The organism is Paenibacillus pasadenensis, assembly GCF_023715725.1.
Classification (GTDB): domain Bacteria; phylum Bacillota; class Bacilli; order Paenibacillales; family Paenibacillaceae; genus Paenibacillus_O; species Paenibacillus_O pasadenensis_A.
This window is the reverse complement of the sequence record NZ_JAMBOT010000006.1, coordinates 230,687-345,878: the sequence shown is the minus strand read 5'-3', so window position 1 is coordinate 345,878 and position 115,192 is coordinate 230,687. Positions and strand designations below refer to the sequence as shown.

The window sequence follows — 115,192 nt, the reverse complement described above, 5'->3', positions numbered from 1 at the left end:
GCCGCGGCAGCGATGCTCGCCCGCGCCGAGCGCCTTGGCGCGAGCCGCTTCACGATCGCGCTGTTCGGCGCGTTCAGCGCGGGCAAATCCTCGCTCGCCAATGCGCTGATTGGCGAGCGGGCGCTGCCGGTGTCGCCTAATCCGACAACGGCGGCGATCAACCGCATTCTCGCTCCGACAGCTGAGCAGCCGCATGGCACTGCGCGCGTCAGCATGAAGAGCCGCGACGCGATGCTGGACGACTTGCGCTACTCGCTGTCGCTGCTCGGCGAAGACGCCGCTTCCGCCTTGGAAGCGGAGCTGCTGCGCCGTATCGCGGCGCTTCGGCCGGACGGCATTCACGCCGCAGGAAGGCCGCATTACAGCTTCCTGAAAGCCGCCGAGGCAGGCTGGCAGGAGCTTTCGCCGCAGCTTGGGCAGGAGCTCAGCGTTGGCGAGGAGGAATACCGGCGGTATGTGGCAGAGGAGAGCCGTTCTTGTTTTGTGCGGGAAATCGAGCTGTATTACAGCTCTCCGCTTACCGATCAGGGCATCGTGCTCGTGGATACGCCTGGCGCGGATTCCGTTAACGCCCGCCATACCGGTGTCGCATTTAATTACATTAAAAACGCCGACGCCATCCTGTTCGTCACCTATTACAACCACGCGTTCTCGCAGGCCGACCGCCAGTTCCTGATGCAGCTCGGCCGCGTGAAGGACCAGTTCGAGCTGGATAAAATGTTTTTCCTCGTTAATGCCGCCGATCTGGCCGCATCCGGGGATGAGCTGGACGATGTTTTAGGGCATGTGGAGGCCAATCTGCTTCAGCACGGCATCCGTTTCCCGCGTCTGTTCCCGGTATCCAGCTTGTTAGGACTTAAGGGCAAACAGAGCGGCGACGAGGGAATGCTCGCTCAATCCGGCATTCCTGCGTTTGAGGAAAGCTTCCTTGGCTTTACGCGCAACGAGCTGGGGCGGCTTGCGGTGCAGGCGGCCGACGGAGAGCTGGATCGAGCGGCCTCCACCATTGAGGGGTGGATTGAGGCGGCGGAAGGGGATGCCGGCACCAGGGCGAGCGAACGCGCGCGTCTGGAGGCGCTGCGCTCCCAGGCTCTCGCTGCTCGCGCCGACATCGTTGAAGCGCCGCCTGCGTCCGAGCTGGAAAAAGAACTAAATGAGCTGTTCCACTACATCCAGCAGCGCATCTGGTTCGGTTTTGGCGATTTTTACAATTACGCATTTAATCCGTCGAGCTTGCAGGACGACGGACGTGATTTGCGCCGAGCGGTATGGACGTCTTGGCTGGAGCTGCAGCGGATGCTGCAGATGGAGCTGTCGCAGGAGCTGCTGGCGACAACTCTCCGTCTGGAGACAGCGGCGGGCAGCCTGATTCGCACGCGCAGCGAAGCGGCCGGCAATCGTTTATCCGGCCTGCTCGCAGGCTTCCAGCCTGCTCCGTGGGAGACGCCGGCCTTCTCCGCTCCGCCGGAGCCCGCGCCATGGCAGGCGGACGGACTGGACGCCAAACGGCTGTACAGCCTGTTCCGCAATCCGCGCAGCTTTTTTGAGGGAGACGGCAAAAAGAAGCTCCGCGAGGAGCTGGAACAGCAGCTGGCGCCGGACATTCGCCGCTGGATGGACGCTGCGGCTGCAGACTGGCTGGCTCATTACTCCGGTTGCTTAAAAGACGGGCTGTCAGCGGCCGCTGAAGCACTGATTGAGGCTTATCTGCGTGATCTGGACGGCCGTATCGGCTCGATGCAGGATGGCGGCAGCCTCGACGTTTTACGCGAGCTTAGCCAAAAGCTGGCGGAATTGTGCCAGTAGCGCCGAAGAAGAACTTTCTGCTGCAAAGCAAGAGGAGACAGAGCCGAAGCCGCCGAAGCTGCTTCGGGGCAATTCATAGAGCAGCTTGGCTGAGCCCTTCCTAGAAATAGAAAACCTCTTTCTAGCCGTCTTGCGGCTTGAAAGAGGTTTTTTAGCATGGGAATGAGAGAAACGGAGAGCTGCGGCCCCCGTAAAAGGTCGCCAAACGACCTTACGAGGCAAGGAAAACCCAAAACCCACCCCCGTAAGGTCGCCAAACGACCTTACGGCTCAACGAAACCCAAAACCCACCCCCATAAGGTCGCCAAACGACCTTACGGCGCTGCCCGCATAGCAGCCGGCCCAATTCCAATCTGCTGAGCGGCCTTCCAGCCTGCCGGGATAGCCATTTCGCTGCACAGAAGCCGACCGGCCGCCTGAATCTCATTAAGGTACTGGATAGCCGGTTTTAGTTCCTTCCGGCAGTCAGCGGCGCCAGCAAGTATTTATATCACCTGCTTTGTTTCCTCTTTCGGTTGACCCTTATCCGGCTTTCATCAAAGATTCATCGCGTCTCAAAAATGCGGTGAATCTTTTTTTTCGCGTCAAACCGGACAAAAGCGAGCATTTGTGTCGTATGCGTGACGATTCGGAGAGTAATCGAAGATTTATCCCTACAGGGCTTCCCCCATTCCCGCTGAGGAGGGGAGAGCTGAAAATACGGCCTCAAAAGCCGTTTGCCGCCTTTGCGCGATGCTGATAACATACCTCCATGTTCACCAGATTAAGCCAGGCAAGTTAACCAACCTAACTAACGGGGGAGAGAGCTCAATTGGAGGTTTTCAGGCAACTCAAGCCATTTTACTGGGTGGAGCGCAAATTTATTTTTGCTTCCATTCTGTGTCTGGCTAGCGCGACCGCGCTCGGTTTGGTCTATCCAAATCTGCTGCGGTATCTCATTGACGACGTCATCAAACCGAGCAACTGGGGACCAGTGCCGATGCTTTCGCTGCTTGTCGTGTGCGTCGTTTCGCTCAAAGGCTTTATGAACTTCCTAAGCGGATTATTCGGAGGACAGCTCGGCAACCGTGTCGCATTCCGAATGAGAAATGCCAGCTACGCCAAACTGCAGGAGCTGAGCTTTCCGTATTACGACACCGCCAAAACCGGCGATCTGATGAGCCGGCTGACAGCAGACCTGGAGGCGATTCGCCAGTTCATCGGCTTCGGCTTTGCGCAGCTCCTGAACATGTTCCTCATGATCCTGTTCGGCGGAGCGATGATGCTGAGCATTGACTGGCAGCTGACGCTCATTACGCTGGCCGCAATCCCGTTCCTCGTTATCACCGCTCTCCGCTTCGAGAAAAACATCCATCCCGCGTTCCGCGAAATGCGTCAAGCACTCAGCCATATGACAACGGCCGTTCAAGAAAACATAACCGGCGTCCGCACGGTCAAGTCGTTTGCCCGCGAATCCCATGAGGTGGAGAAGTTCTCCGTGCGCAGCGCGGCGTATCAGTCCAACCAGGTTGGAGCTGCAACGATTTGGGCCAAGTATTTTCCAATCATGGAGCTGCTCGCCAACCTTAGCGTCGTTATTCTGCTGATTGCCGGCGGTTTCCGGGTTATCGATGGAGCGCTTACGCTCGGAGAGCTGGTCGCCTTTTTCAGTATGATCTGGTACATTATCGGCCCGATGTGGGGCATCGGTTTCCATATTAACAACTACACGCAGTTTAAGGCTTCCGGTGAACGCGTGCTGGAGCTGCTGAATCAATACGTGCATATCAAAAGCGTGCCGGATGCGGTCGTGCTGGACAAAGAGCATGTAAGAGGCCATGTCCGTTTTGAAAACGTCACCTTTAACTATGCGGACAAAGAGCCTGCATTGACGGATATCAGCTTCAACGCGCCGCCCGGAACGGTTATCGGCCTGCTCGGCGGCACCGGATCGGGCAAAAGCACAATCATTCAGCTGCTCATGCACGCCTACAGCGTCAAACAAGGCAAAATTACCGTCGACGGCATCGACATCCGCAATCTTGACGTTCACAGCCTGCGGAGCCAAATCGCCACCGTGTTCCAGGAAACATTCCTGTTCTCCGCCTCGATTCGCGACAACATTGCTTATGCGAACAAAAATGCGACGCAGGAGGAAATCGAGCGCGCCGCCAGCCTTGCCAAGGCTCATGATTTCATCATGGAGCTGCCGCTAGGTTACGATACGCTCGTCGGCGAGCGCGGCATGGGTCTCTCGGGCGGCCAAAAGCAGCGGATCGCCATTGCCAGAGCGCTGCTCTGCAATCCGCATATTCTTGTGCTGGACGATGCGACTAGCGCCGTGGACATGGAGACGGAGCACGAGATTCAGGCCGGTTTTAAGGAGCTGATGAAGGGCCGCACGACGTTCATCATTGCGCATCGCATCAGCTCGCTGAAGGATGCGGACGAGATTCTGGTGCTCGACAATGGCCATATCGTGCAGCGCGGCAAACATCATGCGCTCGTCCGCCAGAAAGGGCCTTATCAAGAGGTGTATAACATTCAATACGCCGACCGCCCGCAGCATGACGGGGATGGATCACTGGCGAAAGGAGGCACGGCCTAATGAGCAGCAGCGAGGAAAAACAGACCTCCGCTTCGGCGGAACCGGGCAAGGAGTCCGGAAATCAGCGCCAGCGCTTTAAATATCAGGATGACGATATCATTGAAAAACCGTTTAACTGGCAGCAGGTTATTCGCCTGCTGTCCTACATGAAGCCGTACCGCCGCCAGCTTGCCCCGATGATCGGCATGATGGTGCTGGGCACGCTGACCCGGCTTGCTGCGCCAGCGGTTATCATCCTGGCGATTGACAAAGCGATTGACAAGGGCAGCGGCGACAAAGGGCTGCTGCTGATGTACGGCGGAATTTTGCTAGGCCTTTACATCATTCAATGGGCGGCTAACGCTGTCCGGATTAAATACACGAACATTATCGGGCAAAAGGTCATCTACGATCTTCGCCAGCAGCTGTTCGAGCATATCCAGAAGCTGAGCTTCCGCTTTTTTGACAAAAGGCCGGCCGGCTCCGTGCTCGTGCGCGTCACCAATGACGTCAACTCGCTGCAGGATCTGTTCACCAACGGCGTCGTCAACCTGTTAATGGACTGCATTCAGCTGATCGGCATCGCGCTCATTTTGCTGTTATGGAACTTCCAGCTCGGCCTTGCCGTTATGATCACGGTACCGCTGATGTTTGTCGTATCCGGCACGCTGCGCAAGCGGATTCGTTTTGCCTGGCAGGATGTGCGCATCAAGCAGTCCCGTATCAACTCGCATTTGAACGAAGCGATTCAGGGCATGAAGGTTACGCAGGCTTACGTGCAGGAGAAAGAGAACTACGCCTTTTTCGATCATATGAATACGATCAACAAAAAGAGCTGGGACCGCGCTTCCGCGCTTAACCAGACGTTCGGGCCGATCATTGAGGTGACGGCGGCAATCGGAACGCTCATCCTGTTCTGGTACGGCTCTCATCTGATTCAAACAGGTGTCATTACGATCGGCCTGCTCGTCGGTTTTGCCAACTACATTGGCAACTTCTGGGACCCGATCAACCGGCTTGGCCAAATGTACAATCAGCTGCTCGTCGCGATGGCTTCCTCGGAGCGGATTTTTGAATTCATCGATGAGGAGCCAACGGTCAAGGAGAGCGGGCGGGCCCGCATGCTGACGGGGATCAAAGGCGACGTTTCGTTTGAGGACATCATTTTTGAGTATGAAAAGGGACGCCCGGCGCTCAAGGGCATCTCGCTCCAGGCAAAGGCGGGTCAATCGATTGCGCTTGTCGGCCACACCGGCTCGGGCAAAAGCACCATCATTAATCTGCTCTGCCGTTTCTACGACCCCGTAGAGGGCCGCGTGCTGATCGACGGGCAGGATATCCGGAACGTTACGATTGAAAGCCTGCGCTCGCAGGTTGGCATCGTCCTACAGGATACGTTCATATTCTCCGGTACGATTCGCGACAATATCCGGTTCGGACGGCTTAACGCCTCCGATGAGGAAGTGGAGATGGCCGCCCGCGCCGTGCATGCGCATGAGTTCATCATGACGCTGCCGGACGGCTACGATACGGAGGTTCAAGAGCGCGGCAACGTGCTGTCAATGGGCCAAAGGCAGCTGCTCAGCTTTGCCAGGGCGCTGCTTGCCGATCCGTCCATCCTGATTCTCGACGAGGCAACAGCAAGCATTGATACCGAGACGGAGCTGAAAATTCAAGAAGCGCTCAAAACGCTGCTGGCTGGACGCACCTCGTTTATCATCGCGCATCGTCTTTCGACGATCCGCCATGCCGACAACATCGTTGTGCTGGATCACGGACGCATTGTTGAGCAGGGCAACCATGACGAGCTGATGCGCCACGGCGGAACTTATCACGGCTTGATTGAGGCCCAATACCGGTTCCTGTCCGCCTAAACGGAGAGTTAATCGTTACTGAAACCAGAAAAGACAGGGCCAACCGCATTCCGGATGCGGCTGACCCTGTCTTTTTCAGGTTATTCTGTGTTGCTGTGAACGGTGACTTTAGACCTACTTAGAGCCGCCGGTTCGCGCGGGCCGTCAATCACTGCCCTGCAGGCGGATCAAATAATCGTCCAGCCGGTCCATGCGCTCCTCCCAGTCGCGGCGGAAGGAGGAGGCCCAAGCCTCCAGCTCTTGAAACGGCTGAGCGGACAGCCGGTAGATGCGGCGGTTGGCGTTAGCTTCCATTTGCAGCAGGCCGGCTTCGCTTAGCACCTTCAAATGTTTGGATGTTTGAGGCTGACTCATGGACAGCCGTTCGGCAATCTCCCCGACCCCCATCGGTCCGGTCCGGAGAAGCTCTACAATCAATAGCCGGTTAGGCTCGGCAAGCGCCTGAAGGATCGATTTCATGCCTAAAATATACCTTCAGAGGAATATATCTGTCAAGGAATCCTATCAGCAATGCTTGATTTTTCGATAGACACCGTCCAAAATGTGAGGTGGAAAACTTCGGCTATTAGGAACAGGGGGTACTTTTTTTATGTCTTATGGAACGCCGCTATCCTCCGGGGCCCGTAAAATGCTGCTGCTTGGCTCGGGCGAGCTCGGGAAGGAAGTTATCATTGAGGCGCAGAGGCTCGGAGTGGAGACGATTGCTGTTGACCGTTACGCCAATGCGCCGGCTATGCAGGTCGCGCATCGCTCCCATGTCATCGATATGCTGAACCCGGAGCAGCTTCGGGAGCTGATCCTGAAGGAGAAGCCGGATTTGATCGTGCCGGAAATCGAGGCTATCGCAACCGGCACGCTTGTGGAGCTGGAGCAGGAGGGCTTCAAGGTTGTGCCTACGGCTCGCGCCGCCAGGCTGACGATGGACCGCGAAGGAATCCGCCGGCTGGCGGCGGAAACGCTGAAGCTGCCAACCGCTTCCTACCGTTTTGCTGACTCGCTGGAGGAAATGAAGGATGCTGTCATGGAGCTTGGCATGCCGTGCGTTATTAAGCCGATTATGAGCTCCTCCGGCAAAGGGCAGAGCGTATGCCGCTCCGAGGCGGAAATCGCAAGCTGCTGGAACTACGCGATGGAGGGCGGACGCGCCAAAAAGAAGCGTGTTATCGTGGAAGGATTTGTTCACTTCCAATCCGAAATTACGCTGCTGACCGTGCGTTCCGTTTCCGGCACCGTATTTTGCGAGCCGATCGGCCATGTGCAGAAGGACGGAGACTATATCGAGTCCTGGCAGCCTCATCCGATGAGCGAGCTGCAGCGGAAACAAGCCGAGGAGATCGCATTGGCCATTACGGATGCGCTTGGCGGTTACGGGCTTTATGGCATTGAGCTGTTCCTGACGGAGGACGGAGTGCTGTTCAGCGAGGTTTCCCCTCGCCCGCATGATACCGGCATGGTTACGATGGCGACTCAGGATCTGTCCGAGTTCGCCCTTCATGTCCGGGCCATCCTTGGTCTGCCGATTCCAGGCGTGCGCCTGCTGACTCCGGGAGCGACCCATACGCTCAAAGCCGTTCGGGACAGCAAGGCGTTCACCGTAACCGGTCTGGAGCAAGCGCTGGCGGTTCCTGCAACGCAGGTGCGGGTGTTTGGCAAGCCGGAGACGCGCAAGGGCAGACGCATGGCAGTAGCGATGAGCTCAGCCTCCGATGTTGAAAGCGCAAGAGCGGCCGCCAGGCAGGCGGCTGAGGCCTTATCAATCGAATATAATTAATAGTGAATTAATGAAGCGGACTTCGGTCCGCTTTTCTTTTTCATTTAAAATTTTTCTCAATGAAGCGGAGAAGCGGCGAAGCGGCGTTGAATATCACGGAATTCCCGATTATTCGCCATTTTTGGACTCCTCCCATTAAAAGAGTGGGTTCAAATTGCTTGTTGCCATTTGCAAAAATGTGTCGCAAGGCTTATTTTTAATAGGAATGATGCCTATACCAAAACTTCACAATTCAAGGCAAAGGGAGCGGAACCATAAATGAGGCCATCCAGCAAGTTATGGCGGATTGTCGGCACCGCCGCGCTTGCGTCGACACTATTGCTGGCAGTCGGATTTGCGATGGCGATGCGCGAGCTGCTCGTCGTCACGCCTTTGGCGCAGCAGACCGGGACGGCCCCGGCACAACAGATTGAAACGGGAGGCGGCTTTCAGAACGCTGAAGAAATCCGCGTGACCGCTCTCGGGGATTCCTTGACGAAAGGAACCGGCGATAACAGCGGGAAAGGGTATGTCAAAACGGTCCTTGAGCTGCTGCGAGAGGAGACCGGAAAACCAGTGCATCAGATCAACAACTTGGCTGTCGCCGGGCTTACGGCTAAGGAGCTGGACGATATGCTTAGCCGCGACGATTCGCTTGAATATCCGATTAAACAGGCGAATCTTATTTTGCTGACAATCGGGGGAAACGATCTGTTCCGTCCTGTACTGGAAGCCCGTGAGAGCGGCGAGGCCGGGGATATCAATCTCGAGACGATCGAAGCCGGCATACCGGCGGCGGCGGAATCTCTGCGCAGCGTCGTCGAGCGGATTCGCGCTATTAATCCGGATGCGACCCTTGTTTACACCTCACTGTACAATCCGTTTTACGACATACCGGATCTCCGCGAAGGAAGCGCGGCCGTGCAGAAGTGGAATGGCGCAGCGTATGAGATTATCGGCTCTGACGAGCTTGCCGTTGTTGTTCCGATTATGGATTTGTTCCAACAGCGCTCGGCGGACTATATGTCCTCGGATCATTTTCATCCTAACCAGCAAGGTTATGAGCGGATTGCGCAACGGATCGCCCAAGCGCTGACGTAAAGCTCATCAATCGAGAGAGATAACCGATATGGATGTGGAGAGCAAAGGAGAGCAGCAGATGACGATAGACTATTACGTGCCTGATCGTGTCAAAAAGAGCATTTCCGCCTTCTCCGATTCCGAGCCGAAACGTCCAGTCAAAACGACCGGCCAGCCAGTGCTCGAAGTACGGGGACTAAAAAAGAAAATTCGCCGTAAATGGATCATCCATGAAGTCGGCTTTGAAGTATATAAAGGAGAAATTTTTGGCTTTCTGGGGCCGAACGGTTCGGGGAAAACAACGACGATCCGCATGCTTGTTGATCTGATCAAGCCGACCGAAGGAGAAATTCTGATCGGCGGCCACAGCGTTACGCGCCATCCCGAAAAAGCGCTGGCCGAAGTCGGGTGCATCGTCGAAAATCCGGAAATGTATCCTTATCTGACCGGCTGGGAGAACCTGGAGCATTTTGCGCGTATGCTGAGGGGAGTAGACGCGGAGCGCATCTCTGAGGTCGTTAATATCGTCCGTCTCGAGGATAGAATCCATGACAAGGTTCGCACCTACTCGCTCGGAATGAGGCAGCGGCTAGGCATCGCTCAAGCGCTCCTCGGGCGGCCTAAGCTGCTGATTTTGGACGAGCCGACGAACGGGCTGGATCCAAAAGGAATCAAGGAGCTTCGCGAGTTCATCCGCATGCTGTCCGATTCCGGCCTCAGCCTGTTTATTTCCAGCCATCTGCTCAGCGAAATTCAGCTGATGTGCGACAGAGTGGCGATTATTAACGACGGGCGGGTGCTGTCCGTAGGACGGGTGGACGAGCTGGTCGCTCAGGCGGGCACTTATGTGCTCTGGATGACGGACTCGCAGGAGGAGACAAGGCGCATTTTGGCGGCGCACCGGGACGTCCGGCTGTATGCGGAAGGGGAATATACGATGGACGACAGTGCGCTTGTCCATTTGCCTGGGGCAATTGTCAGCTCGATGCGAGAAGAGCTCGTTCCGGAGCTTGTCGTTAAGCTGATCGCCGAAGGCATTGATATCGCGGCTGTGCAGAGAGTTGCGCCGACGCTGGAGGAGCTGTTCCTGCAGCTGACGGAGGACGGTAAGGAATGATGGATTTGCTGCCGCTCGTGCAAAATGAAACGCTGAAAATTTGGAAAAAGAAGCGTTTCTATGTTATTCTTCTTATCCTGCTTGTGCTCATACCGCTTTTTACATACGCGCAAATGCGAGTATCGATGACAAATGCCGAGAATTTCAAAGATTGGCGCAATCAGGTCCAGCAGGAGATTACCGAAAAGCAAAACCTGCTTGCCAACGACCGGATGCCGGAGGAATGGAAAAAATACGACCGCATCCAGGTGCAGCAGCTGCAGTATTATCTCGATAACGATGTAAACCCGAACAGCCCGGACGCGGCCGGATTTACGCGGATGTTCATGGCCAGTTCGGTAGCGATGTTTTTTCCGCTGCTGATCTTGGCGCTGTCGTCGGATCTGGTGTCGGGAGAAAGAACGGGCGGTACAATCAAAATGCTGCTTACCCGTCCGGTTCGAAGATGGAAAATCCTGATGAGCAAGCTGATTGCGCTGACGATGTATGTTTCGCTGGCTATAATCACCACCGGCGCGGTATGCTATCTGATATCGGGTCTTGTATTCGGCTACGGCGGCTGGACGATGCCGGTATTCACCGGTTTTGTCGTAAACGGGGCCGCCATTGATACAAGCGGCGTACATCCCGTGCCGCAGTGGAAGTATATCATTATGCAGAGCGGACTCATCTGGATATCCTGTATGACGATTGCGATTTTATCGCTCATGGTGTCGGTTCTTGTGCGCAGCACGGCGGCAAGCATCGTCACGATGATGGCGGCGGTCATTTCCGGCAGCATTTTGGCGGGCATGACCTCCTCCTGGCAGGCGGCTAAATACCTTTTTTCCGTCAACATCGATCTGACCGATTATTTGGAGGGAACGCCTCCGCCAATCGCCGGTATGGATATTCTCTTTTCGCTGTCTGTGCTGGGGATTTGGTCGCTTGCCGCGTTAATTGTATCGTTCGCCGTCTTTACTAAACAGGATATCTTGAATTAAAATAGCGTGAGTTAAATGGGCAATAAGAAAAGGGGGACGCGTATGGCCGAACAACTGGATCTTTACGCAACCGAATCGGCAAATACAGCGAAGGGCCCTTCCTATGATGCGGATGATATTCAGATTCTGGAAGGCCTGACTGCGGTGCGCAAGCGCCCCGGCATGTATATCGGCAGCACGACAAGCTCGGGCCTGCATCATCTGGTATGGGAAATTGTCGACAACGCGGTGGATGAGCATCTGGCCAAGTTTTGCTCCGAAATCAATGTGACGCTGCACAAAAACGGCGCTGTAACCGTCCACGACAATGGACGGGGCATTCCGACCGGGATGCACAAAAGCGGCATTCCGACGCCGCAGGTCGTGTTCACGATCCTGCATGCGGGCGGCAAGTTTGGCGGCGGCGGGTACAAAAAATCCGGCGGATTGCACGGCGTAGGCGCTTCCGTGACGAATGCGCTGTCGGAGTGGCTGGAGGTCGAAATTTACCGGGACGGCAAAGTACATAAACAGCGTTTCGAATACTGGGTCGACAAAAGCGGCAAAGAGCATGTCGGCGAGCCTGTAACCGGTCTTGAAGTATTGGGCGGAACGCGCCAAACCGGAACAAAGGTAACGTTTAAACCGGATGCCCGCGTGTTTCACGGGAATACCGCGTTTAATTACGATACGCTGGGCGACCGCCTGCAGGAGATCGCATTTTTGAACTCCGGCTTGAAGGTTACGCTTAAGGACGAGCGCAGCGGCAACGAGAGTATGTTCCACTACGAGGGCGGAGCGAAGCAATTCGTGGAATTCCTCAACGAAGAAAAATCCGTTCTGCATGATGCGGTTCATTTCAGCGCGGAAAAGGATGAAATCGAGGTCGAGGTAGCCCTGCAGTACAATGACGGCTATACGGAGACGATTGTCAGCTTTGTTAACTCCATTCCGACCCGGGGCGGCGGAACGCATGAGACCGGCTTTAAAACGGCTTATACGCGTGTGCTCAATGATTATGCCCGCCGCGCTGCGATGCTTAAGGAAAAGGATAAAAACCTCGAGGGCGGCGATCTTCGCGAAGGCATGATGTGCGTCATCAACATCAAGATGGCCGAGGTGGAGTTCGTCGGACAGACGAAGGATCAGCTGGGCAGCTCGAGCGCCCGCAGCGCCGTCGATGCGGTTGTGGCGGACAAAATGGCCGTTTTCCTGGAGGAGAATCCCCAGGTCGGTCAAATGCTGCTGAAAAAGGCGATTCAGGCGTCCAAAGCGCGTGAAGCCGCCCGTAAAGCGCGCGAGGAAATCCGCAGCGGCAAAAAACGCAGCGAATCGTCCAATCTCGGAGGCAAGCTGACGCCAGCACAGTCCAAGGACTCGTCGCGCAACGAGCTGTTTATCGTGGAAGGCGATTCCGCCGGCGGCTCCGCGAAGCAGGGACGTGATTCCAAGTACCAGGCGATTTTGCCGCTCAAAGGAAAACCGATGAACCCGGAGAAAGCACGGCTCGCCGACATCCTCAAAAACGACGAGTATAAGGCGATTATCGCCGCTATTGGCGCCGGCGTCGGACCGGAGTTTGAGGCATCGGAATGCAACTACAGCAAAATCATTATTATGACGGATGCCGATACGGACGGCGCGCATATTCAAGTGCTGCTGCTGACGTTCTTTTACCGGTACATGAAGCCGCTGATCGACAGCGGACGAATCTATATCGCTCAGCCTCCGCTTTACAAAATGTCGCGCAAGTCCGGCAAGCTGGAAACGGTGCGTTACGCTTGGACGGATGAGCAGCTGCACAATTATGGCAAGGAAATGGGCAAAAATTTCGAGCTTCAGCGCTATAAAGGATTGGGCGAGATGAATCCTGATCAGCTGTGGGAAACGACGATGAATCCCGACTCCCGCACGCTGCTGCAGGTGCAGATTGACGATGCGTCTAAGGCTGAGCGCCGCGTGTCGACACTGATGGGCGATAAGGTCGATCCTCGCAAACGCTGGATCATCGACAATGTAGACTTCACGGAATACGAGGAGTAGGGGGACTGGCTCCATGAGTTTGAGCGAGCAATTTCTGCCGGCGTTCCTTGAAGAGGTTGTCGGAGACCGATTCGGACGCTATTCAAAATATATTATTCAAGACCGCGCCATTCCTGATGTGCGCGACGGCTTGAAGCCTGTACAGCGGCGGATTTTATACGCCATGTACGATGCCGGCAACACGCCGGACAAGCCTTACCGCAAGTCAGCCAAAACGGTTGGCGACGTTATGGGCAACTACCATCCGCACGGCGATTCTTCGATATATGAGGGCATGGTGCGGATGGCGCAGCCATGGAAGGTCGGCCACACGCTGATCGACGGCCACGGCAACTGGGGTTCCATGGACGACGATCCGGCTGCGGCGATGCGTTACACGGAAGCCCGGCTGTCGCCAATCGCCATGGAACTGCTGCGCGATATCGAGAAGCGCACCGTGCTGTTCAAGGACAACTTTGACAACAGCACAAAGGAGCCGGTTGTACTGCCGGCGCGTTATCCGAATTTGCTGGTCAACGGCGTAAGCGGCATTTCCTCCGGCTTTGCAACGGAGATTCCGCCGCATAATCTTCGCGAGGTCATCGACGCCTGCATCGCGCTCATGAATAACGGCGAATTGCAGCTGTCCGATTTGATGGCGATCCTTAAAGGACCGGACTTCCCGACAGGCGGCATCATTATGGGCGAGGAAGGCATTCGCGACGCTTATTCTACCGGACGCGGACGCATTCATCTGCGGTCCAAAACGGCGGTTGAGGAGCTGCGCGGCGGCAAAAAAATGATCGTGGTGACGGAAATTCCGTACCAGGTCGTCAAGTCTCGCCTGGTCACCTCGATGGAGAACATCCGTCTGGAGAAAAAGGTTGACGGTATCGCCGAGGTGCGCGATGAAAGCGGACGGGAAGGTCTGCGCATCGTCATTGAGCTGAAAAAGGATGCGGATGCCGACGGCATTCTGGCCTATTTGCTCAAAAAGACCGACCTGCAGGTGACGTACAACTTTAATATGGTCGCCATCGTGAACAAAACGCCGCGTCAGCTCGGCGTGAAGGACATGCTGGCCGCTTATATTGATCACCAGAAGGAAGTTGTCACCTTCCGAACGCGGTACGAGCTGGAAAAGGCAGAGGACCGCGCACATGTGCTGGAAGGGCTCGTCAAGGCGCTGAACATTTTAGACGATGTTATCGCTACGATTAAGGCGTCCAAAAACCGCGCAGACGCTCAGAACAATTTGGTGGCGAAGTTCGGCTTTAGCGAACGCCAGGCCGATGCCATTCTTACGTTGCAGCTGTACCGTCTGACCAATCTCGAGATTAACTCACTGGAGAAAGAGCTTCGCGAAATCGCCAAGCGTGTAGCCTATCTGCGCTCCATTCTGGAGAATGAGCGCAAGCTGCTCAAGGTCATACAGGACGAGCTGCTGGAGATCCGCGAGAAATACGGCATCGACCGCCGCTCGGAAATCCGCGGCGAAGTGGAAGAGCTGAAGGTCGGCCTGGAGGTTATGGTCAGCGCCGAGGATGTGCTCGTTGCAATTAGCCGCGACGGTTACGTGAAGCGGACGAGCCGTCTCAGCTTTACGCGCAGCGGAGGAGAGACCGACGCCGCAGGCGTGAAGGAAGGCGACGTCATTCGTCATCTGCTGGAATGCAGCACGATCGACAGCCTGCTCGTATTCACCCGTAAGGGCAGCTATTATCTGCTGCCTGTATATCAAATTCCGGAGTTCAAATGGAAGGACGCCGGCACGGCGATTGTCAATGTCATCCCGCTGCCGAAGGATGACTCCATCGTGGCGGTCATTCCGGTGAAGGACATCCAGCAGCCGGGGCTGTCGCTGTTCTTCTTTACGAAAAAGGGACAGGTAAAACGGACGGAGCTGAAAGACTACGCGACGAACCGTTCTACGGCAATTGCTGCCTGTAAAGTTGGCGACGGCGATGAAGTGATTGAGGTCATGCAGACGCGCGGCGAAGCGCATTTGCTGCTCATTACGCGTCAAGGGGCAGCCATTCGATTCCCGGCATCGGAAGTCAACCTGATGGGCCGTGTTGCTGCCGGAGTGCGGGGCATCCAGCTCAAGGAAGGCGATGAGCTTGCCGCAGCCGTAGAGGCCGGACCAGACGATGAGGGCGAGATTCTCGTTATCAGCGACCTTGGTTACGCCAAACGCAGCCTGCTCGCCGATTATCCGGTTCAAGGACGCGGCGGCAAAGGTGTCATTACGTTTGAGTTCAAAGAAGGCAAACGCGTCAAGCCGAACGGGTCCCGGCTTGCCGGAGCGTGGTATTGCAAAGAACCGCGCGAGCTGACCGCGCTGCTGGCAGGCGGCGGACAACAAAGCTTCCTTACGGAAAAAACGCCGATTGAGGACCGCAAGTCCATCGGCAGAGCGCTCGTCACGGTAGATAAGAGCGACAGCGTTAGCCAGCTATATCCCCGTCTGGAAGTTAGCCAGGAGGGCTGATTTTAGCAGGATCAGTGAACGTTAATATTCTTTGGGCTCAGCCGGAGCTTTCTTAAAAAAGGCCGGGACTGCAATCGCAGTCCCGGTTTTTTTGCGTGATCGCTGTGTGCGTAATCTCGCAGATTGCTGAAGCTAGGAATAACTAGTGCACCATAAATGTTTTGCTTATGTTTGGCTTGCTGGACAAAAATAACGAAGCCCGGGACCTGTATGGGGTCCCGGGCTTCGCTGTTATGAAGATTCGATTATTCCGGCCGAACTGCGGGCGATAGTCTATGCAGGCATGTCATGTCTGCGGCTGATATTGGTTCACGTTATTCGGAACAAAAATATTGTCGCGTCCGACAATCCGCCAGCGAGCGTAGCGCTCAGTGATGAACGCTTGGACAAGCCGCGACTCCGCGTCGCGCAGCGCCTGAAAATACGGCTCCGCCTTCGTCGGCGAATCGACATCGGCGTCATATTGATCCACACAGCGGAAGTACAAATCCTGCAGCCGCACATACTCGCGCAAACATTCCAGCTGCATGTGTTCGAAAGGGGACGCGTCCGTCAGATCGATACGATTGAACTTTGATTCGATATCGCTCATCGTGCTGGCGAATCGTTCGGCGTGCAGCCGGTCGAGCTCACGGTTGCGCCCCGTAATGTGCTCGCAGTAATACACATGTTTATGGGGCGTGCCGCTCCAAAGTGTAGAATCCTGCAGCTGGCCCTGCACGAGCATTAGAATGGCGGTCGTCAGGTCGCGGTTGCGGCTGCCGAACAGATCTGCGCTCAGCTCGGATGTTAGCTCTTCAATGCTTGCCGTCGGCTCATAGTAGAGACGGGACAAATACGCATAGTTCAGACTGGCTACCCACCAGCTTGTAATCGGCAAATAGAGCGAGACAATTCCCCGATAGTCGTAAGCGGCAAATGTGTTGACCATCTCCCGAATATAATCTGGGTTGATCCACAGATTGGAACGGAAACAGTAGTGGTCGCCGGTGTGATAGTCAAAGTAAAAGGCTCCTCCGGCATGTTTCGCTTTCATGCCCCATTCATAAGCGACCTGATCGTTAACGTTGCAGACGAGTACGGACATGTTGCGAGGCAAGTCGCCCTGCGGCCTGTCAAAGCTCTGCGGCGTATACGCCAAATGCTCCACGATTAGATCCGGCCGTACCTTGGCAATCTCGTCGGCAATGTATGCGTTTGCACGAAGAATAGCCTGCGAGTCGCGGCAGCCTTCGCATTGGCAATAGCCTCCGCCGTCCAGCGGCCAAGTGCCGATGAACTGGTAGTAATCGTCCTGCTGAACAAATTGGACGAAGCTGTTGGCGTACTCGCGCACCGCATCCTCGTTGGAATAACAAAGCTTCAGCGGTTCACGCTTCCCGTCAAATAGCGAAAACCACTCCGGATGAAGCTCGAACCAATGATCCCGCGGAAAGAAATAGTCGGTGGAATGCTCGCTCATGTCGATGGCGATGCCGCGTTTGCGAAGCTCAGGCAGCAGCTCGTTCGCGATCTCATTCCATAAAATGGAATGCGCGCCGTCCACCGAGTCATCGGGTCGGTCAATTGAAGTCAGCAGCAAATTGTAGTTGTTTTTGGCCATCCAATCAATCGTGTCCCGCGTGCGTTCGAACGTATTCCTCGACGTGTCGTAAAGGCACATGCCCCGATATTCCATCCAAGGCTTCTTCACGATCGTCCGTTCCTCCAGCTGGAATTCCGTCAAATGCGGAATTTGTTCCAGCTCGGCATCGGGGAACAGGAAACGGCAGCCAATTATCCGCAGCAGCTCATATACCCCATATAAAAATCCGCGTTCGAGCGTTGAGGCGATCGTAACAGCGCTTGCATTAACTTCGATGGCATAGCCGTCAAAGCAAAGCTCGGCTGCGGAGAGATTCGTGAATCGTACCGTAAGCTGCTGCTGGCGGTCGGGGTCGCCCCCAGTAAAGATTCGAGCCAAATAGGCGTCCAGCTGATCTCTTGCGAAGGCGAGAGTGGGGGAGTCCGGTTCGAGCGTAAAGGCGTCGTATTCATAACGGACGCTTAAGGGAGCTTGCAAGCGCATGGCATCATCTCCTTGATGTTGTTTGTCCGCTTTATTGTAAGTCTCCGCTGCGAGCCGCGACATAACAGATGTTGCGATTTCATAACAGAATTTACGATGCAAATAACTTTACCGTGGCGAAACTAATGCTATTGCTATCATTTATTAACTTTTGTTACACGCTGCAGTAAAAAATGGCGCAATGATGAGGTAAAATGAGCAGAGAGGTTAACCTGACATAAAAGCAAGCTGCCGCCGGTGAATTGACTCTAGAAAGCGGTTGCAATTTGACGGTCTTTTAGGAGGCCGGGCGAAAGTCCTGTTATGCGTCATATCGTACTGGATTTTAGGATGACAGCTTGTAATTGGCTCTGCGATTGTGATGATAGATGCGGAGGTGCGCGCGATACATATTCTGATGGTGGACGACGACAAGCTGATTTGCGAAAACATCAAATCCAAGCTGACTCGTCTCGGTTATGCAAGTCATTACACGTTACTTATGGCGCATTCCGCAACCGAAGCGGAAATTTTGTATGATCGGCACGCGCCTGAATTTGTTATCACCGATATTCACATGACGGCCGTCAACGGACTGACATTGATCCAGCGGCTGATGGACCGCAGGCATCAAGCAAACATCGTCGTTCTCAGCAGTTATGATTACTACGAATACGTACGCACTGCTTTTTTGTTAGGCGTAAAGGATTATATGCTTAAGCCGCTCGATATTGACGAACTGGACAGCAAACTGAAGAAGCTTGGAGCCGTATCGGCGAAGTCCCGGGAGCTGCGGGAGGAAGAAGCGGGGGCGATAGGGACAGAACGAGTGGTGATGCGGCATGCGCTGCTGTTCATTGAGGACAACCTGAGCCGTTCAATCTCCATGCGGGATGTAGCGGATCACGTCGGTCTAAGTTATACCTACTTCAGCAGGCTGTTCAAGGAGCACACTCAAAGCCACTTCGCCCACTATGTGCACCTGCTACGTATTGAGAGGTCGCGGAAATATTTGCAGGAGCCAAGCTTTAAAATTCAGGACATCGCCAAAAAGCTCGGATACGAGAATTCGAGCGAGTATTCGCGGGCGTTCAAAAAATATACCGGACAATATCCGAGCGAATACCGCGAGCGACCGTGGGACAGGTAACAGGTTCGTGGTTTGCTATCTTAGCCGTATGTGTAAGAGCGAATCGCTCGACTGAACAGGTTCTCATGGAGTGGATAGATAATTCCGACCGGCTTTGTCGAAGACTCAAAGCGCGAAATTCGAATTTCCGGGTACGCACCACTTCCACTGCTTCCACAAAGACATCTTCATTCTTCGTCGCATTCATACGTCGAACATCCGAGCTATTAGGGTGCTGGAACGGGCTTGCGTTGCCTTGGCCAATTCTAGACGGGGGGAGGGGCTAGTTGCCCCATTCCGGTCCCAGCCTTGTAACGTTTGATGGTTTTTGCGTTGTGTTAGCCGCTTATTGAAGCAAAGCGTCCTCAACGAGTGTGTCCAGCTTAGCGAACGCTTGTCTCAGCTGCGGAAGCTCGGAGTCCTTTTCCAGCGCTTTTGGCAAAGCTTCCTCAAGGAGGAGAAGCATTTGGTTGACTTCATTGAGCCTATTCCGATCCCATTTTTTACCGTTTAACCTTTCTGCAAGCACAACCCCGACGAACAGGTTAATATCGGCAATAAGCTGGTTAAAGCCGTCCAACGGAACGTTTTTGGTGATAAGCGGTTCCATTAGCTTTTGGTAGTTTAAATTGGCTTCTTCAATATGCGAATCAGCTTGATACAGCAGCAATTCGCTGTTTTCGGGCTGATTGTTCAAGACTTGCTCAATATTGGCTTGAGTGTCATGAATTCGGTTGATCATAACCGTATAATCGTTTGTAATGTCGTTAACCGTTTTCGCTTCGTCCGATATGTAGTTCATCACTACGAATACATTTACGAGCAGAATGGCTCCAAACGCATATGCAAAAAGCACTTTTTTACTCATTTTCGTTAAAATCTCCCCACTGCAGCTGCGGTATAAATGGTTGCATCGACGCCGGATGATTTGCTTTATGTAATGATGCCAGCTCTTAGCTCGCACCTTTCCATCTTATCTTTTCAGACTGGAGAAAGGTACAAGCATAATTATCCAGAACAAAACCAGCCCGCCCTCAAGTTTGAGGCGGGCTGGTTTGCCTTACACCTTACGGTTAAAAAAGAGGACAATTTTTCTGCGGAATTTTAACGGGCTACAATATAACCTTCCGCTTTCAGCAGCTCGGCGATCAGCACCGCGCCGCCGGCAGCGCCGCGAAGCGTATTATGCGACAGGCCGACGAATTTGAAGTCGTAGAGGGAATCTTCACGCAGACGTCCTGCGGAGATGCCCATGCCTTTTTCGATATCGCGGTCGACACCCGTTTGCGGACGGTTGTCTTCCTCGAAGTAAGTGATGAATTGTTTTGGCGCGCTAGGCAGCTCAAGCTCTTGCGGACGTCCGGCATAGCTGTTCCAGCGATCGAGAATTTGTTCTTTGGTCGGTTTGGTTCCGAAATTGACAAACACGGTAGCAAGGTGGCCGTCGGATACAGGCACGCGGATACATTGAGTCGTAATATGCGGCGCTTGCGCTTTGACGATAACGCCGTTTTCGACTTTGCCCCAAATGCGCAGCGGCTCCTGCTCGCTTTTTTCTTCCTCGCCGCCAATGTATGGGATGACGTTGTCGTTCATTTCCGGCCATTCCGCGAACGTTTTGCCAGCGCCGGAAATCGCTTGATAGGTACTCGCCACAACTTGCGTCGGGCCGAATTCCTTCAAGGCGTTGAGCATTGGAACATAACTTTGAATGGAGCAGTTCGGCTTAACGGCGATAAAGCCTGTTTCCGTGCCGAGACGTTTACGCTGATGCTCGATAACGTCCAGATGCTCCGGATTGATTTCCGGAATGACCATTGGAATGTCAGCTGTCCAGCGGTGAGCGGAATTGTTGGAAATAACGGCTACGCCGGCTTTGGCGTAAGCTTCTTCCAGTTCTTGAATTTCATTTTTCTTCATATCGACGGCGCAGAAGATCAGGTCCAGGCCAGCTGCAACCTCTTCGACTTTGGCTGCGTCCTGCACCGGAATTTGTTTGACGCTGTCTGGAAGAGGGGTATCTAGCTTCCATCTGCCTTTTACGGCTTCCTCATACATTTTGCCTGCGGAGTTTGCACTTGCCGCGATTGCCGTTACTTGAAACCATGGATGATTGTCCAGAAGAGCGATGAAACGCTGCCCGACCATTCCGGTACCCCCGACGATGCCGGCTCTGAGTTTTTGTGTCATGAAAAGTTCAGCCCTCTCTATCTAACGGAATAAATGTATTGATTATACCAAGCAAGTCAGTCGTCGTTCAATGATTTAAAGAAAAAAAGAAAACCCGAATTCCGCCGAGGGGGAATTTCGGGCTGTGGGCGGTAGTTTCTCGGCAGATGAACGGCCCGTCAGCAATTCGGACGACCAGCTTTAATACTGCCCATTTTCAGTCATATGGCCTGTCATCCGTTGGCTCAAGCCGGTCGATAACTTGCAGGAGCGCCTCAAGCAGCACCCACAGCGGAACGGGCTCATCCGGTTTTTCGAGCAGCTGAGGATCTTTAATAATTCCATATGCCTGAATTTTGCGGATGATGGATTCTTTGTGCCCTTCCACGATTATCACCCTTTCGCCTTCTCTCGAACATCTATTTTGCATTCTATGTCAGCATCTGTCTAATGGTTCGGAATGGAATCGATTAAGGTCTATAATTATTAATCCGATTAACCTTTCTTTCGACAATTTCGGATGGTATAATCAGGAATTAGATAAAGTCGCAAACTGAATATATAGCCGATGTCCGTCTGCGGATGTGGAGCTGAATAGGAAAGCAGGTGCAAGCGTGATAACCGAGGATTTCGCCAAACTGTGGATGAAAATTTCAAAAGAATGGAAAAACCATCTGGAAGAACAGCTGCTGCCTCACTTAACGGAAGGCCAGCTGAATGCGCTGGAGCTGCTGCTTAAGTATCAACCGATGAAGCCGTCCGAGCTGCTGCAGCATTTGCAGACGACACCGGCCGCGATTACGACACTGCTTGACCGTATGGAAAAGGGAGGTCTAATCGAACGAAGCCGCGACTCTTCCGACCGTCGCATCGTTTGGGTAACCGTAACCGATCATGGCCGGAACGAGGCGAAACGCGGCACGGAAATTCGAGACGCTTTTCTGCGGGAAGCTCTTGACCGCATCTCCTCCCACAACCAGCAACTGCTCGTTTATCTGCTCGGCAAAGTAGCCAATGCGGGTTAAGCTTTCAGGACATGAGCAAGCGCCGAAGGCGCTCCGTAAGGATTTCAAACGACCTTACCGTGAGCGGGAAAACGCGAAAGGCGCTCCGTAAGGACGTCAAACGACCTTACGGTGAGCGGGAAAGCGCGAAAGGCGCTCCGTAAGGACGTCAAACGACCTTACGGAGAACGGAAACCCTCGAAAGGCGCTCCGTAAGGACGTCAAACGACCTTACCGTGAGCGGGAAAACGCGAAAGGCGCTCCGTAAGGACGTCAAACGACCTTACCGTGAGTGTGAAAGCACCGAAGGAGCTCTGTAAGGACGTCAAACGACCTTACGGAGAACGGAAACCCTCGAAAGGCGTACCGTAAGGGCGTCAAATGACCTTACGGTGAGTGTGAAAGCACCGAAGGAGCTCCGTAAGGGCGTCAAATGACCTTACGGAGAACGGAAACCCTCGAAAGGCGCTCCGTAAGGACGTCAAACGACCTTACGGAGAACGGAAACCCTCGAATGGCACTCCATTAGGTCCCCAAACGACCTTACGCAAAACAACAAAAACGGGAGGAAACGGAGCTCAGCTCCGTTTCCTCCCGTTTTTCTACTATAGTTCAGTAGCGGACAACCTGGCCGCTGCCTGCTCCAGCTGCTCTTCGCTCCACAACGTCCAAGGCGACTCGCGGGGCGGAAGAGAGCGGAACTCCATCCATTCCTTTGTTACGGGATGGGGAATGCCTGCGCTGGCCGACCAGAGGGCGATATCGCCGTGTGCGCTGCTGGCAGCAGCCGGGCGAGGTTTGCCGCCGCTTGCGCCGTATTTGAGATCGCCAACGAGCGGGCAGCCGATGGCGGCAAATTGCACGCGGATCTGATGCGGCCTGCCGGTATGCAGCCGGACGGCGGCTAGCGCCAATCCGCCGTCTCCTGACTCGGCCCGGTAGCTGAGCCTCGCTTCCTTGGCATCGCCGGTAGGCCGGTCAAAGGAAGTGACGAAGTTGCGCCGGCTGTCCTTGGCCAAATAATGCAGCAGGCTGCCTTCCGCACGCTGCGGCTGGCGGCTTAGCACCGCGAGGTATGTTTTGCGGAAGGTGCGGGTTCGTACGGAGTCCGACAGCCGTCCGGCAGCTTTGGACGTTTTGGCAAAAATCATTACGCCTCCGACAGGACGGTCGAGCCGATGCACAAGCCCGAGAAAAACGTTGCCGGGCTTGTTATGCCGGAGCTTCAAGTCTTCCTTGAGCAGCGTGAGCATATCGGCATCTCCGCTCTCATCCTCCTGCGAGGGAATGCCAGGCGGTTTCACGACGACTAGCAGGTGATTATCCTCGTAAAGGACCGGGATCGGCGGCCTCGAGCCGCCGCTTGGGCCGCTCATGCCGGTCAAGCCTCCCAGCGTCCAAGAATGCCGCAAGGCAGTGTAAGTCCGGAAGCGCTAATCGGCAGGCCAATCTCTCCGCAGTGGATGGAGCCGCCAAACCGTTTGCCGGCCGTCATATGGAGCAGGTTATGGAGCACCTGCGGCGACAAACCGGTCGTATAGGAATTGATCAGCATAAACAGCGGCTTGTCGCTTAGAATGTCCATGCAGGACTCGAGAAACGGGAATAGGCTTGATTCCAGCTTCCACATTTCGCCCCCGGGGCCGCGTCCGTAGGATGGAGGGTCCATAATGATGGCGTCATACTTGCTTCCGCGGCGCTGCTCGCGCTGCACAAATTTAAATACGTCATCGGTAATATAACGAACGGGACGGTCAGCAAGGCCGGACAGGGCGGCATTTTCCTTTGCCCATTGAACCATGCCTTTTGCAGCGTCGACATGGCATACCTCGGCGCCGGCAGCGGCAGATGCTACCGTTGCTCCCCCGGTATAAGCGAATAAGTTCAACACACGTATCGGCCGGTCGGCGCTGCGGATTTTGTCCATCATCCAGCTCCAGTTCACGGCCTGCTCCGGAAACAGCCCGGTATGCTTAAAGCTTGTTGGCTTGATATGAAAGCTCAGCTCGTCGTAACGGACAGTCCAGCGCTCGGGGAGCGGCTTTTTGTTATCCCAGTTGCCTCCGCCTGTGCTGCTGCGGTGATAATGCGCATCAGCGGAAGTCCACAGCTGGCGGTCTCCGCGGAACGGCCAAATAATTTGCGGATCTGGACGGCGCAGCGTTACATTCCCCCAACGCTCCAGCTTGTCACCGTCTCCGGTGTCGATAAGTTCATAATCATTCCATTGGTCAGCAATATACATCAATGTTCGTCTCGGTCCCTTCCTCTTGCAATCGTCCATTTATTATATCGGGACTAATAGGCGGAAGCAATGAAGGGAAAGCAGGTTACAGCTTAGACCGAGGGTGCATTGGATAGGGAAAAAGAAAAGCACCGCAGTAGCGGCGCGATGCCCGGATGTTACGGGGAATGGGGATGATGGGGGATGAGCCTGTGCTCAGCTGAAGCAGGCGCGGCTTAACCGGCCGTTTCGGTCTGACGCAGCAGCTCCATCATCTTGTCGATTGATTTTTTTCGCTTATCCGGCTCCATCCGGTTCAGCTTCTGGATAAGATCGAGCGTTTCAGTGGAGAGGAGGTTGTCGCTTTGATTTTGATCTCCGCCAATCATATAATCCAAAGAGACCTCGAAAAAGGCAGCCAGCTTCATTAAAGTCTCATAAACGGGCTGTCGATTGTTAATCTCGTAATGGCTGTACGCGGAGCGGGTAATGCCAATCTTGCGGGATACCTCCTCTTGGGACATGTTTTTGCTGAGGCGCAGCTCTCGCAGACGGTCTCCCATTGTCATCGTCATGTCGGTGGGCTCCTTACTTCAGACTGAACCTTTGCGGCTCACATTAGGCTTAAATTGCAACGCTCATACCAAACTTTATGATACAAATTGTATCATGTCAAGCCAAGAAGCGCAGAAAGAGCTGTATTTTATCGGACTGATTTCCCGATATCAAGGAATAATATCACGATATCATTATAGAGGAGATACGATATGTCGCATAAAGCGGAATTATGGATAAATGGCAAATGGGTGGAGGGCGAACGGCAGACTGAACTGCGGAATCCTTACAATGGAGAGGTTCTTGCCACAATCGGTTACGCCTCGCCAAAACAGGCGGTAATGGCCATAGAAGCTGCAGCTGAGGCATTTCAATCTTTTCGGCAGATGCCCGCTCATAAAAGAAGCTCCATCCTGTATCAGGCGGCCGATTTGCTGGAGCGCAGAACGGCCGAGGCAGCTCGCATCGTCAGTCTTGAGGCTGCAAAGCCGATTCAGGCGGCGCGGGCGGAAATCGCCAGAACGGTACAGACGTATCTGTTCGCAGCAGAAGCGGCGCGCAGCATTCGGGGCGAGACGGTGCCGATGGATGCGGCGCCGCGCGGCGAAGGACGCATGGCATTCATGACAAGGGAGCCGGTCGGCGTCGTCACAGCAATTACGCCGTTTAATTTTCCGTTTAATCTTGCGGCGCATAAAGTCGGCCCGGCTATTGCCGCAGGCAATACAATCGTGCTGAAACCGGCGGAGCAGACGCCGCTGTCGGCGTTGTTTCTGGCGGAGCTGTTTGAAGAGGCGGGATTGCCGGACGGCGTGTTAAACATCATTCCGGGAGAAGGGAAGGAGCTTGGGGAGACGCTGGCTACTCATCCTGATGTTGCATTTGTGACCTTTACAGGCAGTCCCGCCGTCGGGAGACAAATTCGTTCCATTGCAGGATTCCGCAAGGTGACGCTGGAGCTAGGCGGCAATGCGCCGCTGCTTATCGACCGCGGTTTTACAGAGACGGAGCTGGAGCAGATTGCAGATGAGGCGGCGACTGGAGCGTTTGCCTATAACGGACAAGTTTGCATCTCGGTGCAGCGGATTCTCGTACACGAACAACACGCCGAAGCTTTTGCAGGAATGCTGGCGGAGCGGGCGGCCGCTCTGCAGGCGGGGGACCCGCTGGATGAACAAACGGCGATTACGCCGCTTATCAACCAGTCGGCGGCAGATCGGCTTAAGGGCTGGCTGCAGACAGCGGTATCCAGAGGTGCGGAGCTGCTCTGCGGCGGGGAGTTCGACGGAAGCCTTATGACTCCGGCGGTGCTGCGGGGAGTTCCCGAGGATGCGGAGCTGAGCTGTGAGGAGGCGTTTGGGCCGGTTGTGCTTGTAAGCTCCTTTGCGGACTGGCAGACGGCGATTCAGCAGGCTAACCGCTCGAAGTACGGCTTGCAGGCAGGCGTGTTCACCAAGGATGTCGAAAAAGCGTTTGCGGCAGCGCGAGAACTACAGGCGGGCGGCGTTATGATCAATGATATCCCGACCTTCAGGCTGGATCATATGCCGTACGGCGGTTTGAAAGACAGCGGCTCTGGACGGGAAGGCGTGCGTTATGCCGTGGAGGATATGACGGAGCCGAAGCTGATTAGCTTCCGCAGCGGCTTGTATCGTAGTTGAATCCCTGCTCAACCGGAAAAGTTGACCTTAACCTGCCGTTTTAGGGCGATTTTGCCTAAGCTGCGACATAATTGTGAACGGTATCGACACATTTTTCGTAAGGGTTTTCTTCAAACGTTGAATAAGCGCATTATATTCTTTATAATAGAGGCACAAACGAAGCCGAACCTGTTCAATGACTTCGAGGGTCTGCCGCGAAGGCAGGCTTCTCGCCTTCATGCTGTTGTTGTCAGGCCGCCGGTCCTAGCCGGCGGCTTTTTCCACGGGCAAAACAGCGGCTTCCTTGTTATCATCCGTACCAACCTTTTTCACTTAACGGAGGTAGTTGGCAAATGACCGACGAATCAAACACGAAAAGGCAATGGAAAGATTTTTTCGGACCAAACCTGGGCTACATCCAGGAGCAGTATGAGCTCTTCAGCAGCAATCCCGAATCGGTTGACGTCTCGTTCCGCGAGCTGTTCGCCGAGCTTGGAGCGCCTCCTGCCGAGCTGTTGCCGGCAGCAGCTTCCCGCACGGCCCCTGCGCCGTCCGGCCAAGTAGCTGTTGATGCCGCGCTGCTCAAAAAACTGGTTGCAGCCGAGAAGCTGGTCGGCAACATCCGCACCTATGGCCATCTGGCCGCCAATACTGATCCGCTTGGCCTGCGCGCATCTTCGGATACCCGCTTGCTTGAGCCTTCCACTTTTGAGCTGAACGAATCGGATCTGAGCCGATTCCCGGCTTCCATTCTTTGGGATCATGCACCTGCCAACGTTACAAACGGCTGGGAAGCGATCCAAAAGCTTCGCAATTCCTATACTCAATCCATCGGATTCGAGTTCAGCCATGTACACGACGAAACCGAGCGCGACTGGCTTAGCTCGAAAGCCGAATCCGGCATTGCCAACGCCTCCCTGAACCCGGAAGAGCGCAAAGCTCTCCTTAATTTGTTGATTCACGTCGAACAATTTGAAGCTTACCTGCACCGCACGTTCGTCGGCCAAAAACGGTTTTCCGTTGAAGGTGTCGACATGCTCATTCCGGTTATTGACGAGGTTGTCCGTCAAGTTGTTCAAGACGGAGCCAATCATATCCTGATGGGGATGGCGCATCGCGGCCGGTTGAATGTGCTTGCGCATGTCTTGGGCAAGCCGTACGAGAAGATTTTCTCCGAGTTCCATCATGCGCCGAACAAAGAGCTCGTTCCATCGGAAGGCTCTGCCGGCATCAACTCCGGCTGGGCAGGCGACGTGAAGTACCATCTCGGAGCAGACCGTTCCGTTTACTCTGGCGCCCGTATTCTGCTTGCGAATAATCCGAGCCATCTGGAGTATGTGAACTCCGTCGTTGAGGGCTTCTCCCGCGCGGCGCAAGAGGATCGTTCCAAGCCGGGTTATCCGCAGCGCGATTCGAGCAAGTCTGTGGCCATTCAGGTTCACGGCGACGCCGCATTCCCGGGCGAGGGCATCGTGGCGGAGACGCTTAACTTTACGGGGCTTGACGGCTTCACGAACGGCGGCTCCATCCACATCATTGCGAACAACCGGATCGGCTTTACGACCGACAGCAAGGATTCCCGCTCCACGCATTACGCGAGCGATCTTGCCAAGGGTTACGAGATTCCGATTGTGCATGTTAATGCCGACGAGCCGGAAGCATGTATTGCAGCTGTCCGCCTGGCGTGCGAATACCGCGACAAGTTTAAGAAGGACTTCCTGATCGATCTGGTCGGCTATCGCCGTTACGGCCACAATGAGATGGATGATCCGGAAGGCACTCAGCCGCTCGTCTACGAAAAAGTGCGCCAGCACAAAACCGTCGCGGCTCTGTATGCCGAACGCCTCAAAGCGGAAGGCGCGATGAGCTCAGCCGACATTGACAAAATGATTCAGGATACGCAGGCTGAGATGCAAAAAGCCTACGATATCATGAAGGAAAATGCCGCTTCCGGCAAAAAACGCAGCGACGGCCCGATTCCGGTTGCTCCGGAAACGACCGAAACGGCTGTTCCGCTTGACCGTCTGAAGGAGATTAACGCAGCGCTGCTCAAATACCCGAACGACTTTACGGTGTATCCTAAGCTGCAGCGTATTCTTCAGCGCCGCGGCTCCATGCTGGACCAGGGCGAGAAAGTGGATTGGGCGCTGGCGGAGACGCTTGCTTTCGCTACGATTCTTGCCGACGGCAAGCCGATCCGCATGAGCGGCCAGGATGCGGAGCGCGCGACGTTCTCGCATCGCCATATCGTGCTTAACGATCACAAAACGGGCGAGAAATTCTCCCCGCTGCATCATTTCCCGCAGGCCAATGCGAGCTTCGCGGTGCACAACAGCCCGCTTACGGAAGGCGCAGTGCTTGGCTTCGAGTACGGGTATAACGTGTTCTCTCCAGAGACCTTTACGATCTGGGAAGCCCAGTACGGCGATTTTGCCAACGCCGCGCAGGTTATTTTCGACCAGTTCATCTCCGCCGGCCGGACAAAGTGGAAGCAGCGTTCCAGCTTGGCTATGCTTCTGCCGCACGGTTATGAAGGTCAAGGACCGGAGCATTCCAGCGCGCGTCTGGAGCGTTTCCTGCAGCTTTCCGCCGAGAATAACTGGACGGTCGCGAACCTGTCTACTGCTGCTCAGTACTTCCATCTGCTTCGCCGCCAGGCTGCCTGGACGGAGCATGAGGGAGCGCGTCCGCTTGTGCTGATGTCGCCAAAAAGTCTGATCCGCAATCCGCGCGTTCTGTCGCCTGGCGAAGATTTGGCAACCGGCACGTTCAAGCTTGTGCTTGAGCAGCCTGGTCTTGGCCAAAAAGCTTCCGCTGTGCGCAGGCTCATTCTCTGCAGCGGCAAGGTAGCCGTTGATTTAGAGGAAGCGCTGGAGACCGCTGGCGTGAAGGATATGAGCTGGCTGCATATCGTGCGCGTTGAACAGCTCTATCCATTCCCGGACAAAGAAATTGCCGAAATTATTTCCCGCTACAGCAAGCTGGAGGAAATTGTCTGGGTTCAGGAAGAGCCGAAAAACATGGGTGCATGGACGTTTATGGAACCGCGTCTGCGCGAGGTTGCCGGCGGCAAGTCCGTCCACTACATCGGTCGTCCGGACCGTTCCAGCCCGGCGAGCGGCCATCAGGACGTTCACGCGGCCGAACAACAATCGATCCTGTCGCTCTCTCTGCAGCAAAAAGCGTTGAACACGATTTTACTTGGGAGGTAGAAGCAAGTGTCCGATATTAAAGTTCCAGATCTTGGCGAATCCATCTCAGAAGCAACCATTACCAAATGGCTCAAAAAAGAAGGGGAAGCCGTCAGCCAAGGCGATCTGCTTCTTGAGCTTGAAACGGATAAAGTCAACCTGGAGATCAGTGCGGAATCGAGCGGCGTCCTGTCCAGCATTGTGAAGGCTGAAGGCGACACCGTGCTTGTCGGCGAAACGATCGGCGTTATCGGAGAGGGCGGCGCTGCCGCTGCTCCGGCAGCAGAAGCTCCGGCGCAAGCCGCAGCGCCTACTGCAGCACCGAGCGCAGCTCCAGCTGCTCCGGCGGCAGCTGCAGCAGCTGCCGATGCGATTGCTTCGCCATCGGCGCGCAAGCTGGCCCGCGAGCTCGGCATCGACCTGAACCAAGTCAAAAGCGCCGACCCAGTCGGACGCATCTACAACCAGGACGTAGCTAGCCACGGCACGGCGCCGGCCGCAGCAGCGCCAGCCGCTCCGGCGGCAGCTGCTCCAGCCAAGCCGGCATTCACGGAACAGCCCGGCAAACCGGTTGAGCGCACCAAAATGTCGCGCCGCCGCCAGACGATCGCGAAACGCCTTGTTGAAGCGCAGCAAACGGCAGCGATGCTGACGACGTTCAACGAAGTGGACATGACGGCGATTCTGGACGTGCGCAAGCGCCGTAAAGACGCATTCAAAGAAAAGAATGAAATCGGCCTCGGCTTCATGAGCTTTTTTACAAAAGCCGTTGTCGGCGCCCTGAAAAAATTCCCGCTGCTTAACGCGGAAATTGACGGCGACGATCTGATCGTGAAGAAGTTTTATGATATCGGCATCGCTGTAGCTGCTCCGGACGGCCTCGTTGTGCCGGTTGTCCGCGATGCGGATCGCCTTGGCTTCGCCGGCATCGAGAAAACGATCGCTGAGCTGGCTGGAAAAGCCCGCAAAAACTCCCTGGCGATGTCCGATCTGCAAGGCGGAACGTTCACGATTACAAACGGCGGCGTATTTGGCTCGCTGCTGTCGACGCCGATTCTGAACGCTCCGCAAGTCGGCATTCTGGGCATGCACAAAATCCAGATCCGTCCGGTTGCAATCAACGATACGGAAATGGCAAACCGCCCAATGATGTACATCGCGCTTTCCTATGATCATCGTATCGTTGACGGCTCGGAAGCGGTCCGTTTCCTCGTAACGGTTAAGGAGCTTCTCGAAGATCCGGAATCGCTGCTGCTGGAAGGTTAATCAAACCGGACAAGCTGTACAACGTCAAGCGGACTGCCTGCGTGCACCGTCCTGGCGTTTGACAAGCAAGGCTGTCCCATTTATACAAAAGCGCAGGCCCGGGATTCCAATCCCGGGCCTGCGCTTTTTTTACATGCTGCGATTGCAGTATAAGAGCAGAATCACATACCCGCAGCCAATGAATACGAGCAAATAGGACATTTCCGGAAGATTGATTATTCCGACAAAAAAGACGATGACACATGCGATAAGATTGTAGAGGGAGACAGTCCTGAACAGCTTGTCGCGGTTGCGGACTTTGCCGGGCGCGAAGGCGGAGAGCAGCCAGGGCGTTCGTTTGACCCCGGTAAAATAAGCGATCAGATACATGAACAGCGACAACAGAATCAGATACATGTTCATGAGGGTCTCCCCTTGATGTAGTGGTATGTCGCCCAGAAGAAGGCGCTTTTAACCATTATACGTTGCGGCCCCATGAAGTGGGAGAGCTTTTTTCAAGATAATGTCGTCATAATTCCGCTCCACCCGGAATAGGTATGAACGGGGGATACGAATCCGTGAAAACGCTCATGGGAGAGGGAACCGGCCGTAGAAGCATTCGCTTCAGGAGGCGGTTTTCATGAGTACAGAAACGCTGATCGCTCTATTGGCGCTGATTGTTTCGATGATTCAGCTGTCTAAGGGCAACGGCAAGTAATAGCGGATGGAACCCTGTTTGAACCGGCTCGTTTTTGACCTAAAGCCGGTGAACGGCATCCGCATTTCGGCTGCGCCGTCTCTTGTGGTACAATGGGAGAACGTGTTAACGCTTGTTGAATGCGGCGCAGGAGGAGACTGGATCATGGCACATACCCATACAGACAATATGGCGAAGCGGATAGTCGACGCGATGGCGCGCGGCGGATGGCGCATTACGGAGCAGCGCCGGAGGCTGGCGGATATTTTTGCGAATAGCGACAGCTATTTGTCGCCGAAGGATGTTTACGAAGCGATGGTCGTTCATTATCCCGGCGTCAGCTTTGACACCGTGTACCGCAATTTGCGGCTTATGAGCGAGATGGGCGTATTGGAGCAGTTTTACTCCATGGATGCGGGGCTGAAGTTCAAGGCGGCGTGCGAGCATCACCATCATCACCATCTGATCTGCACCAATTGCGAAAAGACGCTCACGTTTGAATATTGTCCGATGGAGCAGGAGATGAAGCTGCCGGGCAACTTCAAAATTATGAATCACCGGTTCGAGGTATACGGACTTTGCGAGAGCTGTCAGCTGGAACGCTCCGGCGCGGCCAGCCAATAATCGGTCGTCCAACAGCCTGCACAGCTGTCATTGACAGGTGCCCGCAGGGCTGGTACTATAGCTTAAGTGTAATGATTACAACTTTCTTCGCTGAGCTGTTGCGAGACGGGTCAGCATTTTTCATCTAGCTTAGGAGTAATTATTACGAAGAAGATCAGAGAGAGGATGGATGGCCTATGTTACTGGCCTCCTTGAAAGAGGTTGAATTCGGCTATAATGATACGCCGAGCCTCCATAATGCAACCATTGAAGTTCGCAGCTCGGAGTTTGTCGCTGTGACCGGTCCTAACGGAGCGTCCAAGACAACGCTGCTCAAGCTAATGCTGGGATTGCTTAAACCATGGAAGGGCAGCGTTCATCTGGCCAAAAAACGGGAGGACGGACGCAAGCTGAGCGTCAGCTATGTGCCGCAGCAAATTGCGGCGTTTAACGGCGGATTTCCGAGCAATGTGCACGAGTTTGTGCTTTCGGGATGTCTAAGCCGGGGGTCATGGCTGCGCAGGCTGAATGACAAGGACCGGGAGCTGGCGGAGAGGTCTCTGCGCCAGGTCGGCATGTGGCAGCTGCGGGAGCGGAGAATCGGCGAGCTGTCCGGCGGGCAAAAACAGCGGATCTGTATTGCCAGAGCGCTGGCCGGCAGACCGGATCTGCTCGTTATGGACGAGCCTACGACAGGTATGGATGAGGAAAGCCGCAAAGGCTTTTACGAGCTGATGCGCCATATGGTCGATGTGCACGGCATGTCCATCGTCATGGTGACGCATGGATTGGAAGAATGCCGGCCCTATTTGCATCGCATTATTGAATTGGAGAGAAAGGGGGAGGGAGGATGGAAATGCTGCACTACGACTTTATGCAGCGCGCATTCGGCGCCGGCGCGTTAATTGCGGTTGTTGCATCGGTGTTAGGCGTTTATCTGATGCTCAGACGGCAGGCGCTTATGGCCGATATGCTGTCCCATGTGTCGCTGGCAGGCGTTGCAGCGGGAGCTTTCCTCGGCTTAAGCCCGACGCTTTCCGGCTTTCTTACCGCTATTGTTGGCGCTGTTGCGGTTGAATATGTGCGCCGTGTTTACAAAACCTACAGCGAGATGTCGATTGCGATTATTATGGTCGGCGGCCTTTCCACCGCCGTTGTGCTGATGAGCCTGAACAAGGCGACCAGCAAAAGTTTTACCTCCTACCTGTTCGGTTCGGTCGTTGCGGTAGATACCGCGCAGCTTGTACTGATGGTAATCGTAACGGCAGCCGCAGCGCTCTTTTTCTTCTTTTTCCGCCGGCCGCTGTACCAGATGACGTTTGACGAAGAGACGGCAAAGGTGAGCGGACTGCCGACCGGACTGATCTCGATGCTGTTCAGCATAGTAACGGGCATGATTGTGGCGGCCGCAATGCCGATTGTCGGCGTGCTGCTCGTATCGTCGCTGATCATTTTGCCGGCGGCGCTGGCGATCCGCCTGACATCGCGCTTCAGCGCAGCCTTGCTGCTGGCGGTTGCGATTGGACTGCTGGGAGTTGGCAGCGGCTTGACGGCCTCGTATCAGCTCAGCACGCCTCCGGGCGGCACCATTGCGCTTGTTCTGCTCGCGCTGCTTGCAGTAGGCGTTCTGCTGCAAAAGCTGGTGAAGTTCATCCGCGCGAAGCAAAAGCATGACTCGGCTGAAAATACGGAGCTGCACTCCTATGGGCCGATTCCAAGGCTTGGCGACGATTCGCAAACCTCCTAGCTGAAGTCGTTTTAAACGTTTGATGAAAGCGGGTCTTTGGCTGGTTATCATCGGACTTTTAATAAATGGAAAGGGTGAACACGGATGTTAAGTAAAAAGCTAATGCCGGGCGCTTTGCTGCTTGGAGGCCTGGCGCTCGTTTTGAGCGGCTGCGGGGGAGGCTCCGGCAAACCGTCAGCACCGGCAGAGGACGGCAAGCTGAACGTTGCGGCGACCATCTACCCGATGGCGGAGTTCGCACGGCAGGTTGGCGGGGATTTGGTTACTGTGACCGGGCTGGTGCCTACGGGCGTTGAACCGCATGACTGGGAGCCAAGCGCCAAAGATATGGCCGCGATAAGCAAAGCCGACGTATTTGTGTACAACGGCATCGTGGAAGGCTGGGCGGAGCAAGCGCTGGAGAGCGCCGGCAACCCGCAGCGGATCGCCGTGGAAGCCAGCAAGGGGCTTGCGACGCTGGAAGGCGTGGACGATGGACACGATCATGGAGCGGAAGGGCATGACAAAGGTCACGAAGAACATGAACATGCTGCCGAAGGGCAAGAGCATCCGGCCGATCCGCATGTATGGCTCGATCCCGTGCTGGCGCAGAAGGAAGTTCGCGCGATAATGAACGCCCTGCAGCAAGCCGACCCCGAGCATAAGGAAACTTACCAGCAAAATGCAGATGCTTATATCGCGAAGCTGGAAGAGCTTCATCAGGAGTTTAACGGACAGCTGGCCGAAGCGAAACGCAAAGATTTTGTCACCTCGCATGCGGCGTTTGCTTATCTTGCCGAACAGTACGGTCTGCAGCAGGTACCGATTAACGGTATTTCTCCGGAACAAGAGCCTTCACCCGACGAGATGGCTAAAGTCGTCCAATTTGTGAAGGAGCATGATGTAAAAATCATTTTTTTCGAGACGCTGGTTGATTCCAAGCTGGCCGATACCATCGCTGCGGAAACCGGAGCGGCTACCGATGTGCTTAATCCTCTCGAAGGCCTTACGGAGGAGCAGGCGTCAGCGGGAGAAGACTATATCAGCGTAATGCGCAGCAATTTGCAATCGTTGGTTAAAGCGCTCAACGGTTAATGACCCCATTGGCAGGACATTCCGTTCATAGATATTCCATGGCTGGCAGGGACCAGCTTTTTTACCGGACTATAATCGTAAAATTTACTATAAAGGACTGTTCATAAATGAATCCTATTCCCGTTACCGTATTAAGCGGTTATCTTGGCGCCGGCAAAACGACTGTGCTTAATGAAGTGCTGAACAACCGCGACGGACTAAAAGTTGCCGTTATCGTTAACGATTTAAGCCAAGTGAACATTGACGCCGGGCTTGTGAAAAACGGCGGCGGTTTGTCGCGAGTGGAGGAAAAGCTGGTAGAGCTGTCAAACGGCTGCATTTGCTGCACGCTGCGGGAGGATCTGCTTCAAGAAGTGCAGAGGCTGGCGCTGGAAAACCGTTTCGATTACATATTGATCGAATCGACTGGTGTTGGAGAACCGGTGCCGGTAGCGCAGACGTTCACGTATGCCGACGAGGAGCTGGACATTGATCTGTCCCGGTATTGCCGGCTGGATACGATGGTGACGGTTGTTGACGCCAATCGCTTTTGGCTGGATTACAGCTCGGGCGAGTCGCTGCTTGACCGCAGCCAGGCGGTTGGTAATGAAGATCATCGAGATGTATCTGATCTGCTGCTGGATCAAATTGAATTTTGCGATGTGCTCCTTCTTAATAAATGCGATCTCGTGCCGGAAAAGGAGCTGCAAAAGCTGGAAGCTGTGCTGCGCAGGCTGCAGCCCAGAGCGCGTTTCCTCCGGGCTGAGCATGGCCGGGTTAAGCCTTCCGACATTATGAATACCGGCTTGTTTAACTTTGAAGAAGCGTCGGCATCGGCTGGCTGGATGAAGGAACTGGAAAAGCCCGCTCACACTCCCGAAACGGATGAGTACGGAGTTTCTAGCTTCGTTTATGAGCGCCGGCTGCCGTTTCATCCGGAACGGCTGAGGAAATGGCTGCAGCGCTGGCCGGAGCAGGTCGTCCGGGCCAAAGGCTACGCTTGGCTGGCAACTCGAATGGAAACGGCTCAGAGCATTAGCCAGGCCGGACCGGCCATATCGTTTGGCCCGGCGGGTTATTGGGCGGCTGCGCTGCCCGAGGCGGATCGGGTCCAGCTGCTCCGCGACGAGCCGGAGCTGCTGGAGAGCTGGCATCCCGTGTACGGAGACCGTGTGAACCGGATTGTTTTTATCGGCATTGAGCTGGAATCCGACACAATCATTTCCTCTTTGGACGAGTGTTTAGTGACGCCAGCTGAGCAGCAAATGGATTGGAGCCGTTTCAAGGATGCGCTGCCCGGAGCGTAACCGCTCCTTACGTCAGAAACGGTATGTCCCCGTCATTGCTTGACGGAGGCGGCGCTGCCATTTTCAATAAGGGAGCTCCAGTCTGACTTTACTTTATCTTCATCGAGGCCGGGACCGATCAGCACCAGATAGGGCTGGCCGGGATAAGCGGATGTTTGCCACTCCGTCCGTCCGCCCGCGTGCTGCACAAGATATGTTTGCGTCCCGCATTTCAAATATCCTTTTGCACGCAGAAGAGTTTCGCCTTGTTGGAGCAAAAACCGCTCCATGTTTTCCTGCAGGAGCGGCCGGTCTGCCATAGAAGTAAGCGTAACGGAACGAAGCGCTCCGCCGGAAAACCCCTCGCTTCCGGTTTTCGCCATTTGAAACGGGGAAGCATCCGGGGATTTCCGCGCTTCTGCAGCCGGACCGTTATGTTCATGAGAAGGATCATCAGATAAAGTCGTACTTCGCTCAGTAATTGCCGCAGCTGTTTTGCTCCTAGCAGGATGGACTCCATGCAGCAGCGAACGAACGTCGATATCGCAGCGCATGGCCTCCAATACGGCAGCCGTGTCGTTCTGCTTGCGCACGGCGCGGCGTACTTTGGCCGTTTCGGAGGGATCAGCCCGATCGGTTTTATTCAGCACGATGAGATCCGCCGCCGTAAGCTGGCCGCGCAGTGTGCGCACAAGCTCCCGGTCTGAGCTGAACCGGCTGTTATACGCGGAGAAGGTGCCCGTATCCACAACGGTAAATACTCCGGCAAGTTCTAAACCGGCATCAGCTGCGGCCGATCCGGGCTGCAGAAGCTGTTTCAGCTCGCCTGGATCGGCGACTCCGGTAAGCTCCATGAACAGCACATCCGGGCGCCCGGCAGCAAGGCCGAGCAGACTGGCTTCCACCTCGCTTTTTTTGGTGCAGCAGATACATCCGTCCAGCAGCTTTGCTACAGGCAGACGGAGCTGCTCCGATACGATAGCGCCATCCACGTCGGTTTTGCCCATCTCGTTCATGAGCAGCGCAGCCGCAATTCCCCGCCTCGCGGTTTCCTCCAGCAGCCGGAGCAGCAGCGTCGTTTTGCCGCTTCCCAAAAATCCGGAAATAATGTACACGGGAACGCACATAGTTCCATACACCTCCTAGTCCTATTTAAGGGATATATGGGAAGATCAGAACACGTAGTACCAGCCGGGCATGTACATGTTGGAAATAAGGTCTTTTGCCATGTGCGAAAGACCTGTTTTATGTTTTAATTGATCCACATATGATAATGATGCGTTAATATTGGGTACGAATGTAGTGACAGTTCGACGCAATTTAATCATGTCTGGAGGCGCGGGTTTGCAAGGCCAACTTAAACGAAGTGTAATTCACCCATCCGCAATTGCTGCTGTGGCGGTTATAGCGGCCGCGCTTGTTATTATCGGGGCTTTGTTTGTCAAGCCCTACATTGGCATGGGCGACAACGGCGATTTTTATCGGGAAATCTATAATCCGGGCCTATATGATCTGAACAATACGTATGAGGATCGTCATTTTAATTACTTCAATCGGGAGTATGGCATTCGGGAATATCCGTATGACGCCGGCACGACTTTTATCTCCTCTTTGTCCCTGTTCATCCGCGGCGCGATCGGGCTCGATTTTTTGTTTACAGGCGACAACGTGTTTGATCTGCGCTTTCTAGCCGTTATGTACATGCTGCTGTTTCTGGGGGCGATTTATCTTACGGTGCGGCAAGCTGCGGAACGGCTGCCGGCTATTACGGCGTGCGTTGCAGCTGCTCTGGCCATTTTTATTTTTGCGGACACGGGTTATACCGCTTATTTCAATTCTTTCTACGGAGAGCCCGCGTCCTTTGTGGCGCTGCTGCTCACGATGGCGCTGATGATGCGCCTGCCGGAGCTGGACAAAGAATCTGCCGGCTGGCTGCTCGGATGGGTCGCAGCTGCATCGCTGTTCGCAGCAGCGAAGCAGCAAAATGCGCCGGCAGGCATTTTGCTGGCGCTGCTAGGCGTCCGTCTGTCATTTTTGTACGGCGCCGTTCGCATGCGCCGTTTGGCGCTTGCCGGTTCGGTTGTCATTTTGCTCGTCAGCGTTTTAACCTACTTGCTGATGACGGATGATATTAAACATATCAACCAATACCATGCCGTCACACGCGGCATCCTGCAAAATTCGCTGAATCCGGAACGGGATTTGGAGGAGCTGGGGCTGGACCCGAAATTCTCCGTGCTCGCCGGCACGACCTATTATGACAAATATAAGCTGGAGCCGGTGGAGTCGGAGATGATGCAGCAGGAGTTCTACTCGCAATTCGGGTACTTGTCCATTGCCCGCTATTATCTGCTCCATGCCGACCGGGCGCTGGATAAGCTCAATCAGGCGGCGAGCCATGCCTACTACATTCGGCCGGAGGCAATGGGCAACTTTGAAAAGAGCGCGGGAATGGAGCCGGGCGCCCAAACGGATTATTTTTCAGTCTGGAGCAGCGTCAAGCCGTACCTGTTCCCCGGGAGCTTCCGCTTTATCGTGCTTTTTTACGCCATTTTTTACGGCGGTTTAGCCTATTTTTATGCGGTAGCATGGCGGCGGGGGCGAAAGGCGGACCGGTTCCGGCTGGAGGCGCTGGCGCTGCCCGGACTGATCGGCCTGTCGCAGCTGGGCGTTTCGTTTCTAGGCGCTGGCGATGCTGACCTGGCCAAACATCTTTTTCTCTATGATGTCTGTTTCGATCTCATGTTTGGCATTATAGTCGTATTCGCTCTGTATAAGCTTCAGTTGAGGCTCCAATCACGTTGGAAAAAGGCAGGGGAAATGAAATGGAAGCGAAAAAGCTCGACATCTGGATCATCGTCCTTGCCGTCCTGACCTACGGAATGGTGAACTGGTTTGTTTTGCTCCCCAAGGACAGCTATTTGGAAAATACACTCCTGCTGAGCGCCATGTTCGCGATCGCGGTCCTTTCTTATTTAAGCGGAATGATGATTGCGCTGTCGGCAGCGGCGCTATGCATATTCTTCTATGGCAGCTACATCATGTACGGCAGCGTCATGCTCGGAAGAGGCATAGAGTCGCATGTTTATTACTGGCTTGTGCTGCTGCCTCTTGTTGCGCTTCTGACGGCGGTTATCGGCAATTTGATCCGCTCTATTCAAAAAGAGAATCTGCGCATGAGAGAGCGGTATTCCGAGTATGTAACGATAGATGAAAATACGGGGATGGAAAATGCGCGCGTCTTTTATGCGGTGCTTGGCCAGTACATCAGCCTGTCAAAACGGTATGAGCTGCCGCTTTCGGTCATGCTTGTTCGCTTGGAATACTACGACGACATCCGCAGCATCGTCGGCAGCGAAGCGATGAAGGATGTCGTGGCCTGGATTGGGCGGAGGCTCGGCGACAGCACGCGGAACGAGGATTCCGGTTATATTTTGGAAGACGGGCGCACCTTTGCGCTGCTGCTGCTTGGCAATCCGGACGGAGCCCAGGTTGTCAAACACCGGATCAAGGAAAACATCCATGCGTATGATTTGCAAAGAGCGGCCAAGGCGGTTACGGTCCGGATTGAGCTGCGAATCGGCATCGCTGTGTTTACTGCGGAGGAAAATCAGGATCCGCTTGCGCTGCGTCGCGCGGCACAGAAGGATATGGAGTTTGATGTTTAGATTGTCCAAATGGAAAAGATGGGCTAGGACGAGCGGAATCGGTGTCGTTGTTGGGATGATGCTGGCTGGCGCATCCCCGGTCTTCGGTTACTCTGTCGTCAAGCCGAGCCAATCGCCGCTGCCAGCTTCCGGAGCTCAACAACAGCAGGCGGCTGCACCGAGTTCACGCTCGGATGAGGCGTTGCTCGTTTACGGCCGGGAATGGCTCACTCAGGAAGGAAGAGAACGGCTGACGGAGCTGTACCGCATGCTGCGCGGGACCCATTCGAAAGTCAGCCTCGTGCGCGGCGGCGATTTTACGGAGGGGCAGCTGCGGGATGCCGAGCTGATCGTAGCGGCTGGCGGAGCCGGGGAGGAGTTTTTGAAAAGCCTTCCGTCTTCGCTGCCGGGCAGCGGCCGCCAGCTGCTGGCGCTTACCACGGAGCAAGGATTTGCTGCAGCGGAGGCACAGCTGGCTGCTGCGCTCGACGAGAACGGAAAGTCCTCGCCGGAATTTTTCATGCTGACGGATGTGAATCCGTTTTTGGATATGGATGAGCTGATGAGCAAAGGAAAATGGCTGCATGAACGAGGCATTCCGTTCTGGATGGAGCTGCGGCCGATTTTTATTAACACGGAGACGGAATCGATGCAGCGGTATTACGATGCGGTGCGCAAGCTGCAGGAATACGGGGGCTTGGCGCTGCTCGGCACACTCGGCGGCTGGACGCCGCCGGATGAGTGGGAGTCGTTCCGTGCTGGCTATGAGGTAACCGGGGCAACGAACAGCGACGAGCCGGAGCAGCTAAGCGGGCAGGCATGGCTTGCCTATGTGCAGCAAGGCATTTATCCGGCCGGTTTTTCCGGACCGCCTGATCTGATGTTCGATCGGGAGTGGGAAAAGGTGCTCCGGCATGGAAGCTTGTTCGTGGAGCAGTCGGAATGGCAGGGCTACACGCGGGATAACGAGTCCGGGAGCGGCTGGGAAGGGACGTATGTTCCGTTTGAGGACCAAGCGGAGCAACGCGGTCATGGCTTGCTGCCGGATGCTTCTCCAGCCGTGCTGGCTCTGTCTGCGTCCATGCCGGAAGAAAGCTTTCGGAATCTTCTGAATGATAAGCTGCGTTCAGGCTCCGCGTATGCCGATCCGGCTCTGACAGACAGCTTTTTGCATTGGAACGACCGGCAGCTTGTGCGGCGCCAAGGCGTGCTCACCCTGGACGGCGTTCCTGCCGTATGGCAGCCGCCCGAACCGCCTCCGGATACGTCCAGTCTGCCGCCGGAAACGGCAGGAGATCAGCTGTCTACGGTCAACAAGGGAATTAAAATGACGATGTCGGTGCTGTTTGTCGTTTCGGTGCTGGTCGTCGGGTTTTTCGTCGCAGCATTTGTCGTCGGCCGTCAGATCAACCGCAGAAAACATTTGAGGTGAATGGATGGAGCAGCAGCTCGGAGTTGTTGATTATTTATTTTTGTACTGCATGATTTGCATCTGGATAATGCTGCTGATCAATATCGTGCTTACTGCGGGAGGTTACCGGTATTACTTAAAAACACTTCAAATGCGTGTGGATGAGCCGCTGGACGAATATCCGTCCGTCTCCGTGCTTATTCCCGCCCATAACGAGGAAAAAGTAATCGGGCAAACCGTCAGTGCGCTGATGGCGCTCGACTATCCGGCGGATAAGCTGGAGATTATCGTCATAAACGACAATTCCAGCGACGCCACCGGCGATATTTTGGCCGAGCTGCAGCAAAGCCGCCCTGACATCAATTTGCGCGTGCTGACGACGGATGCGGTGACGGGCGGCAAGGGGAAGTCCGGGGCGCTCAACAACGGTTACGCAATTAGTAAAGGTGAGATTCTAGCCGTTTACGACGCTGATAACACGCCGGAACGCTCCGCGCTTAAAATACTGGTGCATACGCTTGTTCGAAACGACCGCCTCGGAGCCGTTATCGGTAAGTTCCGCACACGCAATACGAGCAAAAACTGGCTGACCCGATTCATTAATATTGAAACGCTCGGATTTCAATGGATGGTGCAGGCAGGACGCTGGCAGTTATTCGGGCTGTGTACGATACCCGGCACAAACTTTGTTGTGCGGCGCAGCCTGATTGAAAGGATGGGAGGATGGGATACCCGCGCAATTGCGGAGGATACCGAAATCAGCTTTCGCATCTACCGCTTCGGCTACAAAATCCAATACATGCCCCTGTCGGTAACCTGGGAGCAGGAGCCGGAGACGGTTCCGGTCTGGATCAAGCAGCGCAGCCGCTGGGTAAAGGGCAACATCTATGTGCTGCTCAAAAACATCAAGCTGCTGTTCACCCGCGAGTCGAAGCATATTCGCTTTGATCTGCTGTATTTTTGCTCGGTATATTTCTTGTTCCTCAGCTCGGCGCTGCTGTCCGACGCCATATTTTTGCTTGGAATACTGGGGCTTGTCGAATACAAAATTGCAGGCAATACGCTGCTGCTCTGGATGATGGCCTTTCTCGTGTTCGTACTGGAAATGGCGATTGCGCTCAGTATGGAGAAGGGGCAAAGCCGTCCGCGCAATATCGGATACGTTGCCATTATGTACTTTACCTATTGCCAGATGTGGCTTGTCGTTGCCGTCAACGGGTTTTATCAATTTATCCGAGATGCCATTTTGCGCCGCGAGGCGAGATGGTATAAGACGGAACGGTTCTGAAGGAGGAATTTATGAAAAACTGGTTATCCGTCATCTTGTCGCTGTCGCTGCTTACGGCTGCAGCGGCCGGAATTGCCCAGCCTGCAGCGGCGTCATCCGTAAAGCAGCAGAAAGAGTCTCCGCCTGCCGTGCAGCAGCAGAGCAAACCCGGCTCTACCGGCGCGCTGCTGTCCGGGGAAGGGAATATTCGTCTTCCCTACCGCGGCGACGTGAAGCTGCAGGGGCAGTATGCCGCTCAATCGGCCTTTTTTACCCTTAGCGAGCATTGGAAGCTGCGCTCAGGACGGCTGCACCTGGAATTTGGCGTGAGCAGCCTGTCCCGCGATGCGGCGCTGACGGTAGAGGTGAACGGCAAGCCGATTCATTCCATTGATCTATCCCGCTTCGAAGAGTCCGGCGGAACGCTGGATCTGGCTATTCAGGCAGATGACCTCATTACCGGAAGCAACGAGGTGAGGATTTCGTTTAACTATGCGGAAGGTGAAGTCGGAATTTGCGCAGACGCGCGGACGGACGAAAATTGGGTTCTTATCCGTGAGCAGTCCTACCTCGACGTGAGCTATGCCAACGAAAAGCCGACGCTGGAGCTGCGCCAGTTCCCCTATCCGTTTGTACCCGATGCCGGTGACCGTACCGGGAAAGGCACCTCGATCGTGCTGCCGGACAATCCGTCCCGGGTCATGATCGCCGCCGCGCTGCAGACGGCCGCCGCTCTTGGCGTAACGGCGGAGGAAGGGCTGAGCGGACTGCATATGGGCACTTACTCCGAGATCGCGGCGGGCAATCACCGCAAAGATCATCTCATCTACGTCGGACCGGCCTCCACGATGCCCGAGGCGCTGAAGCCGTCCCTTCCCCAGGAGGCGCTCTCCCGGCTGGAAGAAGGCCCGTTGTTGTACCGGGCGTTGTCGCCGCTTCAAGCGGACAGACTGCTGATGGGAATTGTGAGCGGCAGTGATGACACCACACTTGATGCGGCCGCGCGGCTGCTGCAAAACCCGGATCTCGCCAGTCAGCTTGTCGGCAGCACGGCGCTGCTGCCTTTGGGCACCAATGTCAACCGTACCGCTATTGACGCGTCGCGGGAGCGGTGGACGATCCAGCAGCTTGGCAGCCCTCAAGGCATTAAGGTGCAGGGACCTTTCCAACAGCAGGCGAACTTTGACCTGAAGCTGCCGTCGAATAAGCTGGTGCTGCCCGGCGCCAAGGCAAGCTTTAAGCTGAAATACGCCAAAAATCTGAATTTCAGCCAATCGCTCGCGACTATGTACGTAAACGGAATTCCTGCCGGCAGCAAAAAGCTAACCGCTGAGGCGGCGGACGCGGACGTATGGGAAGTGACGATTCCGAGCCAGGCAGCGCAATCCGGTTATTTGGCCATGAGCGTAGTGTTCGATTTGCAGATGAGCGACTACAATTGCGCGCGCGGCGGCGAGCAGACACCTTGGGCGTATGTTGAGCCGGATTCCACGATCAGCCTTCCGTCGGAGGATGAACGCACTATGCTGCTGGAGCATTATCCATGGCCGTTTATCAAAAATGGCCGCTGGAACGAAGCCGCTTTTATTTTGCCGGAGCAGGTCAACGGAGTGGACTTGAGCTTACAGGCGCGCATGGCAGCCCGGCTCGGCTCTTTTTTGACCGACAACAGCGCATCGCTGCAGGTTCGGCCGGATAAATCTTGGGAAACGGAAGAGTTGAAAGGGTTCAATCTGATTGTGGCGGGGACGGCAAAGGACAGCGAGCTGCTGCGCTCCATCAATCATGAGCTGTGGTTTGGATTTGACGCAAACTTCGAGCGTTTTGTCGGCAACGAAAAGCGGAGACTGCTGCCGGAGTTCGCCAGCCAGCTGGCGTCCGTTCAGCTTATTTCCTCCCCTTCCGGCGACGGAACGGGCATACTGGCGGTAACAGCTCCCGACTCAGAAAGCTTGCTGCAGGCGGAAAAATACGTGACGGAGCGCAGCTTCGGCGTAGAGATGGTTGGCAATGCAACGCTGATCGACCGCTGGGAAAAGGCGCTGCATCATTATTTTTCCGAGGATGACAGCCCGACAATCGGCGATAGAGTCAACCTTAGCTCGGGGCAAATGAAGGTGTTCGCCATCCTGTTCGGAACGATGCTGCTTATGCTTATTCTTGGCATCGTGCTTCTCTGGAGGAAGTACCGCAAACGATAGAGGGGAGAGGGGCGAATGGCGCGCCGCATCCATGGAGAGAAACCGGTTTTACTTGCTGCGGCCGCTGTTCTTCTGCTCATCTGCGCTATTATCTGGTGGTGGAAAAACGAAGGAGCTGGCGGGGGAGACAAGGTCAGGCAGCCGCTGCTAAGCGGAGCGGTTCGTTCAGGCAATCTGTCCGTCGACTACGAAATTCCGCAGGTGCTCGCCGATGCCGAACGGCTGTCGCTGAATGCGGTTAATGTGCCGGTAGCTGTCCGTATTCCAGACCTGACCGCCAGTGATTTTGAGCTTGATCCCGCTAGCCTGGACAAGGCGCGTGAGCTGATTCCAAAGCTGCATCAACAAGGAATGAGGGTGCTGCTGGAGCCGTACCCTTGGATTAACAACGGCAGCGAGGTGGAAACGAAGTGGAATCCGCAGCATAAGGACGTTTTTTTCCGAAATTGGAACGAAAAAGTGCTGCGCAGGCTGGTGGACGAGCTGGCGGAGCCGCTCTCGGTAGAAGCATTGGTCGCAGGCTCCAATCTGGAGCATCTGGAGGGAGAATCCGGCCAGTGGGTGGAGTTGTTGAAGGGGCTAAGGACCCATTACGATGGCCTTATCACCTTTAAAACGAACTGGTGGTACACCGCCGTTTGGGATGAATCCAGCCGGGCAAATTTTACGCGCAAACGGGATAATCCGTTGTGGGCGGAGGTTGATTTCATATCGGTTGCGGCGTATTTTGAGCTGGCTGAACGGCCTGAAAATACGGTTGGCGAGTTGATCTCAGCTCTGGGCCGAACGGAGGTTTATGACAGGGAGCAGGATGTGGCAGGCGAGCTGGAGCAGCTGACGGAGCGGTGGGATAAACCGTACTATTTCGCGGAGCTTGGCTTTCCCGCCCGTCAGTATGCGGCTAAGGAGCCCTGGAATCCTTCTCCTTCCTCGATATTTGACGGCGATGAGCAGGCGCGGCTGTTCCAGGCTTACCGGGACGTATTTCGCGGCCGCAGCCATTTCCTCGGCTACTCGGTATTCGCAATCGGAGAGGACGGGAGCGACAAGCATTATTACCCGTCGCAAAAAAGCGTGGAAATCATCCGTTCCTGGTGAGGACGGAATGATTTCCGCGCTTTTTTAGGATCACTTCGCAATGGCGAAGACGGCGGGGGTGGTTCAGCTCAGAGGCGGCATCATCCTCGAACCCAGCCGTCGGGAATATTTAGGCTGCGGATGATTTTGGCTGGCGAGCCTCCGACAACCGTATTAGGCGGCACATCCTTAATGACGGTGCTGCCAGCGGCAATGACGGCACCGTCGCCGATCGTCACGCCTGCGAGTATGGTGCAACGGGTGCCGATCCACACATTGTTGCCGATTCGGATAGGCTTAGCCAAATCGCCGTAATCGGTATCCGCATCCAGCCGGTGATAGTCGCTGTCCATAATGCTTGTGCGCGGACCGATGCGTACATCGTTTCCAATGATGATCGATTTGGTCGCGGCGATGCCGCAGCCCGCATTAATGAAGACATTGGAGCCGAATTCGAGCTTGGCTCCGTCTTCAACCGTAAGCTGGCAGGGCCAGGGACGGCCGGCCATTGAAAAACGTTTACCGATAACAAGCTGGCCGAAACGGTTGACGTAAACCTTGCCGCGCACGGAGGGAGCGTCGCGTAATGAATAACCTCTTGAGCCGAATTTTACGATTCCTTTTATGCGTCTATAGCCAAATACAAGCTTTTGTTTAATCCCCATCCTCACCGCTCCTATCTATTTCTGTTTAAATTATTATTCGATATGAATAATTATATAGGAAATTGGTCTGCAAAGGGAATCCTTTACGGGGGGAAGCCTGTGCGATATGATGGGAGCATTATTTCATGGGAGCTGATGGAAATGGAGACGGCTGATCCGAAGTTGATTGATTTTCCCGATGCTTTTGAAAGCAGCCGTTTGCTGATCCGGGCACCGCGTTTCGGTGACGGCGCGGCTGTTAATGAGGCGGTTCTCGAAAGCCTGGACGAGCTTAAGCCGTGGATGCCTTGGGCGCAAACCGCTCCGTCGGTTGAGCAGTCCGAATTGAACGTGCGCAGCGCGATAGCAGCCTTTATTATGCGGACCGATCTACGCTTGATGCTGACGGACAAACAAACGGGCAGAATGATTGGCGGAAGCGGTCTGCATCGTATGAATTGGGATGTACGCAGCTTCGAAATCGGCTATTGGGTGCGCAGCAGCGAGGCGGGCAAAGGGTATGTTACGGAAGCGGTTCAGGCGATAACGGCATTTGCCTCGGAACGGCTTGCAGCCAACCGCATTGAAATCCGCTGCGATTCAATTAATGAGCGAAGCGCGGCCGTTGCCGTCCGCTGCGGTTTTACGCTGGAGGGCGTATTGCGCCAGGACAGCCGCGATTCAACCGGACAGTTGAGAGACACAAAGGTCTTTTCAAAGGTGCGTGGCGCAGAGTTTGTGTGACAACATTATGACAGAAGTGATTTCATAACACATTTTACTGGATTAGACAAGTTATATTTGTGACTACTAGGCCGTACGTCGAATTCGGTATAATGGCTTCGAATGAAAGGAGCCCGATTATGCCGATCAAGATTTTTACAGACAGTGGTTCTGACCTTCCGGAGTCGGTCCGGAGTCAATACGGGATCGAGATCATTCAGCTTCCGGTCATGTTTCCAGACGGTCCCATGCCGAAGGGAATGAGCAACTCCGAATTTTACTCTAAAATGAAATCGCATCAAGAGCTGCCGACGACGGCAAGTCCGAGCCCTTCTGATTTTCTGGAAGCGTTCCGCCGCGCGGACGGCGACAGCGATCTGCTCGTTATATGCATGTCGTCCAACGTCAGCAGTACCTACCAATCCGCCTTAATAGCAAAAGAAATGTTAATTGACGAAGGCTTTTCACGTTCGATAGAGGTGCTGAATTCCCGCGAATTTTCCGGAGGTCTGTCGCTGATTGTGGCTTTGGCCGCCAAATGGTCCGCCACCTGCGACAATCTTGCGGAGCTGACTGCGAAGGTAGAACGGCTGATTGAACATACAGAATCTTATTTTACGCTGGATACGCTTGAAAACGTGATTAAAGGCGGCCGTTTAAGCCGCTTGTCCGGCGGAGTGGCGACGATACTGAATATTAAGCTCCTGCTTTGTATCAACAAGGAGGGCCGTATCGAGGTCGTCGAGAAAACCCGCGGCTTTCGCAAAGCGGTTAACCGCCTGCTTGAGAAGGTGGATGAAAAAACGCATGATTACGAAAATGCGGCGATCGCCATCGTGCACAGCAATAATGAACAGCTGGCCCTGGAAGTGAAGGCGCGCATTTTGGCCAAACACCCGTTCCGGGACGTTCATCTGTCCTGTATGGGCCCGGTTATGGGCACTCATGCCGGCGAAGGCGGCATTGGAATCGCATTTTAATATTGACCCGGATCAGCCCGGGACGAAATCGCCTGTGACTCGGGCATTTCGTCTCGGGCTGTTTATTTATCGAATTGAAGGAAAAATATTGAAAGAATTGGGGCGAAAAGGTAAACTAGTTCCGTTCCCATTTCGACAAATAGATAGAGGCTTCCGCCTAAAACAGCCTACAATGCCTTCAATCATGAATAGGGGGATTTCAATGAAATGGAAGCTGTCTCAAACATCGCTGTTAATCGGTACTTCCGTACTGATCTTCACCCTTCCGCTGGCCGGCAGTTTAATCCGTTGGAAAGGCCTGCCGCCTGGTTATGGTGAATTTCCCGCTCAACAAGCTATTGCTCCCCCTGGCTTTAATCTTGGATACTTTATTTTTGCCTGTATGGTGGCTGTATTTATCGTATTGTTTCTTGCTTTTCCGCGCCTTTTCGGTTTCCGTTCAGCCAGCGCCGACAAACCGGCTTTCGAAGCGGACAGGCCTGCCTCCAGGCAGCAGCTCTCTGCAGCTCAGGCCGAAGTCGCAGCAGCGTCGGAGGCGGCATTAACATCGGCATCGTATCGCTCAGCAGCTTCAAGCGGGTTTCCAGTCTGGTTCTGGTGGAGCTTGCCGTTGCTGTTAGCCAGCTGGCTGCTGATGTGGTTCCGTATTCCCTTTCTGCCGGAGCTGAACGCCTTCGCCTTTGTGCCGCTCTGGTGGTCTTTTATTCTGCTGCTCGACGGAATCGTATACAAGCGAAGCGGCGGCAGCTCCATTATTTCGAAAAAGCCGCATCTCATGCAGATTCTGGCCGCCGTATCCTGCTTCAGCTGGTTTGTGTTTGAATATCTCAACTTTTTTGTGCTGGAGAACTGGTATTATCCCAACCGGGATATATTGTCTGATTTCGGCAATGTTTTCTGGTTTTCCTTATCTTATACAACTGTACTTCCGGCCATATTTGAATGGTATACGCTGCTGCTGACATTTCCGGGAATTCGCGATCGATACACAAACGGCCCTAAATTTAACCTGTCCCGCAGCTCTATTTGGTTATTGTATGCGGGCGGAGTTGCGCTGGCCTTTGGAATGGGATATTTTCCATTTGAGCTTTTTTGGGTGTTGTGGGTTGCTCTCGTGCCCCTGTTATCGGCAGCGATGGCGCTGGCAGGGCTGTGGACGCCGTTTTCCCCGCTGCGGCAAGGAAATTGGTCGCCACTGTTGCTGATTGCCATAGCTACTTTGCTGAACGGATTGTTTTGGGAGTTTTGGAATTACGGCAGCGGATTTTTCAATTCTGATATCGTAATTAATCCAAACTTCTGGAAGTATTCCGTCCCCTATTTGGACAAGTTTCATCTCTTTTCCGAAATGCCGGTGCTCGGTTACTTCGGCTATCTGTTTTTTGGCGTCAACTGCTGGATCATGTGGCTGGCGTTCGCCTATATATTAAAGTTTGATGCTGAAATTGTGCCTGGGGCATCCGGAACATGGAGATGAAAATAATGACATCATTCGGATGCTGCGAAGCGGAAGAAGTTTTAATTACATCGGATCGAACAATCGTGTACCGCGGGCGGGACATCAATACGGGAGAGGCCGTGCTCATTAAAACGTTTCGCGCCGGTGCAGGAGACAGCTACGATATGGCGCGGCTGAGGCATGAGGAGCGCCTGATGGGGCGTCTCAGCCACGGCTTTGCAGCTTCAAAGCACGCTCGCCACTATGGTCCGGCCGCTGCAGGCGGAGTCTACGCGCTCATTTTCAGAGATTCGGGCGGCGAGCCGCTGGAAACGGTTCTGGAACGAAAGCCGGACATCGACGAATTGCTGGAGCTGGCAGTGGAGGTTTGCGAGCTTTTAAGAGAGCTGCATGAATGTAACTTCATTTATGGAGATCTCAAACCGGGCAGCCTGCTTTGGAACCGCGAGAAGCGGATTATTCAGCCGATTGAATTAGGCAGCGCGGTCGAAGCGATTGGCCGTGAACCCCGATTCAATAGCGTTTATGGGCCGCGAGGGACCTTTCCCTTTCGTTCCCCGGAGCAAACGGGGCGGATGAACCGGCGTGTTGATGACAGAGCGGACTATTACGCGTTAGGCATTATTCTTTATAGTGGTCTGACGGGCAAGCCGCCTTACACGGCCGAGGAGCAGGAGGAGCAGATTCACTATAGCCTGGCCAAGCTGTTCGTCTCTCCTTTTGCGGCAACGGGCGGCAAAGTCTCTCCGTTTCTGTCAGCTATCGTGATGAGACTGCTGGCGAAAGAGCCGGATGAGCGTTATAGAAGCATCGAGGGCATTAAAGCGGATTTGCTGAAAGCTCGGCAGGGCCAATGGGAAGGCATAACCGGAGAGGCTGATTCCGACTGGCGCTTCCGGCTTTCGCAACGGTTGTATGGAAGGGACACGGAGCTTGACAAGCTTCGGTCGCTGCTGAAAATAAGCGGCTCCGGCACAGTGGTGACGTCTCTTATTCATGGGGATGCCGGTGCCGGAAAAACCGCGCTTGTCCAAGAGCTTAGGCCGGATTTGGCCCGGATGAAAGGATATTTCTTGGAGGGCAGGTTTGATTCATCCAATCGGCATTTGCCGTACGCCGCCATAGCGGAGGCTCTCCGAGGATGGCTTGACCATATGCTGAGCCGCCAGGCTAGCAGAAAAATGCTTTTAACCAGGTCCCATCAGCTAATGGAAGAGCTGCAGGGCTGCGGCAGTTTAATTACGGCTCTAATCCCGGAGCTGGAGCAGCTGATTGGGCGGCAGCCTTTACTGGAGCCGCTGAATCCGAAGGAGGATTCCAACCGTTTTTATTCGGTATTTGTTCGGTTTATCACCTTTTTAGCATCGTCAGGTCCGCCAATGATATTGTTTCTCGATGATGTGCATAACGCGGATGCGCCAAGCTTGCTGCTGCTCGAAAAGCTATCCGCTTGTGAGCATCCATGCCGTCTGCTCGTGCTGCTGGCATGCCGCGACCAGGAAGCGGACCGTACCGTTGAAGAGGCGCTTGAGCGGTTTAGACTCAGCTCTCGTGTACTATTCATCTCGCTGCAGCCGCTCGGCTGGTTTCATGTGGAGGAAATGGTCGGCGGCAGCCTGAACATGAACGCGATGAACAGGGAGAGGCTGTCTGCTGCCCTTCTGCGGAGCACAAAAGGCAATGTGTTTTTTATCCATGAGCTGCTTTTTGAGCTGCATCGCTGCGGCGGACTTTATTACGATGAACAGCAGGGTGAATGGAACTGGCGGGAGCAGACGCTGCGGCAAATATCGTCAGAAGGGGATGCGCTGCATTTTTTGACAGACAGGCTGGGCAGATTGCCGGAGCACATGCGGCGCATACTCTCGCTGGCCTCAATTATTGGCGGCGATTTTCACTACGGCATGCTGCTGCGCATCGGAAAGGGCTGCGAAAAAGAGCTGCTGTCGTCGCTCAGCGCGTCTTTAGAGGAAGGGCTTCTGAGCGCCGGTTACGAGTCGATTGAGCTGCTGCGGTTTGCGGCTGCGGAGCTTGAATCGGGGTTGTTTCAAGCTCCGGCTGAACTAACCTTTCGGTTTCGGCATGGCCGCCTGCAGCAGGCGTTTAGTGCGATGTTAACTCCGGAGGAATCGGCTGAAACTCATCTATGGATGGCGCAAATGATGATGGATCAGCAGGAAGAAGAACCGCAGGATTACCGGCTGGTCCATCTGGCGCTGCATCTTTGCCAGGGGCTCGATGTGCTCATCGATGCGGAAGAACGGATGAACGCCATTCATCTTATGGCTCGCGCGGCTCATCGGGCAAAGCTGGCCCATGGATATGAGACGGCTTACATGCTGCTGGAGCGCATTCGTCCCTTGCTGCCACCTTCGGGACTTACCCAGACGTCTTGGCTGCGCGCACATGTCAATCGTTTATATGCGGAATGCAGCTTTTTGACCTGGCGAGTACGGGAGGCGGAGGAGGCTTGTCAGGAGCTTCTCTTCGAGGCGGCAAGCCCTTACGCGGCTGCTGAAGTCCGGGCGATGCAATCGAGCCACTATATGTATTTGGGGATGCTCGCCGAATCGCTGAGCAGCGGACGGAACGGACTTCAGCTGCTTGGAGTGATTCTGCCCGCCAAACCGACCAAACTTCATGTGCTGAAGGGCCTCGTTCAAACAAAGCTGGCGCTGCGGAAAAAAAACGAGGCAGAGCTGTTAGCCGGTCCATCGATGAAAGAGCCTTCTGTTTTGTTAAAAATGCGGCTGCTCATTAATATGTTTCCTTCGGCGTTTATTTCAGGACAGCCGGAACTGTTCAGCCTGCTGGCGTTCAAAAAGGTTGAACTTACGCTTCAACACGGGGTCGCGGCAGAGTCGGCGTTTGCTTTTATCGGTTATTCCATGCTGCTCTCCGGAACCGGGGACGCTGAAGGCGCATTCCGCTATGGGCGGCTCGGCGTCAACATTAATGAAAAGTTCAACGATGTTCAGTGGCGCGGTGCGGTGCTTACGCTTTATACGCTGTTTGATCACGGCTGGAAACAATCTTGGCACACGCTGCCGGAATGGTTCGAGCGTGCGGTTTTTAGCTGCCAGCAGGCAGGAGACCTGATGTATCAGGCACATGCGTCGTATTACCGCAATTTGTGGCATCCGACGATGGATTTGCCCCACCAGATCCGCAACATGGAATTAAGCATCTCGCAAATTCGGCAAACGCAGTATAAAGCCTCGCTGCTGACGGCGCAGCTTGCCCGCCAATATTATCTGAATCTGGCCGGCGAGCTGTCTGATTTATGCTCCTTTGACGGAGATGGCTTTCGCGAAAAGGATTGTTTAGACCGGATGGAGACGAGCGGTTACAAAACCGGTCTTGCTATATTTTATCTGCACCGGATGAAGCTCTATTTTATGCGTAACGAGCCGCTTCGCGCTTATCAGGCGCTGCAGGATGCCGAGCTCTACGTCCGTTCGCTCGCCGGCTCGGCTTTTATGGAGGAATACGTGCTGTTCTCCAGTCTCATTGCAAGCGACCGTTATGGCGAACTGAGCGGGAAGAGCAAAAAGCAGGCGCGTCAGATTTTACAAAGGGGCATGCAGAAGGCGGTTGTATGGTCAAAAGCCAACCCGGATATGTTTTCGATGCATTTATGGATGCTTCGCGCAGCGGCGGCCGAACGCCGCGGAAAAAAACAGAAGGCGGTTCAGTGTTACGATATGGCGCTTGAGGCGGCCCAATCGAGCGGGTTTATCCGCTATCAGGCGCTTGCCTATGAGCGTGCGGGGATGTTTCGCCGAAATATCGGCCTGGAGACGGCAGCGAAGGAATTGTTCAGGCAAGCAGCCCACTATTACGAGCTGTGGGGAGCAAGAAGCAAAGCGGAAATGGTAGGAAGAGAGTTAAGTGTGTAATCCGTTTCCGTTCTTGTCGCCAAATTAACAAAAAAGCTTGACCTTCCGGAATCGGTAAGGTCAAGCTTTTTTCATTATAAAGTTGGATATGAATAAGTGCTCGTTATTCCTTTACCTTCACGATTTCTCCCCACAGCGCCTCCGGCTCGTAGCCGAGTCTCCAGGCAGCGATGCCGGCCAGATCGTATTTTTTAGCGAGAGAAATGCGCTGCATAATGCTTTTGTTTGTTTCCTCCCAGAATACATACGATTTGCCGTTTTCCTTGTACGTGTATTTTTGCAGCCCTGCGTCCGGGTCCATCGTCGGCAAAGCGCCTTTGGAGCGAATCAGTTCGGGAACATCCTTCATAAATACGGCCCGGCTCGTCACCGGTTTGCCTGCCGCATCTACCTGCCACACTCGGACATAAAACGGAATGCCGAGTACAAGCTTGGAGCGGGGAATGCCGTAGGAAAGGAACTGCTGGATGCCGCCCTCGGCCCAGCCCAGGCTGGACACCGGACCGGCGTCCTCGCCGCCTTGCCAGTGCTCGTCGTAAGCCATAATAACGATCCTGTCCGCAACCTGGGCGATTGCACGGTGGTCATAGGCGGTCAGATGATCCCAGGCTACGTCTCCGCGCGGGAGGTCAATCGACAGCTCAAGACCCGCGCGATGCAGCGCGGAAGCCAGTTCTTCAACGAACAGCGTATACCGTGAACGGTCTTTGCCCGCGATACTTTCAAAATCCAAATTCAGACCGTCTGCGCCTGCTGCCTTCAAGCTGAGAACAATGCTTTTGACGAACGTTTGACGCGCGGCTTCGTCTGCAAGAAAAGCGCTCGTCAGCTTGGGATCAAACCCGTTATGCACGAGCGGCTGCACCTTCATGCCGCGCTGCTTGAGCGATGCGACCAGCTCCGGTAATGAGTCGTCCTGCAGCTTGCCGGTGGCGTCAGCGAGTTTATACCAGGTTGGAGACGAGATATCAACGCCCTGCGTGCCTGCTAGCTGAGTGACGATGCTGTTCCGGTCGGAGGTGCCGCTCCAGCCCAGCACCTCGAGAGCTTTCGGCTGCCGCCAAAGGGTCCGGTTTTCCGCCGTGACGACACGGCTGCCGGTGAAGCCGGATGCGTAAGATACAGCGCTTTTCCGGGTGTGGAACCTTTTCAGCAGCTCATCTCCCTGCATGACGGACAGATAAGGCGCATTGGTCCACCAGACAAGGCCGTCGCGCACGATTTGAGAGTTGGAAAGCGCCTGGGCTTTCTCAACTGCGCTTTGCAGCGCGAAATAACTGGCGACCTCTTTACCGTTCTGCAGCACTTGATAGCCAGGCAAGCGGGACAGGATGACTGCGCCGCTGGCGCTGTTCACCACTTGGCTGCGGGCAATTGCGCGGGCGGCTTGCGCGGCGTCGCGCGCAAATGCGTACACCTTGTTCGTTGCGGAAACTCCGTCAACGAGAACCGTATAGACGGGACTGCCTGCGCGGGCAGCTTTTATTTGTGCCTCCGAATAATTGTCCCATACCCATGCTGCCGCCTCGACATCGATAATATAGGCCTTAGACCATTTTGCCGCTTCCTTTTTGGCTGCGTCTAGCGCAGCGAAGCTCCAGGCCGGCTTTGTCGAGCCGTTTTGAAACAGCTGATATCGCGGCGCTTTGTTATACACCCAGCCCGGCCGTTCCAGGTCGCGGATTTGCGCGGACGGAAGCGATCTGGCCTTTTTTAATGCTGCGTCGTAAACGCCAAATTCCCAGGCAGCTTGGCTTGTCCCGTTCTGATAGACCTTATAACGAGGCAGATTGTCCCATATCCATTCGCGGCCGGCGATTCGTTCCACACGGCTGTAAGAATAACGGGCGGCAAACGTTTTGGCGTCAGCCAGCCGGGCAAATTCCTTTAAAGGGCGGTCATTCTGATAGACGCGATATTGGCTAATTTCATTGACCGTTGCTGCAGGAGCAGCGGAAACACCAATGGAAAATACAGCCTGCAAGCCGATTACGGCAGCTGCCGCAATAGCCAGCGGAGTTTTGTTCATTCGTTTATTCCTCCTATGATCTTGTTGTCCTATTAACGTTTCGAGCAGTTCCAATTATGTAGTCGGTAATAGCGCAGTTCTCCGCCTTAGTTAGACGCTTCGCAACAGTTTTGGTTATGTGGGAATGATTGGACAGCGATCCGCGCCGGAAAAATAGATTCTGCTGCGGTAAAAGCTCGTCCTGCCAATTGCTCCTTTTGAAAATTAACCTTCCGCCATGCAGATGAATCTTACCGATTATGGATGATCGTGGAAATGAACGTTCATACTACGATCAGAGCAGGCGGAAGGAGGAATGCTATGAAACGCCATCATGAAAAAGAGTGGCTGGATGAGGAAGGAGCCGCAACGCCTTCCGAGCTCGAACACAGCTTGCGGGAAGTGTGGGCGGTCAACCGTTATTTAGGCGGCAATCCGCCCCTGCTGCATCATTTGAAGAGGCTGTTAAGCCGAGCGGCATCCGGGCGGGCGGACACGATTACCGTATTGGATGTTGCCACCGGGATGGCGGATCAGCCGATTGAAGTGCATCGCTGGGCTTCCGGCAAGGGCTGGAAAGTCCGTATTACGGGCTTGGACATCAGCCCATCGATTGCCGATCTGGCGCGCAGGCGGACGGAGAAGCATGAAGCGATAACCATTCAGGTTGGTGATGGGCGAAAGCTACCGTTTGAGGATGGCAGCTTTGACGTGGCCTTCAGCAATTTGGCTCTGCATCATATGAGCGACGAGGATGCAGTTGCCATGCTGGCTGAAATGCAGCGCGTGACGCGTTATGGCTGGGTTGTAACGGATTTGGAGCGCAGCCGGGCCTCATACAGTTTTGCCAAGCTGCTGGCAATGACCGTATGGCGCAGTCCGGTAACCCGGCATGACGGTCCGCTTTCGGTCCGCCGCTCCTACACGGCGGATGAGGCGCGGGCGCTGTTAGAGCAAGCCGGCTTGAAAGGACAGGTGCGGCGGCATTTCCCGTATCGGATCGCACTGGTCAGCGATGTTTGATGTGCTCGTCTGCGGAGCCGGTCCGGCAGGCAGTGCGCTGGCATGGCGGCTGGCACGGGCCGGCCTTCACGTTGCCATTGCAGATGCGGGACGTCCTCCGAGGCGCAAGCCTTGCGGCGAATCGCTTAATCCGGGAGCGGCGGCGGCTGTAATCCGTCTGGCTGGCGCTAAACCGGATAGCAGATCTGACGGGAGTGACGGACGAAGTCCGGCTGATCAGCGGCTGGGAGCTTTTCTGAGAGAGCAGACGCAGCCGCTGGAAGGCTGGGTGCTGCATAGCGGAGGAGTGGCGCTTGAGGCCCGTTATCCAAACGGCTGGTCTGGATGGGCCTGCAGGAGAGAGGTGTTGGACGAATGGCTGCTGCAGGGAGCCCTTGCTGCCGGAGCGGAGCTGCTTGCGGATTGCCGCATCTTGTCGGTGCGTGAGCATGCCGACGGCTGTGAGGCAGCGGCAGTCCGGGAAGGCGTGCAGGCGAAGCTGCTGGCAAAATATGTGGCTGGAGCGGACGGGCTGCGCTCTGCCGTCGCCCGTTCGGCCGGTCTGCAAGCTGCGCCTGGCCCGCTGCGCAAGCTGGCGTTAACCGCTCGCATTAGCGGCTTGCACGGTTTAAATGTGCTCGTAGAGCTGCATTTGGAGCGCGGCAGCGTCATAGGCATTGCACCGCTCCAGGGAGGAGCGGCTAACGCAACGCTGGCGCTCTCTTCAGCCGAGGCGGCGCGAATTGCGCCAAGCCTGCGCCGACGTCCTGAAGCGCTGCTCCGCTCGCTGCTGCAATCGCCCAAGCTTGGAGAGCGGGCCGCTGATGCCATGCTGGAGAGCGAGGTGCTGGCCTGCGGTCCGTTTGATTTTCCGGTAAGGCAGGCGCATTCGGGACGCGTGCTGCTTGTTGGCGATGCGGCCGGTTATTACGATCCCTTAACGGGACAGGGCATCTATCGTGCGCTGCGCGGAGCGGAGCTGGCGGCGCAGCGGCTGCTGCTGGCAGCTGTAGAAGGTCCGCCAGCGCTGCAAGGCTATTCGGAGCAGCTGCGCAAGGAATTTGCCGCCGGCTCAATGCTGCAGCGGTGGATTGAATACGGAGCTGCTAGGCCGGCTCTTTTTCGGACGGCGCTGCGCGGACTGAAGCTTACCGGGAGCGCTCAGCGGCTGGCAGCCCTCGTCGGCGACTGCCGAGTCCGGACTATTTAAAAGGAGAGAAGGGACTAGAGCATGTTTACGTACAATGAAGCTTATATCGATTCACCGCCGGATGAGGTGTACCGGTACGCAGCCGAGGTGGAGCGCTGGCCGCAGCATTTAAACCACTATAGCCAGGTTTACTTTCGCAAGGGAGAAGCGAGCCGGGGCATAGTCGAAATGCGCGCCTGCCGTCCGTTTGGGGCGTTTCGCTGGCCGGTCTGGTGGGTGAGCGAAATGTCATCCGAGCCGCATAATCGCCGAATCCTATACCGGCATATCGAGGGGATTACGGCCGGAATGGATGTGGAATGGAAGGTGGAGCCGCACGGAGAGGGCAGTAAAGCTTCCATTGTCCATGAATGGAAACGCCCTGCCGTTGGACGTTTGGCGGCGAGCCGCATCATCGGTCCGGCTTTTGTGCATGCCATTGCCGAACGGACGCTGCTAGGTCTGAAAACGGCGGCAGAGCTTGGCTCAAGGAGGAGTGCAACATGAAAGAACGTAAAGCCGTTATTACCGGCATTGGCTGCGTTACGCCTGTCGGAACAGGTGCGGAAGGGTTATGGGAAGGGCTGCGGCGAGGCGAAAGTGCGGTTGGGCCGATTGACAGGTTTGTGCCTTCCGGGCTGAAAAGCCGGATCGCTGCCCAAATCCGCGACTTCGAGCCTCAGCAGTATATGGACCGGAAGCGAGCGCATCGCACGGACCGCTATTCACAGCTGGCCATAGCTTCCGGCCGTCTGGCGCTGGAGCATGCCGGCCTCGATCCGTCGCAATTGGAGAGCGACCGGACGGGGGTATTTATGGGAAGCGCTCTTGGAGGCATCGCTTATGCGGAAGAACAGTGCGGCCAGTTCATGAGCGGCGGTTACCGGAACGTTTCTCCGACGCTTGGCTTCTCGGTTTTTGGCGGCGCATCCTCCTGTAATATGGCGATGGAGTTCGGCTTTACCGGACCGAACGAAACGAATTCGATGAGCTGCGCCTCGGGAGCGGTAGCGATAGGCCGCGCGCTGCAGGCAATCCGCCGCGGAGAGGCGGATACAATACTGGCAGGCGGTTCGGAAGCGCCGCTTTCTCCGCTTTCATTCGGCGCGTTTGACATGCTGAGAGCGATGTCGACCCGCAACGAGCAGCCTGATTCCGCGAGCCGGCCGTTCGACCGCAGCCGCGACGGTTTTGTCATGGGCGAGGGTGCGGCTGTGCTCGTCATCGAGGAGGAGGGACATGCAAGAGCGCGCGGCGCAACCATTCTTGCCGAGCTGAGCGGCTTCGGCGTCAGCAACGACGCGCATCATATGAGCGCGCCGTTGCCCTGCGGCACGCAGGCGCAGCGGGCGATGAGACTTGCTCTGCACGATGCCGATATGCTGCAGGAGGACATTGGATATGTGAATGCGCACGGCTCTTCTACTCCGCTTAACGATGTAACGGAATCTCGCGTCATCCGCAGCGTTTTTGGCAGCCGGCCCGTCGCCGTCAGCGGCACAAAGGGGTTGTACGGCCATCCGCTAGGCGCATCGGGAGCGATTGAGGCGGCGATCACGGCGCTGTCGCTGTCGCGCGGCTGGCTGCCGCCAACGATTAATTTGCAGGACCCTGACAATGAAGCGGAGCTGGATCTTGTGACGGGCTTCGGCCGAAACATGAGGCTGGATGCGGCGCTATCCAACTCCTATGGCTTCGGCGGCATCAATGCAACGCTGGCCTTCCGCCGGAGATAGTTGGGTTGGGGCAAATGAAAAAGCCGGGCGCATTCAGCGCCCGGCTTGTTTGAATTAATCATGAATGTCAGCCCAGAACTCTTCGTCCGCATCCAGCGTAATCTGAGAACGAAAGATCCTGCGGCCGTATTCCTTGTAAACGTACTGCTCAATGGCTTCCTTCAGGTTGGCTTCCACGACATAGTGAGAGCGTTCGCCGATCCATACTTCCGCAGTAAAGCCGTATTCTTCCTCCCAGCTCAGCTGCACCTCAACCTGTGAAGGCTGGATGCCGCGGCGGGAAGCTTCGCTTAAACATACGGCATTGATGATTTCATCCATCGACAGCCGCATCACGATTAGTAAGGTCTCCGGTGGTCCGGCTCAGGCTTGCGCTTGCTGCGGATATAAACGAAGAGCGCGCGAACGAGCAGGATCAGGGCAAAAATCGCCAGAAGGTTGATCATCAGGCCGAGAATCTCGCCCATGAAGCCCATGCCGCCGAACAGGCTGCCGAACATCAGGCCGGCGAGACCGCCGATCATCAGGCCTTTCATCATGCTGCTGCCAAAGCTTGGTTTTTTAGCCGTATTCGTTGCGCCGTTATTTTTCGTTGCGTCGCTGCGCTGAACGTTATCGGATTTTTTTGTATCGGTGTAGCTCTGGCGCGGAGATTTCATTCCGCCCCGCTTGGCGTCCGCAGTGCCGATCCCTGTGAAGGCAAGCATGATCGTGAAGGCAAGCATGAGGATAAATCCTTTTTTCATTGGTTACAATGTCCCCTCCGTAGGTGGAATATGAATAAACGCATTGCGTTCTTATGCCTATACGTCTAATATGGTAGGCAGGTTTCATTAATTTTTTAATTTTTTTTCCATCACCATTATGTCCGGCATGCCGGCTTTTTATAGCGAAAAGAGGAAATCCGATGTTAACGACACACGCTTATCCCGAAGCTTATGTCCGCTTTCTCGCCGAATTTCATGGAACACGCGATTATTTTGAATGCCACGAGCTTCTGGAAGAATATTGGAAGGAGCATCCGGAAGATCCCGCCGCCGGTTTATGGCATGGTCTGATTCAAATCGCGGTTGGCCAGTATCACCTGCGCCGCGGCAATTTTGAAGGCGCGCGCAAAATGCTGCGTTCGGCCTGGCAGCGGCTGACTGCGGCTGATCTCTCTCTTGCCGGTCTGGATGCGTCTGAGCTGCTGAGAGCGCTTGACGAGGCAGCGTGCAGGCTGGAGGCGGGGGATCGGTTGGCCTATGCCAGCTGGACGCTGCCAATTCGCGATCCGGAGCTGCTTCAAGCGGCTCAGGAGCAATGCGGCGCGATCGGTGCGGGCTGGTGCGAGCTGGCTCCATTGGACAATTCAGTGGTGAATCGCCATCTGGTGCGTGATCGCAGCGAGGTCATATTGGCGCGGAAGGAGTCGCTGGAGAAGCGGCGCAATTCAAAGTGAAGCAGTGTCTCTCGTTAAAAAGGAACGCTCGACTACAAGCGTTCCTTTTTTTACGTCTACTTGGAACTCTTTCTAGCGTATTCGGCTAAATCATTAAGCGAGCGTCTAGCATATTTTACTTGCCTAGTCTCACTGTCCGTCAGCGCTAACGCAACTGAGCGCGCTTATTTTGAATAAAAACACCTAATTGGAGCGTTAACGCAACTGAGACGCCTTATTGTCCGTAAAATAGAAAATAGTCAAATAAAGCGTCTCAGTTAAGTTAGAACTCGGGATCCGCAGGGTTGCACGTTGTTCTGCAGCAGCGGCCGCAAAACGAAAAAAGGACGAGGCAGAAATTCCTGCCTCGTCCTTTTCATTATTGCTCTTCAGCAATCGGCTGTTTCAAAAAATCATAACCGTCTGCAACGAGATCAAGCTTGCCGGTTTGCGGATCGATAATGAGGCCGTGAACCGGTGTAGAAGGCGGGAGCAACGGATGATTGCGCACGATGCCGACGCTTTTCTCGACGCTGGAGCGCACGTTGTCAAAGCCGGTCAGCCAGCGGCGGAAGTCGAGCCCGGAATGCCGCAGCGTGCGGACCGTCGTTTTGGGCACGCCGCGAGCGATCATTTTGCTAATAATCGCTTCAGGATCAACGCCGGTCATACCGCAGTTGTAGTGGCCGATAATGAGCACTTCCTCCGCCTGAAGCTCGTAAATGGCGACGAGAATACTGCGCATAATGTTGCCGAACGGCTGGGTAACGATGGCGCCGGCGTTTTTGAGCACCTTCACATCGCCGTTACGCAAATTCATTGCCCGCGGAAGCAGCTCGGTCAAGCGGGTGTCCATGCAGGTGAGAATGACCATTTTTTTGTCTGGAAAACGATCTGTTAAGTATTGCTCGTACTGCTTCTCTTCGACGAATTGCTCGTTGTAGGACAAAATCTGCTGTATGCTGTTGTTCAACTTGCTCCCGACCTTTCTTCAGCTAATTACGTTCAAATGAAGGCGCATGCGGAAAAAACCGCATGTCATGATGGTAAATCTGGCTGTCGCTCGCCAACGAGAATGCGTTCCGGTCCTTGTTATAGGCGATACGCAGCTCCGGCTCAAAAAACACCTCATACCGCTCCTCGTACAGGAAGGGATAGGGATCGCCTTCGCCCATCACATCTCCTTGGGCCGGCTCATGAACGACATACAGCGCCGACACGCCGTTGACGACGCAGCCGCAGCCCTCCGTGTCGTAGACCAGCTTGAGCATGGCCTGTCCGTCTCCGACAAAAGGCTGGAGCTTGTCCGCCGCATCGCGGCTGAAGCTGATGCGCATCCGGAATACCTCCTTCTTCGGGGCAGGTTGAAAGCTGTTCCCGATGGTTAACGTTGATTATACTGGCATCCGCCGTTATGATTCAAGAGTAAACCTAACCGATATAGATGAAAGGATGATGAAGCTTATGGCGGAAACCTCATCTACATACGAGAAAGCGCTGCAGGAATTCCGGGAGCTGGACCGCAAAATTTGCCGTTACAATGAGGCAGCGAGCCTGCTCAACTGGGATATGCGCACCGGCGCGCCGCGCAAAGGACTGGACGGGCGCTCCGAGGTCATCGGCATGCTGGCGTCGGAGGCATTTTTGCTGGCTACGTCCCCGCGCACCGGAGAGCTGCTGGAGCAGCTGGAGGAACCGGGAACGGAGGGTCGTCTGAGCGAAATCGACCGCAAGCTGGTCAGCGAGACGCGTAAAACGTATGACCGCAGCGTCAAAATCCCGCCGAAGCTGTATGAGGAATACGTCGTGCTGGCTTCCCAGTCCGAATCGGCATGGGAGGAAGCACGCGCCAACAACGACTACGCTGCATTCCAGGGTTATCTGGACCGGATTATCGGATATACGAACCAGTTTATCGATCTGTGGGGCCCGAAGGAAACCCGATACGACACGCTGCTCGACGATTACGAGCCTGGCATGACCGTAGCGGAGCTTGACGGCATCTTTAATTCTTTGAGGGGCGAGCTGGTGCCGCTGGCGTCGGCAATCGCCGAGTCGTCGAACAAACCTGACCGCGATTTTTTGCAGGGCCATTTTGACAAAGAGAAACAAAAGGAATTCAGCCGGTACATGCTGGAACAGCTCGGTTTCGACTTTGAAGCGGGCCGGATTGACGAGAGCATGCACCCGTTTCAAACGACGATCAACCTGCAGGACGTTCGGATTACGACCCGTTATTTGCCGGAGGATGTAACGAGCGCGCTGTTCGGCACGATTCACGAGGCCGGTCATGCGATGTACGAGCAGAATGTTACCCCGGAGCTGGCCGGAACCTCGCTGTGCCGCGGAACATCCATGGGCATTCACGAGTCGCAATCGCGTTTCTGGGAAAATACGATCGGCCGCAGCCGTCCATTTTGGCAGCGTTATTACGGCGATCTTCAGAGCCGTTTCCCGGAGCAGCTTAAAGTGTCGGCGGAGCAATTTTACCGTTCGCAAAACACCGTCCAGCCGTCGCTTATCCGAATTGAGGCCGACGAGCTGACGTACAACCTGCACATCATTATCCGTTATGAGATTGAAAAAATGATTTTCAACGGCGGCGCAAAAGCGGCGGATCTGCCGGCGATCTGGAATGAGAAGTACCGCGAGTACCTTGGACTCACGCCTCCGACCGATGCGGACGGCGTCCTGCAGGACGTCCATTGGAGCGCGGGGCTGTTCGGTTACTTCCCGTCTTACTCGCTTGGCAATATGTACGCGGCCCAGATGGCGGACACGATGGAGCGTCAGCTGCCTAATATGTGGGAGCTGGTGGCGCGCGGGGAGCTTGCTTCAATCCGTGAATGGCTTACCCAAAACGTCCATCGTCACGGCAAGCTGCTCACGCCGAAGGAGATCATCCTTGGGGCTACGGGCAAACCGCTGGATTCTTCCTATCTCGTCAAATATTTGAAGGATAAATATACGGATATTTATAAGCTGTAAGCAGCAGGAACGATCTGCAGCCGCATCAGGCCTTGTAATGCGAAATATCGCCTCCATTGCTGTTCGAAGGGTGAAGTCAGCCGATTAAGCAATCGTTTGCGTAATTCAATAGGCTGCGCCATTGCGGTAAAGCCGCTCAAGTCAACCGGGACTTGGGCGGCTTTTTGGCTTGCGGCCGTATGGACGCAGCTGCGGTGTCCGGATGAAGCTGCTTCCGTGCAATCGTTATGCACCTTCCCCTTTAGGCGTGCATAGGCTACAGCACAATCGTTAGCGACCAAGGAGGAGCATGGAATGAAAAGTAAGGCGATTGCCAGCCTGCTGCTCGCAGCAGCCCTGGCGGCATCGGCGGCGCTGTCCGGTTGCGGCGCGAAGTCGGGAGATACGGTTAAGGTGCGCATTGGCGAGGTGACACGCTCGCTCTTTTACGCTCCGCAGTACGTTGCGCTGTCGCAAGGCTATTTTAAAGAAGCAGGGCTGGACGTGGAGCTGCAGACGACGGCTGGAGGCGACAAAACGATGACGGCGCTGCTGTCCGGCGGCATCGATGTCGCTTTGGTTGGACCGGAAACGTCGATCTACGTTTACCAGCAAGGCGCGGACGACGCTGTCATCAACTTTGCCCAGGTGACGCAGACGGACGGCACGTTCCTTGTATCACGCTCCGGCAAGGAGCTGGACTGGAACGATTTGAAGAGCTCAACCTTCCTCGGCCAAAGAAAAGGCGGCATGCCGCAGATGGCGGGCGAGTTTGTGTTAAAGAAAAAAGGAATCGATCCGCATAAGGATCTGAACCTGATTCAAAACATCGACTTTGCCAACATTACGGCAGCGTATGCTTCCGGCACAGGCGATTACGTGCAGCTGTTCGAGCCGCAGGCGTCGATGATGGAGCAGGAAGGCAAGGGCAAGGTTGTCGCTTCCTTCGGCGTGGAGAGCGGAAAGCTGCCTTACACGGCTTATATGAGTAAAAAGAGTTATATAAGCGGCAACAAGGATACGATTCAGAAATTCACTAACGCGCTGCAAAAAGCTCAGAAATGGGTGCAGGAGCACAGCGCTGAGGATATCGCTGATGCGGTTGGCTCTTACTTCCCGAACACTGACAAATCGATCATTGTCAGCTCGATTGACCGTTATAAGCAGCAAGGCTCCTATGCGGAAAATCCAGTCATCGACGAAGCGGAATGGAACAATCTGCTGGATGTAATGACTGCGGCAGGCGAGCTGAAGCAGCGTACGGAGCATAAAGCTCTAGTGGATAACTCATTTGCGGAGCAGGCGGACAAATAACCGGTTGGTTTACGGCCGGGACGGAAGCCTGCTGACGCAGCTAAGGGGAGGTAACCCATGGCGGTGACGGAGGAGACGATGCTGGAGCTGCGCTCGGTGTCCCATGTGTATGTCGGCAAGCAGGGCGCTTCGCTAGCTGTGGAGGATATGAATCTGACGGTTGCACGGGGAGAATTCATCAGCCTTGTCGGTCCGAGCGGATGCGGTAAAACGACGGTGCTCAGCCTGCTGGCGGGATTGTTCCCTCCGGCGTCCGGCACCGTCATCATGGCTGGGCGGCGGGTACAGAAGCCGTCGTCCAAGGTCGGCTACATGCTGCAGCAGGACTGCCTGCTTCCCTGGCGGACCATACTGAACAATGCCGCGCTCGGCTTAGAAATTAGCGGCATGCCGAGGCCAGAAGCCCATGCCGCCGCCGAACGGCTGCTGGAGGAGGTCGGGCTGTCCGGCACGGGCGGACGATATCCCGCCGAGCTGTCCGGCGGCATGCGGCAGCGTGTCGCGCTTGCGCGCACGCTGGCGCCGGATCCGGAGGTGCTGCTGCTGGATGAGCCGTTTTCGGCTCTCGATATGCACATCAAAATGCAGCTGGAGGATCTTGTGCAGTCGACGCTTCGCAAGCTGGGCAAAACAGCCGTACTCGTCACGCATGATTTGGCTGAAGCTGCAGCGATGAGCGACCGCGTATTGGTGCTCGGGCGCAACCCGGGGCATATTCGCACGGAGCTGCGAATCCCGGAGGAGCTGCGCAGGCTGGCGCCGACCGAGGCGCGCAAACATCCGACCTTTCAAGACGTGTTCGATTCGTTATGGGAGGAAATGGGCGCAGGCGAAAAGGAAGGAGGGAGCCTCGATGAATGAGCTGGACCTGCTTGGCGGAAGCGGAGGGAATGGCCGGAACGGAGCCGGCGGAAGCAGCGGCGGAGGCGGCAAACGCAGACAAGGCAAAGGCGGAGCCGTACAGCTGTCTTCGGCTGAGCAAGCCGGATGGCTGGAAGATATCTACCGCCGCTACATGACGCGGCAGCGCACGGTAAACACGGCGGTGCTGAGCGTGCAGCTGCTCATTCTCGCTCTCTTCCTTGGCTTATGGGAAGCGGCTGGAAGGCTGCGTTGGATTGATCCGCTTCTGTTCAGCTATCCGTCCAAAATCGGCGCTCTGCTTGTCAGCTCCAGCGTCGACGGCACGTTATGGCCGCATATAGGCGTTACGGTGGCGGAGACGGCTGCGGGATTCCTGCTCGGAACCATTGTAGGCACGGCGCTGGCGGCGCTGCTCTGGTGGTTTCCTTTTCTGGCGAGAGTGTGCGATCCGTACCTCGTCGTGTTCAACAGCCTGCCTAAAGTGGCGCTGGGGCCGATCTTCATTGTGGCGCTCGGCCAAGGTTTTATGTCGATCCTCGCCGTTACATTGACGATGACCGTTATCGTAACGACGATCGGTATATATAACCGTTTTCGCGATATGGAGCCGGGTCTGGTGAAGGTCGTCCGGCTGCTTGGAGGCAGCCGATGGCAGCTGTTCCGGCTTGTCATTTTGCCCGGATCGTTTCCGGTTATTATCTCGACGCTGAAGGTGAACGTCGGGCTGGCCTGGGTCGGTGTCATCGTCGGCGAGTTTCTCGTCGCGAAGGAAGGGCTCGGCTATCTGATCATCTACGGCTTCCAGGTGTTTAATTTCACGCTTGTGTTATCTACGCTTGTCGTTATCGCGGCTGCGGCCACGCTTATGTATCAGGGCGTCGCGCTGATGGAAAAACGCCTCGTTTCCGGCGGGCGCGATTCCTGATCTCATGTGACGGAATCCGTTGACGGAGGACCAAGGAACGGCTAGGATGAAAATCAAGCATGCAGGCGCCCTGCGCTTGGCCGGATGATCCGGCTGCGCGGGGCGCTTTTTGGCATAGGGGGCGGACGGATGTTGAAGGGATGGATAGGCCTGCGGGTACTGAAAACGGCGATAGCCGTGGCGGCGGCGGTTGGGACCGCGCAGCTCCTGAATCTGAGTGAACCGATGTTTGCCGGGGTGCTGGCGATTCTTGGCGTCGAGGTGACAAGGCGGAGCGGCTTCCGCAGCCTGTTTGAGCGGCTGTCCGCCTCGCTGGTGGCGCTGCTCGTTTCATCGCTGCTGTTTGAGCTGCTCGGCTACCATATTTGGACGGCGGCCTTATATGTACTGCTCGTTTTTCCGATATTGTCGAGACTGCGGCTGCAGAGCGGCATCGTGCCGGGCAGCGTTCTTGTTTTCCATGTTTACGGTGCAGGGGCGGTGACGGTCGAGCTGCTTTGGAACGAAGCGCTGCTGCTTCTCGTAGGGCTGGGCTGGGCGGCTATTGTCAACAATTTGTACATGCCTGACGAGCGCAAGCGGCTGCAGGAGTTACGGCGCACGGTCGAAGGCCGGTTCGCCGGCATTTTTGCCGGGATGGCTTCGGTGCTCCGGGATCCGGGCTGCCTATGGAGCGGGGGAGAACTGCTGGAGGCCGATGCAGCGGTGCGCGAGGGGCTGGAGCGGGCCATGCGGGAGCAGCATAACCGGCCCTGGCAGCCGGATTTTTATTGGACGAGTTATTTCAACATGCGCAAGCGCCAGCTTGAAATCATCGGGACCATGATGGAGCTTCTATCCTATGTCTACGATCATGAACGGCTGCCGCAGGGCGGTCTACTCGCGGAGCTTTTTGATACGATGGAGGGCGATATCCGCTCTGACTATTACGAGGACCGCCCGCGTGCGGCGTTAAACGGGCTGCGCGCCAGCTTTCGGACGATGGAGCTGCCCCGCACCCGCGAGGAGTTCGAGGTGCGCTCAGCGCTGCTGCAGCTGACCGTGGAGCTTGACCGTTTTCTGGATACGGCTAGCCGACTGAAGAAAAGAAGGCTGGAAGAAAGAGGTTAAACGAATACTTGAGGTCGTGGCTGTCAGATGCCTAGATGGTGACTAAGCATTGTAAACATCAACATATCTTTTACCGTTTTTATAGGAAATGGGGCCATTTATTTCTAGGATTTCGGTTGATGGCTCTGGAATTGAGGTTGCAAATACCTTCATGAATATACGGATGCTCCCGACTACTTCCGTGTTCGATAAGACGTTATATGTGACATAGGCTCTTTTGGTGGCGTATGCTTTTCTGAGCACCTCGAAGCCGTAGCCCCTGTATGGGAGAATAATATGGGCTGCAGGGAAGGGGGGTTCAAATTCTCCTTCCAAGGACGCTGTCGCTAACGAAAAGCTGGCAGTCTGGTTGCTGATCGTGAACCTTATGGAGTCTTGTATCGATACTGGATCATCGTCCCGCAGGTTGTTTCTTTCCGTGGAACTATAAATGAAAGTTGTAGCAATGACAAGCAAAATAAACAAAACTAAAATCATTCCCCAGTTTATGAAAGACATCACTTAATCTCCTTTCTGCGCAATAATCATAAATTGAAAATCGTGACGTAAGTCCCCCCGTTCTCATAACGGATAGGGCCGTTTATAAAATCAATAATGGTTTTTGGCTTTACTGGAGCTGGGCTGGTTGTCCTCATATTAATTCGAATATCTCCCACTGTATTGCCGCCCGATACGACATTGTAAGTGACATAGGCGCTTGAGTTATATGCTTTTACCTCAAAGTGAAATTCTTGGTACGGCAGAATAACATGCGATGGGGGAAATTGGTCAGCAAATTCTCCTTCCAAGGAAGTTGTCACTAATGAAAAATTGGAAGTGCGGTTGTAAATATTAAATCCTCTGGATAGTTCCAACGTTGTCAAACCATCATCGGGCTGTGCATCCTCTCGGGCGGAGCTGTAAAGAAAAGTGGTCGCAATGACCAGCAAAATAAACAGAATTAAAATGATTCCGAAGCTTGGGCTTTTAAGATTACTGACCTGGGCTTTTATAGCATACATATTTTTCTCCTTTCTGTTCCCTCTAGCTGCACATGAAATTAAATGGGTATAAAATCCATTTATTTATTGATGAAATTAAAATAGCTACCGCCGTTTTCAATGCCCACGGGAAAATAAATCGTAGTATTTAAAGACAGGACTGTCGTTGATGCGACATGCGTGTCAACTTTCATTCTTAATCGCGCTTCTCCGAAACGAGTTCCATTCATATCTAACAAATCGTACGTGACATAGGCATTGCTAACAAAGAAATAATATCTATCCACTTCGAAGTGGTAACTTGCCCCGGGCCGAATTATATGCAGCGGGTCTGGAGTAGACGCGTAGTCTCCATCGAAGCTGGCTGCCCGTATAAGGAATGGGTGCAGTTCGCTTTTGTTATAAACATTGAACCCTTTGGTTGCTAGTATAGTTAAATTGTTATCTTCCAAATTAACTCCTGATTCTCTTTTTAAAGGGGAGTAAAAAAGGCTTGCAACAATAACCAATAAAATAAACAAAACCAATACCATACCCAGCTTCATTTCATTCTTCCTCCTAATGTCGAACTACCAGCATTACGCACGGCATAAAACGAGCTCCGCACCAGCTTTTGGACAATGGGGCTGCGCTGCACCTGCGAGGAATTCGAGGTGCGCGCGGCTCTGCGGCAGCGGGACCGATTTTTGGATACGGCTAGCAGGCTGAAGAAACGGGGGCTGGAAGTGAGAGTTTAAACGTTTTCTTGAGATCCTTGCTGTCAGATGTCTGGAAGGTGATTATGCATCGCGAACCGTAACATGTGTTTTTCCATTTTCAAAAGAAATGGGGCCGTTTATATATAAAACTTCGGTTGATGGATCTGGCAATGTGCCACTCGAAGCAGACTTCATAAAGATTCGAATATCGCCGACTACTTCTGTGCCAGATAAAACTTCATATGTGACATAGGCTCTATAGGTTGCAAATGCTTTTCTTAGTACCTCGAAGTTGTAGCTTCTGTAGGGAAGAATAATATGCGCTGCGGGGAAAGGATCTTCAAATTCGCCTTCCAAAGAAATGGACGCTAATGAGAAGTTGGCAGTCTGGTTATTGATTGTAAATTGTTTAGATTGCTGTGTCGTTATTGAATTACTGTCCCGCAGCCTATTCCCCTCAGTAGAACTACAAACGAACGAAGTCGCAATGATCAGCAAAATAAACAAAGTTAGAATGGTTCCAAAGGCTGGTCCTCTAAGGTTGCTGGTTTGAGCGCTTAGATAAGTCATATCCTAAACCTCTTTCTTACCGTATATTTTTATGTCTTTAAAATGGTTTTTGCTGGTACTGGATACGGGCTAGCAATGGAAATCATGAATATGAAGAATTATATAAATTGGGAATTACGATTATTTGTTGATGAAATTAAAATAAGTGCCTCCGTTTTCAATGCCAACGGGGAAGTAATAGTTTAAGTTTAAATACAGGACAGATGTAGATGCAATTTGGGCGTCTACCGTCATTTTTAACTCCGTACTTCCAAATTTGCTTTCATTCATATCAAGCAAATCGTAAATGACATAAGCGTGGGCATAATAAAAATAATATCTGTTTACTTCGAAGTGGAAGCTTTGTCCGGGCCGAATGGTATGCAACGGAGGTGCCGGCGACGCAAATTCTCCTTCAAAATGTGTTGCACGTAAAATGAATGGTTGCCGTGCACTTTTGTTATAAACATTGAAGCCCTTTGTCTCCAGAATCGTTAAATTGCCATCTTCCAGATTCACTCTTGAGTCTCCATTGATAGGGCTGCGAAAAAGACTCGTAACAATAACCAATAAAATAAACAAAACCAATATAATCCCCAGCTTCATTGCATTCTTTCCTCCTAATGTCGACTACCAGCATTATATGAAGAAACAATAGAAGGGTGTGGGTACGACATGATAGTGGAAAATGAGATAAGCAGATGAAAGTTAGGCAGTTGATTCCATGTTCAAGAATTGTGCAAGCGGGCTTCGGGATAATTATGGCGCAGCTTGTCCGTAAAAACGGCAGCATTCCTTATCTCAAAACAGGACGGCCGGTTCGGCAAAGCGGCTTCCCAATTGTTCTGCTATTATTTGAAGCAAAAAATGCAGCCAAAAGATTGTGGCGTTGATCATAATCATTCGTTTGATTACATATTGAAATTAAGGGGCGTAACCAAGCATAAAACGACCCCGGCAAATAATATATTGTATCGGCTAGGTTTATGTAATCAACATTGGCCTATGTCCTGCATACACTTGTAAGGAATGATGGTATGGAGGAGGTTAAAAAGAAATGTCGATTTTATCTAAGCAGCTTCAGACTAGAGAGATCATTACTAAAGCTGTAGTTGGTAAAGGACGCAAGTTCTCGACGGTTACGCATACCGTCACGCCCCCAAACCGCCCCACTAGCATCTTGGGCGCTTGGGTGATCAACCACCGTTACGAGGCCGTACGGTCGGGGGATGGCATCGAGGTTGTTGGCAGCTACGACCTCAACATTTGGTATTCCTACAACAAGAACTCGCAAACCGATGTGGCCAAGGAAACGGTAACCTATGTGGACAATGTTGCGCTTTCCAGCATGGACCCGAATCATCTTCCTTCAACAGAGGAAGTGTACGCGGAGTCCACGCATGAGCCGAATTGCATCGAGGCCGATATCTCTTCTAACGGCACCTCGGTTGTGCTTCGGGTGGAGCGCGAATTCAAAGTCCAGCTGATCGCTGAAACAAAAGTTTGTGTAGCCGTCGTTCCGGGCGGCTGCGACGACGATTTAAAGGACGACAACGGTCTCGACGACGGCTTAGATGGCGACTTTGCCGACGATGATCTGATTGACGATCTGTAAGAAGGCCTTTCAGCTCATACTGCAGGGTATGCAGGATCACTTAAAAATTGAGGGCGAAAGCCCTCCTTTTTTTTCTCTTCCTGAACTTTAAATGTTGAGCGGAATAGGTGTTGGCACAGGCAGCGTACCAAGTGCTGGTCACAATGCGGCCGGCTACAGGAGGCGATGCGTCATGGCTGGCAAGCTGTGGCTATGGTGCGGAGAAGCAGCGGTGCCGGACCCGGCACCGCTGCTTGGTTTGGAGCGGTGGAGGAGCGGCATGGGGCGCCTGAGCTGCCATGATGCAGTGCTTGTCTGGGGAGCAGATTCGTGGCCTGGCGAGCAGGCGGCTTGCGGCAGTGGAGCTGAAGGGGACGAAGTTGCCTGTGCGGACGGCGGAAAGCCTTGGGTGCTCAATGCAGGCGCTGCAGCGGTTGCGGCGATGTCCGGTGACGGTCTCGCTCAGCGGCTGGAGCTTTCCGGCATTAGCTCCAGGGCGGAGGAACCGGGCAGACTGCTGCGAATTGCCGTGTTTCATATGGAAACGCTTTTTGTAGAACGAGTAAGAGGGCTGGGCTGGGCCGCTCATGGTGAGCTGCGGCTGGACAAATCGCGGTCGCAGCGGATCGGCCAGAACGGTATAAAGGCAGCATTTAGCGGACGGGCAGAGGAGCTTGCAGCAATTTCCAAAAGTGAGGATGCGGATTGGCGGACTGCGCCGGCTGAGCCTGAAGACGCCGATATGAAACGGGCTTGCCGGTTTGCGAAACGCATTGTTTACGAGCTGCAGCTGGATGCGGCTGAAGTTTTTGTCCGGCTCGGCGACAGCGGACGGTTGTATGCGGAAGCGGTGAGGCTCCCCGGCTGCCTCAGTCTTCTCCCGACCGGCAGTGAAGGTGCGCCGCCTGAAGCGAAGGAGCTTGCGGTCCTCTCTCCCTCTTTTTGGAGCCCTGCGGTCCGGCGGCTGCAGCTGCTCGTAAAATCGGAAGCGCTCCGGCAAAGCGGCGAATCGCCGACTGTGCTGCGTATCGGAGCGGACCCTGAATTTTTAATCGTTCGAGCCAATGGAAGGGTGTTTTCGGCAGCGGGGCTTGGCGGCCTGCACAGCCCTGTCGGCAGCGACATGTTAATTCGGGGCCGCAATTTGCGCCAGCCGGTCGGCGAGCTGCGGCCGGAGCCCGCTACAAGCGAGGAGGAGCTGCTGCGCTCGCTCCGCCGTTTACTGGCGCTTGCTGCCAGACGCGGCATACGTGAGCCAGGCATGAGGCTAGCTGCCGGAGCGATGCCTGTGCCGGGAATCGCGCTTGGCGGCCATGTGCATCTGAGCGGAATCGCGCTAACCTCCCGTTTGCTGCATGTTATGGACAGTTATGCCGCGATTCCGCTCGCCCTCGCTGAAGATCCGTCAGGCAAGAACCGGCGTCCCCGCTATGGAACGTTTGGCGACAGCCGTCACCAGCCGCATGGCGGGTTTGAGTATCGCACGCTGCCAAGCTGGCTCGTATCGCCGGCCGCGGCGCGGTATGCGCTTGCCATATCCATGCTTATTGCGGAGGATTTTGCTTGGCTTGACGATTTGCCCAGTGTGGAAGAAACCTATATTCGTGCCTACTATCAAGGAAATAGGCATGTTTTGGCAGGCTGTTTGCCGCGCCTGCGCGCCGCGCTGGAAAAGGCGCCCTCTTACGACAAAAGGCGACCTATGCTGGAACCGCTGCTGGATGCGGTTGAAGCAGGCGCTGTTTGGGATGAAAGTCTTGATATCCGGATTAAATGGGGAATACAATCGGTGGTCCAATCAAACAGTTAAATTCATTAATGATTAATATAATTAAAGATACATGGAATAAAATATAAATGTGGCGAAACATGTCGAAAAGCCGTTCTTCTTGCCGGAAGAATGGCTTTTTTGCGTTCAACTCCTTTTGTACGCTCTTTGTAATACTGGTATAATGAAGGCTGGTTTTCATAGAATGGTTGCGGCTTGGCCCGGAATTGGAGCCCATGCCTGCACAGGAGGTACAACGTGGCAGCATTGACGCCGATGATGGAGCAGTATTTAAAAATAAAAGAAGAAGCCCGGGACGCTTTTCTCTTTTTCCGCCTGGGCGACTTTTATGAGCTGTTTTTTGACGATGCGGTGCTGGCTTCCAGAGAGCTGGAAATTACGCTTACTGGACGCGCCGGCGGCGGCGAGGAGCGCATACCGATGTGCGGCGTGCCGTACCACTCTGCGGAAGGATACATATCGCGGCTCATTGAGAAAGGCTACAAAGTAGCCATTTGCGAACAGGTTGAAGATCCGGCTGCATCCAAAGGTGTTGTGCGCCGCGAAATTGTGCGCGTCGTAACCCCGGGCACTGTGATGGAGAGCAAATCGTTAACGGATAAAGCGAACAACTATATCGTCTCGGTTGCTGCGGAAGGGAATTGGCTCGCATTGGCTGCTTGCGATCTGTCCACCGGCGAATTATACGCCACCTCTTTTATCGGAGGAGCGGAGCTGCTGCAGGATGAAATCAACATGTATTTCCCGCCGGAAATCGTCGGCGACGCCGCGGTGCTGGAGCAGCTGCGCTCGCGTCCGGCGATGCCGGGCCGTCCGGTGCTATATACGGAAAGGGAGCCAATGGAATCCGCGGAGCTTTTGCGGCTGCTGCCTCAAGGGGCGCTCGATGGACTGTCTGCCGTCCGGGTGCGGGCCGTCTCGCTGCTGGCGGGTTATTTGGCCGAAACGCAAAAGAGGTCGCTCGGCCATCTGCGCGCGGTGCAGAGTTATGAGCCAAGCCAGTTTCTCATTCTTGACCCCTTTACAAGAAGGAATTTGGAGCTGACGGAGACGGTGCAGGGCCGCAACCGGAAGGGCTCGCTGTTGTGGCTGCTCGACCGTACAAAAACGTCGATGGGCGGCCGGCTGCTGCGCCGCTGGATTGACAAGCCGCTGCTGTCCGCTTCCGCAGTGGAGGAGCGGCTGGAGGCGGTGAGCATGCTGCACGGCAATCTTATTTTGCGCGAGGATGTGCGCAGCGAGCTGGATGGCATTTACGACCTCGAGCGGCTCGTTGGACGCGTCGCGTACGGTACGGCAGGAGGGCGCGATTTGGCTGCGCTCAAAGCCTCTCTGGAAAGGGTGCCCGCACTGCTCCGGCTGATGGAGGAGTCTGGTTCTGGAACGCTTCGCAAGCTGACCGATGGCGCGGACAGCTGCGGCGATTTGCGCGAGATGATCGATACTGTGCTTGTGGACGAGCCCCCCGTGTCGGTGCGTGAGGGCGGACTGATCCGGGCTGGTTATGACAATTACTTGGACCAGCTTCGCGAGGCGAGCACTAGCGGCAAAAAGTGGCTGGCCGACCTGGAGCGCCGGGAAAGGGAAGCGACCGGCATCCGCAGCCTGAAAATCGGTTACAACAAAGTGTTCGGTTATTTCCTCGAGGTGTCGAAGGCAAGTCTCGCCATGCTGCCAGAGGGGCGTTACGAGCGCAAACAGACGCTGGCCAACGCCGAGCGTTATGTGACGCCGGAGCTGAAGGAGAAGGAACGGCTCATTCTTGAGGCCGAGGAAAAAATGACGGACCTGGAGCACAGCCTGTTCATACAGCTGCGCGATCATATTGCGGGCCAGCTGCACCGGCTGCAGCGGCTGGCAGACATTATCGCCCAAGCCGACGTGCTGCAGTCGCTTGCCGCTGTCAGCGCCGAGCGCCGTTATGTCCGGCCCGAGGTGTCGGACGGGTACGATCTGCATATTGACGGAGGCAGACATCCTGTCGTTGAGGCGGTGCTGGACGGCGTTTCCTTTATGGCAAACGGGTCAGCGCTGACCAAAGATGAGGCGCGCATGCTTCTCATTACAGGACCGAACATGGCGGGCAAAAGCACCTATATGCGGCAGACGGCGCTCATCTGCATTATGGCGCAAATCGGTTGTTTTGTGCCGGCCCGCTCGGCGCGCCTGCCGCTGATTGACCGGATCTTCACGCGCATTGGCGCAGCGGACGATCTGGCGGGAGGCCAGAGCACGTTTATGGTCGAGATGCGGGATATCCAGCAGATGACCGACAAAGCTACGTCGCGCAGCCTTGTCATTATCGACGAGCTGGGACGCGGAACGTCTACGGCGGAGGGCATGTCGATCGCCCAGGCGGTAATTGAGTTTTTGCATGACCAGACCGGTTGCAAGGCGCTTGTGTCCACACATTTTCACGAGCTGTCGCATTTGGAGGAATCGCTGCACTATTTGCATAATGCGAGCATGGCGGTTAAAGAAAGCGGCGGCGACGTCACCTTCCTGCGCAAGCTAGTGCCTGGAGCGGCCAGCACAAGCTACGGGATATACTGCGCGCGGCTCGCGGGACTGCCCGACAGCATCATCGGGCGCGCCTATAAACTGCTGGAAACGATGGAAAGCCAGCATGGCGTTGGTGGCGCAGCTGGCTCAGGAATCGCCGGTACGGCGGCACACGCTATAGCCGGGCTTCCCGTGAAGGAGCTGGAAACGTCAGGGGCCAATGCAGCTGCGGCTGCAAATGGCTTGACGCCTGCGGCGGCTCTTGCAGCCGATGCTGCCGCTCGAGAGACAACGGCTGATTACGCTGCCGATCTTTCCATGACGGACGGAGAGGCGGATGTTTCGGTTGGGAAGGCTGCAGCAGCCGCACCTATGCAAACGGCGGCGGCAGAAGCGGCTGTTTCGTTGGAAGAAGTGCCTGTCACTGCGGAATCGCCTGTACAGCTGTCCATCTTTGGAGAGGAAACGGCAGCAGCGTCAGGTGCCGGCAAACGGCGTTCCGGTAAAACGGCTGAGGCTGCGGATGAGCTGGCAGATCAGCTGCGCAAGCTTGATTTGCTCCATATGACTCCGCTGCAGGCCATTGTGTGGCTGAGCGAGATGAAGGGCAAGCTGGGAAGCTAATAAACGAAGATTGGGGGAGGAGACGCCAATGGGCAAAATCAAAGTGCTGGATGAGCATCTTGCGAATCAGATCGCGGCTGGAGAGGTCGTGGAACGGCCGGCTTCCGTCGTCAAGGAGCTTGTCGAAAACGCGGTAGATGCAGGCGCGACCTCAATCGACATTACAATAGAAGAAGGCGGCTTAAGTTTGATCCGCGTTCAGGACAACGGCAGCGGTATTGAGGCGGAGGATATGGAAACGGCTTTCCAGCGGCATGCAACGAGCAAGCTGCTGACCGACCGCGACCTGTTCCGCATCGCCAGCCTCGGCTTCCGCGGCGAGGCGCTGCCGAGTATTGCGGCTGTCGCTAAAGTGGATTGCGTATCTGCCAACAGCGACAGCGGGCTTGGACGCCGTATCGCAATGGAGGGCGGCCAGATCACCGCAGACGAGCATGCCGGAGCCGGCCAGGGGACGGATATGACGGTGCGGGAGCTGTTTTTTAATACTCCGGCGCGCCTGAAATATATGAAGAGCATTCAGACGGAGCTCGGCCATATTTCGGATTATATTTATCGGATTGCTCTTGCTCATCCCGGCATTGCCTTCTCGCTGACGCATAATGGCGGCAATTTGCTGCGCACGACCGGATCGGGAGACAGGCTGCAGGTGATTGCGGCGGTATATGGCACCGGGACGGCCAAAGCGATGGTGCCGATTCGCGGCGAGCATCCCGATTATGAGCTGAACGGTTACATTTCCAAACCCGAACTGACCCGCTCGAGCCGCACTTCTATCACGACGGTGGTCAACGGCCGTTATATCCGCAGCTTTGCCGTCCAGCAGGCGCTGCTGGCGGCTTATCATACGCTGCTGCCGATCAACCGTTTTCCGGTCGCCGTGCTGGAGATCGGCATGCATCCAAGCCTTGTTGACGTGAATGTGCATCCGTCTAAAATGGAAGTCCGCTTCAGCAAGGAGGCCGAGCTTAAGGCGTTTGTTGAGGAGACGGCGCGCGGAGTGCTTGGCGGCCGCCGCCATATTCCGGGGCCGGATTCCGGCCGCAGCAGCCGCTCCGGACCGGTATACCGGCAGGAGCAGCTGCGCTTTCATCAGCCTGAGCCGGGGCTTGGCCAGTCCGGCTCGGGCGCTCCGGGCGCGGCGGAGCACCCGCCAGGCGCAGCAGCGCCTGCGGCGCCTGCCGGCGGCGCTGCGCAGCCGCCGGGGGCCGCTGCGGCCGCCGCCGAAGCCGCGGCCGCAAGCGCTGCGGCGGGCTTCGCCCCGCCGCTGCAAAGCGAGGGCGGCCCGCGCGGCGTCGCCGGCTCGGGCCGCAAGGGCCCGCCGCCCGGCAGCGTTGCAGCCGGGCCTTGGCGGCCGGCGGCGCAAGCCGCGCCGCCGGTGCCGCCCGATGCGGCGCAGCGGCTCTATGCGCCCGCTGCCGGCGCCTTCGGCGCTGGCGGCCTGCGCGAGCGCCAGGCCGCTCCTTATGCGCCGGCGCCAAGCGACTCCGGCGCAGAAGCGCCTGCTTCGCAGGAGAACGGCTCGTTCCCGCCGTTCCCCGGCGCACATGACTTGCCCCACGGCTACGCACGCGACTCAGCCGCAGAGCCAGGCTCGTCATCTTCACCGCCTGGATTCGCTCACGGGGCCGCACGCGATGCAGCCGCAGAGCCGGGCGAATCAGCTGCGCCGCCCGGCCCCGCACCCGGCAGCTTCGCACAGCCGGAACCCTCCGGCAGCAGCGTCTACCCGCCCGGCGAAGCAACGCTCTATCCAGCGCCGGACAGCTTGTCCGCCGTCCCCGACGATGACGGGGACGATGCGGAGGACGTGTCGCCTTCCGGCTTCCCGGAGCTGAGCTGGGTCGGGCAGCTGCATGGCACGTATCTGATCGCCCAGAATGAAGAGGGCATGTATCTGATTGATCAGCATGCTGCTCATGAGCGGATCAACTACGAATATTATTACCGAAAGTTTGGCGACATCGGCAGCGAAAGCCAGCCGCTGCTTGTGCCGTTTACGCTGGAATACACAAGCGCCGATGCGCTGCTGCTTGCCGACCGTCTGCCGCTGCTGGCGGAGGCGGGCGTGGAGCTGGAGCCGTTTGGCTCGCAGGCGTTTCTCGTCCGCTCTCATCCTCACTGGTTCCCTAAAGGCGAGGAGCAGGGGCTGGTGGAGGAGATGGCGGAATGGGTGCTGCGCGAGAAAAGGGCGATTGACATTGCCAAGCTGCGCGAGGAAGCGGCCATCATGTGCTCCTGCAAAGCTTCTATTAAAGCGAACGACCGGCTGAGCCGCGAGGAAGGCGAGGCGCTGCTGGCCCGGCTTGCCGCATGCGTCCAGCCGTATACATGCCCGCACGGGCGTCCGATTCTAGTGCATATTTCAGTCTACCAGCTGGAAAAAATGTTTAAACGGGTGATGTCATGATTGTTACAACGACGGATCATCCGTCAGCGGTTATGCTGGACACAGCCGCCCGCCTAGCTTCAGAGCTGGGCGCGCGGCTTGTGCAGCGCCGCCGCAGAACGCTCGGCCAGCTGGCCGAGCAGGAAGGACGGCGCGAGCTGCTCGTTGTGACGAGCACGCAGCTTCGTTATTACGGCGGCCCCGAGGAGGCGCCGTTCTATTTTCACCCCAGCATGGCTTACGTCCGCGTCAAAAGGCTGCGCAAAGGGGAAGCCGACCCGCTTATTACATTGTCCGGCTGCCGGCCCGGCGATAAGGTGCTGGACTGCACGGCGGGACTTGCTGGCGACTCCATTGTATTCTCTTATGCTGCCGGTCCGGAGGGAAGCGTGACGGCGCTGGAGAGCGAACCGGTGCTGCACGCCATCGTGCGCGAGGGGTTAGGAAACTATGAGACGGAGCTCGACGATGTGACGGCGGCGCTGCGCCGCATTCGCCCATTGCTGGCCGACCATGCCGAATATTTAAAAACGCTGCCGGACAACAGCTTTGACATCGTTTATTTTGATCCGATGTTCCGTGACCCTGTTCATGAATCAAGCTCCATCAGCCCGCTGCGCGGCCTCGCCAATCCCGATCCGCTGAATGCCGGCACCGTCCAAGAGGCGATGAGAGTGGCGCGGCGCACTGTGATCATCAAAGAAACGAACAACAGTCCTGAGTTCGACCGGCTCGGCTTCGTCCGCTGTCCCGTCAAAAAAACGTCGGCTGTCGGATATGGAGTGATACATGTTGACTGAACGCAAACAGCCGCTGCTCGTCCTGCTCGGCCCGACGGCGGTTGGCAAAACGCAGCTGAGCCTTGAGCTCGCCAAAGCGTGGAACGCGGAAATAATTTCCGGCGACTCCATGCAGGTGTACCGGGGGATGGATATCGGCACCGCCAAAATCCGGCCGGAAGAGCGGATGGGCATCCCGCATCATCTGATCGACGTCTGCGATCCGGAGGAGCCGTATTCCGCAGCGGATTTTCAAGCGGCTTGCACTAGGCTCATTCCGGACATCTCTTCGCGCGGCAAGCTGCCTTTTATCGTTGGAGGCACAGGATTGTACATCGAGTCCGTCTGTTACGGCTACGAGTTTTCCAAAGCCGCTTCGGATGAGTCGTACCGAGCTAAGCTGCAGCTTATGGCAGACACCGAAGGGCCGGCAGCTCTGCATGCATTGCTTGCCGAGTCCGACCCGGAAAGCGCTGCGCGCCTCCATGCAAACGACGTGCGCCGCGTCATCCGCGCCTTGGAAATATGGCATCTGACCGGAGAGACGATGAGCAGCCAGCTTGCCGGACAGAAAAAAGAGTCTCCCTACGAACTCTGTATACTGGGACTGACGATGGACCGCGCAGAATTGTACCGCCGTATCGAACAGCGGATTGATCTGATGATGGAGGAGGGACTGGCGGCAGAGGTTTCCGCTCTGCTGGAGCGCGGCGTACCGGAACAATCGGTTGCGATGCAGGGGCTCGGTTATAAAGAGCTGATTCCATGGCTGAAGGGCGTAACGACCCTGGAAGAGGCGGTCGAGCTGCTCAAGCGGGATACGCGGCGGTTCGCCAAGCGGCAGCTCAGCTGGTTCCGGCATATGAGCGATATCCATTGGATTGATATGCGGGAAAATTTTCACAACAATTTGGCGTCCATTCATGCTATACTAGCAGGAAAGTTCAATGACAGTCTTGAATATACCACTAACCAATCTTCTTTTGACGGGGGTAACTCTCAATGAACAAGTCCATCAATATTCAAGATACGTTCCTGAACCAGCTGCGCAAGGACAGCATTCCGGTCACGGTCTACCTGACAAACGGCTTTCAGATCCGGGGCGTTATCCGCGCTTTCGATAATTTTACGATCGTCATCGATTCCGACGGACGCCAGCAAATGGTGTACAAACACGCCATTTCGACGTTCACGCCGCAACGCAATGTTTCGCTGATGCAACAGGAGACGCCGGGCGCTGGAGCTTAAGCCGATCCTGGTTTGAAACCTTTCCCCGTTTGTGTTCGTTAGTTGAATATCGGTCCGAAGAACAACCCTTCTTCAGGAAGGGTTGTTCTTCTGTTTCCAGGGTATAACTGTTACGAGAGATGATGAGACCGATCGGAAGGAGCAGAGTCATATGCCAGAACAGAGAAAAAAAGGGGAGAGCCGGCAGGCGGCGGCAGCCGGCAAAGGACGCAAACGCTCGAAGCGCAGCACGCGGCGCAAATGGTTTTACGGGTTGTTTTTTGCCGGAGCGCTTGCTGTAATCTGTGCCATTGTCGGATACTTGCTCGTTATACTGAACGGCGAGAGAATACTCGCGGCTAACCGCGACGTGCTGCTTCGCGGCGATGCTTCTGTCATTTATGACTCAAGCAACAATAAAATAGCCAGCCTGGCTGCTGTCAATTCGCAGGATGCCCAGTTCAGTGAGCTGCCTCAGCTGCTGCGCGATGCTTTCATTGCCACAGAGGATCAGCGCTTTGAAAATCACTCCGGCATCGACGTCATCGGCATCGGGCGCGCGGTCGTTAAGGACATCATTGCCCGCAGCGCCGTTGAAGGCGCAAGTACGATCACGCAGCAGCTGGCGCGTAATCTGTTCCTCAACCAGGACAAAACCTTTTTCCGTAAAGCAACGGAAGCTTCCATTGCCGTAGCGTTGGAAAATCAATTAACCAAAGACGAGATTTTGACGATGTACCTGAACCGGATCTACTTCGGCAACGGCGTATACGGAGTCAAGCTCGCTGCCAAATATTATTTCAACAGCAGCCTGGAAGATTTGAAGCTGTGGCAGATGGCCACGCTTGCCGCAATTCCAAAGGCTCCAAGTTATTATAATCCGAAAGACGAGCCTGAAGATTCGAAGCAGCGCCGCTCGGTTGTGCTCATGCTGATGGAGCAGCAGGGTTATATTACGGCGGAAGAGCGCAACGAGGCTAAAGAGATCAATTACAAGCCGCTCGATAATTACAGCCTGGGCAGCAACCGCAACAAATATATGACTTATGTCGATTACGCCGTCAAAGAAGCCATTAAGGTGACAGGCAAATCGGAGGATGAAATCCGCCTCAGCGGATATAAAATTTACACCTCTCTGAACGCTACCGCGCAGCAGGTCGTAGAGGATGCATTTAATGATCCCGATAATTTCGAGAACTCCCCGGATGACCAGAAGGCGCAAGGAGCGATGATCATTATGGATCATCGTGACGGCTCCATCAAAGCGATGATCGGCGGACGCGACTATGTGCGCAAAGGCTGGAACCGCGTTACCGTTCCTCGCCAGCCGGGTTCGGCTTTTAAGCCGATTACGGCGTATGGTCCAGCGTTGGATTCCGGAGACTACGGTCCAAATTCCATTTTGCGCGACGACAAAAAATGCTACGGAAGCTATTGCCCGACTGACTCCAACCGGGTGAAGCATATCGGTCCGATTACGATGGCGCAGTCGATTAAGGAGTCCAGAAACGCTTCCACCGTCTGGCTGCTCAATGAAATCGGCGTTGGAAAAGGCGTTGCTTTTGCAGAAAAGCTTGGCATGCCGCTTGATAAAGAGGGTGACCGCAATTTGAGCATTGCGCTCGGCGGTCTTACGACCGGTGTATCGCCGCTGCAGATGGCTACCGCTTACAGCGTGTTTGCCAACGACGGCAAGTCGGTCGATTCCCATACGATCGTCAGAATTGAAGCACCGGACGGCTCCAATGTGTACGAGTACAAATCGCCCAGCTCAAAACAGCTCATGAAACAAGAAACGGCCGAAGCGATGACGGCGATGCTGCAAGAGGTGCTTGAACCTGGAGGCACCGGCCGCAACGCCCGCATTGACCGTCCGGTCGCCGGTAAAACCGGCACGACGCAGCATGGTATACCGGGACTTAAATCAAGCGCCAACCGCGACGTCTGGTTTGTCGGCTACACGCCGGAATGGACGGCTGCGGTATGGATGGGTTACGATAAAACAGACAAACAGCATCTGCTCAAAAACGGGAGTTCCCAGGCAGCCTCTTTGTTTGCAAAGGTTATGGAAAAGGCAATGAAAGACGTTCCTAAAGGCTCCTTTGGGAAGAAGCAGGATTTTTCAACACCTCCGCCGGAAAATACCGATGCGCCGGGACAGGTGATGAACCTGCAGGGAAGTTACGATCCGAATAACATGGTCGTTCATTTAAACTGGACGCCGCTTGAGGCGGATGGCGCAGCGTTCAGCTACCGCATTTATCGGAAAGGATCCATGGAAGGCGATTTTACGGCTGTGCTTGAAGCGCAAGGCGGCGAGGCGTCTGATATGAGCATTGCTCCGGGGATGGGATATGAGTATTACGTTACAGCTTATAACGCTGAAACAGGTAAAGAGGGCATGCCATCAGCCAAAATCTTCGTAGAGATACCGGCTGTTGACCTAACACCTACGCCGACTCCTACACCTACTCCAACTCCTTCCGATTTGCCTGAGCCAACGCCGACGCCGACGCCGGACAATGAGCTTCCGAGCGATTCACCGACGCCGACTCCGACTCCGGATGGGCAGCAGACGGATCCGCCAGCGAGTGTGTCGACAGACCCGCCACAGCAGAACGGACCTGAAAGCGGAGAAGATGCAGCCGAGGAAGCGGGTTTTAACTGACGTTGACGTTCCAAACAGCATAATTGGTTCACATCATCCTTGAGAAAGCTGAGGTTACACCTATGAACCGGTTTACCTTAACGCTTGCATCTACTATGCTCGGAGCCGCCCTTATCTTGGGCGGCTGCGGCGCCAAACCGCAGGAAAACGATTCGGCTGCTCAGGAAAACCAGCCTGCGGCTAACGCAGGAGGCAGCAGCTCGCAAGAAGGGGAGACAAAAAGCTGGGACAAGCCTCCCGCAATGACGATTGATTCCTCCAAAACGTACAAGGCCGTCGTCAAAACGACCGAAGGCGAGTTTACGATCCGCCTGTTTGCCAAAGACGCGCCGCAAACGGTGAACAGCTTTGTGTTTCTCGGCAAGGAAGGCTTTTTCGACGGGATCGTTTTTCATCGAATTATTCAGGATTTCATGATCCAAACGGGAGACCCTACCGGTACGGGCCGGGGAGGCCCGGGGTACTCCATACCGGATGAATTGAATAACGGTCATACCTACGATAAATACGTTGTTGCGATGGCCAATGCAGGCCCGGACACGGGAGGAAGCCAGTTTTTTATCGGAACGGGCGAGAGTGTGAAGGGACTGGATCAAGCTCCCAACTACACCATTTTTGGCGAAGTTGAAAGCGGCCAAGATGTCGTAGACAAAATCGCGGCAACGCCAGTCGAGAGGGATCCTGCATCCCGTGAAACCAGCTTGCCAACGAAAGAAGTCAAAATGGAAAAAGTCACCATTCAGGAAAACTGACCCGTTCCTTGAAAATAAGGCTATTTCAGGTATGGAAACGTGAACTTTATGTGAACTCCCTCATATGCTGTAACAAGCAGAGGAGGGAGTTTTTGCATGGACAAGCGGATTACGATGACGGCTGTGTTACGCTGGTACGCTTTTATGCTGGCAGTTGTTGGCGCAGCGTTATGTCTTGCTTTTGTGACGCCGTTCAGCGACCGCAATATGCTGCTCATGGCCGGAATGGGCTGTCTGATTGCCTCGCCGGTGGTGCTGATTGCGTCTTGGATGTTCCCTTTATCGGAAGAAATCGCCGACAAGGGGCAAGATAAGACAATTCCATGAACAACATATTACGGAAATCGCACAAAAATAAGACGGAATCGTTAACAGGGACGCGTACTCGCGTCCTTTTTGATATGCTGTTTCAAGAGAGGGAACCATTTTATAGAGAGATGTATTGAATGGGCCCGAATTGTGGTTAATAAGCATGGAGATGGCCTAAAGGAGATGAAACAATGAAATCAGCACACAATCGGCTCCGCAGGCTGGGAATTCTGTTGGCCGGAGCCGGCATGGCCATTCTTTTGGCCGGGTGCGGAAATCCAATGGTCCTGGACCCGAAAGGATCTGTGGCCGAAATTCAGAAGGAAATGATCTGGATTTCGATTATTCTGTGCGCCATTATTATCATTCCGGTGCTCGGAATATGGATTTACATTTCGTGGCGCTATAGGGACAAGCCGGACAACAAGGCGCCTTATGAGCCGAACTGGTCGCACAGCACAAAACTTGAGGCCATATGGTGGGGGATTCCGATTGTCGTAGTCGGCGTGCTCGGGTATTTTACTATCGTAGCTACGTACGACCTTATCAAGCCGCCAAAACAAGCGGCTGATGTTAAACCGATTACGGTTCAGGTTACGTCGATGGACTGGAAATGGCTGTTCCAGTATCCGGATCAGGACATTGCGACCGTCAACTACTTGAACATCCCGGATAACACGCCGGTTCAATTCGTACTGACCTCGAATACAGCGATGAACTCCTTCTGGGTGCCGCAGCTGGGCGGAATGATGTATACGATGCCGGGCATGGCGATGCGTCTGTGGCTCGATTCCAACGAAAGCGGCGAATACCTTGGTATGGGCGCCAACTTCTCCGGAAGCGAATTTGCAAAAATGAACTTCAAGGTTACTTCGATGCCTCAAGAGGAGTTCGATGCTTGGGTAAAAAAATCCCAGGCCGAGCCTGCAAAGCTGGACCATGATGCTTACAAAAAACTGGCTGTAAAAGGCACGGCTCCGATTCAGACCTTTGGCGAGATGGACCATACTCTATTCCAATCGATCATCGTTCAGAACGGCGGCCATCACGGGTTAAAAATCCGCGGCTCTTATCCGGTCAAGCAGGATGAGATTAAAGATATGTCCGGAGATACGGCAGCTGGCTCGAATGAAACAACCGGCGCCGGTCAACCGGAGCAGAACCAATAGGCGGCTTAGGGGAGGAAGAAAATCCGTATGTGGGATTCCATTAAAGAATTTGCCGCCGATTTTTTTGTCACAGGCGATCCGCTGATCTATGGCGCGGACGTTTCGATTGGACTTGTCAGCATTGCCATCGTTTTTGTTCTTACCTACTTCAAAAAATGGAAGTGGCTGTGGACGGAATGGCTGACGACGGTCGACCATAAAAAAATCGGCATCATGTACCTGATCGCATCGCTGCTCATGTTATTCCGCGGCGGTGTCGACGCTTTGCTCATGCGGATGCAGCTGGCTCTTCCGGAGGTTGACTTCCTTCAGGCGGACCACTACAACGCCATCTTTACCACGCACGGCACGATCATGATCCTCTTCATGGCGATGCCGATGATGTTCGGTTTGTTTAATATGGTTGTGCCGCTGCAGATAGGCGCGCGTGACGTTGCTTTTCCGTTCCTGAACTCGCTCAGCTTCTGGATGTTCATGTTCGGCGCAATGCTGTTTAATATCAGCTTTGTCATCGGCGGTTCTCCCGATGCAGGCTGGCTCAGCTATCCGCCGCTCTCGGAGCTGTCAGGCAGTCCGGGACGAGGACAAGACTTCTATATCTGGGGTATTCAGATATCCGGTATAGGCTCGCTTGCAACCGGCATTAACTTTATCGTCACCATTTTGAAAATGCGCGCGCCAGGCATGAAGCTGATGAAAATGCCGCTCTTCTCCTGGTCCGTACTTTCGTCCTGTATTACGATTTTGTTCGCTTTCCCGATTTTGACCGTTACGCTGGCGCTGCTGTTCCTCGACCGTTACTTCGGCGCTCACTTCTTTACGCTTGACGGCGGCGGGATGTCGATGCTTTACGTCAACTTGATCTGGATGTGGGGCCATCCCGAGGTATATATCGTCGTCCTTCCGGCGTTCGGTATTTTTTCGGAGATTGTGGCGACCTTCTCCAGAAAAACGGTTTTCGGCTACAACTCGATGGTATTCGCGATGATGGTTATCAGCGTGCTCAGCTTTTTCACCTGGGTCCACCATTTCTACACGATGGGCTCAAGCGCGGACGTCAACGCCTTCTTCGCGATAACAACGATGGCGATATCGATACCGACAGGCGTCAAAGTATTTAACTGGCTGTTTACGATGTATCGAGGGCGGATCAAGTTCGATTTGCCGATGTTATGGACGATGGGCTTCATTCCGTGTTTCCTTGTCGGGGGGGCTACGGGTGTCATGCTCGCCGTCGCACCGGCGAACTTCCAGTACCACAACAGTTACTTCCTGATTGCCCACTTCCATCAGGTTCTGATCGGCGGCGTTGTATTCGGTTATCTCGCCGGCATCTACTACTGGTGGCCGAAGCTGTTCGGCTTCAAGCTGGACGAAAAACGCGGCCGCTGGGGCTTCTGGACATGGAACATCGGATTTTATGTCTGTTTCTTCCCGCAGTATTTCCTCGGCCTCGACGGCATGACGCGCCGCGTCTACACGTACGATTGGGACCGCGGCTGGGCTGCGCTTAACTTTACGAGCACCATCGGCGCATTTATGATGGGTCTCGGATTCATTTTCCAAGTATGGCAAATCGCTTACAGCGTGCGTCACGGCGAGCGCGACAAAACGGGCGATATCTGGAATGGCCGTACGCTGGAGTGGTCGATTCCTTCTCCGCCTCCTGTGTACAACTTCGCTACGCTGCCGCAAGTCCAGCATGTGGACGACTGGTGGCGCGAGAAGGAAGACCGTGAAAAAGGCATTGTGCGGCCGAAGCCGGAGCTGGAGCCGATTCATATGCCGAAAAACTCCGGTATTCCGTTCATCATGTCCAGCTTCTGGTTCTTGATCGGGTTCGGCTTTACGTTCGATTGGCTCTGGATGGTCATCATCGGATTCCTGGGCGTGTTCGGCAGCCTGTATGCCCGCTCGTTCACCTACGATGTGGATTATTACATTCCGGTTGACGAGATCAAGAAAACGGAACAGAAGCTTAGGGGGGCGACGACTTAATGGCGCATCATATCGTATCGCCTGAGGTTCATGAACATCATACGCAGGAGCAAGAGGATCTCAAAACAGCCGGTTTTTGGCTGTTCCTCGTCTCCGACGTTATTTTATTCGGTACGCTGTTCGCCGTTTACGTGGTTCTTGTGGGCCACACAAACGGCGGTCCTACCGGCAAAGAGCTGTTTGAAATTCCAGGATTTGTAACTTCGACGTTTATTTTGCTGACGTCCAGCTTCACGAGCGGTCTGGCGCTGCTGCAAATGCACGCCAAGAATTTGAAGGGCTTGATTTTCTGGCTCGTCGTAACGATCCTTCTCGGCGGAGCGTTCCTATTCATCGAGATCGAAGAGTTTCTTACTCTTGTGCATGAAGGCGCAACGATTGGCACAAGCGCGTTCCTGTCGGCGTTTTTTGCACTTGTCGGCACCCACGGCATTCACGTTACGCTCGGTATTTTCTGGTGTATCGGCCTGATCATCCAGCTGCGCAAACACGGCATTACAACCGTTACGAAGCGCAAAATCACGAACTTCAGCCTGTACTGGCACTTTCTTGATGTTGTCTGGATTTTCCTGCTGACGGTCGTATACTTGATGGGGGTGATGTAAGATGGGTCAGCATTCCACTGATTCGCATGGCCACGGCCATGATCACGGACATCATGAGGAAAACCACGGCTCCGTTAAGTCCTACACGATCGGCTACATCGTTTCGCTGATTTTGACCGTCATTCCGATGGTTATCGTGTTCAACGATATGATGTCGCGCACAGGCACGATTATCGTTATTCTCGTTACCGCTATTGCTCAACTGCTTGTGCAAATGTTGTTTTTCATGCACATCAAAGACGAGAAGGGTCCGAGATACAACCTTATGGCACTTTCACTCGGCGCATTGATCGTTATTACGATCGTTGGCGGCTCGGTGTGGATCATGTCCTTCAACTCTTATACGCAATAAGGTGTTTGCCAGCCCGTTTCCGTTTGCCGGAGGCGGGCTTTTTTTTGCGGCGACAAGCTCTTTCATGCTGTTTCTTCCGTTTTTCGGACAGGCTATAAGCAATCGGGACGAGGCGGCCCGGCCTTATTTGGCTGGATGGGTGGAGAAGGACAGTAAGATGTGGTAAGCTGTCAACTAAAGGAAAGATGGCGCGGGTGGAAGCAGCAGCCAACCTCCGAATATGGAGGCAGCCGCACCGCATCTTAGGGGAAAGGGTACGTTCCATTATGAAACGAAAATTTTCTGATCGGGCCAACTGGCGGCGTATCCTGCGCAGAAGCTACACCTGCCTGACGCTTGACGGCGAGGACTTCCGTGGTCTTGTGACCTTTTACCGGATTCATGAGCTGCGTGAGCCTCTATGGAAGGAGTACAACGGGCGCAGGTTATGCCTTGCGGACCGGGGATACCTTTGGATGCAGCATTTTCCGCGCGGCGAGCATTTTGTAGTCACAACGATGTTCGACGACAAGGGCAAGGTTGTTCAATGGTACATTGATATTTGCAAAACACAAGGTTTGACCGACCAGCAGGTGCCTTGGTTTGACGATTTGTACTTGGATATCGTTGTGCTTCCTTCTGGAGAAGTGTATCTGATGGACGAGGATGAACTTGAGGATGCGATTCGCGACGGTGATGTGACCCGCAAAGAAGCCGCTATGGCCCGCAAGACGGCGGGAAGGCTGCTGGCCTCCATCAAGAACGGGCGCTTCCGCTATTTCACGCTTAGTCTGAGGCACCGCAAAACGCTCGCAGAAAGGCTTGGCGAGGTAAGCGAGTCATGAGCCCGGCAACTAGACCTTCTTCCGCGCCGAAGTCGAAGACATCGGTTAAACAGGAATCGTCCGGTAATAAAGGCCAGCCTCAAAAAGATCTCGGCGACAAAACAAAAACGGTTCGCAAGAGTACAACGCCTCGTTCCGGGGCGGGCAAGCGTAAACGGAAAGGGCAGGGCGGCCTGGCAGGCCGTCTTTTCCGCGTTGGATTGGTTTTAATCTGCTGCGGAATATTTATGGCAGGGTGGCTGTTCTGGCGGATTACGCAATACGAGCCTCTGAATCCGGCGCCGCAGCGAGAGGCGGCGATAGTGCTCGGCGCGGCGTTATGGAATAACAAGCCAAGCCCCGGACTGAGAGAGCGGCTGGATCAGGCGTTGAAGCTTTACCGGGAGGGCCGGGTGGACAAGCTGATCGTGTCCGGCGGCCTGGACCGCAACGGATCCACGCTGACGGAAGCGCAAGGGATGAGGATCTACCTTGTATCCAAAGGCGTTCCGCAAGAGGATATCTTTCTGGAGAACCGGGCTACGAGCACGTACGAAAACTTGGTTTACAGCCGTGCAGTAGCCAAGCAGCGCGGAATTAACTCTTACTTAATCGTTACGCATGAATATCATGCTGCGAGAGCGCTCGATATTGCCCGGTTTATCGGTTTTGAGGATCCTGCCGTCAGCTCCGTTAAGTCCAAGGTGCTGAATGCGGCGCGCAACCAGACCCGAGAGACGCTCGCCTTCGGCAAATGGCAGCTGGATAAGCTTCTTATGCTGACTGGCGTGAAATCTGTTAATATGGCTTATCTCTCCCGAATACACTTGTAGAGTTAACATTTGTAGAAGGGATAGTGATGCCGCAGATGAACGGACGCGCCGCTTCGGGAGCCAACAGTTCCAGACCCTCACGCCAAATCAATGTTGTGCTGCGCCATCACGAAACATATGGACTAGGCACCTCCGCGCCGGCGTTAGCCGGCGCGGCCGATAGCGCCGAGCCTTCCGTCGTTCCGGCTAAACCGGCCGCTGTGCCGCCTGCCTCCGATCCTTATTTGGAGATTCAAAAGGAAATGGATCATATGGTCGGAATGGAGGGCGTCAAATCGCTCATCTATGAAATCTACGCTCTGTTGCTCATTAGCCAAATGAGAACGGAAGCGGGACTTTCCGGTGGCGCCCAAGTTTATCATATGATTTTTAAAGGTAATCCCGGTACAGGCAAAACGACGATTGCGCGCATCGTCGCCAAGCTGTTTCAAAAAATGGGGCTTCTGTCCAAGGGCCATCTGATTGAGGTGGAGCGGGCGGATCTCGTCGGGGAGTATATCGGACATACGGCGCAGAAGACGCGTGATCTGGTCAAAAAAGCGCTTGGCGGAGTGCTGTTTGTGGATGAGGCGTACAGTCTTGCCCGCGGCGGGGAAAAGGATTTTGGCAAGGAAGCGATCGATACGCTTGTCAAAGCGATGGAGGATCACCGGAATCAGTTTGTGCTTATATTAGCCGGATACCCGCTGGAGATCGAGCATTTCCTGATGACCAATCCCGGCTTGCCGTCGCGGTTTCCGATTCAAATCGAATTTCCTGATTATACCGTTGACCAGCTGATTCAAATTGCGGAGCTGATGGCAAAGGACCGCGACTATGCGCTTATGCCGCAGACAGTGTTCAAGCTAAGGACCCATTTGATGCTGGAGAAAACTGCGACGCTCTATTCCTTCAGTAACGCCCGGTACGTGCGCAATTTGATCGAGAAGGCGATCCGGCATCAGGCCGTTCGGTTGTTGACTCATTACCAGAGCGCCAGCCCGGGCCGTGCGGAGCTGATGAGCATCCGGCCGGAGGATATGCGTTTTGACGGCAAGGGAAAGCCAGACGGTTAACGTAACTAGACGGGCTTGGGCAGCTTTCCGCTGCACAGGCCCTTTTCGTTCGAATACATTCAAAATCACACCTACAACAAGGAGTTTGTATACGTCATGATGGATAAACTAAGCAAGCTTACACGGGATGCCGAGGAGCTTATGGAGCCCCGATTTAAAGAGCTGGACCGCACAGCGGAAGAGAATCAGTGGAAGGTTATTCGCGCCTTTCAAAAATATAAGGTAAGCGACTTTCATTTCAGCGGATCAACCGGATATGGATACAATGACCGGGGCCGCGAGGTGCTGGATTTGGTCTATGCCGAGGTTTTTGGCGCCGAAGCGGCGCTTGTGAGGCCGCATTTTGCGTCCGGCACCCATACGATCAGCTGCGCGCTGTTCGGCCTGCTCCGCCCGGGAGATGAACTGTTGTATTTGACAGGCAGGCCCTATGACACGCTGCATAAAGTAATTGGCAAACCTGGAGACGGAACAGGTTCCCTTCAGGACTTTGGCATTCGTTATAAGGAAGCGGCGCTGACGGAGGACGGCGGAATTGATTGGGCGCTCGCCGAATCTCTTATCGGGCCAAATACGAAAGTAATCGGATTACAACGCTCCAGAGGGTACGACTGGCGGGCGTCATTCACTGTGGAGCAGATCGGCGAGATGGTGGCGCGAGTCAAAAAAATCAAGCCGGATGTAAAGGTGTTCGTGGATAATTGTTACGGCGAGTTCACGGAGCTGCGCGAGCCGACAGAGGTCGGAGCGGACCTGATCGCCGGTTCATTAATCAAAAATCCTGGCGGCGGTCTCGCCGCTACGGGAGGATACATAGCCGGGACGGCAGAAGCCGTCCAGGCTGCGGCATATCGTTTGACGGCTCCGGGCATCGGCGCTGAGGTCGGCGCGATGCTGGATACGCTGCGAGCGATGTATCAAGGATTGTTTTTGGCGCCGCATATGGTAGGACAAGCGCTGAAGGGGAGCGTGCTCGCTGCTGGATTATTCCAGCAGCTCGGCTTTGAAACATCGCCTCGCTGGGACGAGCCGCGCACCGATCTGATTCAGGCTATCCGCTTTGGCAAAGCGGAAGCGCTGACCGCTTTTGTGCAGGGCATTCAGGCGGCTGCTGCCGTTGATTCACATGTCGTGCCGGAAGCGTGGGATATGCCGGGTTACGAACACCCGGTCATTATGGCGGCTGGCGCATTTATTCAGGGCGGAAGCCTGGAGCTGTCGGCGGATGCGCCAATCCGCGAGCCTTATATAGCCTACATGCAAGGCGGACTCACCTATGCGCATGTAAAGTACGGTTTGTTGCAATCGTTGGAGCGTTTGGTGAAGCAGGAGATTATTGTAATGTAAACTCACACGAGAACCTGACATCGATTGACATGTTCATGTTGTGCCGTTACAATATACGTATAACATTTGTGTAACTGGAAGGTTGATGTGAACATGGCTGACGATATTCGCCGCAATATGGCGTTGTTTCCCATCGGGATTGTTATGAAATTAACGGATTTGACGGCCAGACAGATCCGTTATTATGAGCAGCATGAGCTGATTGTACCGGCGCGTACTTCCGGCAATCAGCGCCTGTTTTCATTTAACGATGTGGAACGGTTGCTCGAAATCAAGTCTCTGATTGAGAAAGGCGTCAATATTGCCGGAATCAAGCAAGTCATGAATCCGGTGTCCAAGGAGTCGGAGGAAGCGACCGTTATGACGGAAATTTCCGAGGTCCGGCGGCGCGAGCTCAGCGATTCCCAGCTGCGTTTGCTGCTCAAGCAGCAGCTGCAGGAGAAGCGTCCGGGCAAAGCCTCCTTGATTCAAGGCCAGTTAAGCCGTTTCTTTAACAACAAGCGATAATACATCCTACTTTTTAACGCGAGGAGCCGATTGCATTGAGTTATACCAAAGAAGATATTACCCGTATCGCGCAGGAACAGAATGTGCGTTTTATCCGTCTGCAGTTCACCGATCTGCTTGGCACGATCAAAAACGTCGAAATTCCCGTCAGCCAGCTTGAAAAAGCGTTGGACAACAAGATGATGTTTGACGGATCTTCCATTGAAGGTTACGTTCGGATCGAAGAATCTGACATGTACCTCTATCCAGACCTGAGCACTTGGGTTGTATTCCCTTGGGTAACGCAGGACCGTGTCGCTCGTCTTATCTGTGACATCTACATGCCGGACGGCACACCGTTTGCCGGCGACCCTCGCGGTATTCTTAAGCGCGCTCTCAAGGAAGCCGAGGAAATGGGTTATACGGCCATGAACGTTGGACCTGAGCCGGAGTTTTTCCTGTTCAAGACGAACGAGAAGGGCGAACCGACAACTGAGCTTAACGACCAGGGCGGATATTTCGATTTGGCGCCAATGGATCTGGGCGAGAACTGCCGCCGGGAAATCGTGCTGACGCTGGAAGAGATGGGCTTTGAAATTGAAGCTTCCCACCATGAAGTTGCTCCCGGCCAGCACGAGATTGACTTTAAATATGCCGACGCCATCAAAGCGGCGGATCAGATTCAGACGTTTAAGCTTGTGGTCAAAACGGTAGCGCGGCAGCACGGACTGCATGCTACATTTATGCCTAAACCTCTTTTTGGCGTAAACGGCTCCGGTATGCACTGCCACCAATCGTTGTTCCGCGGCAGCGAAAATGCTTTCTACGATGAAAGCGACACGTTGGGCCTGAGCACGGAAGCCCGCTACTACATGGCAGGTATTCTGCGCCACGCTCGTGCGATGGCTGCAATTACGAATCCGACCGTTAACAGCTATAAACGTCTTGTACCGGGTTATGAGGCTCCTTGTTACGTTGCATGGTCTGCGAGCAACCGCAGCCCGATGATTCGTATCCCGGCTTCGCGCGGCATGAGCACACGCGTAGAAGTCCGCAATCCGGACCCGGCTGCCAATCCGTACCTGGCGCTGGCGGTTATGCTGAAATCCGGACTGGACGGCATTCGCAACAAGTACCCGCTTCCGGCTCCGACGGACCGCAACATTTACGTTATGACCGACGAAGAGCGTCTGGACGAGGGCATTCCGAGCTTGCCGGAAGATCTGCGCGAAGCGCTCAACGAGCTGCTGCGCAGCGAGATCATCACGGAAGCGCTCGGCGACCACGCTCTTGCCCACTTCTATGAGCTGAAAGAAATTGAGTGGGATATGTACAAGACGCAAGTGCATGAGTGGGAGAGAGACCAGTATCTGACGCTGTATTAAAATGGAAAAAGCCTTGACCTTTTTGGTCAAGGTTTTTTTGTGTGTCTATGTCAAAGCTGTAATTTTGGAAAAAAAAGATTGTTTGCAACCAATTTCTGTTCAGGTACTATCGAAATGGGGTTGCGCCATCGCTGACGGTTAACCGTAATGAGCTTGTAGTGTATGCCGTTCCAGGCGGTACGCTTACTGCGTCTATAGAGGTGTACCGGTAATACTGGTTGTTGACAAAAAGATTTCTTTCATTCAGTGTAAATTGAAGCGTTCCGGCATCAGAGCCATCAGGAAATGTCCCAGTGTAAGACATTGTTCTGCTTATCCAACTGCCCAAAACAAATGGCAGCTCAAAGAAGTTTTCTCCTACGCGTGGAAGCATGACATCGGTTGGCGAGGGCTGAATAGCCCCAGGCATGTTGTTGTAGGTGAACGTTATACTAGAAGTATTATTGACAATTCTAAAATTCTCTCGATCCAAAGCCCCTGAGCCGTTATCATTTTCGTTTCCATTATTGATACCGTTATAACGTCCTTTATACGTACCAAAGGTTTTAGTGACAATCACCAACAGAATAAACAACACAAGAATGAAACCTAATGTACTTCCTTGGCCCATCCAATCTCCTCCTAGAAATATATCTTATTTGCATCATATGGAGGAGCTTGCTAGTTTGAATCTGGCAATGGTCTAAGTTTAATAGAAACATTGTCAGTTACTTAAAACTGTTTATAAGTTTTTCTTAACTTTCGAGTAGTTTTCCGATATAGGCTATAATCTTCAAAAGATACCCGATACCTTTGAATATTGTCACTATCACGGTCCAGATGAATTTAGTAAAGACCGCAATTACCTTCCATATAAAATTTGATACTGCTGCAATTATGCTCCATGTGGTTTTAAAAAAAGAAGAGATGAACTCCCAACCATTACTGAATCCTCGGCGTAATTGTTCCAATTTTAATCCTCCAATAATTCATTTCTTTTCCAATACGGATTTAAATTGAATATAGTTGCGTTAAAACCGACTCAAGTGATGGGAAAAACAAATAATATTAAAATAATAATATTTGTTTATTAAGTTCTAATTTTTGATAATGACACATATACTCTGTATCTATAGTTTGAGCAGGGTTTAGAAAGGAATATCAGCGTCAGGGGTGATCGCTAATGCCGCCATCAATGCCGCCTGTGTCAGCTGCTCTTATTTCTAAAACAGCAGGCATGATGCTGCCTTTGTACCGGGAGTTTGTGAAAAGCCGCAGATATGCAGAGAGATGGTCGAGAGCGGTAAGAGAGGCCGATTTGGATACGCTGCTTCGAATGTTTCGAAAACAGGTGCCAAATGCGCAGTTGAACTCATTCAGTACAAATGGAATCGGATTTTTTGTAGATTTGATTTTTGCGGGGCCAGTCGGTCATTATACAAATGCCACGACAATTATTCCTGGCATGGCACAATTTACATTCAGCACGCCGGTGCTGAGGCATATTTCAGCGACAGTGATTCCGTTATACCGTAAGCTGGCTGCCAGCCGGCTATTCGCCCGTCATGTAGCGGAAGCGATCAATCGAAATAACGAAGAAAAGCTAAAACGTCTGCTTCGCCATTATGTCAAAAGCAGGTTTTTAGTTGGCATAAACATTCAAGATTCGGGGTTCTATCTCAGCTTCAAGTTTCCCGGCAGCCGCCTCATTTACAGAAATCAGTTCTTTTTGGATAAAGTGCCGTGAGGATAATGCGCTCAGCGGCTGTAACCGCGTTTGCTTGGGCGAAAAATAGGAACCTTTGACAAAAAAACGCACACTCTGTCTGAGTGTGCGTTTCGTTGAATAAGGGCGGAATGATAGGGGTAATGGAGGGAACTCACCCCTGAATCTACACGAATGGACAATAAGTTAGTGAATGTCCCGGAAAAGACCGATTACCTTGCCAAGAATGCTGACGTTTTTCAAACGAATCGGCTCCATGGAGGAGTTCTCCGGCTGCAGGCGGATATGATCCTTCTCCTTGTAAAAGGTCTTTACAGTAGCCTCGTCATCTTCAGTCATCGCCACAACGATATCTCCGTTACTTGCCGAAGCTTGCTGACGAACGATGACATAGTCGCCGCTATGTATACCGGCTTCAATCATGCTCTCGCCTACGACGCTCAACATGAATACCTCATGATCCCCGACAAAATGGGTGGGAAGAGGGAAATACTCCTCAATATTCTCCGTAGCGGTGATCGGAACCCCGGCTGTAACCTTTCCAACAACTGGAATTTTGCTCACGGCAGTCGGGAACGGAAGCTCCGCTGTTGCATCGCCGTCCAAAATCTCAATGGCTCTTGGCTTCGTCGGGTCGCGGCGGATAAGACCTTTCTTCTCCAAACGGTCCAGATGGCCGTGTACGGTAGAGCTGGATGCCAGACCTACCGCCTCGCCGATCTCACGGACCGAAGGCGGGTATCCTTTGTCCCGCACTTCATTCTTAATGAAGTCGAGTATCGCCTGTTGGCGGTTGGAAACTTTAGACATCGCACTCACTCCAGAATAGGTTTTAGTAACCAAAGGTTTTCCAAAGTATAGCACAGAACCCGAGTTCGCACAAACATAAGTTCGAGAAACGGCTGTTCGCTTTTGGTCAAATCAGGAAGCTTTTTATTGCGCAAACATTTTGCGAACAAATGTTCCAAAATTACGTTGACGGAAACAGGCGTTCGTGTTAATCTAACACCAGAACAAACGTTTGGGAGTGATTCTCATGTTGACGTTATCAGGGTACAGCAGCAGTGGGACAAGCCTTGTCGCCACCGCCGATTCAATGAAATCCACAACATTATCTTCAAACATTTCCCGCAGCGGCGCTGCCGCAGCTTCTTCATACTCCTTTAGCCGCACTGGCGGGATTCACACGGTTCGCAAGCTCATACCATGGTTTGCGGCTGCGCTTTTGTTCGTACTGCTGCTGTCCACTCTCTGGGGATTCTCACAGGCAAACGGGTCTGAGGTATCTCCTGCGGGTCCTAATGAACGTAGCATTACGGTTACGACAGGGGACACTCTCTGGTCGATTGCAGCGGCTTATAATATTTCAGATGATACACGTGAAGGCGTGTTCCGTCTGCAAAAACGCAATGGACTATCCTCTACGACCATTACACCAGGCGATCAGCTCATCATACCTTCTGCGAGTTGAGATCAGTTACATTAAAGCTACTGGAGAATCGGCTTTCCGGCTCTTTAATTTCTAAACCCTGCCTTTTAACGTTCTACATCCCTTTACATTCTAATTGACTTTAATCGCCGCCTGAGTTTCCTGCAGGGGGCTTTTCGTATTCTTGACATGTCACTTCCTATCGTTCAAAGTTAGAAGGAAAAGGATTTTTTCAAACGGGGGGAGGAATCGCAAGTGGATATCGACGCTCTTATCGCTCGAATCAACGAGCTGGCGCGAAAGCAGAAAACAATCGGGCTGACGCCTGATGAAGTTATAGAGCGCACGCAGCTTCGCAAGCAGTACCTGGATAACTTCAAGCGCAATTTCAGGCAGCAGCTGGACAGCATTGAATGGACGGACGAAGAACCGAATAAAGAGAATTGATCCTTTAAGCTAAAATGACAGTCTTAATTACACATGTGGAGGTCAACAAATTTGTCACGCTCATGGGAACGCAGGGTACGCCGCAATTCGGCGCAGATTAACAAACAACGCAAAAAAACCGGCCAGGAGCCGTTTTCTCCGATTGGGGACAAGTCCAATCCGAATGCTCCGGCCCGATTTAAAGGAAGGAATTTTATTTCGCCGATTTTGCTGCTGCTGTTCGTAATTCTTTACGCCATCATTACGATGACCGGCGACAAGCCTGCGGCAAGCGGCAGCACAGATACGATGAACTGGATGGTCATCGCCGGTTATTCCCTGATTGCGCTGATGTTTTTCCTCCGCAGGCCATACCTGCAGGTTGGGCCGGATCATGTGCAGACACGCCGCATGATGGGTGACAAACGGCTGGGCAAGGATCAAATTCAAAGTATTTCCGTCCAAAAAGGCTATGTCATCATTCAGCCGGTTAAGGGTGGAAACTGGGTGTTCTCGCGAATGCTGAACCGTTATCCGATCGAGCCGATGAGCGATCGTTTGGAGACTATGGCAGCTGCTCACGGCATTCCTTTTCACAAACAGTAAGCGGAAAGACGCAGTTTGTACGTTTTACTTCATATACTCTATGCAGCTCGGGGGAGACGGGGAAGATGGCGAAAAAAGCGGTTTTATTTGATTTGGATGATACGCTTCTGTGGGACGAGCGAAGTGTCGAGGAGGCGTTCCGTGCAACATGCGACTACGCTCAGGAGCGCTCAGGCGTTGATCCGGTCAAGCTGGAGGAAGCTGTGCGCGCTGAGGCAAGAGAGCTTTACAGCTCCTATGAGACATTCGATTTCACCAAGATGATCGGCATCAACCCGTTTGAAGGGCTTTGGGCCAACTTCACAGGGGGTCAGCATGAATCGTTCCGCAAGCTGCAGCAGCTTGCGCCGGGCTACCGCAAAGAAGCCTGGACACGTGGACTGGCTGCTTTGGGAATCGACAATGCCGAGCTGGGCGCCGAGCTTGCAGAACGTTTTCCTGCGGAACGCCGCAAACGGCCAATTGTGTACGATGAGACATTTGAGGTGCTGGATGCGCTCAAGGGCAAGTACAAGCTGCTGCTCTTAACGAACGGAACGCCGGATTTGCAGGAAGAAAAGCTGCTTGGCGTGCCGGAGCTTACGCCTTATTTTGACGAAATCATCATCAGCGGCAACTATGGCATGGGTAAACCTGATGCCGGTATTTTCCGTCATGCGCTGGAATGCCTTGGTGTTGATCCTCAAGACGGAATAATGGTGGGGGACAAGCTTACAACGGATATTCTCGGCGCCAACACGATTGGCATGACGAGTGTATGGGTGAATCGCGATGGCAAAACCCGCACGGACGAAATTGTTCCATCCCATGAAATCTCCCGTCTAGACCAGCTCATTCCGCTGCTCGGATAACAAATAACGGACCTGACTCCCGATGAGGAGCGCAGGTCCGTTTTATTATTGCATGAACGAAATTAGGCCTTCTGGAACTCTGGGTCAGCGTAGTTATGAGCAATCCAGCCGTCTTTTTCAATAAACAGGCGAACGGCTACGATTTGACGGTTATCCATCAGAGTGAAGAAATGCGGTTTGTTTTCCGGAACGGAAATGACGTCGCCGGCTTCAAGCTCAACGTCGAAGTAACCGACTTCTTCGCTACCTTTAATAATGAAAATGCCGCGTCCAGCTGTGATGGCGCGAATTTCGTCTTCCGTGTGCGTATGGACGTTCTCGAATTTCAGAAGCAGCTCTTCCAGATTCGGCGTGGATTCCGACAACGTAATAATGTCCCAGATCTGATAGCCGCGGCGGCTCGCAAGATCGCGAATCTCGGAATCGTACGTTTCAAGAATGCGGGATTTTTCCTCATCGGTCAGGACAAATTTTTCGCGCAGCGATTCATCAAGCTTGTTTTTGTCCCAATGCTCGTAAAGCACCTCTTGAGAATCCAGAAATGCTTTTACTTGCTCGTAACCGGAAATGCGTTCGTTCGTATTACGAATGCGAATTTCAGCCATGGCTTAAATCCCTCTTTTCCAATGGGTATGAATTGAATACTTCTTTACCCCCTATTATAAATCATCTTATTTCAGCAAGCTAGAGAATAAATGGACAAATAGAGTGAATCGTTCAGCCTATATTAGACTGCCGAAATCGAAAGAGCGTAAAAGCAGCCCCTGCATAGTCGATGAGAGTTCTTTTCACTTGTCCCATCTTCTGCTACACTAAACGTTAATGATTTTCGGGGGGAAGGGTGTAGAATTTTGTCGAAGCCGACTTTGCACGAAATGCTGGAAAAACGCATTCTCATTATGGATGGTGCGATGGGCACGATGATTCAGCAGGCGGATTTATCTGCCGACGATTTTGGCGGCGAAGAGCTGGACGGTTGCAACGAGATGCTCGTGTTGACACGTCCGGACGTCATCCGTACGATTCACGAGCAGTATTTGGAAGCGGGAGCGGACCTGATTGAAACCAATACGTTCGGCGGCGCCAGCGTGGTGCTTGCCGAGTACGATATTCCGGAAAAAGCGCGCGAGATCAATCTCGCTGCAGCCCGGATTGCCCGTGAAGCGGCCGATAAATACAGCACGCCGGAGCATCCGCGTTTTGTGGTGGGCGCGATTGGACCAACGACCAAAACGCTGTCCGTTACAGGCGGAGTCACCTTTGAAGGCCTTGTTGCGAGTTATCTGGAGCAGGCAGTGGCGCTTATTGAAGGCGGCGCGGACGCCATGCTGCTGGAAACTTCCCAGGACACGCTCAACGTTAAAGCGGGAAGCATTGCGATTCGACAAGCATACGAGCAGACTGGCATTCATCTGCCTCTGATGATATCCGGCACAATTGAGCCGATGGGCACAACGCTGGCGGGACAAAATATTGAGTCCTTCTACATTTCCCTGGAGCATCTGAAGCCGATTTCAATCGGTCTGAACTGCGCAACCGGACCGGAATTCATGCGCGATCATATCCGGACGCTGAGCGAAATTTCGCATTCGGCAATCAGCTGTTATCCTAACGCCGGTTTGCCGGATGAAAACGGCCAATACCATGAATCTCCGCAATCTCTTGCGATCAAAATGGGCGCATTCGCCGAGCAGGGCTGGCTAAACATTGCCGGGGGCTGCTGCGGCACAACTCCGGCACATATCCGCGCGTTAGTGGAAACGATGGCCGCTTATCCTCCGCGTGAGCGCAGCGGATCGCATGCTCCTGCCGTATCCGGCATTGAGACGGTCTATATTGAACAGGACAACCGTCCGTACATGGTCGGCGAGCGCACAAACGTGCTTGGCTCGCGGAAGTTTAAACGGCTGATCGTGGAAGGCAAATACGAGGAAGCGGCGGAAATAGCACGTGCCCAAGTGAAAAAAGGCGCACATGTCATCGACGTCTGTCTACAAGACCCTGACCGTGACGAGACCGAGGATATGCAGCGGTTTTTGGAGATCGTCGTTAAGCTGGTAAAAGCTCCGCTCGTTATCGATACGACTGATCCCGAAGTAATTGAGCTGTCGCTTAAATACTCCCAGGGCAAGGCGATTATTAACTCGATCAACCTGGAGGACGGCGAAGAAAAGTTTGAGCATGTTGTGCCGCTTATTCACAAGTACGGAGCCGCCGTTGTTGTCGGCACCATTGACGAGAGCGGACAAGCGATTAAACGGGAGGACAAGCTGGCTGTCGCGCAGCGCTCCTACGATTTGCTGGTCAACAAGTATGGCTTGCAGCCAGAGGATATTATTTTTGACCCGCTCATGTTCCCGGTCGGCACAGGTGACGAGCAGTACATCGGCTCCGCCGAAGAGACGGTTGAGGGCATCCGTTTGATTAAACAGGCGCTGCCGCGCTGCCATACAATACTAGGTATAAGCAACATCAGCTTTGGATTGCCGGAGGCAGGGCGCGAGGTGCTGAACTCCGTCTATTTATACGAGTGCACCAAGGCCGGACTGGACTACGCCATCGTCAATACGGAAAAGCTGGAGCGTTACGCCTCCATTCCGGAGCATGAGCGCAAGCTGGCGGAAGATTTGATCTACCGCACCAATGACGATACTCTGGCTGCATTTGTCGCTGCTTTCCGCGAGAAAAAGGTGGAGAAAAAAGAAAAAGTGTCCAACCTGCCGCTGGAAGACCGCCTTGCTTCCTATGTGGTGGAAGGCACAAAGGAAGGACTCATTCCTGACCTTGATCTGGCAATGCAGAAGTACAGCCCGCTCGAAATTATTAACGGACCCCTTATGAAGGGGATGGACGAGGTTGGACGGCTGTTCAACAACAACGAGCTGATCGTAGCCGAGGTGCTGCAGAGCGCCGAGGTGATGAAAGCGTCGGTGGGCCATCTCGAGCCGTTTATGGAAAAAACGGAATCCTCGGTTAAAGGGAAAATTATTTTGGCGACGGTTAAAGGCGATGTTCATGACATCGGCAAAAATCTCGTTGAAATCATTCTTGCCAATAACGGGTATCATATCGTAAACCTTGGTATCAAGGTGCCGCCTGAGCAGCTCATTGAGGCACAGCGTAAGGAAAGAGCCGACGCTATCGGTTTATCCGGCCTGCTCGTCAAATCCGCGCAGCAGATGGTCATTACGGCGCAGGATTTGCGCAACGCCGACATCCATGTGCCAATTATGGTAGGCGGCGCGGCGCTGACCCGCAAATTTACCAAAACTCGCATCAGCCCCGAATACGATGGACTGGTGCTTTATGCAAAGGATGCAATGGACGGGCTGGATCTCGCCAACAAGCTGATGAACAAGGAACATCGCTCCGTTATGGAGGGTGAGCTTGCCGAGCTGAAGGCTTCCGGCGCCGTGGCGGTGGAAGAGAAGCCGCAGCTGCCGCAGCTGACGCGCGCGGTCCGCAGCGGGATTTCACAAGATGCGCCGGTGTTTATTCCGCCGGATCTGGATCGTCATATTTTGCGCAACGTGCCGATTCCGCAAATTGTACCTTATGTCAATATGCAGATGCTGCTCGGCCATCATTTGGGCGTGCGCGGCAAAGTAGAAGAGCTGCTTGCACAGCGGGACGAAAAAGTGATGTCGCTTAAAGATACGGTTGATTCGATTTTGTTCGAGGCGTCCCGTGACGGAATTATTAAAGCGCATGGCATGTACCGCTTCTTCCCGGCACAATCGGATGGAAACGATATTGTCATTTACGATCCGCAGGATACATCCAAAGTGCTGAAACGCTTCAGCTTCCCGCGCCAACAGGTGGAGCCGTTCCTTTGTTTGGCGGACTACCTGCGCAGCGTGGAAAGCGGCGTGATGGACTATGTCGGCTTCCTCGTCGTCACGGCGGGCGAAGGAGTCAGAGATCTGGCCGGCCAATGGAAGGACAAGGGCGATTACTTGCGTTCCCATGCTCTCCAGGCGGTTGCGCTTGAGGTGGCGGAAGGTCTTGCGGAGCGCGTTCACCATATGATGAGAGATGTATGGGGATATCCGGATCCGCCGGAAATGACGATGAAACAACGCCATGGCGCGCGTTATCAGGGTATTCGGGTTTCGTTTGGTTACCCGGCTTGTCCGAATCTGGAGGATCAAGGCCCGCTGTTTGAGCTGATGAAACCCGAAGATATCGGGGTGGAGCTCACGGAAGGTTTTATGATGGAACCGGAGGCGTCCGTTTCGGCGATGGTATTTGCCCATCCAGAGGCGCAATATTTCAACGTCGATAAAGCATAATGATTAACCTAAAAGGCCGGGGCAATAGCGGCCTGGAATTATAGTTAACAACCGGTATTCGCCAAGCTCTGTTCGCGTGGCGGAGCGTTAAAAGAAAGGGGAAGCGAACGATGGAACTCACATTTCTGGGAACCGGGGCAGGCAGGCCTTCGAGGCTGCGCAATGTGACTTCGATGGCGCTGACGCTTCCCCAGCCGCGCTGCGCAGTTTGGCTGTTCGACTGCGGAGAGGCGACTCAGCATCAGCTGATGAGCACAGCGCTTAAGCTGAGCAAGATTGAAGCTGTGTTCATAACCCATCTGCATGGGGATCACATTAACGGGCTTCCTGGCCTGCTGAGCACCCGTTCCTATCATTCCGGCTCGGGACAGCTGCGGTTGTTCGGTCCGCAAGGAATTCGGGAATACCTGGACGCCGTCTTTGGTCTGACCGGCACTCATCTCGACTACGAGCTGATTGTGTCCGAGCTGCAGGAGGGAATTATTTACGAGGATGATGACTTCAGCGTAGATGCGCAGCAGCTGAACCATCGGGTTCCTTGCTGGGGGTTCCGTGTCGCCGAAAAGGATAAACCGGGAACGCTGGATGCGGTTAAGGCTCGCTCGCTTGGCGTGCCGTTCGGGCCGTTGCTTGGCCGGCTTAAAAACGGCGAGGACGTTGTGAATCCGGCAGGACAGCTTGTCCGCAGCTTGGATGTATCGGGGCCGGAGCTTAAAGGCCGCATCGTGACAATCCTTGGCGACACGGTGCCGTGCGGCGGTGTGGAGCGGTTGGCGCAGGGAGCGGATCTGCTTGTGCATGAAGCTACCTTTCAGGGCGATATGGCGGAAAAAGCTGCTGCATACGGCCACTCCACGACGCTGCAGGCAGCGCAGGCAGCGTCTGAATCCGGCGTGAAGAGGCTTTTTATGACCCATATCAGCAGCCGCTACCGTGAAGAAGACATACCGCAATTGATTGAGGAAGCACGTTCCGTGTTTCCCGAGTCCTATGTTGGGTATGATCTGTTGACGGTGCCGATTCCAAGGCGCGGGGAAGCACCGCCGCAATCTGTAGTATAAAGCCTTTGCCGTCCGTTTCGGATGGCAAAGGCTTTTTCATGCTCTCATAAACATGTTCATTAAATGGATATTAATTAATCAAGCTTATAGTTAATGATATGAAATGTTAATAGCATAAATGTGCTACTGCGGAAGCTGGACATATCATGGGATAGTCGTACATTTGTCCTCCCTAATAGTCGGCAATGTGCAAGTAACGTCAAGATTGTGAAATAGCCGGAGCGGCAATGGCTGATCTAATATTAGAAGGAGCGCAGACGGTGCGCGTTCTCTCTTTTTTTATATCCTCGAGCGGCGAAGGAGGACATGAGCAATGATACACAGGCCTAACCGGTACAAAAGACTGAAGGGGGAAAGTGCTTATTTATTGGCTGATGTGAAGGCGGAGGGAGCATTGCTCAAGCCATTTGTGAAAAAAACATTAACCGGTCTGCTTGCTGTCAGTCTTGCAGTTGCTATGATCTTTGATGCTACAGCAAATGCTTCAATCGGAACTATTGTAAACCAATCTATTAGCGTTGATGGCCTTCAGGTACAGGGACTCGATACACCGCTTGGAATCGACACGCCGACGCCTACGCTGTCGTGGCGATTTTCTTCCCCCAACGCTGGAGCTGCTGTCAGTGGCGCGGAGGTGAAGGTGCTTTCGAGCACAGGCGCCGTAGTGTGGTCGAGCGGTAGGCTGACAAAGCCCGGAATCTCATCGGTCAAGTACGGCGGCCAGCCGCTGCAGGCAAAGTCGCGCTACACATGGAAGGTGAGGGTATTTGACGGCTCCGAAAATCCAAACGCGTGGAGCGACGCTGCCGCCTTTGGTACCGGTATGTTTACGGATGCGGACTGGAATGGCGCCAACTGGATCACGCACAAGGACTGGGCTACATCGCGTCAAGGCTCTGAAATTGGCACGTTGTATCCTGTCACAGTAATTTTCCCGGGCGGACCGGTCACCAGCCGCACGGTGACGATTTCAATCTACGGCATCGGCGAGATGCCAGCGGGAGCTAACGACTTCCGGGCTCAGCTGTCGGAGATCCAGGTCAAAAACGGCAACGGCGGCGCCAATGCCGCGCGGTACGCCGCCATCACCGCGTCAGAGTCGGATGAAAGTAACGGCTGGTCAATCGGCGCTCTAAAGGACGGATTTACGTCGTCAGAGTCGTCATGGGCACGCGGCTGGTCATCCGCGCCGCACAACAGTGCAAATCTGTCTACGCCTATCACGCTTCAGCTCGACCTTGGCTCCGTGCAGACATTTGACCGAGTCGTGTTATACCCGCGAACAGATGTCGCTTCTGCCAGCGGCCGCAGCGCGGGTTTCCCCACTAAGTTTAATGTTACGGCGGATGTGGCGGCCCAGCCTAACGGCGGCACTGTCATTGCCAACGACGATGCCGTTGTTGCGCCAGCCTATGCGAACCCGGGAAACCCATACACGATCAATCTGCCTTCCCAGCCTTCCGGGCGGCTGCTGACGCTGACGGTGCCGAAGGTCACCGTCGAACAGCCGGATGCGCCAACGTCGTTTTTCCTGCAGCTGGCCGAGATTGAGGTGCTGGATGAGAACGGCCAAAACCTCGCGAATAACGCCACATTTTCGGCCAACAGCAGCCTTGGCGGGGCGTGGAGCCCGCATCTGCTTGGAGACGGCGTTAAGACGACCAATGATGTCGCCTCCACCGGCTGGACCTCTTGGCCCCCTTCCGGAGCGCGGACTTTGAGTCCCGCCGCGATAATCACGATTGATTTGGGAAGCATCCATACGGTGTCGGCGTTGAAAATCTACCCCCGCAGCGATAAGTCCGTCGTCGTGGACGGCACGCAGCGGACGGTCGCCTTTATGAGCGCGTACTCGCTGTCGATCGCGAACAACACTGCAATCGGCGGTCCGACGACGGTTGCGACGTACGACATCGCCGAGCCGCCCGCATGGGGCGACCGCACGCTGCTGACGCTGCCCCAATTCCGCACGGGCTTTACGGTACAGAACCGGCCGATTGCCTCGGCGACTTTGTATATTTCCGGCCTTGGAGCATACGAAGCAGAGGTTAATGGCGAACGCGCCGGAGACATTCGTATCGGTTCCGGGATGACGAAGTTCGACGAGCGCACATTCTACGACGCCATCGATGTTACCGACCAGGTGCATGCCGGGGCCAACGCAATCGGCATCGGACTCGGTCAGGCATGGCTTGACGGCGTCAACAACTGGTCGCCTAAGTCCAATTGGGGAGGCTGGAACGGCATTTTGCGCGCCAGGGCACTGCTAAAGGTGCGTTATGCCGACGGCAGCACCTCGGAAATCATTACGGGCAGCGGCTGGAAGACCGTTCTTGGCCCAAGTCGAACGACGCTGGACGTCACCCCTGATGCGGAAGGTTATGAAGCCACGTTGAAGCAGCCAGGCTGGAGCAGCCCCGGCTTCAACGACAGCGGCTGGGAAACGGCTCAGGTTACCTCTAATGAGGGCGCGCTGCTGCAGTTCAACCCGGTGCAGCCCAATCGCGTCACGGAAACGCTGAACCCGGTCGCAGTAACCAATCCGGCCAACGGCGTCTACGTTTACGACGTGGGACGCAACATTTCGGGCACTGCCCGGGTTACCTTAGACTTGCCGGCAGGAGTGACTGCGACGGTGCGTTACACCGAGCGGCTGGCCAATGGGCGCCCGGACATCGCGAGCGGACGTTATCAGGATGATTTCGTTACAGGCGACGGGTCAGGCCCGCTCACATGGGCGGCGTCATATACGTATAAAGGGTTCCGGTATATTGAGATTAGCGGCCTGCCAAACGGAAGCCCGCCGCCGACCGTACTCGCCCTCCGCATGCATAACGACATTGCCAGTGTAGGAGCGTTTAGTTCGGGCAACGCCGTGCTGAACTGGGTGCACGACGCAGCGCGGCAGACGCTGTTGAACAACCTCGTCATGGCTGTTCCAACCGACGGCTCGTACAACGAGAAGCTGCCATGGCTTGGCGACGGGCATCTGATGGAAAATGCCATGATTCGTAATTTCGACGCCGAACAGGTGTACATGAAGTGGTTAAACGACATGGCGGATTCGCAGCACAGCGACGGTGATGTGCCGGCCTGGGCGCCTGCACCGACAGAAGCAGCCGGCTTCCGCAGCAGCGCGTGGGCGAATGCGTTTACAGAGACGGCGCAGTTGCTACTCACCGAATACGGTGCGGAGGATGCCGTGGAGGCACGCTACACAGAGCTGCGCAATTATGCCGCATTTGAATGGTCGCAATTCGGAGCGGAGCATGAGCAGTGGGGCGACTGGGTATGTCCGGGTGACGCCGCTGTCTGCAACAATAACGACAACAAGCAGCTCGTTGGCAAGGCATATGCTTACCGCAGCGTTCAGCAGTTCTCGGAAATCGCGAATGCACTTGGTCATGGCGCCGATGCAACCCTTTATGCCAATCGCGCCACCCAGATGAAGAATGCTTTCAACGCATCCTACTTCAATGCGGCTTCACAAAAGTATTTAACGGCGCCGGGCGCTTCCTATTGGCAGACTAACAATGTGCTGCCGCTCGCGTTCGGCATGGTGCCGGCCGGTTCCGAGCAGGCGGTCGCCGACAGCATCGCCGCTGATGTTACAGCGCGCAATAACCATTTGAACACAGGTGTGCTGGGCACAAAGTGGCTGTGGAGCGTTTTAACCCGGTACGGCCACATTGACACAGCCTTTGCGGCTGCGACGACTACGACCAGCCCTGGCTACGGGAAGTGGATGAACGACGGCGCGACGACTCTGTGGGAAATGTGGGGCGATTGGAGCCGCTCGGAGGGCCATCCGTTCCTTGGGACAGTCGTCGACTGGATGTACGCTGATGTAGCCGGACTCGCAAACCTCGGCGCCGTCTCCGGCGAGGCGAAGGTGAAGCCGTACCTTCCCGAGGGATTGGGTCATGCATCCACAAGCTACCAGACCGCTGGCGGAACTCTGTCGTCCGGCTGGACGGCCGTTAACGGTGTTACGACGCTTACTGTGAAGGTACCGGTGAGCATGACCGCCGAAGTGTCGGTTCCGGTCGCTTCCGGTGACACGGTGGCGGCACCTTGCGGGGCCCAGCATCTGAGAGATGAAGCGGGGTACAGCGTGTTCCGTGTGAGCAGCGGCACCCATGTGTTCACCTCCTCCCCGACGGCTGTTGCGCCGAACTGCAACAGCGGCGGCGGGCAAGGGAGCAACGGCCACAATGGCGGAAAAGGCAAAGATGGTGAAAAAGGTAACGGCGGCCACGATGGTGGAAAGGACCACAATGGCGGCAAAGGCAAAGATGGCGGTAAGGGCAAAGATGGTGATAAAGGCAAAGATGGCGGAAAAGGCAACGGCGGCAAGGGGGAATAACGGGAAAGGAACGGTATATCGACCTTGACCCTCTCTATGACCGCTATCGTCTCGGCCTTTGCAGCCGCATCAAGATAACGCCGAGTTCCAGAAATAGGTTCGAAAACATGCCATTTTAAAGGGCCGTCCCAAGTCAGCTGTATGACTTACGGGATAGCCCTTATTTTCATCTCAGGTCTGTAAGTCATAGAACGATTGCACCGGCGATCAAGCGTTGGCGTTCGCCAGGGCTTTTTTATTTTTGCATGTACATTTATAATAGGAACGGCCGTTCTAGTGTTAAGGGGTGAATTCAATTGTTGCGAAAAAAAACGCTTCCCCAGCTCATAGAGGAATTAAGAGGGAATGAAAACATAATTAATTGGCATGAAATACAGCCGCAAGAAGCTAAAACCAGGCCTATGCCCGAAAGTGTAGACACGCGGATTAAAGCGGCTCTGGCTAAACGCGGCATAGCGGAATTATATACGCACCAACACACAGCCTATGAAACGATTCGAAAAGGCGAAAACGTCGTTGCTGTAACGCCGACCGCTTCGGGCAAAACATTATGTTATAACCTGCCTGTATTGCAGGCGATAGCGGAAGATGACGGCAGCCGCGCGCTTTACCTGTTCCCGACAAAAGCTCTGGCGCAGGACCAAAAAAGCGAGCTTAACGAAATCATAGACGAAATGGGCATTGATATAAAAAGCTTCACTTATGACGGGGATACCGCGCCGGCCATTCGGCAGATCGTGCGTAAAGTCGGGCATATCGTCATTACGAATCCCGACATGCTTCATTCGGCAATTCTTCCGCATCATACCAAATGGGTAAGTCTTTTTAGCAATCTGAAATACATCATTATTGATGAACTGCATACATACAGGGGGGTATTTGGAAGTCACGTGGCCAATGTAATTAGACGGCTCCAGCGTGTCTGCAAATTCTATGGCAGCAATCCTTTATTTATTTGCACGTCTGCAACAATCGCCAACCCTAAGGAACTAGCCGAACAATTAACCGGCCAGCCTATGCGCCTTATCGACGATAACGGAGCTCCCAGGGGGAGGAAACACTTCGTTTTTTATAATCCGCCTATCGTGAACAAGCCGTTGAATTTGCGTAAAAGCTCTACGGCAGAAGTGAACCAGCTGGCGAAGGAATTCCTTGCTAATAAAATACAAACAATCGTTTTTGCCCGCAGCAGGGTAAGGGTTGAAATTATTTTAAGCCATCTGCAGGAATTGGTGAAAAACGAAATTGCGGTTAAGTCTATTCGCGGCTACCGGGGCGGCTACCTTCCGAATCAGCGCCGGGAAATCGAAAAGGGACTGCGGAACGGTGATATTTTAGGGGTAGTAAGCACAAATGCCTTAGAACTAGGGGTGGACATCGGGCAGCTGCAGGTTTGCGTTATGACTGGATATCCCGGCAGTGTCGCCAGCACATGGCAGCAGGCTGGACGGGCAGGCCGGCGGCACGGCGAAGCGCTCGTTTTAATGGTTGCCAGCAATACGCCAATAGACCAGTATATCGTCCAGAATCCCGAATACTTCTTCGACCGTTCCCCGGAATCGGCAAGGATTAACCCGGAAAATTTGCTTATTCTGGTAGACCATGTACGCTGTGCTTCGTATGAATTGCCTTTTAAGCAGGGAGAGCAATTCGGCCCTGGAGATATAGAAGAAGTTTTAGAATACCTTGTCGAGGAAAGGGTATTGCACCGTGCAGCGGACGCCTTTTATTGGGCGAATCAGTCTTTCCCGGCGAGCGAAGTAAGCTTGCGTTCTGCAGCCCAGGAAAATGTCGTTATCATCGATCAATCGGACACGGCGAACGTCAAGATAATCGGGGAAATGGACCGCTTTAGCGCGATGACCTTGCTTCACGACGAGGCCATTTACCTGAATGAAGGGGTGCAGTTTCAAGTCGAAAAACTGGACTGGGACCACAAAAAAGCCTATGTCCGCGAAGTCGACGTAGAGTACTACACCGATGCGAACCTGGCCGTTAAGCTTAAGGTTTTGGACATTGAACGAACCGAAAGCAGGCGTGTGTCTGCCATTAACTTTGGGGACGTGCAGGTAAATGCGATGCCGACTATTTTCAAGAAAATCCGTCTGACGACCTTCGAAAATATCGGATACGGGCAAATTAATTTGCCTGAAGAAGAGCTGCATACGAGCGGGACCTGGATCGAGTTAAAGGAAGCTGATTCAACGATCGATACAAAAACATTGGAGCAGCTGCTTATGGGGATTGCCCATGTACTAGGGCATATCGTTCCTATTCATGTCATGTGCGACCGTAACGATATTCACGTTGTTTCACAGATTAGGGCCGAACATACGCAGTTACCTACTGTATTTATTTATGACCACTACCCCGGCGGTATCGGATTAGCGGAGGACGTATACAAACGCTTTGACGAAATTAAAGAAGCTGCAAAGCGCCTCATAAAAAAATGCCCGTGCTCTGACGGCTGCCCGTCCTGCATTGGTACGGAAATCGAAGGGCTGAACGCGAAACAGAAGGCGGTAGAAATGTTGGGGGCTATCTAATGAAAAATGCGGTGCATAGGCAGGCGGTGCGGTTATGAGCGGCCTGCGTGAGCGAATGAACCGGCTGCGCGGCGTCAAGGAGGCTCAGCTAGGTGATGAAGCAGTCAAGGCCGCAGCCGATGACTCGCATGCTGTGGGTCATGAAGCTGAATCGGTTGACGCGCAGCAGATATCGGCTGCAAGCCCCGTCACGGGCGGTGCGGACATCATCCGCCATTGCTCCGAGCAAGACGCCGGGCCGGAATGGTCGGCGCTCGGCGTCCGCCTCCTGCTAAACGGCGACGGAGAGTGCCTGGAGCGGCGCCTGCGGCTACCGTTATCTCATCGCAGCGGCCACCACCGTCTGGAGGAATGGCTGCCGCATGCGGAGCAGCTAGGTGCGATCCATGCCGACAGCGGCGTCGTTCCCGGCACAGCTGACGTGTTGTTTCTCGATCTGGAAACGACCGGTCTGGGAGGCGGAACAGGCAATGTGCCCTTTATGACGGGCATTGCCTATTATGAAGACGGCGAATTTGTAATCCGCCAATTTTTAATCCGGCACCCCGCCGAGGAACGGGCCATGCTGAGCGAGCTGGCAGGGCTGCTGCCGCGTTTCCGTTGGCTGGCCACCTACAACGGCCGCTCGTTCGACTGGCCGCTCGTACAAACGCGTCTCATCATGAATGGTTTGGGCAAACAATTGCCGGAGCTTCTTCATTTGGACTTTTTGCACCCGTCCCGCAGCATCTGGAAAAACACGCTGGCCTCCTGCAGGCTAAGCCATGTCGAGGAGGAGCGGCTCGGCATTTTCCGCAAAGACGACGTACCGGGCTCGCTGGCGCCGACGTTGTATTTCCGCTATTTGGCCGAGGGAGATCCAGCGGTGCTGGAAGGTGTTTTCCGCCATAATGAACAGGACATGATTACGCTGGCCTGTCTTGGAATTCGGTTTGCCCAGCTGCTCAAGGGCAGGGCGGGGACGGGGTTCCCAATGCCGGAAGAGGGGGAAGAGCTGCTGCGTACCGGCCTTTGGCTGGAGCGGATGGGCGAAAGGGAAGAAGCGGAGCGATTTTACGGAATATTGGCGCTGGAGGAGGCTGTTACTCCGTCCGCTCTGCACGGGCTGGCGATGAGGGACAAGAAGGCTGGCAATTGGGAGCGCGCTGTGGTATTGTGGCAGAAAGCTGCGGCTGGATTTGCGGCAGCGGCGATCCCGGATTGGCAGGCTCATGTTGAGCTGGCCATGTATTTCGAGCATAAAGGCAAGGATCCCGCCTCGGCGATTGCACTTGCAGAGGAGGCGCTTGAACTTGCGCTTTCACATCCTCTGGCGCGCAGAAGCGCTAAGATGAACGGCGAGCTTGAAGCGCTGCGCCGCCGCAGGGATCGTCTGCTGCGCAAGCTGGGAGCGGCTGCAGGGAGATTGGAGGCAGGCGGATGACTGGAACGATGCAGTATGTATTGCCGGGCTTGAGGAAGCCGGACCGCCGAATCGGCGGACTGCTCCTCGATTTGGACGGCACGATCTACCGGGGGGAAGACGTCATTGATGGAGCTCCAGAGCTGATTCAGGCTCTGCTGGACGGAGGAATTCCATTTAAATATGTAACAAACAACTCTTCAGCGAGCCCCGCAGTTGTGGCGGAGCGGCTCGCGGCGATGGGGATACCCGCCGAAGCCGATGAGGTATGCACCTCTGCACAGGCTGCGGCAGCCTATGCTGCCGAACATTTTCCAGGCGGTAAGGTGTTCATGGTAGGCGAGGACGGGCTGGCGGAAGAACTGGAAATGGCCGGACTTCAACTCGTGCAGCAGTCTGCCGATGTTGTGGTGCAAGGAATTAATCGTCACTTTACATATGACCAAGCCGCGGCAGCTGTGCGCGAATTGCTTGGCGGAGCGGCTTATGTGATGACCAATCCGGATTTGCTGCTTCCATCCAAGGGAGGGCTTTTTCCTGGGGCGGGCTCCATTGGCGCTATGCTGAAAGCGGCATCGGGGGTGGAGCCGGTGCTGATCGGCAAGCCATCTACCATTTTGATGGATTACGCGCTGGGCCGTCTCGGCGTGCCGCGCGAGGCGGTATGGGTCGTCGGCGACAATTTGGCTACGGATATTGCATCCGGCGACAATTCGGGCTGCCGCACCATTTTAGTGCTGACCGGTTTAACGGATGAAAGCAACTATGAACGTTACGCATCGATCGCCAAGGTTTCTCCATATGCTTCCTGCAGCAGCCTGGATGAGCTGCGCAGGTATATTTTTGGAGCATACTAAGTCTGTGAAATACAGTGCGAAATGAACAAGGGGCTCAACAGCCAATCATCATGAGGAAGGAAGCGAAGGAACGATGCCGGAATATCCCGAAATGGACCATTACCGGATTATGCTTAGCTCGGAGGTGGCGGGCAAGCGAATCAGGTCCGTTCAGGTAGGACGAGAAAAATCGCTGAATGTTCCCGCGGACGAATTCGTCCGGCAAGTGGAGGGCCGCACAGTATGGTTCATTGAACGTCGCGGCAAACATCTGCTCTTTCATTTGGACAACGGGCAGCGGCTGCTGCTGCATCTGATGCTTGGCGGCTGGATGTTTTTCGGTTCCGAGGAAGAGAAGCCGGACCGTACCGTTCAGGTGAAGCTTGAATTCGACAACGGAAGTTTATTTTTTATCGGGCTGCGACTCGGGTACCTCCACCTGTTGACTGCTAGAGAGGCTGATAAGGAGCTGGCGAAGCTTGGTCCGGAGCCGCTTGATCCGCGGTTGACGCTGGAGCGGTTTAACGAACGGCTCATGACCAAAAAGCGCAGCGCGCTCAAAACGGCTCTAGTAGACCAGAGTGTGATTGCTGGAATCGGCAATTGTTATGCGGATGAAATCGCTTGGCAAGCGGAGCTGCTTCCGAACGCGCGTATCGGTTCGTTAACGCAAGAAGC

Annotated in this window: 95 protein-coding genes (1 of these 95 only partly in view); 71 read left to right on the top strand and 24 right to left on the bottom strand. The window is 54.4% G+C overall.

Annotation, left to right across the window (positions count from 1 at the left end; all coding sequences use genetic code 11):
• From M3223_RS16825 to M3223_RS16815, 3 genes are all read left to right on the top strand, one after another.
• The coding region (locus M3223_RS16825; protein WP_251563594.1) for a dynamin family protein at nucleotides 1-1,806 on the top strand (1,806 nt) is incomplete at its 5' end.
• An 811-nt stretch (nucleotides 1,807-2,617) separates the two neighbouring features.
• On the top strand, nucleotides 2,618-4,393 hold the full coding sequence (locus tag M3223_RS16820) for an ABC transporter ATP-binding protein (protein WP_251563592.1): 1,776 nt from the start codon (nucleotides 2,618-2,620) through the stop codon (nucleotides 4,391-4,393).
• Entirely contained in the window at nucleotides 4,393-6,246 is a 1,854-nt protein-coding gene (locus M3223_RS16815; protein WP_251563590.1) for an ABC transporter ATP-binding protein, read from the top strand. The genes M3223_RS16820 and M3223_RS16815 overlap by 1 nt, the downstream gene beginning before the upstream one ends.
• Nucleotides 6,247-6,390: 144 nt before the next feature.
• On the opposite strand, the gene M3223_RS16810 is transcribed toward M3223_RS16815, so the two are convergent.
• Complete coding sequence (locus M3223_RS16810; protein ID WP_251563588.1) at nucleotides 6,391-6,705, bottom strand: ArsR/SmtB family transcription factor; 315 nt, start codon at nucleotides 6,703-6,705, stop codon at nucleotides 6,391-6,393.
• A gap of 130 nt (nucleotides 6,706-6,835) precedes the next feature.
• On the opposite strand from M3223_RS16810, the gene purT reads away from it, so the two are divergent.
• The 6 genes from purT (at nucleotide 6,836) to gyrA (ending at nucleotide 15,668) form a co-directional block, all read left to right on the top strand.
• The gene (purT, locus tag M3223_RS16805) at nucleotides 6,836-8,017 is read left to right on the top strand and encodes a formate-dependent phosphoribosylglycinamide formyltransferase (RefSeq protein WP_251563585.1); all 1,182 of its coding nucleotides are present in this window, start codon (nucleotides 6,836-6,838) and stop codon (nucleotides 8,015-8,017) included.
• A 258-nt stretch (nucleotides 8,018-8,275) separates the two neighbouring features.
• Nucleotides 8,276-9,097 carry a GDSL-type esterase/lipase family protein gene (locus tag M3223_RS16800; RefSeq protein WP_251563583.1) on the top strand — a complete coding sequence of 274 codons (822 nt, stop codon included), beginning with the start codon at nucleotides 8,276-8,278 and terminating at the stop codon, nucleotides 9,095-9,097.
• Nucleotides 9,098-9,155: 58 nt separating this feature from the next.
• Nucleotides 9,156-10,193: an ABC transporter ATP-binding protein gene (locus tag M3223_RS16795; RefSeq protein WP_251563581.1), complete on the top strand. Its 1,038-nt coding sequence runs from the start codon at nucleotides 9,156-9,158 to the stop codon at nucleotides 10,191-10,193.
• On the top strand, nucleotides 10,190-11,176 hold the full coding sequence (locus M3223_RS16790; protein ID WP_251563579.1) for an ABC transporter permease: 987 nt from the start codon (nucleotides 10,190-10,192) through the stop codon (nucleotides 11,174-11,176). Before M3223_RS16795 ends, M3223_RS16790 begins: the two co-directional genes overlap by 4 nt.
• Before the next feature lie 42 nt (nucleotides 11,177-11,218).
• Nucleotides 11,219-13,198, top strand: a complete 1,980-nt coding sequence (parE, locus tag M3223_RS16785; RefSeq protein ID WP_251563577.1) for a DNA topoisomerase IV subunit B — start codon at nucleotides 11,219-11,221, stop codon at nucleotides 13,196-13,198.
• Between the two features lie 13 nt (nucleotides 13,199-13,211).
• Nucleotides 13,212-15,668 (top strand): DNA gyrase subunit A, encoded by a 2,457-nt coding sequence (gene gyrA, locus M3223_RS16780; RefSeq protein WP_251563575.1) that lies wholly within the window; start codon nucleotides 13,212-13,214, stop codon nucleotides 15,666-15,668.
• A 286-nt stretch (nucleotides 15,669-15,954) separates the two neighbouring features.
• On the opposite strand, the gene M3223_RS16775 is transcribed toward gyrA, so the two are convergent.
• Nucleotides 15,955-17,736, bottom strand: a complete 1,782-nt coding sequence (locus tag M3223_RS16775; RefSeq protein WP_251563573.1) for a DUF4838 domain-containing protein — start codon at nucleotides 17,734-17,736, stop codon at nucleotides 15,955-15,957.
• A 361-nt stretch (nucleotides 17,737-18,097) separates the two neighbouring features.
• Here M3223_RS16775 and M3223_RS16770 point away from each other — a divergent pair, with 361 nt between their 5' ends.
• A complete protein-coding gene (locus M3223_RS16770; protein ID WP_251563632.1) occupies nucleotides 18,098-18,865 on the top strand; it encodes a response regulator transcription factor in 768 nt (255 codons plus the stop codon).
• 325 nt (nucleotides 18,866-19,190) lie between these two features.
• Here M3223_RS16770 and M3223_RS16765 read toward each other — a convergent pair whose 3' ends face one another.
• The 3 genes from M3223_RS16765 to M3223_RS16755 form a co-directional block, all read right to left on the bottom strand.
• A complete protein-coding gene (locus M3223_RS16765) occupies nucleotides 19,191-19,712 on the bottom strand; it encodes a hypothetical protein (RefSeq protein WP_251563571.1) in 522 nt (173 codons plus the stop codon).
• A 236-nt stretch (nucleotides 19,713-19,948) separates the two neighbouring features.
• Entirely contained in the window at nucleotides 19,949-21,034 is a 1,086-nt protein-coding gene (gene asd, locus M3223_RS16760) for an aspartate-semialdehyde dehydrogenase (RefSeq protein ID WP_251563570.1), read from the bottom strand.
• Between the two features lie 196 nt (nucleotides 21,035-21,230).
• Nucleotides 21,231-21,410 carry a hypothetical protein gene (locus tag M3223_RS16755; RefSeq protein WP_251563568.1) on the bottom strand — a complete coding sequence of 60 codons (180 nt, stop codon included), beginning with the start codon at nucleotides 21,408-21,410 and terminating at the stop codon, nucleotides 21,231-21,233.
• Nucleotides 21,411-21,627: 217 nt separating this feature from the next.
• Between M3223_RS16755 and M3223_RS16750 the strand changes: the two genes are divergently transcribed.
• On the top strand, nucleotides 21,628-22,038 hold the full coding sequence (locus M3223_RS16750; protein WP_251563566.1) for a MarR family winged helix-turn-helix transcriptional regulator: 411 nt from the start codon (nucleotides 21,628-21,630) through the stop codon (nucleotides 22,036-22,038).
• 584 nt (nucleotides 22,039-22,622) lie between these two features.
• Here the strand turns inward: M3223_RS16750 and M3223_RS16745 are convergent.
• The 3 genes from M3223_RS16745 to M3223_RS16735 all read right to left on the bottom strand — a co-directional run bounded on the left by M3223_RS16745 (nucleotide 22,623) and on the right by M3223_RS16735 (nucleotide 24,816).
• Nucleotides 22,623-23,393 (bottom strand): RluA family pseudouridine synthase, encoded by a 771-nt coding sequence (locus M3223_RS16745; RefSeq protein WP_251563564.1) that lies wholly within the window; start codon nucleotides 23,391-23,393, stop codon nucleotides 22,623-22,625.
• Between the two features lie 5 nt (nucleotides 23,394-23,398).
• The gene (locus M3223_RS16740) at nucleotides 23,399-24,262 is read right to left on the bottom strand and encodes a class I SAM-dependent methyltransferase (RefSeq protein WP_251563562.1); all 864 of its coding nucleotides are present in this window, start codon (nucleotides 24,260-24,262) and stop codon (nucleotides 23,399-23,401) included.
• 215 nt (nucleotides 24,263-24,477) lie between these two features.
• Complete coding sequence (locus M3223_RS16735; protein ID WP_353057709.1) at nucleotides 24,478-24,816, bottom strand: helix-turn-helix domain-containing protein; 339 nt, start codon at nucleotides 24,814-24,816, stop codon at nucleotides 24,478-24,480.
• A 192-nt stretch (nucleotides 24,817-25,008) separates the two neighbouring features.
• Here M3223_RS16735 and M3223_RS16730 point away from each other — a divergent pair, with 192 nt between their 5' ends.
• The 3 genes from M3223_RS16730 to odhB all read left to right on the top strand — a co-directional run bounded on the left by M3223_RS16730 (nucleotide 25,009) and on the right by odhB (nucleotide 30,893).
• Nucleotides 25,009-26,457, top strand: coding sequence for an aldehyde dehydrogenase family protein (locus M3223_RS16730; RefSeq protein WP_251563560.1), 1,449 nt, complete (start codon nucleotides 25,009-25,011; stop codon nucleotides 26,455-26,457).
• 332 nt (nucleotides 26,458-26,789) lie between these two features.
• Nucleotides 26,790-29,648 (top strand): 2-oxoglutarate dehydrogenase E1 component, encoded by a 2,859-nt coding sequence (locus M3223_RS16725; RefSeq protein ID WP_251563558.1) that lies wholly within the window; start codon nucleotides 26,790-26,792, stop codon nucleotides 29,646-29,648.
• Nucleotides 29,649-29,654: 6 nt separating this feature from the next.
• Nucleotides 29,655-30,893 (top strand): 2-oxoglutarate dehydrogenase complex dihydrolipoyllysine-residue succinyltransferase, encoded by a 1,239-nt coding sequence (gene odhB, locus M3223_RS16720; RefSeq protein ID WP_251563556.1) that lies wholly within the window; start codon nucleotides 29,655-29,657, stop codon nucleotides 30,891-30,893.
• Between the two features lie 129 nt (nucleotides 30,894-31,022).
• Here odhB and M3223_RS16715 read toward each other — a convergent pair whose 3' ends face one another.
• A complete protein-coding gene (locus M3223_RS16715; protein WP_251563554.1) occupies nucleotides 31,023-31,295 on the bottom strand; it encodes an exonuclease in 273 nt (90 codons plus the stop codon).
• A 439-nt stretch (nucleotides 31,296-31,734) separates the two neighbouring features.
• On the opposite strand from M3223_RS16715, the gene M3223_RS16710 reads away from it, so the two are divergent.
• From M3223_RS16710 to M3223_RS16690, 5 genes are all read left to right on the top strand, one after another.
• Nucleotides 31,735-32,193, top strand: coding sequence for a Fur family transcriptional regulator (locus M3223_RS16710; protein WP_251563552.1), 459 nt, complete (start codon nucleotides 31,735-31,737; stop codon nucleotides 32,191-32,193).
• A 176-nt stretch (nucleotides 32,194-32,369) separates the two neighbouring features.
• Nucleotides 32,370-33,077, top strand: coding sequence for a metal ABC transporter ATP-binding protein (locus M3223_RS16705; RefSeq protein WP_251563550.1), 708 nt, complete (start codon nucleotides 32,370-32,372; stop codon nucleotides 33,075-33,077).
• Entirely contained in the window at nucleotides 33,023-33,919 is an 897-nt protein-coding gene (locus M3223_RS16700) for a metal ABC transporter permease (protein ID WP_251563548.1), read from the top strand. The genes M3223_RS16705 and M3223_RS16700 overlap by 55 nt, the downstream gene beginning before the upstream one ends.
• Nucleotides 33,920-34,003: 84 nt before the next feature.
• Nucleotides 34,004-34,993 carry a metal ABC transporter substrate-binding protein gene (locus M3223_RS16695; RefSeq protein WP_251563546.1) on the top strand — a complete coding sequence of 330 codons (990 nt, stop codon included), beginning with the start codon at nucleotides 34,004-34,006 and terminating at the stop codon, nucleotides 34,991-34,993.
• Between the two features lie 107 nt (nucleotides 34,994-35,100).
• Nucleotides 35,101-36,279: a GTP-binding protein gene (locus tag M3223_RS16690; RefSeq protein ID WP_251563544.1), complete on the top strand. Its 1,179-nt coding sequence runs from the start codon at nucleotides 35,101-35,103 to the stop codon at nucleotides 36,277-36,279.
• Nucleotides 36,280-36,311: 32 nt separating this feature from the next.
• Here M3223_RS16690 and M3223_RS16685 read toward each other — a convergent pair whose 3' ends face one another.
• On the bottom strand, nucleotides 36,312-37,385 hold the full coding sequence (locus tag M3223_RS16685; protein WP_251563542.1) for a CobW family GTP-binding protein: 1,074 nt from the start codon (nucleotides 37,383-37,385) through the stop codon (nucleotides 36,312-36,314).
• Between the two features lie 217 nt (nucleotides 37,386-37,602).
• On the opposite strand from M3223_RS16685, the gene M3223_RS16680 reads away from it, so the two are divergent.
• The 6 genes from M3223_RS16680 to M3223_RS16655 are packed head-to-tail and all read left to right on the top strand — an operon-like array spanning nucleotide 37,603 to nucleotide 45,882.
• Nucleotides 37,603-39,132, top strand: a complete 1,530-nt coding sequence (locus tag M3223_RS16680) for a hypothetical protein (RefSeq protein ID WP_251563540.1) — start codon at nucleotides 37,603-37,605, stop codon at nucleotides 39,130-39,132.
• Entirely contained in the window at nucleotides 39,084-39,926 is an 843-nt protein-coding gene (locus tag M3223_RS16675) for a GGDEF domain-containing protein (RefSeq protein ID WP_251563538.1), read from the top strand. The genes M3223_RS16680 and M3223_RS16675 overlap by 49 nt, the downstream gene beginning before the upstream one ends.
• 1 nt (nucleotide 39,927) lies before the next feature.
• The gene (locus M3223_RS16670; RefSeq protein ID WP_251563536.1) at nucleotides 39,928-41,337 is read left to right on the top strand and encodes a hypothetical protein; all 1,410 of its coding nucleotides are present in this window, start codon (nucleotides 39,928-39,930) and stop codon (nucleotides 41,335-41,337) included.
• 4 nt (nucleotides 41,338-41,341) lie between these two features.
• A complete protein-coding gene (locus M3223_RS16665) occupies nucleotides 41,342-42,604 on the top strand; it encodes a glycosyltransferase family 2 protein (RefSeq protein WP_251563533.1) in 1,263 nt (420 codons plus the stop codon).
• A gap of 11 nt (nucleotides 42,605-42,615) precedes the next feature.
• Entirely contained in the window at nucleotides 42,616-44,784 is a 2,169-nt protein-coding gene (locus M3223_RS16660; protein WP_251563532.1) for a cellulose biosynthesis cyclic di-GMP-binding regulatory protein BcsB, read from the top strand.
• A 15-nt stretch (nucleotides 44,785-44,799) separates the two neighbouring features.
• Nucleotides 44,800-45,882 carry a glycoside hydrolase family 113 gene (locus M3223_RS16655; RefSeq protein ID WP_251563530.1) on the top strand — a complete coding sequence of 361 codons (1,083 nt, stop codon included), beginning with the start codon at nucleotides 44,800-44,802 and terminating at the stop codon, nucleotides 45,880-45,882.
• A gap of 80 nt (nucleotides 45,883-45,962) precedes the next feature.
• Here M3223_RS16655 and M3223_RS24325 read toward each other — a convergent pair whose 3' ends face one another.
• Nucleotides 45,963-46,526 (bottom strand): acyltransferase, encoded by a 564-nt coding sequence (locus M3223_RS24325; protein WP_285891312.1) that lies wholly within the window; start codon nucleotides 46,524-46,526, stop codon nucleotides 45,963-45,965.
• Between the two features lie 99 nt (nucleotides 46,527-46,625).
• On the opposite strand from M3223_RS24325, the gene M3223_RS16645 reads away from it, so the two are divergent.
• The 4 genes from M3223_RS16645 to M3223_RS16630 all read left to right on the top strand — a co-directional run bounded on the left by M3223_RS16645 (nucleotide 46,626) and on the right by M3223_RS16630 (nucleotide 53,566).
• Nucleotides 46,626-47,249 (top strand): GNAT family N-acetyltransferase, encoded by a 624-nt coding sequence (locus M3223_RS16645; protein WP_353057708.1) that lies wholly within the window; start codon nucleotides 46,626-46,628, stop codon nucleotides 47,247-47,249.
• Between the two features lie 119 nt (nucleotides 47,250-47,368).
• Nucleotides 47,369-48,208 carry a DegV family protein gene (locus M3223_RS16640; RefSeq protein WP_251563527.1) on the top strand — a complete coding sequence of 280 codons (840 nt, stop codon included), beginning with the start codon at nucleotides 47,369-47,371 and terminating at the stop codon, nucleotides 48,206-48,208.
• Between the two features lie 202 nt (nucleotides 48,209-48,410).
• A complete protein-coding gene (locus M3223_RS16635) occupies nucleotides 48,411-49,685 on the top strand; it encodes a small-conductance mechanosensitive channel (RefSeq protein WP_251563526.1) in 1,275 nt (424 codons plus the stop codon).
• Nucleotides 49,686-49,690: 5 nt separating this feature from the next.
• Nucleotides 49,691-53,566, top strand: a complete 3,876-nt coding sequence (locus tag M3223_RS16630) for an ATP-binding protein (protein WP_251563524.1) — start codon at nucleotides 49,691-49,693, stop codon at nucleotides 53,564-53,566.
• A 103-nt stretch (nucleotides 53,567-53,669) separates the two neighbouring features.
• Here the strand turns inward: M3223_RS16630 and M3223_RS16625 are convergent, their stop codons facing one another.
• Nucleotides 53,670-55,595: a glycosyl hydrolase family 18 protein gene (locus tag M3223_RS16625; RefSeq protein ID WP_251563522.1), complete on the bottom strand. Its 1,926-nt coding sequence runs from the start codon at nucleotides 55,593-55,595 to the stop codon at nucleotides 53,670-53,672.
• A 300-nt stretch (nucleotides 55,596-55,895) separates the two neighbouring features.
• Between M3223_RS16625 and M3223_RS16620 the strand changes: the two genes are divergently transcribed.
• The 4 genes from M3223_RS16620 to M3223_RS16605 are packed head-to-tail and all read left to right on the top strand — an operon-like array spanning nucleotide 55,896 to nucleotide 59,501.
• The gene (locus tag M3223_RS16620) at nucleotides 55,896-56,597 is read left to right on the top strand and encodes a methyltransferase domain-containing protein (RefSeq protein ID WP_251563520.1); all 702 of its coding nucleotides are present in this window, start codon (nucleotides 55,896-55,898) and stop codon (nucleotides 56,595-56,597) included.
• Complete coding sequence (locus tag M3223_RS16615; RefSeq protein ID WP_251563517.1) at nucleotides 56,590-57,786, top strand: FAD-dependent monooxygenase; 1,197 nt, start codon at nucleotides 56,590-56,592, stop codon at nucleotides 57,784-57,786. Before M3223_RS16620 ends, M3223_RS16615 begins: the two co-directional genes overlap by 8 nt.
• Nucleotides 57,787-57,807: 21 nt before the next feature.
• Nucleotides 57,808-58,272, top strand: coding sequence for an SRPBCC family protein (locus tag M3223_RS16610; RefSeq protein WP_251563515.1), 465 nt, complete (start codon nucleotides 57,808-57,810; stop codon nucleotides 58,270-58,272).
• Nucleotides 58,269-59,501: a beta-ketoacyl-[acyl-carrier-protein] synthase family protein gene (locus tag M3223_RS16605; RefSeq protein ID WP_251563513.1), complete on the top strand. Its 1,233-nt coding sequence runs from the start codon at nucleotides 58,269-58,271 to the stop codon at nucleotides 59,499-59,501. Before M3223_RS16610 ends, M3223_RS16605 begins: the two co-directional genes overlap by 4 nt.
• Before the next feature lie 54 nt (nucleotides 59,502-59,555).
• Here the strand turns inward: M3223_RS16605 and M3223_RS16600 are convergent, their stop codons facing one another.
• Both M3223_RS16600 and M3223_RS16595 read right to left on the bottom strand, forming a co-directional pair.
• Nucleotides 59,556-59,834, bottom strand: a complete 279-nt coding sequence (locus M3223_RS16600) for a DUF2653 family protein (protein WP_251563627.1) — start codon at nucleotides 59,832-59,834, stop codon at nucleotides 59,556-59,558.
• A gap of 5 nt (nucleotides 59,835-59,839) precedes the next feature.
• Entirely contained in the window at nucleotides 59,840-60,247 is a 408-nt protein-coding gene (locus M3223_RS16595; protein ID WP_251563511.1) for a hypothetical protein, read from the bottom strand.
• A 161-nt stretch (nucleotides 60,248-60,408) separates the two neighbouring features.
• Here M3223_RS16595 and M3223_RS16590 point away from each other — a divergent pair, with 161 nt between their 5' ends.
• Nucleotides 60,409-60,942 (top strand): DUF309 domain-containing protein, encoded by a 534-nt coding sequence (locus M3223_RS16590; RefSeq protein WP_251563509.1) that lies wholly within the window; start codon nucleotides 60,409-60,411, stop codon nucleotides 60,940-60,942.
• A 358-nt stretch (nucleotides 60,943-61,300) separates the two neighbouring features.
• Here the strand turns inward: M3223_RS16590 and M3223_RS16585 are convergent, their stop codons facing one another.
• Nucleotides 61,301-61,894 (bottom strand): beta-class carbonic anhydrase, encoded by a 594-nt coding sequence (locus tag M3223_RS16585; protein WP_251563507.1) that lies wholly within the window; start codon nucleotides 61,892-61,894, stop codon nucleotides 61,301-61,303.
• A gap of 22 nt (nucleotides 61,895-61,916) precedes the next feature.
• Nucleotides 61,917-62,258, bottom strand: coding sequence for an iron-sulfur cluster biosynthesis family protein (locus tag M3223_RS16580; RefSeq protein WP_251563505.1), 342 nt, complete (start codon nucleotides 62,256-62,258; stop codon nucleotides 61,917-61,919).
• A gap of 127 nt (nucleotides 62,259-62,385) precedes the next feature.
• On the opposite strand from M3223_RS16580, the gene M3223_RS16575 reads away from it, so the two are divergent.
• From M3223_RS16575 to M3223_RS16555, 5 genes are all read left to right on the top strand, one after another.
• The gene (locus tag M3223_RS16575) at nucleotides 62,386-63,909 is read left to right on the top strand and encodes a carboxypeptidase M32 (protein WP_251563503.1); all 1,524 of its coding nucleotides are present in this window, start codon (nucleotides 62,386-62,388) and stop codon (nucleotides 63,907-63,909) included.
• A 294-nt stretch (nucleotides 63,910-64,203) separates the two neighbouring features.
• Entirely contained in the window at nucleotides 64,204-65,202 is a 999-nt protein-coding gene (locus tag M3223_RS16570) for an ABC transporter substrate-binding protein (RefSeq protein ID WP_251563501.1), read from the top strand.
• 57 nt (nucleotides 65,203-65,259) lie between these two features.
• Nucleotides 65,260-66,063, top strand: a complete 804-nt coding sequence (locus M3223_RS16565; RefSeq protein WP_251563499.1) for an ABC transporter ATP-binding protein — start codon at nucleotides 65,260-65,262, stop codon at nucleotides 66,061-66,063.
• 154 nt (nucleotides 66,064-66,217) lie between these two features.
• Nucleotides 66,218-66,991, top strand: a complete 774-nt coding sequence (locus M3223_RS16560) for an ABC transporter permease (RefSeq protein WP_251563625.1) — start codon at nucleotides 66,218-66,220, stop codon at nucleotides 66,989-66,991.
• Nucleotides 66,992-67,120: 129 nt separating this feature from the next.
• Complete coding sequence (locus M3223_RS16555) at nucleotides 67,121-68,101, top strand: aromatic acid exporter family protein (protein WP_251563497.1); 981 nt, start codon at nucleotides 67,121-67,123, stop codon at nucleotides 68,099-68,101.
• Between the two features lie 42 nt (nucleotides 68,102-68,143).
• Here the strand turns inward: M3223_RS16555 and M3223_RS16550 are convergent, their stop codons facing one another.
• The 5 genes from M3223_RS16550 to M3223_RS16530 all read right to left on the bottom strand — a co-directional run bounded on the left by M3223_RS16550 (nucleotide 68,144) and on the right by M3223_RS16530 (nucleotide 70,934).
• The gene (locus M3223_RS16550; RefSeq protein ID WP_251563495.1) at nucleotides 68,144-68,599 is read right to left on the bottom strand and encodes a hypothetical protein; all 456 of its coding nucleotides are present in this window, start codon (nucleotides 68,597-68,599) and stop codon (nucleotides 68,144-68,146) included.
• 26 nt (nucleotides 68,600-68,625) lie between these two features.
• Nucleotides 68,626-69,102 carry a hypothetical protein gene (locus M3223_RS16545; RefSeq protein ID WP_251563493.1) on the bottom strand — a complete coding sequence of 159 codons (477 nt, stop codon included), beginning with the start codon at nucleotides 69,100-69,102 and terminating at the stop codon, nucleotides 68,626-68,628.
• Between the two features lie 59 nt (nucleotides 69,103-69,161).
• Nucleotides 69,162-69,626 carry a hypothetical protein gene (locus M3223_RS16540; protein ID WP_251563491.1) on the bottom strand — a complete coding sequence of 155 codons (465 nt, stop codon included), beginning with the start codon at nucleotides 69,624-69,626 and terminating at the stop codon, nucleotides 69,162-69,164.
• 234 nt (nucleotides 69,627-69,860) lie between these two features.
• Nucleotides 69,861-70,349 (bottom strand): hypothetical protein, encoded by a 489-nt coding sequence (locus M3223_RS16535; protein ID WP_251563489.1) that lies wholly within the window; start codon nucleotides 70,347-70,349, stop codon nucleotides 69,861-69,863.
• A 120-nt stretch (nucleotides 70,350-70,469) separates the two neighbouring features.
• Complete coding sequence (locus M3223_RS16530; protein ID WP_251563486.1) at nucleotides 70,470-70,934, bottom strand: hypothetical protein; 465 nt, start codon at nucleotides 70,932-70,934, stop codon at nucleotides 70,470-70,472.
• A 451-nt stretch (nucleotides 70,935-71,385) separates the two neighbouring features.
• Between M3223_RS16530 and M3223_RS16525 the strand changes: the two genes are divergently transcribed.
• The 20 genes from M3223_RS16525 to glnA all read left to right on the top strand — a co-directional run bounded on the left by M3223_RS16525 (nucleotide 71,386) and on the right by glnA (nucleotide 94,994).
• A complete protein-coding gene (locus tag M3223_RS16525) occupies nucleotides 71,386-71,943 on the top strand; it encodes an outer spore coat protein CotE (RefSeq protein ID WP_251563484.1) in 558 nt (185 codons plus the stop codon).
• 172 nt (nucleotides 71,944-72,115) lie between these two features.
• Nucleotides 72,116-73,732 (top strand): putative amidoligase domain-containing protein, encoded by a 1,617-nt coding sequence (locus M3223_RS16520; protein WP_251563481.1) that lies wholly within the window; start codon nucleotides 72,116-72,118, stop codon nucleotides 73,730-73,732.
• 216 nt (nucleotides 73,733-73,948) lie between these two features.
• Nucleotides 73,949-76,837, top strand: a complete 2,889-nt coding sequence (gene mutS, locus M3223_RS16515; RefSeq protein ID WP_251563479.1) for a DNA mismatch repair protein MutS — start codon at nucleotides 73,949-73,951, stop codon at nucleotides 76,835-76,837.
• A gap of 28 nt (nucleotides 76,838-76,865) precedes the next feature.
• Entirely contained in the window at nucleotides 76,866-79,247 is a 2,382-nt protein-coding gene (gene mutL / locus M3223_RS16510; protein ID WP_251563477.1) for a DNA mismatch repair endonuclease MutL, read from the top strand.
• Nucleotides 79,244-80,026 (top strand): class I SAM-dependent methyltransferase, encoded by a 783-nt coding sequence (locus M3223_RS16505; RefSeq protein WP_251563475.1) that lies wholly within the window; start codon nucleotides 79,244-79,246, stop codon nucleotides 80,024-80,026. Before mutL ends, M3223_RS16505 begins: the two co-directional genes overlap by 4 nt.
• Nucleotides 80,016-81,011, top strand: a complete 996-nt coding sequence (gene miaA, locus M3223_RS16500) for a tRNA (adenosine(37)-N6)-dimethylallyltransferase MiaA (protein WP_251563474.1) — start codon at nucleotides 80,016-80,018, stop codon at nucleotides 81,009-81,011. The genes M3223_RS16505 and miaA overlap by 11 nt, the downstream gene beginning before the upstream one ends.
• Nucleotides 81,008-81,253, top strand: a complete 246-nt coding sequence (gene hfq / locus M3223_RS16495) for an RNA chaperone Hfq (RefSeq protein ID WP_028598361.1) — start codon at nucleotides 81,008-81,010, stop codon at nucleotides 81,251-81,253. Before miaA ends, hfq begins: the two co-directional genes overlap by 4 nt.
• Before the next feature lie 151 nt (nucleotides 81,254-81,404).
• Nucleotides 81,405-83,900, top strand: coding sequence for a transglycosylase domain-containing protein (locus M3223_RS16490; RefSeq protein ID WP_251563471.1), 2,496 nt, complete (start codon nucleotides 81,405-81,407; stop codon nucleotides 83,898-83,900).
• A gap of 62 nt (nucleotides 83,901-83,962) precedes the next feature.
• Nucleotides 83,963-84,652 (top strand): peptidylprolyl isomerase, encoded by a 690-nt coding sequence (locus M3223_RS16485; protein ID WP_251563469.1) that lies wholly within the window; start codon nucleotides 83,963-83,965, stop codon nucleotides 84,650-84,652.
• Nucleotides 84,653-84,748: 96 nt separating this feature from the next.
• Nucleotides 84,749-84,979 carry a hypothetical protein gene (locus tag M3223_RS16480; RefSeq protein ID WP_251563467.1) on the top strand — a complete coding sequence of 77 codons (231 nt, stop codon included), beginning with the start codon at nucleotides 84,749-84,751 and terminating at the stop codon, nucleotides 84,977-84,979.
• Nucleotides 84,980-85,152: 173 nt separating this feature from the next.
• On the top strand, nucleotides 85,153-86,130 hold the full coding sequence (locus M3223_RS16475) for a ubiquinol oxidase subunit II (RefSeq protein ID WP_251563465.1): 978 nt from the start codon (nucleotides 85,153-85,155) through the stop codon (nucleotides 86,128-86,130).
• A gap of 27 nt (nucleotides 86,131-86,157) precedes the next feature.
• A complete protein-coding gene (locus M3223_RS16470; RefSeq protein WP_251563463.1) occupies nucleotides 86,158-88,128 on the top strand; it encodes a cbb3-type cytochrome c oxidase subunit I in 1,971 nt (656 codons plus the stop codon).
• The gene (locus M3223_RS16465; protein ID WP_251563461.1) at nucleotides 88,128-88,733 is read left to right on the top strand and encodes a cytochrome (ubi)quinol oxidase subunit III; all 606 of its coding nucleotides are present in this window, start codon (nucleotides 88,128-88,130) and stop codon (nucleotides 88,731-88,733) included. The genes M3223_RS16470 and M3223_RS16465 overlap by 1 nt, the downstream gene beginning before the upstream one ends.
• Nucleotide 88,734: 1 nt before the next feature.
• On the top strand, nucleotides 88,735-89,085 hold the full coding sequence (gene cyoD / locus M3223_RS16460) for a cytochrome o ubiquinol oxidase subunit IV (protein ID WP_251563459.1): 351 nt from the start codon (nucleotides 88,735-88,737) through the stop codon (nucleotides 89,083-89,085).
• A gap of 266 nt (nucleotides 89,086-89,351) precedes the next feature.
• Nucleotides 89,352-89,909 (top strand): DUF402 domain-containing protein, encoded by a 558-nt coding sequence (locus M3223_RS16455; RefSeq protein ID WP_251563457.1) that lies wholly within the window; start codon nucleotides 89,352-89,354, stop codon nucleotides 89,907-89,909.
• A complete protein-coding gene (locus tag M3223_RS16450) occupies nucleotides 89,906-90,721 on the top strand; it encodes a YdcF family protein (protein WP_251563455.1) in 816 nt (271 codons plus the stop codon). The genes M3223_RS16455 and M3223_RS16450 overlap by 4 nt, the downstream gene beginning before the upstream one ends.
• Nucleotides 90,722-90,756: 35 nt before the next feature.
• Nucleotides 90,757-91,776: an AAA family ATPase gene (locus M3223_RS16445; protein ID WP_251563623.1), complete on the top strand. Its 1,020-nt coding sequence runs from the start codon at nucleotides 90,757-90,759 to the stop codon at nucleotides 91,774-91,776.
• Between the two features lie 96 nt (nucleotides 91,777-91,872).
• The gene (locus M3223_RS16440) at nucleotides 91,873-93,123 is read left to right on the top strand and encodes an aminotransferase class I/II-fold pyridoxal phosphate-dependent enzyme (RefSeq protein WP_251563453.1); all 1,251 of its coding nucleotides are present in this window, start codon (nucleotides 91,873-91,875) and stop codon (nucleotides 93,121-93,123) included.
• A gap of 93 nt (nucleotides 93,124-93,216) precedes the next feature.
• Nucleotides 93,217-93,630 carry a MerR family transcriptional regulator gene (locus M3223_RS16435; protein ID WP_028598352.1) on the top strand — a complete coding sequence of 138 codons (414 nt, stop codon included), beginning with the start codon at nucleotides 93,217-93,219 and terminating at the stop codon, nucleotides 93,628-93,630.
• 35 nt (nucleotides 93,631-93,665) lie between these two features.
• The gene (gene glnA, locus M3223_RS16430) at nucleotides 93,666-94,994 is read left to right on the top strand and encodes a type I glutamate--ammonia ligase (RefSeq protein ID WP_251563451.1); all 1,329 of its coding nucleotides are present in this window, start codon (nucleotides 93,666-93,668) and stop codon (nucleotides 94,992-94,994) included.
• A 106-nt stretch (nucleotides 94,995-95,100) separates the two neighbouring features.
• On the opposite strand, the gene M3223_RS16425 is transcribed toward glnA, so the two are convergent.
• Complete coding sequence (locus M3223_RS16425; RefSeq protein ID WP_251563449.1) at nucleotides 95,101-95,604, bottom strand: hypothetical protein; 504 nt, start codon at nucleotides 95,602-95,604, stop codon at nucleotides 95,101-95,103.
• Nucleotides 95,605-96,291: 687 nt separating this feature from the next.
• On the opposite strand from M3223_RS16425, the gene M3223_RS16420 reads away from it, so the two are divergent.
• The gene (locus M3223_RS16420) at nucleotides 96,292-96,720 is read left to right on the top strand and encodes a hypothetical protein (protein WP_251563447.1); all 429 of its coding nucleotides are present in this window, start codon (nucleotides 96,292-96,294) and stop codon (nucleotides 96,718-96,720) included.
• A 165-nt stretch (nucleotides 96,721-96,885) separates the two neighbouring features.
• Here the strand turns inward: M3223_RS16420 and lexA are convergent, their stop codons facing one another.
• A complete protein-coding gene (gene lexA, locus M3223_RS16415; protein WP_251563445.1) occupies nucleotides 96,886-97,509 on the bottom strand; it encodes a transcriptional repressor LexA in 624 nt (207 codons plus the stop codon).
• Nucleotides 97,510-97,735: 226 nt separating this feature from the next.
• On the opposite strand from lexA, the gene M3223_RS16410 reads away from it, so the two are divergent.
• From M3223_RS16410 to M3223_RS16395, 4 genes are all read left to right on the top strand, one after another.
• Nucleotides 97,736-98,170: a LysM peptidoglycan-binding domain-containing protein gene (locus M3223_RS16410; RefSeq protein ID WP_251563443.1), complete on the top strand. Its 435-nt coding sequence runs from the start codon at nucleotides 97,736-97,738 to the stop codon at nucleotides 98,168-98,170.
• 213 nt (nucleotides 98,171-98,383) lie between these two features.
• Nucleotides 98,384-98,575, top strand: coding sequence for a DUF896 domain-containing protein (locus M3223_RS16405; protein WP_251563441.1), 192 nt, complete (start codon nucleotides 98,384-98,386; stop codon nucleotides 98,573-98,575).
• Nucleotides 98,576-98,626: 51 nt separating this feature from the next.
• The gene (locus M3223_RS16400; protein WP_251563439.1) at nucleotides 98,627-99,160 is read left to right on the top strand and encodes a hypothetical protein; all 534 of its coding nucleotides are present in this window, start codon (nucleotides 98,627-98,629) and stop codon (nucleotides 99,158-99,160) included.
• Between the two features lie 65 nt (nucleotides 99,161-99,225).
• A complete protein-coding gene (locus M3223_RS16395) occupies nucleotides 99,226-100,011 on the top strand; it encodes an HAD family hydrolase (RefSeq protein WP_251563437.1) in 786 nt (261 codons plus the stop codon).
• 62 nt (nucleotides 100,012-100,073) lie between these two features.
• On the opposite strand, the gene M3223_RS16390 is transcribed toward M3223_RS16395, so the two are convergent.
• The gene (locus M3223_RS16390; RefSeq protein WP_251563435.1) at nucleotides 100,074-100,616 is read right to left on the bottom strand and encodes a cupin domain-containing protein; all 543 of its coding nucleotides are present in this window, start codon (nucleotides 100,614-100,616) and stop codon (nucleotides 100,074-100,076) included.
• Nucleotides 100,617-100,862: 246 nt separating this feature from the next.
• Between M3223_RS16390 and metH the strand changes: the two genes are divergently transcribed.
• The 7 genes from metH to M3223_RS16355 form a co-directional block, all read left to right on the top strand.
• Nucleotides 100,863-104,303 carry a methionine synthase gene (gene metH / locus M3223_RS16385; RefSeq protein ID WP_251563433.1) on the top strand — a complete coding sequence of 1,147 codons (3,441 nt, stop codon included), beginning with the start codon at nucleotides 100,863-100,865 and terminating at the stop codon, nucleotides 104,301-104,303.
• A gap of 110 nt (nucleotides 104,304-104,413) precedes the next feature.
• Nucleotides 104,414-105,364 (top strand): ribonuclease Z, encoded by a 951-nt coding sequence (gene rnz / locus M3223_RS16380; RefSeq protein ID WP_251563431.1) that lies wholly within the window; start codon nucleotides 104,414-104,416, stop codon nucleotides 105,362-105,364.
• Between the two features lie 313 nt (nucleotides 105,365-105,677).
• Complete coding sequence (locus M3223_RS16375) at nucleotides 105,678-109,730, top strand: family 78 glycoside hydrolase catalytic domain (RefSeq protein ID WP_251563429.1); 4,053 nt, start codon at nucleotides 105,678-105,680, stop codon at nucleotides 109,728-109,730.
• A gap of 299 nt (nucleotides 109,731-110,029) precedes the next feature.
• Complete coding sequence (locus tag M3223_RS16370; RefSeq protein ID WP_251563621.1) at nucleotides 110,030-112,276, top strand: DEAD/DEAH box helicase; 2,247 nt, start codon at nucleotides 110,030-110,032, stop codon at nucleotides 112,274-112,276.
• Nucleotides 112,277-112,310: 34 nt separating this feature from the next.
• The gene (locus M3223_RS16365) at nucleotides 112,311-113,699 is read left to right on the top strand and encodes a ribonuclease H-like domain-containing protein (RefSeq protein ID WP_251563427.1); all 1,389 of its coding nucleotides are present in this window, start codon (nucleotides 112,311-112,313) and stop codon (nucleotides 113,697-113,699) included.
• On the top strand, nucleotides 113,696-114,535 hold the full coding sequence (locus M3223_RS16360) for an HAD-IIA family hydrolase (RefSeq protein WP_251563425.1): 840 nt from the start codon (nucleotides 113,696-113,698) through the stop codon (nucleotides 114,533-114,535). Before M3223_RS16365 ends, M3223_RS16360 begins: the two co-directional genes overlap by 4 nt.
• 73 nt (nucleotides 114,536-114,608) lie before the next feature.
• Nucleotides 114,609-115,192, top strand: the 5' portion of a protein-coding gene (locus tag M3223_RS16355) for an Fpg/Nei family DNA glycosylase (RefSeq protein WP_251563422.1). Its footprint extends 235 nt past the window's final position; only the first 584 of its 819 coding nucleotides appear in the window; it begins with the start codon at nucleotides 114,609-114,611; its stop codon lies beyond the right edge, outside the window.

Excerpts from the sequence above, each read along its gene's own strand:
- lexA (WP_251563445.1), bottom strand. The coding sequence starts at position 97,509 with ATGTCTAAAGTTTCCAACCGCCAACAGGCGATACTCGACTTCATTAAG.
- gyrA (WP_251563575.1), top strand. The coding sequence starts at position 13,212 with ATGAGTTTGAGCGAGCAATTTCTGCCGGCGTTCCTTGAAGAGGTTGTC.
- hfq (WP_028598361.1), top strand. The coding sequence starts at position 81,008 with ATGAACAAGTCCATCAATATTCAAGATACGTTCCTGAACCAGCTGCGC.
- M3223_RS16600 (WP_251563627.1), bottom strand. The coding sequence starts at position 59,834 with ATGCGGCTGTCGATGGATGAAATCATCAATGCCGTATGTTTAAGCGAA.
- asd (WP_251563570.1), bottom strand. The coding sequence starts at position 21,034 with ATGACACAAAAACTCAGAGCCGGCATCGTCGGGGGTACCGGAATGGTC.
- M3223_RS16615 (WP_251563517.1), top strand. The coding sequence starts at position 56,590 with ATGTTTGATGTGCTCGTCTGCGGAGCCGGTCCGGCAGGCAGTGCGCTG.
- miaA (WP_251563474.1), top strand. The coding sequence starts at position 80,016 with ATGTTGACTGAACGCAAACAGCCGCTGCTCGTCCTGCTCGGCCCGACG.
- M3223_RS16550 (WP_251563495.1), bottom strand. The coding sequence starts at position 68,599 with ATGTCTTTCATAAACTGGGGAATGATTTTAGTTTTGTTTATTTTGCTT.
- M3223_RS16565 (WP_251563499.1), top strand. The coding sequence starts at position 65,260 with ATGGCGGTGACGGAGGAGACGATGCTGGAGCTGCGCTCGGTGTCCCAT.
- M3223_RS16730 (WP_251563560.1), top strand. The coding sequence starts at position 25,009 with ATGTCGCATAAAGCGGAATTATGGATAAATGGCAAATGGGTGGAGGGC.
- M3223_RS16640 (WP_251563527.1), top strand. The coding sequence starts at position 47,369 with ATGCCGATCAAGATTTTTACAGACAGTGGTTCTGACCTTCCGGAGTCG.
- M3223_RS16740 (WP_251563562.1), bottom strand. The coding sequence starts at position 24,262 with ATGTATATTGCTGACCAATGGAATGATTATGAACTTATCGACACCGGA.
- M3223_RS16390 (WP_251563435.1), bottom strand. The coding sequence starts at position 100,616 with ATGGCTGAAATTCGCATTCGTAATACGAACGAACGCATTTCCGGTTAC.
- M3223_RS16470 (WP_251563463.1), top strand. The coding sequence starts at position 86,158 with ATGTGGGATTCCATTAAAGAATTTGCCGCCGATTTTTTTGTCACAGGC.
- M3223_RS16620 (WP_251563520.1), top strand. The coding sequence starts at position 55,896 with ATGAAACGCCATCATGAAAAAGAGTGGCTGGATGAGGAAGGAGCCGCA.
- M3223_RS16580 (WP_251563505.1), bottom strand. The coding sequence starts at position 62,258 with ATGCGCATCAGCTTCAGCCGCGATGCGGCGGACAAGCTCCAGCCTTTT.
- M3223_RS16700 (WP_251563548.1), top strand. The coding sequence starts at position 33,023 with ATGGAAATGCTGCACTACGACTTTATGCAGCGCGCATTCGGCGCCGGC.
- M3223_RS16800 (WP_251563583.1), top strand. The coding sequence starts at position 8,276 with ATGAGGCCATCCAGCAAGTTATGGCGGATTGTCGGCACCGCCGCGCTT.
- M3223_RS16540 (WP_251563491.1), bottom strand. The coding sequence starts at position 69,626 with ATGAAGCTGGGTATGGTATTGGTTTTGTTTATTTTATTGGTTATTGTT.
- M3223_RS16655 (WP_251563530.1), top strand. The coding sequence starts at position 44,800 with ATGGCGCGCCGCATCCATGGAGAGAAACCGGTTTTACTTGCTGCGGCC.
- M3223_RS16455 (WP_251563457.1), top strand. The coding sequence starts at position 89,352 with ATGAAACGAAAATTTTCTGATCGGGCCAACTGGCGGCGTATCCTGCGC.
- M3223_RS16695 (WP_251563546.1), top strand. The coding sequence starts at position 34,004 with ATGTTAAGTAAAAAGCTAATGCCGGGCGCTTTGCTGCTTGGAGGCCTG.
- parE (WP_251563577.1), top strand. The coding sequence starts at position 11,219 with ATGGCCGAACAACTGGATCTTTACGCAACCGAATCGGCAAATACAGCG.
- M3223_RS16525 (WP_251563484.1), top strand. The coding sequence starts at position 71,386 with ATGTCGATTTTATCTAAGCAGCTTCAGACTAGAGAGATCATTACTAAA.
- M3223_RS16625 (WP_251563522.1), bottom strand. The coding sequence starts at position 55,595 with ATGAACAAAACTCCGCTGGCTATTGCGGCAGCTGCCGTAATCGGCTTG.
- M3223_RS16575 (WP_251563503.1), top strand. The coding sequence starts at position 62,386 with ATGGCGGAAACCTCATCTACATACGAGAAAGCGCTGCAGGAATTCCGG.
- M3223_RS24325 (WP_285891312.1), bottom strand. The coding sequence starts at position 46,526 with ATGGGGATTAAACAAAAGCTTGTATTTGGCTATAGACGCATAAAAGGA.
- M3223_RS16560 (WP_251563625.1), top strand. The coding sequence starts at position 66,218 with ATGACGCGGCAGCGCACGGTAAACACGGCGGTGCTGAGCGTGCAGCTG.
- M3223_RS16775 (WP_251563573.1), bottom strand. The coding sequence starts at position 17,736 with ATGCGCTTGCAAGCTCCCTTAAGCGTCCGTTATGAATACGACGCCTTT.
- M3223_RS16475 (WP_251563465.1), top strand. The coding sequence starts at position 85,153 with ATGAAATCAGCACACAATCGGCTCCGCAGGCTGGGAATTCTGTTGGCC.
- M3223_RS16375 (WP_251563429.1), top strand. The coding sequence starts at position 105,678 with ATGATACACAGGCCTAACCGGTACAAAAGACTGAAGGGGGAAAGTGCT.
- M3223_RS16610 (WP_251563515.1), top strand. The coding sequence starts at position 57,808 with ATGTTTACGTACAATGAAGCTTATATCGATTCACCGCCGGATGAGGTG.
- M3223_RS16535 (WP_251563489.1), bottom strand. The coding sequence starts at position 70,349 with ATGACTTATCTAAGCGCTCAAACCAGCAACCTTAGAGGACCAGCCTTT.
- purT (WP_251563585.1), top strand. The coding sequence starts at position 6,836 with ATGTCTTATGGAACGCCGCTATCCTCCGGGGCCCGTAAAATGCTGCTG.
- M3223_RS16705 (WP_251563550.1), top strand. The coding sequence starts at position 32,370 with ATGTTACTGGCCTCCTTGAAAGAGGTTGAATTCGGCTATAATGATACG.
- M3223_RS16395 (WP_251563437.1), top strand. The coding sequence starts at position 99,226 with ATGGCGAAAAAAGCGGTTTTATTTGATTTGGATGATACGCTTCTGTGG.
- M3223_RS16520 (WP_251563481.1), top strand. The coding sequence starts at position 72,116 with ATGGCTGGCAAGCTGTGGCTATGGTGCGGAGAAGCAGCGGTGCCGGAC.
- M3223_RS16795 (WP_251563581.1), top strand. The coding sequence starts at position 9,156 with ATGACGATAGACTATTACGTGCCTGATCGTGTCAAAAAGAGCATTTCC.
- M3223_RS16485 (WP_251563469.1), top strand. The coding sequence starts at position 83,963 with ATGAACCGGTTTACCTTAACGCTTGCATCTACTATGCTCGGAGCCGCC.
- M3223_RS16635 (WP_251563526.1), top strand. The coding sequence starts at position 48,411 with ATGAAATGGAAGCTGTCTCAAACATCGCTGTTAATCGGTACTTCCGTA.
- cyoD (WP_251563459.1), top strand. The coding sequence starts at position 88,735 with ATGGGTCAGCATTCCACTGATTCGCATGGCCACGGCCATGATCACGGA.
- rnz (WP_251563431.1), top strand. The coding sequence starts at position 104,414 with ATGGAACTCACATTTCTGGGAACCGGGGCAGGCAGGCCTTCGAGGCTG.
- M3223_RS16450 (WP_251563455.1), top strand. The coding sequence starts at position 89,906 with ATGAGCCCGGCAACTAGACCTTCTTCCGCGCCGAAGTCGAAGACATCG.
- M3223_RS16815 (WP_251563590.1), top strand. The coding sequence starts at position 4,393 with ATGAGCAGCAGCGAGGAAAAACAGACCTCCGCTTCGGCGGAACCGGGC.
- M3223_RS16690 (WP_251563544.1), top strand. The coding sequence starts at position 35,101 with ATGAATCCTATTCCCGTTACCGTATTAAGCGGTTATCTTGGCGCCGGC.
- M3223_RS16665 (WP_251563533.1), top strand. The coding sequence starts at position 41,342 with ATGGAGCAGCAGCTCGGAGTTGTTGATTATTTATTTTTGTACTGCATG.
- M3223_RS16630 (WP_251563524.1), top strand. The coding sequence starts at position 49,691 with ATGACATCATTCGGATGCTGCGAAGCGGAAGAAGTTTTAATTACATCG.
- M3223_RS16810 (WP_251563588.1), bottom strand. The coding sequence starts at position 6,705 with ATGAAATCGATCCTTCAGGCGCTTGCCGAGCCTAACCGGCTATTGATT.
- M3223_RS16530 (WP_251563486.1), bottom strand. The coding sequence starts at position 70,934 with ATGAAGCTGGGGATTATATTGGTTTTGTTTATTTTATTGGTTATTGTT.
- M3223_RS16710 (WP_251563552.1), top strand. The coding sequence starts at position 31,735 with ATGGCACATACCCATACAGACAATATGGCGAAGCGGATAGTCGACGCG.
- M3223_RS16545 (WP_251563493.1), bottom strand. The coding sequence starts at position 69,102 with ATGTATGCTATAAAAGCCCAGGTCAGTAATCTTAAAAGCCCAAGCTTC.
- mutL (WP_251563477.1), top strand. The coding sequence starts at position 76,866 with ATGGGCAAAATCAAAGTGCTGGATGAGCATCTTGCGAATCAGATCGCG.
- M3223_RS16595 (WP_251563511.1), bottom strand. The coding sequence starts at position 60,247 with ATGAAAAAAGGATTTATCCTCATGCTTGCCTTCACGATCATGCTTGCC.
- M3223_RS16480 (WP_251563467.1), top strand. The coding sequence starts at position 84,749 with ATGGACAAGCGGATTACGATGACGGCTGTGTTACGCTGGTACGCTTTT.
- M3223_RS16605 (WP_251563513.1), top strand. The coding sequence starts at position 58,269 with ATGAAAGAACGTAAAGCCGTTATTACCGGCATTGGCTGCGTTACGCCT.
- M3223_RS16505 (WP_251563475.1), top strand. The coding sequence starts at position 79,244 with ATGATTGTTACAACGACGGATCATCCGTCAGCGGTTATGCTGGACACA.
- M3223_RS16365 (WP_251563427.1), top strand. The coding sequence starts at position 112,311 with ATGAGCGGCCTGCGTGAGCGAATGAACCGGCTGCGCGGCGTCAAGGAG.
- M3223_RS16555 (WP_251563497.1), top strand. The coding sequence starts at position 67,121 with ATGTTGAAGGGATGGATAGGCCTGCGGGTACTGAAAACGGCGATAGCC.
- M3223_RS16675 (WP_251563538.1), top strand. The coding sequence starts at position 39,084 with ATGGAAGCGAAAAAGCTCGACATCTGGATCATCGTCCTTGCCGTCCTG.
- M3223_RS16725 (WP_251563558.1), top strand. The coding sequence starts at position 26,790 with ATGACCGACGAATCAAACACGAAAAGGCAATGGAAAGATTTTTTCGGA.
- M3223_RS16570 (WP_251563501.1), top strand. The coding sequence starts at position 64,204 with ATGAAAAGTAAGGCGATTGCCAGCCTGCTGCTCGCAGCAGCCCTGGCG.
- M3223_RS16465 (WP_251563461.1), top strand. The coding sequence starts at position 88,128 with ATGGCGCATCATATCGTATCGCCTGAGGTTCATGAACATCATACGCAG.
- M3223_RS16735 (WP_353057709.1), bottom strand. The coding sequence starts at position 24,816 with ATGACGATGACAATGGGAGACCGTCTGCGAGAGCTGCGCCTCAGCAAA.
- M3223_RS16410 (WP_251563443.1), top strand. The coding sequence starts at position 97,736 with ATGTTGACGTTATCAGGGTACAGCAGCAGTGGGACAAGCCTTGTCGCC.
- M3223_RS16790 (WP_251563579.1), top strand. The coding sequence starts at position 10,190 with ATGATGGATTTGCTGCCGCTCGTGCAAAATGAAACGCTGAAAATTTGG.
- M3223_RS16590 (WP_251563509.1), top strand. The coding sequence starts at position 60,409 with ATGTTAACGACACACGCTTATCCCGAAGCTTATGTCCGCTTTCTCGCC.
- M3223_RS16765 (WP_251563571.1), bottom strand. The coding sequence starts at position 19,712 with ATGAGTAAAAAAGTGCTTTTTGCATATGCGTTTGGAGCCATTCTGCTC.
- M3223_RS16770 (WP_251563632.1), top strand. The coding sequence starts at position 18,098 with ATGATAGATGCGGAGGTGCGCGCGATACATATTCTGATGGTGGACGAC.
- M3223_RS16360 (WP_251563425.1), top strand. The coding sequence starts at position 113,696 with ATGACTGGAACGATGCAGTATGTATTGCCGGGCTTGAGGAAGCCGGAC.
- M3223_RS16425 (WP_251563449.1), bottom strand. The coding sequence starts at position 95,604 with ATGGGCCAAGGAAGTACATTAGGTTTCATTCTTGTGTTGTTTATTCTG.
- M3223_RS16490 (WP_251563471.1), top strand. The coding sequence starts at position 81,405 with ATGCCAGAACAGAGAAAAAAAGGGGAGAGCCGGCAGGCGGCGGCAGCC.
- M3223_RS16660 (WP_251563532.1), top strand. The coding sequence starts at position 42,616 with ATGAAAAACTGGTTATCCGTCATCTTGTCGCTGTCGCTGCTTACGGCT.
- M3223_RS16445 (WP_251563623.1), top strand. The coding sequence starts at position 90,757 with ATGAACGGACGCGCCGCTTCGGGAGCCAACAGTTCCAGACCCTCACGC.
- M3223_RS16745 (WP_251563564.1), bottom strand. The coding sequence starts at position 23,393 with ATGAGCGGCCCAAGCGGCGGCTCGAGGCCGCCGATCCCGGTCCTTTAC.
- M3223_RS16435 (WP_028598352.1), top strand. The coding sequence starts at position 93,217 with ATGGCTGACGATATTCGCCGCAATATGGCGTTGTTTCCCATCGGGATT.
- M3223_RS16715 (WP_251563554.1), bottom strand. The coding sequence starts at position 31,295 with ATGAACATGTATCTGATTCTGTTGTCGCTGTTCATGTATCTGATCGCT.
- M3223_RS16685 (WP_251563542.1), bottom strand. The coding sequence starts at position 37,385 with ATGTGCGTTCCCGTGTACATTATTTCCGGATTTTTGGGAAGCGGCAAA.
- M3223_RS16440 (WP_251563453.1), top strand. The coding sequence starts at position 91,873 with ATGATGGATAAACTAAGCAAGCTTACACGGGATGCCGAGGAGCTTATG.